This is a genomic window from Cupriavidus alkaliphilus, from assembly GCF_014191175.1.
GTDB classification, from domain to species: Bacteria; Pseudomonadota; Gammaproteobacteria; order Burkholderiales; family Burkholderiaceae; genus Cupriavidus; species Cupriavidus alkaliphilus.
In genome coordinates this window covers 112,277-223,564 of record NZ_JACHWE010000001.1, presented here as the reverse complement: position 1 = coordinate 223,564, position 111,288 = coordinate 112,277, and the positions used below count along the sequence as shown (strand labels likewise).

Below are 111,288 nucleotides of genomic sequence, written 5' to 3'. Positions count from 1 at the left end.
CTTCGTGCAGCTGGCGCTGGACAACACCGACCGGCGCGTTCAGGCCGGCAAGCCGGTGTCGCCGGGCTTCCTGTTCGCCGCGCTGCTGTGGCACCACGTGCTGCAGCGCTGGAACAAGCTGCGCGACGAGGGCGAGCACGCCATCGCCGCGCTCAACACGGCCATGGACACGGTGCTGGAGAAGCAGACCGGCCAGCTCGCGATCCAGCGCCGCTTCGTCACCGACATGCGCGATATCTGGGGCATGCAGCCGCGCTTCGAGAAGCGCGTGGGCCGCATGCCGTTCCGCCTGCTGGAGTCGCCGCGCTTCCGCGCCGGCTACGATTTCCTGGTGCTGCGCTGCCAGTCCGGCGAGCTGCCGGAAGAGCTGGCCGGCTGGTGGAACGACTTCCAGAATGCCGAGCCGCATGAGCGCGAAGCCCTGATCGACGCGGTGCGCAGCGCGCGCGGCCAGGGTGGCGCCCAGGCCCAGGGTGCGGAAGGCGAAGGCCCGGCGCGCAAGAAGCGCCGCCGGCGCGGTCCGCGGAAATCGGATAAAGTTTCTTCCCGGAGCGACTCGGACGCGGGCCAGGCAGCACATGCCGGCCCCGGCCAGCCGGAGGAAACGTAAATGACTCTCGCCTTCATCGGCATCGGCGCAAATCTTGGCGATGCCCGCCAGGCCATCAAGGACGCCATCGTGTGCCTGGCCCAGCAGGTCGGCATCACGGTGCTGGCGCGCTCCTCGCTCTATCGCACCGCGCCGGTCGATGCCGGCGGCGACGACTACTACAACGCGGTGGTCAAGGTGCAGACCTCGTTCACCGCGTCGCAGCTGCTGCGCATCTGCCACCACATCGAAGACCAGTTTGGCCGCGAGCGCCCGTTCCGCAACGCGCCGCGCACTCTCGACCTGGACCTGCTGCTGTTCGGCGACGAACAGCACGACCACGAGCACCTGACCGTGCCGCACCCGCGCCTGACCGAGCGCGCCTTCACGCTGGTGCCGCTGCTGGAGCTGGACGCCGCGCTGGCGATCCCGGGGCGCGGCCGCGCGGCCGACTACCTGGCCGGCGTGGGCGCGCAGCGCATCGAGAAGGTCTCCACCTGCAAGTGCATGCGCATGCAGGCCGCGGCCGGCGAGCCGGACCATGGCGGCACGCCCGGCTGAATCCGCCCGGCGGCGCCCGCGGCGCTGCCATCCCCCTCACTGACGCCCGGAGCGCCATGCTCGATCACCTGCGCCGCATTGTCGTCGAAGGCCCCGTCGGATCCGGCAAGACCTCGCTGGCGCAGCGCCTGGCGCGCACGCTGCAGGCCCAGGAACTGCCCGACAACGCCCGCCGCAGCCCGTTCCTCGAGCCGTTCTACCGCGACCCCGCGCGCCACGCGCTGGCGCTGCAGCTGTGGTGCCTGACCCAGCGCGCGGTGCTGCTGCAGCAGTGGCAGGCCGGAGTCGCCGCCGGCCAGCGCATGGTCAGCAACTTCCTGATCGCCAAAGACCGCCTGCACGCCGCGCTGACCCTGTCCGAGGACGAACTGGCCCTCTACGACGCCATTGCCGCGCGGCTGGCGCTGCCGCCGCAACGCGCCGACCTGGTGATCGTGCTGCAGGCGACGCCGTCGCTGCTGCGCGAGCGCATCGTGCGCCGCGGCGAGCCGGGCGAGGCCGGCATCGACGAACACTACCTGCAGCGCCTGGCCGGCGCCTATGGCGAACTGTTCCACCGCTACGACGACGCCCCGGTGCTGGTGGTCGACACCGCCCACTTCAATCCGGTGGACAATGACGACGATTTCCGTACACTACTGTCGCGCATCGAAAACATGCGCGGCCGCAAGGCCTTTCTCAATCTCGCCGCGCCCTGACAGGCACCCTCGCCTGCCAGACACAACACAATAACGACGGCTGTCGTTGCCGTGCGGGCAGCCCTCCCGGCACCGGCAAGGCCGTCCTACACGGGCACTGCCATGAGCTACCTCCTCGATCCCTCCCGCAAGACCATCACGATTCCCAAACTGCAGGCGATGCGTGACGCCGGCGAGAAAATCGCCATGTTGACCGCGTACGACTCCAGCTTCGCCGCGCTGCTCGACTATTGCGGCGTCGAGATGATCCTGGTGGGCGATTCGCTGGGCAATGTGATGCAGGGCCAGCAGACCACGCTGCCGGTCACGCTGGAACAGATGGCCTACCACACCGAATGCGCGGCGCGCGGCAACCAGACCGCGCTGCTGCTGACGGACCTGCCGTTCGGCACCTATCCGACCCCGGAAGCCGCGTTTGCCAGCGCCGTCACGCTGATGAAGGCCGGCGCGCAGATGGTCAAGCTCGAAGGCGGCGACTGGCTCGCGCCGATCGTGAAATTCCTGGTCGAGCGCAGCATCCCGGTGTGCGCGCATATCGGCCTGACGCCGCAGTCGGTGCACGCGCTGGGCGGCTTCAAGGTGCAGGGCAAGACCGACGCCGGCGCGGCCCAGCTCAGGCGCGATGCGCTGGCGCTGCAGGCCGCCGGTGCCCAGGTGGTGCTGATGGAAGCGGTGCCCGCCGCGCTGGCCGGCGAGATCACGCAGTCGCTGGCGGTGCCCACCATCGGCATCGGCGCCGGCGCCCACTGCACGGGCCAGGTGCTGGTGCTGCAGGACATGCTCAACATCTACCCGGGCCGCAAGGCCAAGTTCGTGCGCAACTTCATGGACGGCCAGCCCTCGATCGAGGCCGCGGTGCGCGCCTACGTGGCCGCCGTCAAGGACGGCAGCTTCCCCGCCGTCGAGCATACCTTCTCCGCCTGACGCGGTGGAGATCGGCACCGCCACCGCCGACGCCTTCCGCCTGCTGGCGAGCGGCGACGCCGGGCTGTGGTTCATCGTCTGGACCTCGCTGGTGGTGGCGGTGCTGGGTCTGGCCATCGCCACCGTGCCGGCCATCGCCGCGGCCTGGCTGATCGCCACGCGGCAGTTCCCGGGCCGGCGCGCGGTGGTGGTGGTGGCGCAGGCCTTCCTGTCGTTCCCGACCGTGCTGGTCGGGCTGATCCTCTACCTGCTGCTGACGCGCCAGGGGCCGCTGGGCAGCCTGCATTTGCTTTTTACTCCTTCGGGCATGGTGCTGGGGCAGGCCGTGATCGGCTTCCCGGTGGTGCTGGCCTTTGCCCTGTCGACGCTGCAGGGTGCCGACGTGCGCCTGCGCGAAACCGCCTGGGTGCTGGGCGCCGGCCGCTGGCGCACCTTCCTGACGGTGCTGCGCGAACTGCGCTTCGGGCTGATGGCGGCGGTGGTCGCCGGCTTTGGCCGGGTCATTGCCGAGGTGGGCTCGGCGCTGATGATCGGCGGCAATATCGAAGGCTCGACCCGCACCATCACCACGGCCATCGCGCTGGAAACCAGCAAGGGCGAATTCGCGCAGGGCATTGCGCTGGGCATGGTGCTGGTGGCGCTGGCGCTGCTGGTCAATATCGGCATGGCCTGGCTGCAGGGCGCCGGAGGCTTTCGCCGATGACACCGTCCGCTCCCGCCGACCATGCCGGCCATGCCGACCATGGCCCGCTGCTGACCGTGCGCGGGCTGGCGCGCAGCATCGGCCTGCGCAAGCTGTTTGCGATCGACACGCTGGTGATCCCGCGCGCCACCGCGATCGTCATGACCGGCATGAACGGCGCCGGCAAGACCACGCTGCTGCGCATGCTGGCGGGGCTCGAGCCCGCGCCCGGCGCGGTCGCGCAATGGACCGATGCGCAGGGCCAGGCCCACAGCGCGGCGCTGACGCCGCTGCCGCCGGCGCTGCGCCGTCGCATTGCCTACCTGCACCAGCATCCCTACCTGTTCCGCACCTCGGTGCGCGAGAACATCGCCTACGGCCTGCGCGCGCGCGGCCTGCCGCGCCATGAGATCGATCTTCGCGTGGGCGAGGCGCTGGGCTGGGCCGGGGTCTCGCACCTGCAGGACACCGCGCCCGAATACCTGTCCGGCGGCGAGATCCAGCGCGTGGCGCTGGCGCGCGCCAAGGTGCTCGAGCCGGAATTGCTGCTGCTCGACGAACCCACCTCCAGCCTCGACGGCCACGCGCGCGAGCAGGTGATCGCGCTAGTCGGCGACCTCGCCGCCGAAGGCCGCACCGTGGTGATGATCTGCCACGACCGCGAGCTGATCAACCTGCCCGGCGTGGTGCGCTGGAAACTGGGCGACGGGGTGCTCGACACCCACCACCCCTAGCCACCGGCTCAGGCCGTCAAGGTCGCCGGCATCACGCCGCGCAAGGCGTTGACCAGCACGATGGCCTCGGCGCGCGCCAGCATCGCGCGCGTGATCACCGCTTCTTCGACCGGCTCGCCCGGCGCGCCCAGCGCCGCGCCGCCCGCCTCCAGCACCACTGCCCGCATCACGCCCGGCAGGATGTCGGCCGACAGTGGGGGCGTCAGCCAGCGGCCGTCGATGCGCACGAACACGGAGCTGCGCCCGCCCTCGAGCAGTTCGCCACGCGTGTTGAAAAACAGCCGGTCGAAGCCGCCGGCGCGCTCGGCGGCCTGCCAGCCGGCATCGAAGACCGCGCGCGCACTGGTTTTGTGGCGGCGCAGCGGGTCGGCAGGCGGCAGCGGTTCCGGCGCCAGGTCGACACCGACCGGCCCCGCCGGCAACGGCGCCAGCGCGCCGCTGGCAAACGCCAGCGTGCCGGACTTGTCCACGCTGAGACGCAGGCGCCAGGTGCCGGCCCCGAGTCGTGCCGCCTGCGCCGCCACCGCGTCGCACGCGGCGTCGGGGTCGAAGGCGAAGCCGAACTCCCGGGCCGACGCGCCGAGGCGCGCCAGGTGCCGCGCCAGGTGCGGGCACGCGCCGTCTTGCACGCGCAGGGTCTCGAACAACGTAAAGCCGGGATCGTGCCGGGTCAGGAAACGCGCCTTCCAGCCGCATTCGGCGAATTCCTCCGCCGCCACGCTGTCATGGACGATGCCGCCGCCCACCCCCATCTCGCCGGCGCGCAGCGCACTGGCCGCGGGCGGCGCCAGCACCAGCGTGCGGATCGCCACCGACAGCGCGAACGGGCCGGCCATCGCGGCCACGGACGGCGCCTCGATCCAGCCGATCGCGCCGGTGTAGAGCCCGCGCGGCGCGTGCTCGAGCTCGGTGATGATCTGCATGGTGCGCCGCTTGGGCGCGCCGGTGATCGAGCCGCACGGGAACAGCGCCGCCATCAGCGCGCCGAAGCCGGTGCCAGGCCGCGCCGTCGCCGTCACGGTGGAGGTCATCTGCAGCACCGCGCCGAACGGCTGCACCGCAAAGCGCTCCGGCACCGCCACGCTGCCCGGCTGCGCGATGCGGCCCAGGTCGTTGCGCAGCAGGTCGACGATCATCACGTTCTCGGCCCGGTTCTTGGCGTCTGCGGCCAGCGCCGCGGCGGCCTGCGCATCGCGCGCGGCGTCGCCGGCGCGCGGCGCGGTGCCCTTCATCGGCCGGGTCAGCAGATGGCCCTGGCCATCGTGGCGCACGAACAGCTCCGGCGACAGCGACAGCACCATGGCCTCATCCGGCAGCCTGGCCAGCACGCCATACGGCACCGGCTGCGCCGCACGCAGCGCCGCGTACAGCGCCACAGGATCGCCGAAGGCATCGCAGCGCAGGCGCTGGGTGTAATTGACCTGATACGTGTCGCCCGCCTCGATCCACTGGTGGATACGCGCGATGGCGTCGTCGAAGGCCGCGCGGGACGTATCGGAAGCAATATGCATCAAGCCCGCTGGCCGCGGCTGCGCATGGGCTTGCAGCCACGCCGCCACCGCCGCGGCATCGAGCCGTTGCAGCTCGCGGAACCACAGCAGGCGCAGCGCACCGTCGTGGAACGGCATGGCGTTGTCCGTATGCACCGGGGCATCGACCAGCGCACCACCGAATTCGTAGGGCGCGAACAAGGTGGCGTGCCAGCCCTGGCGCCAGCCTTCGGCGAGCATGGCGTCGAGCCGGGCGACGTCGCTGCCGGCGGGCAGCAGGTCTTCGTTGACGAAGCCGGTGTAGAGGCGGGACGCGGTTTGCCCTGCGGGTGCGGTGGCGTCGTCGAGCAGGACGAAGACGTCCGTCCCCGCCGGCCGGGTGCTCCCCTCTCCCGCTTGCGGGAGAGGGGCTGGGGGAGAGGGGGGGCGCTGGATGCTTGCTACCACGGGACTCGTCAGGGAAAACAGGATTGCCGACAAACCGGCAGGGGCGCAATCATGCATTATCGCGCGGCGCAAGCAGGGTGGCGATGGACACGCCGGCCCTCTCCCCCGGCCCCTCTCCCGCAGGCGGGTGCGGGGAGAAAAGCGCGCGCGACGGCAAACCGCACCGCCAAAAAACAAAACCGGCCACGCTCGCGCGTGGCCGGTTCCATACCGCAAGCCGGATCAGCTGAAGAAGCTCTTCACCTTGTCCAGCCACGAGGTTTCCTGCGGGCTGTGGCGCGAGCCGCCCTCGTGCACCGAGCGGTCGAACTGGCGCAGCATTTCCTTCTGCGCCTCGGTCAGCTTGACCGGCGTCTCCACGTTCACATGCACGTAGAGGTCGCCCGGGTAGCCGGAGCGCACACCCTTGATGCCCTTGCCGCGCAACCGGAAGGTCTTGCCGGACTGGGTCGCCTCGGGCACCGGGAAGGTGGCCTTGCCGCTCAGCGTGGGCACTTCCAGGTCGCCGCCCAGCGCCGCGGTGGCGAACGAGATCGGCATCTGGCAGTGCAGGTCGTCGCCGTCGCGCTCGAACACCGCGTGCGGCTTGATGTGGACTTCCACGTACAGGTCGCCCGGGGGGCCGCCGTTGATGCCCGGCTCGCCGTTGCCGGACGAACGGATGCGCATGCCTTCGTCGATGCCGGCCGGGATCTTCACTTCCAGCGTCTTCTGCGACTTCAGCTTGCCCTGGCCGTGGCACTTGGTGCAGGGCTTGGGGATGAACTTGCCGCTGCCGTGGCACTTCGGGCAGGTCTGCTGCATGGTGAAGAAGCCCTGCGACACGCGCACCTGGCCGGCGCCGTGGCAGGTCGGGCAGGTTTCCACGCTCGAGCCGGGCTCGGCGCCGTTGCCGTGGCAGTGGTCGCAGTCGTCCCAGTGCGGCACGCGGATCTGCGCCTCGTGGCCGTGCGCGGCCTGCTCCAGCGAGATCTCCATGCTGTAGCGCAGGTCGGCGCCGCGGTAGGCCTGCGGGCCGCCGCCACCGCGGCGAGCGCCGCCCTGGCCGAAGATATCGCCGAAAATATCGCCGAAGGCCTCGGCGAAGCCGCCGTAGCCCTGCGCGCCGCCGAAGCCGCCCGCCATGTTCGGATCCACGCCGGCATGGCCGTACTGGTCATACGCGGCCTTCTTCTCCGGATCGGAAAGCATCTCGTAGGCCTCCTTGGCCTCCTTGAATTTTTCCTCGGATTCCTTGCTGTCCGGATTGCGGTCCGGGTGGTATTTCATCGCGAGCTTGCGATAAGCCTTCTTGACTTCGTCTTCGCTCGCGTTCTTGCCTACCCCGAGCACTTCGTAATAGTCACGTTTTGCCATGGTGGCTCACTACCTCATTGGCCGGCGGGTGCAAGCGGCACGGGCCGGCGAATAGCAAAAAAGCCGAGCGCGGCATCCGACGGCGGTTTCCCGCAGGTCTGATGGCCGTCGCCCGGCGTCGGGGCGGGAGCGGCGCCGGCCAGTGCCTGCACCGCCGCCCGCGTATCCCGATTACTTCTTGTCGTTGACTTCCTTGAATTCGGCGTCCACAACGTTGTCGTCCTGCGGCTGGGCCTGCTGCTGGCCGCCGGCAGCACCCGCGGCACCGGCCGCGGCGCCTTCGCCGGCCTTGGCCTGCATGTCGGCGTAGACCTTCTCGCCCAGCTTCTGGCTGACTTCGGACAGCGCGTTGACCTTGGCGTCGATCTCGGTCTTGTCGCCGCCGCGTGCGGCGTCTTCCAGTTCCTTGATCGCGGCTTCGATCTTTTCCTTCTCGCCCGCGTCCAGCTTGTCGCCGTACTCGGTCATCGCCTTCTTGGTCGAGTGGATCAGCGCGTCGGCCTGGTTGCGGGCATCAGCCAGCTCGCGGGCCTTCTTGTCTTCCTCGGCGTTGGCCTCGGCGTCCTTGACCATGCGCTGGATCTCGTCTTCCGACAGGCCCGAGTTGGCCTTGATGGTGATCCGGTTTTCCTTGCCGCTGGCCTTGTCCTTGGCGCCCACGTGCAGGATGCCGTTGGCGTCGATGTCGAACGAGACCTCGATCTGCGGCGTGCCGCGCGGTGCCGGCGGAATGCCCTCGAGATTGAACTCGCCCAGCAGCTTGTTGCCGGTGGCCATCTCGCGCTCGCCCTGGTACACCTTGATGGTCACGGCCGGCTGGTTGTCGTCGGCGGTCGAGAACACCTGCGCATGCTTGGTCGGGATGGTGGTGTTCTTGGTGATCATCTTGGTCATCACGCCGCCCAGGGTCTCGATCCCCAGCGACAGCGGCGTCACGTCCAGCAGCAGCACGTCCTTGCGGTCGCCCGACAGCACCGAGCCCTGGATCGCGGCACCGACGGCCACGGCTTCGTCCGGGTTCACGTCCTTGCGCGCTTCCTTGCCGAAGAACTCCTTGACCTGCTCCTGCACCTTGGGCATGCGGGTCATGCCGCCGACCAGGATCACGTCGTCGATGTCGCTGACCTTGACGCCGGCGTCCTTGATCGCGGTGCGGCACGGCTCGATGGTGCGGGTGATCAGCTCTTCGACCAGCGATTCCAGCTTGGCGCGGGTCATCTTCAGGTTCAGGTGCTTCGGACCCGAGGCATCGGCCGTGATGTACGGCAGGTTGATCTCAGTCTGCTGCGAGCTCGACAGTTCGATCTTGGCCTTTTCGGCGGCTTCCTTCAGGCGCTGCAGCGCGAGCACGTCCTTGGACAGGTCGACGCCCTGGTCCTTCTTGAACTCGCCGATGATGTAGTCGATGATGCGCTGGTCGAAGTCTTCGCCGCCCAGGAAGGTGTCGCCGTTGGTCGACAGCACTTCGAACTGCTTTTCGCCGTCAACGTCCGCGATCTCGATGATCGAGATGTCGAAGGTGCCGCCGCCGAGGTCATACACGGCGATCTTGCGGTCGCCCTTCTCGTTCTTGTCCAGGCCGAAGGCCAGCGCGGCCGCGGTCGGCTCGTTGATGATGCGCTTGACGTCCAGGCCGGCGATGCGGCCGGCGTCCTTGGTCGCCTGGCGCTGCGAGTCGTTGAAGTAGGCCGGCACGGTGATCACGGCTTCGGTCACCGGCTCGCCGAGGTAGTCCTCGGCGGTCTTCTTCATCTTGCGCAGCACTTCGGCCGAGACCTGCGGCGGCGCCAGCTTCTGGTCACGCACCGACACCCAGGCGTCACCGTTGTCGGCCTTGACGATGGCGTACGGCATCAGGCCGATGTCCTTCTGGACTTCCTTTTCTTCGAACTTGCGGCCGATCAGGCGCTTGACCGCGTACAGGGTGTTGCGCGGATTGGTGACGGCCTGGCGCTTGGCCGGCGCGCCGACCAGGATCTCGCCGTCTTCCATGTAGGCGATGATCGACGGGGTGGTGCGCGCACCCTCGGAATTCTCGATGACCTTGGGCGTGTTGCCTTCCAGGATCGCGACGCAGCTGTTGGTGGTACCGAGGTCGATACCGATGATCTTACCCATTATTCTCTCCTCTTGAGCCAGCGCTATCCGCGCGGCTGCAATTCAACCTGAGGCCGAAATGTGGCCGTCCGGGGGCTTTTCAAGGGCAGAACCGGCAAATCCGAGTAATTTTCTCGGTTTCTGCCCTCATTCAACGGCAGGCGCTGCCGCGGCTTGAGCCGGCAGCGCTGGCGGGCTGCTTTATGTGGCTTTTGGATTACTTCTCTGCGACATCGCGGTCGCGCTGCCACAGCACGTCCGAGCCGCCGCCCACCCGGTTCAGCACCCGCGCCAGCACGAACATCAGGTCCGAGAGCCGGTTCAGGTACTGGCGCGGCGCCTCGTTCAGCGCCTCGGCCGCGCCCAGCGCCACCAGCGCGCGCTCGGCGCGCCGGCACACGGTACGGCAGACGTGGGCCTGCGCCGCGGCGCGGCTGCCGCCGGGCAGGATGAACTCGGCCAGGCGCGGCAGGTTGGCGTTGTAGTCGGCCAGCCAGGTGTCGAGCTGAGCCACCTGCTCGGGCTTGAGCAGCGTGTAGCCCGGGATGGAAAGCTCGCCGCCCAGGTCGAACAGGTCGTGCTGGATATGCAGCAGCGCGGCGCGCACGTCGGCGGGCAGGTCTTCGGTCAGCAGCACGCCGACGTGGCAGTTCAGTTCATCGACATCGCCGATCGCGGCGATGCGCAGGCTGTCCTTGCCGGTGCGGCTGCCGTCGCCCAGGCCGGTGGTGCCGGCGTCGCCGGTGCGGGTGGCGATCTTCGACAGGCGGTTGCCCATGCCGGTCTCCTTGTCAGCGGTTTGTCGTTGGGAAATGGCGCATTATCGCGCCAGAGCCGGTGACTTAGCCATGCGCGCCGCATCCGCCGGCTGCGGCTGGCGCGGCCATCCGCTTGTGCGGCTATCGGCCGCGCGCTCGCCGCCGGAAGGTGCACCAGCCGCCGCGCGGCGTAGAATGCAGTCATTCGTCCATTCGATAACCGGGTCGCGCCCCAGCCTGCCGCCGGCACCCTCGGCGGCCTCGCAATCCATGAGGCCGCACCGACCCGCCGGAGACCCCCATGAACCACCCCACGCCGTCCGCCTCCCTCGCCCGCCGTCCGCTGCCGCCCGCCATGGCCGACGCCCTCGCGGCACGCTTCGGCGAGCGCTTCACTACCTCCGCCGGCGTGCGCGAGCACCATGGCCGCGACGAGTCGCCGTTCCCGCCGGCACCGCCCGATGCGGTGGTGTTTGCCCACAGCACCGAGGAGGTGGCCGAGGTCGCGCGCCTGTGCAACCAGCATGGCGTGCCGCTGATCCCCTACGGCGCGGGCTCGTCGCTGGAAGGCCACCTGCTGGCGGTGGCCGGCGGCATCAGCCTGGACCTGTCGCAGATGAACCGGGTGCTGGCGGTGCAGCCCGAGGACCTGACCGTGACCGTGCAGCCCGGCGTCACGCGCAAGCAGCTGAACCAGGAGATCAAGGACACCGGCCTGTTCTTCCCGATCGACCCGGGCGCCGACGCGTCGCTGGGCGGCATGTGCGCCACGCGCGCGTCGGGGACCAACGCGGTGCGCTACGGCACCATGCGCGAGAACGTGCTGGCGCTGACGGTGGTGACCGCCGATGGCCGCGTGATTCGCACCGGCACGCAGGCGCGCAAGTCGTCGGCCGGTTATGACCTGACCCGGCTCTTCATCGGCAGCGAAGGCACGCTCGGCATCATCACCGAGGTCACGGTGCGGCTGTACCCGCAGCCCGAGGCGATCTCCGCCGCGGTGTGCGCCTTTCCCAGCATGGGCAGCGCTGTGCAGGCCGTGATCCAGACCATCCAGCTGGGCGTGCCGGTGGCGCGCGTGGAATTCGTCGATGCGCTGGCGATCCGCGCCATCAACCGCCACGACAACCTGACCCTGCCCGAGACCCCGCACCTGTTCTTCGAATTCCACGGCACCGAGGCCGGCGTGCGCGAGCAGGCCGAGACCGTGCAGCAGATCACCGCCGAATTCGGCGGCCAGGGCTTCGAGTGGGCCACGCGCCCGGAAGACCGCAGCCGGCTGTGGAACGCGCGCCATACCGCGTACTTTGCGATGCTCCAGCTCAAGCCGGGCTGCAAGTCGGTCACCACCGACGTGTGCGTGCCGATCTCGCGCCTGGCCGACTGCGTCACCGAGACCGAGAAGGACCTGAACGCCTCGGCGCTGCCCTGCCCCATCGTCGGCCATGTCGGCGACGGCAACTTCCACGTGGCGATCCTGGTCGACCCGGACCAGCCAGAGGAAATGGCCGAGGCCGAGGCCATCAACCAGCGCATCGTCGAACGCGCGCTGGCGATGGGCGGCACCTGCACCGGCGAGCACGGCGTGGGCCTGCACAAGCAGCGCTTCCTGGTGGCGGAGCACGGCGAAGACGCGCTGGACCTGATGCGCGCGATCAAGGATGCGCTCGACCCCAACCATATCCTGAACCCTGGCAAGATCTTCAGCGCCGCCCGCGCCGGCACGCAGTAAGGCGCCCGACAGGCAAGCGCAGGAATGGCCTCCATGTTCAACCGCGTGCCGCCGCTGCATCTGCTGATCGCGTTCGAGGCCGCCGCGCGCCTGGGCAGCTTCGCGCGCGCGGCCGAGGAGCTGTCGGTGACCCCCAGCGCGGTCTCGCACCGCATCAAGAACCTCGAGGAGCTGTGGGGCGAAGACCTGTTCGTGCGCGCCAACGCCGCGCTGCGGCTGACCGCGGCCGGCACGCGCTACCTGCGCAACGTGCAGGACGCGCTCAAGTCGCTCAACGAGCTGGCGCGGCCCGAGTACAACAAGATGCGCACGCGCCTGCGCGTGGCGATCCCGCCCACCTTCGGGCGCCAGCACCTGGTGCCGCGCCTGCCCGAGTTCGGCGCGCTCTATCCGCATATCGACCTCGAGCTGCACCTGGCGATCCCGTTCCTCGACGTCAAGGCCGAGGACACCGATGTGGAGATCCGCTACGGCACCGGCCGCTATCCCGACCTGAAGACCACCAGGCTGCTGGTGGAACCGGTGTTCCCGGCGTGCGGGCGCGAGTACTACGAGCGCGTCAACGGCCGCGCCATCACCCGGCCCGAGCACCTGCACGGCCTGGTGCTGCTGCGCAGCCCGCTGGAGCCGTGGAAGCCGTGGTTCGAGACCGCCGGACTTGACTGGCCCGAGCCCCAGACCGGCCCGCAGTTCAACGACATCGGGCTGATGCTGGAGGCGATCGCCTCCAACCAGGGCGTGGCGCTGGTGCGCCAGCGCATGGCGCGGCACTGGCTGTCGCTGGGGCAGATGGTGCGCCTGCTCGATGTGGAATCGGTATCGCCGCACGGCTACTACATCGTCGAGCGCGAACAGGCGCCGCTCAAGCCCGAGGCGCGCTATTTCGTCGACTGGCTGCTGAGCCTGGACTGGTAGGAGACTGCGCCCATGGAAATCCGCCTGCTGACCCCCGACGATGCCGCAGCCTTCCACGCGCTGCGGCTGCAGGGACTTGCCGAAGCCCCGGAAGCCTTTGCCGCCAGCCTCGAAGAAGAACAGGAGCTGGCACCGGAGGCGGTGGCGCAACGCCTTGCGCCGAGCGCGGACAAGGCCATGTTCGGCGCCTTCGAGGCCGGTCCCGACGGTATCGCGCTGGCCGGCATGGTCGGCGTGATGCGCGAGCCCCGGCGCAAGCACTGGCACAAGGCCTCGATCTTTGCCATGTACGTGGCGCCGGCCTGGCGCGCGCGCAAGCTCGGCCGCGCGCTGATGCTGCGCGCGCTGCAGCAGGCCGCCGCCATGCCGGGCGTGCGCCAGGTCACGCTGTGCGTCAATGCCGGCAGCGCGGGCGCGGTGCGCTTGTACGAATCGCTCGGGTTCGAGCGCTTCGGGCTGGAGCCCGACGCGTTGTACGTCGCGCCGCACTTCCACGACAAGCTCGACATGGTGCTGCGGCTGCCCGAGGCCCCGGCGCAGCCGGACCGCTGAAGGCAGCGCCGGCGCAACGCCGAGCGCCGCACCCGCCTTTCCGATGGCCGGCCGCCGGTGCTACGCTGAAAGCGGGGGCAGCGCCCGGCCATGATGAGCATTTTTGATCGGCCTGGCATGCGGAATTCACGTCTGGCGTGGTGCCCGCGCCAGGTGGCCTGCGCTATAGTCACCCGTCCCCCGCGGCGGCACTGCACCGCCGCGGCCGGCAGGCCGGCAAGCGAGCGCCACAGGCCGCCGTCCAGGAGACCCCACAGGAGTCGTTCATGAATGCCCCGCACGAAGCCCAAACCCTCGCTGCCGGCGCCGCCGGCGCTCCGGCCGCGGCCGCGGCCGACGGCCGCCGCGACGCGCTGCTGGCCGGGCTGGCTCAGATCCTTCCCGACGCCGCGGTGCTGTGGAAGCCGGAAGACACCGTGCCCTATGAGTGCGACGGCCTGGCAGCGTACCGGCAGGTGCCGATGGCGGTGGCCCTGCCCGACACCGAGGAGCAGGTCTGCGCCATCCTGCGGCTGTGCCACCAGCTGGGCGTGCCGGTGGTGCCGCGCGGCGCCGGCACCAGCCTGTCGGGCGGCGCCATGCCGATCGCCGAGGGCCTGGTGCTGTCGCTGGCCAAGTTCAAGCGCATCCTGTCGGTCGACCCGTATTCGCGCACCGCGGTGGTCCAGCCGGGCGTGCGCAACCTGGCCATCTCGGACGCCGCCGCACCGCACAACCTGTACTACGCGCCCGACCCGTCGTCGCAGATCGCCTGCACCATCGGCGGCAATGTCAGCGAGAACTCCGGCGGCGTGCACTGCCTGAAGTACGGCCTGACCGTGCACAACGTGCTGCGCGTGCGCGCGGTGACGATGTCGGGCGAGGTGGTGGTGTTCGGTTCCGAGGCCCCGGACGCGCCCGGGCTGGACCTGCTGGCCGTGCTGATCGGCTCCGAAGGCATGCTGGCCGTGGTCACCGAGGTCACCGTGCGCCTGATCCCCAAGCCGCAGCTGGCGCAGGTGATCATGGCCTGCTTCGACGATGTCGAGAAAGGCGGCAACGCGGTCGCCGACGTGATCGCCGCCGGCATCATCCCGGCCGGGCTGGAGATGATGGACAAGCCCGCCACCGCCGCGGTCGAGCAGTTCGTGCATGCGGGCTATGACCTCGATGCCGCCGCCATCCTGCTGTGCGAGTCCGACGGCACCCCCGAGGAAGTGGCCGAGGAGATCGAACGCATGAGCGCGGTGCTGACGGCATCGGGCGCCACCCGCATCGTGGTCTCGCAGAACGAGGCCGAGCGCCTGCGCTTCTGGAGCGGCCGCAAGAACGCCTTCCCGGCGGCGGGCCGGATCTCGCCGGACTATTACTGCATGGACGGCACCATCCCGCGCAAGCACATCGGCACGCTGCTCAAGCGCATCGAGGCCATGGAAGTGAAGTACGGCCTGCGCTGCATCAACGTGTTCCATGCCGGCGACGGCAACATGCATCCGCTGGTGCTGTTCGACGGCGGCGACCAGGACGAATGGCACCGCGCCGAGCTGTTCGGCGCCGATATCCTGGAAACCTGCGTCGAGCTGGGCGGCACCGTCACCGGCGAGCACGGCGTCGGTGTGGAGAAGCTCAACTCCATGTGCGTGCAGTTCTCGACCGCGGAGCGCGACGCCTTTTTCGGCGTCAAGGCCGCCTTCGACCCGGCGCGGCTGCTGAACCCCGACAAGGCCATCCCGACGCTGGCGCGCTGCGCCGAATACGGCAAGATGCACGTGAAGAAGGGCCTGCTGCCGCATCCCGAGCTGCCGCGCTTCTGAGCCACGCCATGAAAGAGAATCCCCGCCGGCGCCAGCACCAGGAAGCCGTGGTGCGCCAGCGCCTGGGCCAGCCCGAGGCCGGCTGGCGCCAGCGCTGGTACACCATCATCTTCGAGGCCGATACGCGCGAAGGTCGTCTGTTCGACGTCGCGCTGCTGCTCGCCATCGTCACCAGCGTGATGATCGTGATGCTCGACAGCCTGCCCGCGCTGAACCAGCGCCTTGGCGGGGTATTCACGGTGCTGGAATGGATGTTCACGCTGCTGTTCACCGCCGAGTACGCCATGCGCCTGCTGGTGGTGCGGCGCCCGTGGCGCTATGCGCTGAGCTTCTACGGCGTCATCGACTTCATCTCGATCATGCCGACCTGGCTGGCGTTCTTCGTGCCGGAACTGCATTTCCTGATCGACGTGCGCCTGCTGCGCCTGCTGCGCGTGTTCCGGATCCTGAAGCTGACGGTGTACTTCGAGGAAGCCGAGATCCTGTACCGCGCGCTGGTCAACAGCCGGCGCAAGATCTTCGTGTTCCTGGCCGCGGTGTTCATCATCACCGTGATCCTCGGCACCGTGATGTACGTGGTCGAAGGCCCGGAGCACGGCTTCCACAGCATCCCGGTCAGCATGTACTGGGCCGTGGTGACGCTGACCACCACCGGCTTCGGCGACATGGTGCCGAAGACGCCGCTGGGGCAGTTCATCACCTCGCTGACGATCCTGCTGGGCTACGGCATCATCGCCTTTCCCACCGGCATCGTCGGCGCCGAGCTGGCCGCCAGCATCATGAAGCGGCCGCTGACGACGCGCACCTGCACCCATTGCCTGACCGAGGGGCACGAGCCCGACGCGCAGTATTGCAAGCACTGCGGCAGCCAGCTGCCGGCCTATCAGAACGACCGGCCTGAAATCCCGGGCGGCCGCGATGGCTCGGCCGGACCCTGAGCCGCGCCAGAACCTCCTCCCCATTTCGCACGACTATGCAAGCCACCCTCGACGCCTTCCGCGACGCCGTCAGGCAAGCCACCGAGACCCGCACCGCGCTGCGGCTGCGCGGCGGCGGCAGCAAGGATTTCTACGGCCAGCCGCCGCAAGGCCAGCTGCTGGACACGCGCGCCTACACCGGCATCGTCGACTACGACCCGGCCGAGCTCGTGATCACCGCACGCTGCGGCACGCCGCTGGCGGAGATCGAAGCCGCGCTCGCGCAGAAGCGCCAGATCCTGGCGTTCGAGCCGCCCCACTTCGCGCTGCCCGGCCAGCCCAGCGTGGCGACGCTGGGCGGTGCCGTCGCCGCCGGCTTGTCGGGCCCGCGCCGGCAGTCGGTGGGCGCGCTGCGCGACTTCGTGCTGGGCGCGCAGCTGATGGACGGCCGCGGCGAGGTGATGGACTTCGGCGGCCAGGTGATGAAGAACGTCGCGGGCTACGACGTGTCGCGGCTGCTGGCGGGCTCGCTCGGCACGCTGGGGCTGATCCTGCAGGTCTCGCTCAAGGTGCTGCCGGCGCCGTTCGACGAGGCCACGCTGCGCTTCGAGATGGCGCAGGCCGAAGCCATCCGGCAACTGAACCAGTGGGGCGGGCAGCCGCTGCCGCTGGCGTCTTCGGTGTGGCATGCGGGCGCGCTGCACGTGCGCCTGTCCGGCGCCGGCGCCGCGGTGCGTGCGGCCTGCGCCCGGCTCGGCGGCGAGCGCCTGGACGCGGCGCCCGCTGCCGCGCTGTGGCAATCGCTACGCGAGCAGACCCACCCGTTCTTCGCCACGGCGCACGCCGGCCGCGCGCTGTGGCGGCTGGCGGTGCCCACCGTGGCCGCGCCGCTGGCGCTGCCGGGCGAGCAGCTGGTCGAATGGGGTGGCGGCCAGCGCTGGTGGCTGCCCGAAGAGGGCTCGGCCAAAGCCGACGCCGAAAGCGTGCGCGCGGTGGCCCAGGCCGCGGGCGGCCATGCCACGCTGTTTCGCCATGGCGACAAGTCGATGGGCGTGTTCACGCCGCTGGCGTCGCCGCTGGCCGCGATCCATCGCCGCCTGAAAGAGACCTTCGACCCTGCCGGCATCTTCAATCCGCAGCGCATGTACCCCGGGCTCTGAGCCCGCGGGCCAAGACACTCCAGGCACTACACCCCACATCATGCAAACGACCCTGGCCGATTTTCTCCGCGACACGCCCGAAGGCGAGGAAGCCAAATCCATCGTCGGCAAGTGCGTGCATTGCGGCTTCTGCACCGCCACCTGCCCCACCTACCAGCTGCTCGGCGATGAACTGGACGGGCCGCGCGGGCGCATCTACCTGATGAAGCAGGTGCTCGAAGGCCATGCCATCACCGAAAGCACGCGCCTGCACCTGGACCGTTGCCTGACCTGCCGCAACTGCGAATCGACCTGCCCCTCCGGCGTGCGCTACGGCCGCCTGGTCGACATCGGCCGCCAGCTGGTCGACGACAAGCTCGAGGCCGAAGGCGTGCGGCGTCCCGCCAGCCAGCGCATCGCGCGCTGGGTGCTGCGCGAGGGGCTGACGCGGCCGGCGCTGTTCGGCACCGCGCTGCGCCTGGGCCAGATGGTGCGCCCGCTGCTGCCGGGCACGCTGCGCGCCAAGGTGCCGCCGCTGTCGGCCAGCGCCGCGTCCGGCGCGTGGCCGCGCAACACGCATGCGCGCAAGATGCTGTTGCTCGACGGTTGCGTGCAGCCGGCAATGTCGCCCAACATCAATGCCGCCACCGCGCGCGTGTTCGACCGTGTCGGCGTACAACTGGTGGTGGCGCGCGAGGCCGGCTGCTGCGGCGCGATCCGCTTCCACACCGGCGACCACGATGGCGGCCTCGACAATATGCGCCGCAATATCGACGCCTGGTGGCCGCATGTCGAAGACGGCGCCGAAGCCATCGTGATGACCGCATCGGGCTGCGGCGCGATGGTCAAGGACTACGGCCACCTGCTGCGCAACGATCCCGCCTATGCCGAGCGCGCGCGCCGCATCTCGGCGCTGACGCGCGACCTGTCCGAGGTCCTGCCGGACTTTGCCGACGACCTGCACGCCGCCGCCGGCGCGGTGCCGCGCGACGGCCGGCGCGTGGCCTACCACCCGCCCTGCACGCTGCAGCACGGCCAGCAGATCCGCGGCAAAGTCGAAGCGCTCTTGACCGGCCTCGGCGTGGAAGTCAAACTCTGCGCTGACAGCCACCTGTGCTGCGGCTCGGCGGGCACTTACTCGGTGCTGCAGCCGGAACTGTCCCAGCGCCTGCGCGACGACAAGCTCGCCAAACTGCAGGCGACGCAGCCCGAAGCCATCGTCTCGGCCAATATCGGCTGCATCTCGCACCTGCAGGGCGGCACCGATACGCCGGTCATGCACTGGATCGAACTGGTCGACCGGATGCTGGGATAACACCCGGCCGGAGCAAGGCCCCGTGGTTGTCTCCCCTCTCCCGCTTGCGGGAGAGGGGGCGGGGGAGAGGGCAAGCGGTTCAAGATGCGATATCGCTTCGAGACGCGCCCACCCTCTCCCCCGGCCCCTCTCCCATAGGGAGAGGGGAGGAAGAGCGCAACCAAACACGCCCCCATGCTCCAGACCTTTGCCATCCTGTTGGTTTTCCAGTCCGTCGGCGAGGTGATCAGCTACGCGCTGACCCTGCCCGTGCCCGGCCCAGTGCTGGGCATGATCCTGCTGTTCGGCTGGCTCGTCTTCGACGACCGGCTGCTGCCCGTGATCCAGGGCACCACCACCGAACTGCTCAAGCACCTGTCGCTGCTGTTCGTGCCGGCCGGCGTCGGCATCATGGTCCACGCCAACCGCATCGAGGGCGAGTGGATGCCGATCCTGGTCGCGCTGGTGGTGTCCACCTGGCTGGCCATTGCCACCACCGCCGTGGTCACGCGCATGCTGATGCGCAAGCGTTCCGGCACGCCCGACGCGCCGCCCGCCGACGCCGAGGGGGAACAGGCATGATGACGCCGCGCCTGAACGAGATCTGGGTCTACCTGGCCGCCAGCCCGCTGGTGGGCCTGACCGCGACGCTGCTGGCCTATGTGTTCGCCTTCCGCATCTACGAGAAATCGCGCTTCTCGCCGCTGGCCAACCCGGTGATGATCGCGGTGGCGCTGCTGGTCACGGTGCTGACCGTCACCGGCACGCCCTACAAGACCTACTTCGACGGCGCGCAGTTCGTGCACTTCCTGCTGGGCCCGGCGACGGTGGCGCTGGCGGTGCCGCTGTACCTGCAGCTGCCCAAGCTGCGCACCCATGTGTTCCCGCTGCTGGCGGGACTGGTGGCGGGCTCGGTGGTGGCGGTGGTGTCGGCGGTGGGCATTGCCTGGCTGCTCGGCGCCTCGCCGGAAACGGTGCGCTCGCTCGCGCCCAAGTCGGTGACGATCCCGATCGCCATGGGCGTGGCCGAGAAGATCGGCGGGCTGCCGTCGCTGACGGCGGTGCTGGTGATGGGCACCGGCATCATCGGCGCGGTCAGCGCGACCATGCTGCTGAACCTGCTGCGCATTCGCGACTACAGCGTGCGCGGCTTTGCCACCGGCGTGGCGGCACACGGTATCGGCACCGCGCGCGCGTTCCAGGTCAACCAGGAGGCCGGCGCCTTCGCCGCGCTCGGCATGGGCCTGAACGGCGTGCTGACCGCGATCCTGGTGCCGGTGATGGCGGCGTGGATGCCGCACTGATCTTTCGCCCTGACATCCTCCTGACAGCACGCTGTCAGCAGCCCCCGCGCATGATGCGAGCTCCTCACTCCCCTACCTATGGAACCCAGGAGCCCATCATGAGCCAACGCCTGATCAACTGGCTGGAAATCCCCGTCATCGACATGCCCCGCGCCATCGGTTTCTACGAGCAGGTGTTCGATATCAAGCTGCGCCGCGAAACCATGAGCCAGGTCGACATGGCCGTGTTCCCGCACCCCGATCCCGGCGGCGCGCTGGTCGCCGGCGAAGGCTATCGGCCCAGCAACTACTACGGCACGGTGCCGTACCTGCATGCGCCGGAACTCGATGCGCTGCTGGCGCGCGCCACGCGCGCCGGCGGCAAGACCGTGTTCGGGCCGCTGCGCCTGCCGGGCGAGATCGGCCGCATCGCGCATATCACCGACAGCGAGGGCAACCGCATCGGCCTGCACGAGCCGGTGGCCGCATGACAGCCATGGGCCACGCTGACCGATGAGCCGCCGCGCCGACCGCCTGTTCCAGATCGTTCAGGTGCTGCGCGGCCGCCGCCTGACCACGGCGGCGCTGCTGGCGCAGCGGCTCGGGGTCTCGGAACGCACCGTCTATCGTGATATCCAGGCGCTGTCGCTGTCGGGCGTGCCGGTCGAGGGCGAGGCCGGCATCGGCTACCGGCTGCGCGCCGACTTCGACGTCCCGCCACTTATGTTCACCGCCATGGAAGTGGAAGCGCTGGTTGCCGGCCTGCGGCTGCTGAAGGCCTGGGGCGGCGGCGCGCTGGCCGCCGCGGCCGATCCGGCGCTGGAGAAGCTGATGGCGGCGCTGCCGCCGCCGCGCCGGCTGGCGGCGCAGCAAAGCCGCGTGTTCGCGCCCGAGTACGTCAACCAGGCGCACGTGCGCGAGGCCTTCGACGTGGTGCATGGCGCGCTGGGCGCGCACAAGCTGCTGCAGCTCGACTACTGCGACGCGCAGCAGCGCATCACCGAACGCGTGGTGATGCCGCTGGGGCTGTTCTTCTGGGGCAATGCCTGGCTGCTGGCGACGTGGTGCACCACGCGCGAGGACTACCGCAGCTTCCGGCTCGACCGCTGCCGCGCCATCCGCATGCTCGACGACCATTTCCACGAAACCCCGGAGCGCTCGCTCAACGGCTTCCTGCGCGCGGTGCGCGCGAGCGGCAGCTGAGGCTCAGGCGGCCGGGTCGGACAGCAGCCGCTCGATATCGGCGCGCAGTTCTGCCGGCTTGACGGTCGGCGCATAGCGCTTGTACACGGTGCCGTCGCGGCGCAGCAGGAACTTGGTGAAATTCCACTTGATGCCCTGGGTACCGAGCACGCCACGCTTTTCGGTGGTCAGCCACTGGTACAGCGGATGGGCGTTGGGGCCGTTGACGTCGATCTTGGCGAACATCGGGAAGCGCACCGCGAAACGCGTTTCGCAGAACTGTCCGATCTGCTGCGCATCGCCCGGTTCCTGCTTGCCGAACTGGTTGCACGGGAAGCCCAGCACCTCCAGGCCCCGCTCGTGGTATTCGTCATAGAGCTTCTGCAGGCCTTCGTACTGCGGGGTGAAACCGCATTCGCTGGCGGTATTGACCACCAGCATCACCTTGCCCTGGAACTGCGACAGCGGCACCGGCTGGCCGGCGAGCGAGTTGGCTTCGAACTGGTAGACATTGCTCATGGCAGACTCCTGTAGATAGCCAAGCATACCGCCATGCGCGTCGCCGCGCAGCCCTCAGATGACGTTGAGATGCTCGGTGCCGGCGCCGAGGTCCGAGTCCCTGGCATGCGTGCTGTGCAGCTTGATCATCAGGCGCAGGTCGTTGAGCGAGTCGGCGTTGCGCAGCGCGTCCTCGTAGGTGATCTTGCCCTGCTCGTACAGGTCGAACAGCGCCTGGTCGAACGAGATCATGCCCTGCTCGCGCGACTTCTTGATGACTTCCTTGAGCTCGTGGATCTCGCCCTTGAAGATCAGGTCGGCCACCAGCGGCGTGCCGATCATGATCTCCACCGCCGGCACCCGGCCCTTGCGGCCCGCGCGCGGCAGCAGGCGCTGCGAGATCATCGCCTTCAGGTTCAGCGACAGGTCGATCAGCAGCTGCTGGCGCTTTTCCTCGGGGAAGAAGTTGACCACGCGGTCGATCGCCTGGTTGGCGTTGTTGGCGTGCAGCGTGGCCAGGCACAGGTGGCCGGTCTCGGCGTACTGCATCGCGTACTCCATGGTCTCGCGGTCGCGGATCTCGCCGATCAGGATCACGTCGGGCGCCTGGCGCAGCGTGTTCTTCAGAGCCACGTGCCAGGACTCGGTATCGATGCCGACCTCGCGCTGCGTGACGATGCAGTTCTGGTGCGCGTGCACGTACTCGATCGGATCCTCGATGGTGATGATGTGGCCGTAGGAGTGCGCGTTGCGGTGGTCCAGCATTGCCGCCAGCGTGGTCGACTTGCCCGAGCCGGTGGCGCCGGTGACGATCACCAGCCCGCGCTTGGCCATCACCACGTCATGCAGCGTCTGCGGCAGGTCCAGGTCGGCCACCGACGGGATGCGCGTATTGATGGTGCGCACCACCATGCCGGCCTTGCCCTGCTGGATGAAGGCCGAGACGCGGAAGCGCCCGGCCTTGGGCGCGCTGATCGCGAAGTTGCATTCGCGGCTGGTGTCGAAGTCCTGCACCTGGCGCTCGTTCATCACCGAGCGCACCAGCCCTAGCGCCTGGGTCGGGTTCAGCGGCTGCTGCGACACCGGCGTGATCTTGCCGTCGACCTTGATCGCCGGCGGGAAGTCCGAAGTGATGAACAGGTCCGAGCCGCGGTTGCTGACCATCAGCTCCAGCAGGTCGTTGATGTACTTGGCGGCGGATTCGCGGTCGAGCATGGCGGTGTCCTGCAGGAGGAAGAGCGAAGGCGGGCCTCAGCCCATGAACGCGTCCGGGTTCTTGGCAATCGCGCGCGCATCGTTGTAGCTGATGACGCTGCGCTTGATCAGGTCCGACAGGCACTGGTCCAGCGTCTGCATGCCCAGCCCGCTGCTGGTCTGCATCATCGAGTACATCTGCGCGATCTTGTTTTCGCGGATCAGGTGGCGGATCGCGGGCGTGGCGATCATGATCTCGTGCGCGGCGGTGCGGCCGTTGCCGTCGCGGGTCTTCAGCAGCGTCTGCGAGATCACCGCCTCCAGCGATTCCGACAGCATGGTGCGCACCATGTCCTTCTCTTCGGGCGGGAACACGTCGACCACGCGGTCGATGGTCTTGGCCGCCGAGCTGGTGTGCAGCGTGCCGAAGACCAGGTGGCCGGTCTCGGCCGCGGTCAGCGCCAGGCGGATGGTTTCGAGGTCGCGCAGTTCGCCCACCAGGATCACGTCGGGGTCTTCGCGCAGCGCCGAGCGCAGCGCGTTGGCAAACGAATGCGTATGCGGTCCCAGTTCGCGCTGGTTGATCAGGCTCTTCTTGGAGCTGTGCACGAATTCGATCGGGTCCTCCACCGTGAGGATGTGGCCCATGTCGTTTTCATTGCGGTGGTCGACCATCGCCGCCAGCGTGGTGGACTTGCCCGAGCCGGTCGGGCCGGTCACCAGCACCAGCCCGCGCGGCTTCATGCACAGGTCGGCAAACACCGCCGGCGCGCGCAGTTCTTCCAGCGTCAGCACCTTGGACGGAATGGTACGGAATACCGCGGCGGCGCCGCGCTGGGTGTTATAGGCATTGACGCGGAAGCGCGACAGGCCGGCGATCTCGAACGAGAAATCGATTTCGAGGCGTTCCTCGTAGGCCTTGCGCTGGGTGTCGCTCATGATGTCGTACACCATGGCGTGGACATCCTTGTGCGTCATCGAGGCGACGTTGATGCGGCGCATGTCGCCGTGGATCCGCACCATCGGCGGCATGTCCGCGGACAGATGAAGATCGGACGCCTTGTTCTTGACGGCGAAAGCCAATAGCTGCGCGATGTCCATCTATAATGACCCCACCCTGATTTGTTATCGGTACTTGACGTACCTTTTATATATATGTTCGCCGGATTATGTCTGTGATTGCCGCCAACTTGCAAGCCGTGCGCCAGGGCATTGCGGCGGCAGCACAACAGGCCGGCAGGCAAGCCGCAGACATCGCCCTGCTGGCCGTTTCGAAGACCGTTTCCCCCGACCGCATAAGGGCCGCATACGCCGCCGGACAGCGCGAATTCGGCGAAAACTACGTCCAGGAAGGCATCGACAAGATCGCCGCGCTGGCCGACCTGCGCGACCGCCTGCAATGGCATTTCATCGGCCCGCTGCAAAGCAACAAGACGCGGCCGGTGGCGGAACATTTCGACTGGGTCCACACCATCGACCGGCTCAAGATCGCCGAGCGGCTGTCGGCCCAGCGCCCGGCCGGCATGCCGGCGCTGCAAGTCTGCATCCAGGTCAATATCAGCGGCGAAGCCAGCAAGAGCGGCGTCGCCCCGGCCGAGGTGCCCGCGCTGGCGCATGCGGTCGCGGCCCTGCCCGGCCTGCAACTGCGCGGGCTGATGGCGATCCCCGAACCCGCGCACGACCCCGCCGCGCAGCGCCGCCCGTTCGCCACCATGCGCACCATGCTGCAGGCGCTGCGCGCCGACGGCCTGGCGCTCGACACGCTGTCGATGGGCATGTCGGGCGACATGGAGGCCGCCATCGCCGAGGGCGCCACCCTGGTGCGGATCGGCACCGCCATCTTCGGCGCGCGCGGCTGACGTCCACGCCCCGACCGGAAACCTTCAGACCCCAGAGACCTTCATGCTCGACACCCTCACCTTCGGTTTTCTTGGCGGCGGCAACATGGCTTCCGCACTGATCGGCGGCCTGATCGCACGCGGCGTGCCCGCCAGCGCGATCCGCGTGGTCGACCCGTTCCCGGAAGCGCAGCAGCGCCTGGCGCGCGACCTCGGCGTGCATGCGGCCGGAGCGCCGGACGCCGCCTTCGGCGCCAGCGATGTGCTGGTGCTGGCGGTCAAGCCGCAGCAGTTCCGCGACGCCACGGAGCAGCTGCTGCCGCACCTGCCGGGCGATGGCCCGGGCAACCTGGTGATCAGCGTGGCCGCCGGCATCCGGCTGCAGGACATGCAGCGCTGGCTCGGCGGGCGCAACCGCGTGGTGCGCGCGATGCCGAATACGCCGGCGCTGTCGGGCATGGGCATGACGGGGCTGGCCGCGCCGGCCGGGCTGTCGGCCACAGACCGTGCCATTGCCAGCGCCGTGGCCGAGGCCGTCGGCAAGTGCGTCTGGGTCGATGGCGACGACCAGATCGACGCCGTCACCGCAATCTCCGGCAGCGGCCCGGCCTATGTGTTCTATTTCATCGAGGCGATGCAGCGCGCCGCCACCGAACTGGGACTGAGCGCCGAACAGGGACGCGAACTCGCGGTGGAAACCTTCCGCGGCGCGGCCACGCTGGCGGGGCAGTCACCCGAACCGGTGGCGACGCTGCGCGAGCGCGTGACGTCGAAGGGGGGGACCACCCATGCGGCGCTGACGTCGATGGAGGCCTCCGGCATCGCCGATGCCTTCGTGCGGGCGATGCACGCGGCCGCGGCGCGCGGCAAGGAGATGGGAGCGGAGTTCGGCAAGGATTGAAACACCAGAGCGCCCGCAGCAAGCGCCCCTCTCCCATAAATGGGAGAGGGGAACAAAGCCTCAGCCAGCGTGGCCGTCACCGCACCGCATACGCCAGCGCCGTCCCGGCAAACACGCAAGCCCCCAGCCAGTTGTTGTGCCGGAACGCCGCGAAGCACCGCATCCGGTCGCGCTCGCGGATCAGCGTGTAGTGGTAGCCGGCACAGCCGATCGCGGCAACCAGCCCCACCCAGTACGGCCACCCCAGGCCCAGCAGCACGCCCGCCCACGCCATCAGCGCAAAGAACGCGGCGTAGCACAGCATGATCGCCGCCACGTCGAAGCGCCCGAAGGTGATGGCCGAGGTCTTCATGCCGATCAGCAGGTCGTCGTCGCGATCCACCATGGCATAGGCTGTGTCATACGCCACTGCCCAGAACACATTGGCCAGCAGCATCAGCCATGCCACCGGCGGCACCCGGTCCTGGATCGCGGCGAACGCCATCGGGATGCCGAAGCCGAACGCGATCCCCAGGTAGGCCTGCGGAATCGCAAAGAAGCGCTTGAAGAACGGGTAAGTCCCGGCCACCACCGCCGCCACCACCGCCAGCCACTTGGTCAGCGCATTCAGCGGCAGCACCAGCATGAAGGCCACCAGCGCCAGCACGGCGGCCACCGCCAGCGCTTCCCACGCGGCGATCTTGCCGGCCGTCAGCGGTCGCTCCCGGGTGCGCTTGACGTGCTTGTCGAAGTCGCGGTCGGCCCAGTCGTTGATGGCACAGCCGGCCGAGCGCATCAGGAAGGTGCCCGCGACGAAAATCCAGAACAGGCTCCAGCGCGGCGGCCCGTCCGCCGCCATCCACATGGCCCACAGCGTCGGCCACAGCAGCAGCAGCGTGCCGATGGGCTTGTCGATGCGCACCAGGCGCGCGTAGAGGGCAAGGCGTTCAAGCATGGGGGTGGGGGGCAACGGCGAGAGGGTCTGCACGGCGTGGATCCGGGGCGGGCGATTCAATGAAAACGCGCCGCAGCCCGGATGGCTGCGACGCGCTGTACCGGCTGCCGCAGGCGCGGCAGCCAGGCGGGCGAGCCGGCCTCAGGCCAGCATCGAACGCAGCATCCATGCGGTTTTTTCGTGCGTCTGCATGCGCTGGGTCAGCAGGTCGGCCGAGGGCTCGTCGCCGGCGGCATCGATCACCGGGAAGATCGAGCGCGCGGTGCGCACCACGGCTTCCTGGCCCTCGACCAGCTTGCGGATCATGTCGGTGGCCTCGGGCACGCCCTCTTCCTCGGCGATCGACGACAGGCGCGCATATTCCTTGTAGGTGCCCGGGGCCGGGTAGCCCAGCGCGCGGATACGCTCGGCGATCGAGTCCACGGCCAGCGCCAGTTCGTTGTACTGGGTCTCGAACATCAGATGCAGCGTATTGAACATCGGACCCGTCACGTTCCAGTGGAAGTTGTGGGTCTTGAGGTAGAGGGTATAGGTGTCGGCCAGCAGCTTGGACAGCCCTTCCGCGATCTTTTTGCGGTCCTTGTCGGAAATACCGATATTCACGCTCATCTCGTTCTTCTTTGCCATGGTAGATACGCTCCGTTCAGGTATAGCCACGAGGAGCGCCGCCGGACTTGCCGATTCGGGGCCGGGCGGCGCGGTACCCCGCATTATTGCACCGGGCAACGGTCCCGGCCAAACCCCGCGCCGGATGGCCGTTGCCGGGCGGGCGCTTATTGCAGGTTGAGCGCCCGCTTCACGCCTTCGCCATAGGCCGGGTCGGCCTTGCTGAAGTGCTCCAGCTGCACGCGCACGATGGCTTCCGGCACGCCCTGCATCGCCGCGGCGATATTGGCGAACAGGCGCTGGCGCTGGCCTTCGTCGAACAGGCGGAACAGCGCGCCGGGCTGGCTGTAGTAGTCGGTATCGACGCGGTGGTCCCAGCGGTCGGCGGCGCCGTCGAGCGCCAGCGGCGGCTCGATCGCGCGCTCGCTGGCGGCGTAGGCGCTTTCGCGGTTGGGCTCATAGTTGAGCTTGCCGCCCTGGTTGCCGTCCACGCGCATCGCGCCGTCGCGGTGGAAGCTGTTGTGGAACGGGCATTTCGGCGCATTGACCGGGATCTGGGCGTGGTTGATGCCCAGGCGGTAGCGCTGCGTGTCGCCATACGAGAACAGCCGCCCCTGCAGCATCTTGTCGGGCGAGAAGCCGATGCCGGGCACGATATTGGCCGGGTTCATTGCCACCTGCTCGACCTCGGCAAAGTAGTTGTCAGGGTTGCGGTTGAGCTCGACCACGCCCACGTCGATCAGCGGGTAGTCCTTGTGCGGCCAGACCTTGGTCAGGTCGAACGGGTTGATGTGGTACTTGGCCGCCTCGGCCTCCGGCATGACCTGCACGCGCAGGTTCCAGCGCGGGAAGTTGCCGCGCTCGATATTGTCGAACAGGTCGCGCTGGGCGCTCTCGCGGTCGTTGGCCACCACCTTTGCGGCTTCCTCGTTGGTCCAGTTCTCCACGCCCTGCTGCGACTTGAAGTGGAACTTGACGTAGAAGCGCTCGTTATTGGCGTTGATGAACGAGTACGTGTGCGAGCCGAAGCCGTGCATCTGCCGGTAGTTCTGCGGCAGGCCGCGGTCGCTCATCAGGATGGTGACCTGGTGCAGCGATTCCGGATGGCGCGACCAGAAGTCCCACACCGCGATCGGGTCGCGCAGGTTGGTGCGCGGGTTGCGCTTCTGCGTGTGGATGAAGTCGGGGAACTTGAGCGGGTCGCGCACGAAGAACACCGGCGTATTGTTGCCGACCAGGTCCCAGTTGCCTTCGTCGGTATAGAACTTGATCGAGAAGCCGCGCACGTCGCGCTCGGCGTCCGCCGCGCCGCGTTCGCCGGCGACGGTGGAGAAGCGGATGAACAGCGGCGTTTCCTTGCCAATCTCGGCAAACACCGAGGCCTTGGTGTACTTCGTGATGTCGTGCGTGATGCGCAGCGTGCCGTAGGCGCCGGAGCCCTTGGCGTGGACGCGGCGCTCGGGAATGACTTCGCGGTCGAAGTGAGCCAGCTTTTCGAGGAACCAGACGTCCTGCAGCAGCATCGGGCCGCGCGGGCCGGCGGTCTGCGAGTTCTGGTTATCGGCAACCGGTGCGCCGGCGGCAGTGGTGAGAGTGTCTTTCTTGCTCATCTTTTCCTCTTTGTGGGTGGGCTGAAAGCAAATGCCGCGTCAGTGCGCGGCGGCATAGCAGGCAAGGCAATCGAGCAGGCAGCGCCCCATGCGGAGGGAAAAACGGGGCTGGATCGGTATGGTTTTCAGTGAACGGGCGCTGGTGCTCATCATCGGTTCCTGTCTTGCGTCGACGCCATCCGCATCGACAGGAGCCAGTCTACAAATTATCTATCAGGTTGAGAATTTAATTATTTATACCTATGTATTAGGTCAAATCTATTTGGGGTTAGTGAAACTTATGCCAGCGGCAGGTGACCACCCCAAGACAGCGCGGCCAGATATCCGATCCGGGGAGCAGAAATGACAACGGCCGCAGCGGAATCTCCGCTGCGGCCGTTGCATGGACAGTCCTTCGACGCGACGCTCAGGCGGCTTCGGCCAGTTCCTTGGCGTCGAGCTTGCGCACGCCCGGCAGGTCGCACGCGGCCACGGCGTTGGCCAGCGCTTCCATCGCCGGCAGGCGGGTGAAGCTCTTGCGCCAGGCCAGCACCACGCGCCGGTCGGGCACGGGGTCGGCAAACGGCACGTACGACAGCATGTCGCCCTTGGCCTTCAGGTCGGGCACCGAGGTGCGCGGCAGCACGGTGATGCCGACACCGCTGGCCACCATATGGCGGATGGTCTCGAGCGACGAGCCCTCGAAGGTCTTCTGGATGCCGTCGGCCGCCTGCGAAAAGCGCGACAGCTCGGGGCACACGCCCAGTACGTGGTCGCGGAAGCAATGGCCGCTGCCCAGCAGCAGCATGGTCTGCTGCTTCAGCTCTTCGGGATCGACCGCGTGCGCCTGCGCCAGCTGGTGGCCGCGCGGCACGGCCACGACAAAGGGTTCGTCATAGAGCGGGCGCACCGTCAGGCCGGAATCCGGGAACGGCTCCGCCATCACCGCGCAGTCGATCTCGCCCTGCTTGAGCAGCTCGATCAGCTTGTGGGTGTAGTTCTCCTGCAGCATCAGCGGCATCTGCGGCACGGTGTCGATCATCTGCTTGACCAGCGACGGCAGCAGGTACGGCCCGATGGTGTAGATCACCCCCACGCGCAGCGGCCCCGCCAGCGGGTCCTTGCCCTGCTTGGCGATCTCGCGGATGGCCATGGTCTGCTCCAGCACACGCTGGGCCTGCGCCACGATCTGCTCGCCGACCGACGTCACCGACACCTCGGAGGTGCCGCGCTCGAAGATCTGCACGTTGAGCTCGTCTTCCAGCTTCTTGATGGCGACCGACAGCGTCGGCTGCGACACGAAGCAGGCTTCGGCGGCCCGGCCGAAATGGCGCTCGCGCGCCACGGCGACGATGTACTTGAGTTCGGTGAGCGTCATGACTTATCAAATCCGGGTAGGCGATAGATTTTACCTTCGATTGCCGGTTCTGTCAGAGTGCCCGCTTCACGCGAGCCGGTATGCGACGGCTCCGGCACAAAGCCGGCCAGCCAGACTCCAGTCAGGCCTTCAGGTAGTGCTCGCGCCCGCCCAGCCAGCGCGACAAGTGCGCTTCCACCGCTTCCGGATAGTGTGCCAGCATCAGCTCGGCCGCCTCCTGGGCGTACTCCACCAGCCACGCATCGGTCTGCAGGTCGGCAAAGCGCAACATCGCCTCGCCGGACTGGCGCGCCCCCAGGAATTCGCCCGGGCCGCGGATCTCCAGGTCGCGCCGCGCGATCTCGAAGCCGTCGGTGGTCTCGCGCATGGTCGCCAGGCGCTCGCGCGCGGTGGGCGACAGCGGCGCCTGGTACATCAGCAGGCACACCGATTCGGCGCTGCCGCGCCCGACCCGGCCGCGCAGCTGATGCAGCTGCGCCAGGCCGAAGCGCTCGGCATGCTCGATCACCATCAGCGAGGCATTGGGGACGTCCACGCCCACCTCGATCACGGTGGTGGCCACCAGCACCTGCAGGCGATTGGCACTGAAGTCGTCCATCACCGCGGCCTTCTCCGCCGGCGGCAGGCGCCCGTGCACCAGGCCCACGCGCAGGTCGGGCAGCGCGGCCACCAGGGTCTCGTAGGTCTCGACCGCGGTCTGCAGCTGCAGCGCCTCGCTTTCCTCGATCAGCGGGCACACCCAGTAGACCTGGCGGCCTTCGGCGGCGGCGTGGTGGATGCGTCCGATCACCTCGTCGCGGCGCTCGTCGTTGACCAGGCGCGTGACGATGGGCGTGCGCCCCGGCGGCAGTTCATCGATCACCGAGACGTCGAGGTCGGCGTAGTACGTCATGGCCAGCGTGCGCGGGATCGGCGTGGCCGACATCATCAGCTGGTGCGGCACGGTTTCGGCCGCGCTGATGGCAGCGGGCGCTTCGGCGGCGCCGGCCTTGCCGCGCAGCGCCAGCCGCTGCGCCACGCCGAAGCGATGCTGCTCGTCGACTACCGACAGTCCCAGCCTGGCAAAACGCACGGTGTCCTGGATCAGCGCATGGGTGCCGATCACCAGCTGCGCCTCGCCCGATTCCACGCGGGCCACGGCGGCGCGCTTGTCGCGCGCCTTCTGGCTGCCGGCCAGCCATGCCACCGGCACGCCCAGCGGCTCCAGCCACGCCGACAGCTTGCGGAAATGCTGCTCGGCCAGGATCTCGGTGGGCGCCATCAGCGCCGCCTGGAAACCGGCATCGATGGCCTGGCACGCGGCCAGCGCGGCGACGATGGTCTTGCCGCTGCCGACGTCGCCCTGCAGCAGCCGGTGCATCGGGTGCGGCAGGCTCATGTCGGCGGCGATTTCGCCGACCACGCGCTGCTGCGCGCCGGTCAGCCGGAACGGCAGGGCCGCCAGGAAGCGCGTCAGCAGCCCGCCCTCGCGGCGCGGCATGGTCGGCGCGGTCTTGTCGCGGCGCGCCGCGTGCGCGCGCCGCAGCGAGATCTGCTGCGCCAGCAGCTCGTCGAACTTGACGCGCTGCCAGGCCGGATGCGAACGGTCAGCCAGCGCGGCCTCGCTTTCCTGCGGCGGCGGCGCGTGCAGCAGCCGCAGGCAGTCGGCCAGCGGACGCAGCTGCAGGCGCGCCAGCGGCCCCTTCAGCACCGGCTGCGGCAGCGTCTCGGGCAAGGGGGTGCGCACCAGCGCGCCGCCGATGGCCTTGCGCAGGTAGGCCTGCGGGATGCCGGCGGTGGACGGGTACACCGGCGTCAGGCGGTCGGGCAGCGCCTCGCCGGCCAGCACCGGGCGCACCGTCGGGTGGACCATCTCGGCGCCGAAGAAGCCGCCGCGCACCTCGCCGCGCACGCGCAGGCGCACGCCTTCGGCCATCTGCTTGGTCTGGCTGCCGTAGAAGTTCAGGAAGCGCAGGGTCAGCTCGCCGCTGTCGTCGGCAATCTTCACCACCAGCTGGCGGCGCGGCCGGAACGTGACCTCGTTGGAGACGACTTCGCCTTCCACCTGCGCCGGCAGCCCGAGCCCGGCACGGTGGATGGCCTCGGCGATCGGCACCACCGTGGTCTCGTCCTCGTAGCGCATCGGCAGGTGCAGCACCAGGTCGACCGGGCGGCGCAGGCCCAGCTTGGCCAGCCGCGCGGCCGCGGAAGACGTGCCCGAGCCCGCGGCCTTGCCCTTGCCCGCGCCGGCCTTGCCGCGCGCGGGGGCCGGCGCGTCGTCGGCGTCGGCAGGGTCCTGGATCGGTTCAGCGGCGGTTCCGGGCATCGGCGAAAAAGTTGGCAGCAGTCGCTGCGGGCTTCTGGACTGGCTGGCGCGGCGCCGGCGAATGGCCGGTATCACGCCCGGCGCGGCGGCAAGCGCGCCCGTGGCCTTACAATATCGGATTCGCCGATTGTACCCATGCCGGCTGCCAACCCGGGCAGCGGAGTGACGCGCCCTGCCCGGCGCCCGCCTCCGCCACAGCCTGCAGACCGCGCAGACCGCCCCTCCCACGATGTTGACGCTTTCCGATTTCGACTTTCCGCTGCCGCCCGAACTGATTGCCCAGAGCGCGCTGCCCGACCGCAGCGCCAGCCGCTTGCTGGTGGTGGAGCGGCTCGCCCCCGGCGACACCGCCGAGGCGGTGCGCATGGTCGATCGCGCCTTCAGCGACATCGTCGACTATCTGCGTCCGGACGACCTGCTGGTGTTCAACGACACCCGCGTGATCAAGGCCCGCTTCTTCGGCCACAAGCCCAGCGGCGGCAAGGTCGAGGTGCTGGTGGAGCGCGTGGTCGATGCCCATACCGTGCTGGCCCAGGTGCGCGCGTCCAAGACGCCGGCCGAAGGCAGCGCCCTGCACCTGGCCGACGGCGCCTTCGCCGTGACCGTAGGCCCGCGCGTGGACCAGTTCTTTACGCTGCGTTTCCCCGAGCCGGCGCTGGACCTGATCGAGCGCTACGGCCGCCTGCCGCTGCCGCCCTATATCACGCACGACCCCGACGCCTACGACGAGACCCGCTACCAGACCGTCTACGCGCGCAGCCCCGGCGCGGTCGCCGCGCCCACCGCGGGCCTGCATTTCGACGACGCGCTGTTCGCCCGGCTCGATGCCGCCGGCGTGCGCCGCGCCTTCCTGACGCTGCATGTGGGCGCCGGCACCTTCCAGCCGGTGCGCACCGAGAACCTGGCCGAGCACAAGATGCATTCGGAGTGGTACGCGATTTCCGAAGACCTGGCGCAGGCGGTGCGCGACACCCGCGCGCGCGGCGGCCGCGTGATCGCGGTCGGCACCACCTCGCTGCGCGCGCTGGAATCGGCCGCGCAGCCCGACGGCACGCTCGCCGCCGGCAGCGGCGACACCGATATCTTCATCACGCCCGGCTACCGCTTCCGCCTGGTCGACGCGCTGATCACCAACTTCCACCTGCCCAAGTCGACGCTGCTGATGCTGGTGTCGGCGCTGGCCGGGGTGCAAGCCATCCGCGCCGCCTACCGCCATGCGGTCGAGCAGCGCTACCGCTTCTTCAGCTACGGAGACGCCATGCTGCTGACCCGGCAGCCGGACGCCGCCGCCAAGGCCTGATTTCAGACTATTCGACATGCTCAACTTCGAACTCATCACCACCGACGGCAACGCGCGCCGCGGCCGCGTCACGCTGAACCACGGCGTGGTCGAAACGCCGATCTTCATGCCGGTGGGTACCTATGGCTCGGTCAAGGCGATGTCGCCGCTGGAACTGAACGAGATCGGCGCCCAGATCATCCTCGGCAACACCTTCCACCTGTGGCTGCGCCCGGGGCTGGAGGTGGTCAATGCCCATGACGGGCTGCACCGCTTTATCGGCTGGGACAAGCCGATCCTGACCGACTCGGGCGGTTTCCAGGTGTTTTCGCTGGGCGATCTGCGCAAGATCACCGAAGATGGCGTCACCTTTGCCTCGCCGGTCAACGGCGACAAGCTCTTCCTGTCGCCCGAGATCTCGATGCAGATCCAGCGCACGCTGAATTCGGACATCGTCATGCAGTTCGACGAATGCACCCCGTACGAGATCGATGGCCGCCCCGCCACGCACGAGGAAGCCGCCCAGTCGATGCGCATGAGCCTGCGCTGGGCCAAGCGCTCGCGCGACGAGTTCGAGCGGCTGGCCAACCCGAACGCGCTGTTCGGCATCGTCCAGGGCGGCATGTACGAAGACCTGCGCGACGAGTCGCTGGCCGGGCTCTCCGAGCTGGACTTCCACGGCTTTGCCATCGGCGGGCTGTCGGTGGGCGAGCCCAAGGAAGACATGATGCGCGTGCTGGAACACGTGGCGCCGCGCCTGCCGGCCAACAAGCCGCACTACCTGATGGGCGTGGGCACGCCCGAGGACCTGGTCGCCGGCGTCGCCGCCGGGGTCGACATGTTCGACTGCGTGATGCCGACGCGCAACGCGCGCAACGGCTGGCTCTTCACCCGCTACGGCGACGTCAAGATCAAGAACGCCGCGCACCGCAACGACCCGCGCCCGCTCGACGAGAGCTGCGCTTGCTACACCTGCCGCAATTTCTCGCGCGCCTACCTGCACCATCTGCACCGCGTCGGCGAGATCCTGGGCGCGCGCCTGAACACCATCCACAACCTGCACTACTACCTGCAGCTGATGCGCGAAGTGCGCGAGGCGATCGAGCAGCACCGCTTCACCGATTTCCGCCGCCAGTTCGCCGCCGACCGCGCCCGCGGCACGCAGTGACCACCCCGGGCGGCGCGAACTTTCGCGCCGCTGGCGGTCGAATAGCCGGTCAAGGCGCGGCGCGCGCCGCGCAAGTTGCCCCCAACGCACCCCGAACAAACCCGTATTCCGCCCTAGAATGCCAAGGGCGGGCTGGGTGCGAATGGTAGAATGTTCGATTAATTGACTGACTTTTGTGACGGAGAATCAACGTGCTGATTTCTAACGCATTTGCCCAGACCGCCGGTGCCGGCGGCGCGGCTGGCGGCCTGATGAGCTTCCTGCCCATCATCCTGATGTTTGGTGTGCTGTGGTTCATCATGATCCGCCCGCAGATGAAGCGCCAGAAGGAAGCCAAGGCAATGCTCGAAGCGCTGGCCAAGAACGACGAAGTCGTCACCGCCGGCGGCATCCTGGGCCGCGTGACCAAGGTCACCGACCAGTATGTCAGCCTGGAAATCGCCGAAGGCACCGAGATCACGGTGCAGAAGAATGCCGTGACCACGGTGCTGCCCAAGGGCTCGCTGAAGGCGCTCTGATCCCCGGAGCGCGCGCGCGACTCCCGCCTTTGTCTTTTCCGGCATGCCCGTTCGCGCATGCCCCGGCAGCCGCCTGATCCAGCCCGACGAAGCCCCCGCGGCTTCCATCCGCGGCTGCCAGGCGGCTGTTTGCCAAACCGGTTCGGCCCCGCCGACGTGGCCCGCCACGCCTGCGCCGGCCCCGCCAACCGCTGAATGACTGGCCCGAGATGAATCGTTATCCGCTTTGGAAATACCTCGTGATCCTGGTGGCCCTGGCCATCGGCATCATCTACACCTTGCCGAACTTCTTCGGCGAGGCGCCTGCCGTGCAGGTGTCCTCGGGCAAGGCCACGGTCAAGGTCGACCTGTCGATGCAGAAGCAGGTTGAAGAGATCCTGGCGCAGAACCAGCTGCAGCCCGACGGCGTCTTCTTCGATATTTCCGGCCAGTCGGGCTCGGTCAAGGCGCGCTTCCGCACCACCGACGAGCAGCTCAAGGCCAAGGACGTGCTGTCGCGCGCGCTCAACCCGGACGCGTCCGACCCCGCCTACGTGGTCGCGCTGAACCTGCTGTCGGGCTCGCCGCGCTGGCTGACCTCGCTGCACGCGCTGCCGATGTACCTGGGCCTGGACCTGCGCGGCGGCGTGCACTTCCTGCTGCAGGTCGACATGAAGGGCGCGGTCGACAAGAAGCTCGACAGCCTGGCCGGCGACGCGCGCACCCTGCTGCGCGACAAGAACATCCGCCACGGCGGCATCGACCGCGACGGCGAGCGCCTGACGGTGCGCTTCAACAACGCCGACGACGCCGGCCGCGCCCGCCCGCTGCTGGCTGACAACCTGCGCGAAGTGGCCTTCGCCATGGACGGCAACAACATTGTCGGCACCTTCACCGAAGTCGCCCGCCGCGCCGTGCAGGACGCCGCCGTCAAGCAGAACATCACCACGCTGCACAACCGCGTCAACGAACTCGGCGTGGCCGAGCCGGTGATCCAGCAGCAAGGCGCCGACCGCATCGTGGTGCAGCTGCCGGGCGTGCAGGACACCGCCAAGGCCAAGGACATCATCGGCCGCACCGCCACGCTTGAAGCGCGCCTGGTCGACAACGACGCGCCGCGCAGCCCGCGCCCGGGCGACCCGGTCCCGTTCGGCAGCGAACTGTTCACGCAGGGCAACGGCGCGCCGGTGGTGCTGAAGAAGCAGGTGATCTTCACCGGCGACCGCATCGAAAGCGCCTCGGCCGGCTTCGACCAGAACCAGCAGCCTTCGGTCAACATCAAGCTCGACGCCCAGGGCGGCCGCGTGCTGCGCGACGTCTCGCGCGAGAACCTGAAGAAGCCGATGGCGATCGTGCTGTTCGAGAAGGGCAAGGGCGAAGTGCTGACGGTGGCGACGATCCAGTCCGAACTGGGCTCGAGCTTCCAGATCACCGGCTCCTACTCCACCGAAGCCGCCAACGACCTGGCCCTGCTGCTGCGCGCCGGCTCGCTGGCCGCGCCGATGGAGATCATCGAAGAGCGCACCATCGGCCCGTCGCTGGGTGCCGACAACATCGAGAAGGGCTTTGACTCGGTCGCCTATGGCTTTGCCGCCATCGGCGTGTTCATGATCCTGTACTACATGCTGTTCGGCGTGTTCTCGGTGATCGCGCTGGGCGTGAACCTGCTGCTGCTGATCGCGGTGCTGTCGATGCTGCAGGCCACGCTGACGCTGCCGGGCATCGCCGCCATCGCGCTGGTGCTGGGCATGGCCATCGACGCCAACGTGCTGATCAACGAGCGCATCCGCGAGGAACTGCGCGCCGGCGCGTCGCCGCAGATGGCGATCGCGGTCGGTTTCGACCGCGCCTGGGCCACCATCCTGGACTCCAACGTGACCACGCTGATCGCCGGCCTGGCGCTGCTGGCGTTCGGTTCGGGCCCGGTGCGCGGCTTTGCCGTGGTGCACTGCCTGGGCATCCTGACCTCGATGTTCTCGGCGGTGTTCTTTAACCGCGGCCTGGTCAACCTCTGGTACGGCCGCAAGAAGAAGCTGCAGAGCGTGGCCATCGGCCAGATCTGGAAGCCGGGCAATACCACCGACACGCCGGTCGCCAAGTAAGCGGCCCGCGGCACAACACGTAGTACAGAACAGGATTCAACATGGAATTCTTCCGCATCCGGCGCGACATTCCGTTCATGAAGCACGCGTTGATCTTCAACGTGATCTCCTTCCTGACGTTTGCCGCGGCCGTGTTCTTCCTCTGGCAAAAGGGCCTGCACCTGTCGATCGAATTCACCGGCGGCACGGTGATGGAGGTCAGCTACCAGCAGGCGGCCGACCTGGAAAAGATCCGCGGCCAGGTGGGCAAGCTGGGCTACACCGACGTGCAGGTGCAGAACTTCGGCACCTCGCGCGACGTGATGATCCGCCTGCCGCTGCAGAAGGGCCCGGACGGCAAGCCCGTAACGTCCGCCCAGCAGAGTGAGCAGGTGATGGGCGCGCTGAGCGCGGCGGCGCCTGACGTCAAGCTGCAGCGCGTGGAGTTCGTCGGTCCGCAGGTGGGCAAGGAGCTGGCCACCGACGGCCTGCTGGCGCTGCTGTGCGTGGTGGCCGGTATCGTGATCTACCTGTCGTTCCGCTTCGAGTGGAAGTTCGCGGTGGCGGGCATCATCGCCAACCTGCACGACATCGTCATCATCCTGGGCTTCTTCGCCTTCTTCCAGTGGGAGTTCTCGCTGTCGGTGCTGGCGGCGATCCTGGCCGTGCTGGGCTATTCGGTGAACGAGTCGGTGGTGATCTTCGACCGGATCCGCGAGGCCTTCCGCAAGTACCGCAAGATGACCACCCACGAGGTCATCGACCACGCCATCACCAGCACCATGTCGCGCACCATCATCACCCACGGCTCGACCGAAATGATGGTGCTGTCGATGTTCTTCTTCGGCGGCCCGACGCTGCACTACTTCGCGCTGGCGCTGACGGTGGGCATCCTGTTCGGCATCTACTCGTCGGTGTTCGTCGCCGCGGCGCTGGCGATGTGGCTGGGCGTGAAGCGCGAAGACCTGGTCAAGGGCGAGAAGAAGGGCGAGTCGACCGACCGCAACGACCCCAACTACGGCGCGCAGGCCTGAGCCCTGCCCTGCCGGAAAACAGAACGGCGCCCCGCGGGGCGCCGTTTTTCATGGCCGCTCCGGAAGGCCCGAAACAGCCGGGCCCGCCAGGCTCAGGCCGGCATCGAGAAGCGCTCGATCCATGCGGCCAGGCGGTCGGAGGCGAAGCTCTCGCTGCGCGGGGCGGCGCGGCAGACGATGGTGTCGCCGTCGCGCACGAACTTCAGCGCGCCGCCGGCCTCTTCCAGCCACAGCAGGCTGGCCAGCCAGGCGGCGTGCTGTGCCGACACCGCGGTGCCCACGGGCTGGGACAGGAACTCGGCCAGCGCGGCCGGCTGGGTCCACACCACCGTATCGCCGTCGCGGCGCACCACCTCGCTGCCAAGCGCGTCGGCAATCACGGCGGCGGCATCGGCGGCGCCCTTGCCTGCATTGGCGCTGCGCAGCCCGGCCAGGCGGGTGCCGACCGCATGGCCGAAACTGCCGCTGCGCTCGGCTTCGGCGCGCACCAGGTCGGCATAGTCCATGCGCTGCCAGTCCGGATCGGCGTTGCGGGCCCCGACCAGGTCGACCGCGGCGAGGTAGGTATCCACCGGCTGGAAATGGCCGGGGCCGATCAGGCTCGCGCACAGCGCGTGCAGCATGCCGATGCGGGTCGCCACGGTCTGGGTCTGCAGCACCGCCAGCTTCTCGCGCACCAGCTGGTCGCGCTCCTTGCGCAGGCCGGACATTTCCAGCGCCTGCTTGAGCTCCATGCGCAGCGCGGTGATGTCCCACGGCTTCTTGATATAGCGGTGGATCTGCCCCTGGTTCACCGCCTCGACGGTCTGGTCGAGTTCCGAATACGCGGTGGTCAGGATGCGCACGATATGCGGGTAGCGCTCGCGCGCGTAGCGCAGCAGTTCGTTGCCGTACTCGCCCGGCATGCGCTGGTCCGAGACCAGCACGGCCAGGCTGTCGGCGTGAGCGTCCAGCAGCGTCTTGCCCTCCTCCACCGAGCCGCCAGTCACCACCGGCGCCAGCGCACCGATCGCGCGCTGGAAATATTTGACGGCGGTGGCCTCGTCATCGACGAACAGAATCGCCGGGGGTGGTGCCTGGGTGGCAATCGGTTCGCTCATCGGTCACTCCTAATCATTCGATTCTTGATATTTGGAAAGTCCAGCGTCACTGTGGTCCCGGCACCGGGCGCGGAGGCGATCCGGACACCTCCGCCGAAGGACTGCATGACGCGGTTGCAGAAAATCATGCCGAGGCCACTGCCGCCGGCGCTGGCGTGGGTCGTGACCGGATCGACCAGCAGGCGTCCCATCACCTCTGGCGGGATGCCCGGGCCGTTGTCGCAGATGCGGATTTCCTGGTTGGGCTGGGCTGTCACCACGAAGCGCAGGGACGGCTGGTCCACGCCCGCCAGCGCGCGCAGCGCGTTGCTCATGACCGACGACAGCACCAGCGCGACGCAGTTGGGCAGCGTCTGCACCGGGAAATCGCCCTGCATGTCGACGTCGACCCACTGGCGCTGCCCGCCGGTGAACGGATACGTATCCAGCAGCGACGCCACCAGCGCACCCGCGCTGACCTCGGTGCCGGCGTCGGCCGCCGGCGTCTTGCTGACTCCCGCGCTGTTGCGCACCGACTCCAGGAAAGACGACAGCACCGCCAGGCAATACTGGGCGTTGTCGTACATGGCGCCCGCGGCCTGCCCGATCTCGCCTTGCCGCTGCTCGCTGTAGTCGGCCTGGACGCGGCTTTCGATGCCGCGCGCGAAGTTGGCAATGGCGGCCAGCGGCGTGTTCAGTTCATGCGCCAGGAAGGCCAGGGTTTCGTCGATCGCCATCAGGCGGTGCTGGCGCAACGCGCGCTCCAGGTGGCGCTCGCCAGCCAGGTTCAGGACCTGGCGCACGTCGCTGACACTGAGCGGCTTTTCCAGGATGCGGAAGACTTCGCCGCTGTTGACGGTCCGCAACAGCATGTCCTTGTCGGCGTAGGCCGTCACCAGGATGCGCACGATCTGCGGATAGGCCTGCGCGACCTCGCGCAGCAGGTCGCCGCCATCGCGGCCGGGCATGCGGAAATCGGTGACCAGGATCGCGATGCGCCCCCCCTCGGCGCGCAGCGTCGCCATCGCCTCGTCGGCGCCGGCGGCAAGCAGGACCTCGTACTCGCTGCCAACCGCACGCGCAAAGTACTTGCGCGCCATGTCCTCGTCATCGACATAGAGGACGACGTTTGGACGCGCTTGCTGGGCTTCGCTCATGCGACTTACTCCGCGCGAGGCAGGTCAAAGCTGAACGCGGCCCACTGGCCCAGTTCGCTTTCGGCAAACAGCTGGCCGCCGTGGCGCTCGATCACGGCATAGCTGATCGACAGTCCCAGTCCCAGGCCCTGTCCCACTTCACGCGTGGTGAAGAAGGGTTCGAACACCCGCGCCAGGTGTTCCGGTGCGATGCCGGGGCCGTTGTCGCGCACGGTCACGTGCAAGCGGCCTTCGGACCAGCGCACCGTGGTATGGATCGCGGGCGCGGTGGTGCCGGCCTTGCGCATGGCCAGCGCCGCGTTGGAAAACAGGTTGATCAGCACGCCGATGATGGCGGCCTCGTCGCCCAGCACCAGCGTGTCGGCAGGCAACTCGCGCGTTACCTTGACGCCGCGCAGCTCATGCGCGGTCAGGCGGATCGACGAATCCAGCGCCTTTTCGAACATGAACGGCGTGCCTTCCACCTCCGCGCCCGGCTTGCGGTAGGCGAAGGTCTTCAGGTCGGAGACGATATGCTGGATGCGCTGCATCCCCTGCTTGGCATCCACCAGGCATTCGGTCAGCGACTCGCTCTCCTTGGCCTGGGGCTCTTCCATCGCCACTTCGATCGCCATCAGGCAGAAGTTCACCGGATTGTTGACCTCGTGCAGCAGACCAGCGGCCAACGTACCGATCGCGGCCATTTTTTCCTGCTGCAGCATCTGGCCCTTGATGTCGACCAGCTTGCGGTTGATGACCTCGAGCTCGGCGTTCTTCTCGGCCACCTCGGCCTTGAGGCGGAACAGCATGAAGCGCGCACGCTCGTTGAAATAGGTGTAGACGGCGCTGGCCGCGGCGGCAAACAGCAGGAACAGCGAATTGACGATAAAGGTGCCGAGCGGCTCGATGCCGCCAGGGTGAAGCAGGCAGGCGAACACATACAGCAGGTATGAAAGCAGGCCGAACACCACGTTCTGCCACAGGCCGAACGGCAGCGCGATGCCGGAAGCAAAAATGGCCAGGTTCAGTCCCACGTAATAAGGCGAATGCACGCCTTCGGTCTGCGAGATCATCCAGGCAATCATGATCTGCGGCAGCAGCAGCCAGGTCAGCGTCAACCAGGGCGCGAAGCGGCGTCCGGCGGCGCTGTACAGGACCACCACGACCGCGGCGATCAGCAACGACACCAGCACGCGTGCCACCGCAAAGGCAAACTGCTGCTGCGGATACTGTCCGTAGTCGAGGCCGACGCCCAGCAGGACCAGCACGATCGCGGTATAGGCGCCGCCGCGGCTGAAGGCCAGGCGAAAGTCGACCAGTTCGGACTGGTAGCCGGCGTAGAGTTGGTTGGTGCTCATGGCGTGGCCCGCAAGGACAGCCTCAGTCAATGGTGGCTTCCGCGAACACGTTGACCCCGGTGCTGTCGACGTAGACGCGGTGCGAATGCGAGTGCTCGGGCAGCAGTTGCGCCATGCCGGCATCGTCGCGGTAGATCAGGTACCACTCGAGCAGGTGCTCCATGCCGAATTTCTCCGGATTGTCGGCATGGACGTTGGTCACCAGGATCTGGCCGCCGGAGCGCGAGCGCGAGGCGAAGTACGACAGCAGCCGGGCGCAGACCTTGTCCGACAGGTAGTCGAACAGGCCGGCGCAGTAGACCGCGTCGAACTCGCGTGCGGCGGCATCGTCCGGAGAGATGCGACGCTTGAGCAGTTCGTGCACCGACTGGTGCACCATCTCGACGGTAAACTTGTGGCCGGCGCTGTTGGCCGAGTGCTCGATCGACTTGCGCGTGTATTCCAGCGTCTCTTCGCTGAAATCGACCAGCTGGAACGACAACAGCTCCGGGTTCGGGTATTCGCGCACGAAGCGCTGGATTTCGAAGGCCGGGCCGCAACCGACATTGAGCACGCGGAACGGCCGGCCGGCGGCGCGCGCGCGTTCGGCCTGGCGCGTGAGGAAATCGATCAGCAGGTCGATGCGGTTGCGGTGCGCGGTCGCCACCGCCGCCTTCAGGAAGGCGGTATTGACGATCTGGAAGTAGGTGGTCGGGCCTTGCTGCGGATCGCCCAGGATCTGGTTCACCATTTCGTAGTCGCCGGCATAGCCGAGCGGCTTGGTGAAGGTGCGATAGACGAACGGCGCGCGCAGCAGCAACGGATGCAGCGCCGACTGCGCGTAGGTGCGGTGCACCGGGGCGATTTCGGCGTCCACGCGCTGGGCCTCGCCCTCGAGCCAGTCCAGGTAGGTCTTGGTCTTGGCCATGATCGGCGTGGCCAGCTCGTAGAAGACGTCCTGGCGCAGCTTGCCTTCGGTCTTGGGCAGCGACTCGGTCAGGTCGACCTGTTCGACCCAGCGCGACACTTCGGACAAGAAGGCGCGCATCTCGTTGACCACGATCTGGTAGTCGCGCCGGATGTTGAAACGCGTGTCCCAGTCCTGCACGAACAGCTCGGCTTCGCGCGCGACCGACTTGGGCTCGTTGTTGAGATCGGACAGCTCGCGCCACTCGTCGATCAGCGTCAGCGACACCACCGCGGTCAGGCCGGTGTTGACCAGGCTCATTACCACGGCCTTGCCGAGATAGGCATTCTTGGCGCCCATGCGGACGCTGAGCTCGCTCAGCACCTCGCTGACCTGCACGATCGAATACGGGTTGTAGATTTCCATCACCAGAGACTTTCTCTGGAGATTGATGATCGTGCCCCGCACCTGCTCGCCCTGCGAGTTGCGGAAACTAACTACCGGATCGATTTGCGTTTTGGAGTACACGGTATAGCGCCAGGGAAAACCGGGAAACGCTGCGGGCCATACAGCCAGGGCAGAACGGCCGGGTACAGCATGAGGGGCGAGGGGGTCGCGGGAAGGCTACCGGTATCGGGACATGCAGCGAATGCTCATAGTGATGCGCTCTGGCCAGTTGCGGGCATGGCTGCCCCCCGCCGTGGCAGGAGTCGCAATACCCCGGATCAAGGTGGATTGCCGCGGGCCATTGTACTGTGCCCGTCGCAACTCGCACAACAAAGTGCCGTGGCGGCCCCCCGCATGGTGCAATACAACAAAAAAGGCCGGCATGGGCCGGCCTTGACAGCAGTTTGCCCGCCGCAGCGGACCGCGCGCTCAGTCGGCGCGCACGCCTTCCACCTGGATGGCGAGCTTGACTTCGGGCTTGAAGCCCATCTTGACGCCATAGTCCAGGCCGAAATCGGTCCGGTTGAAGTGGCCCACGGCGTCGGCGCCGCAGGCTTCGCGCTTGAGCATCGGGTGCTGGATGCACTTGAATTCGCGGATTTCCAGCTTGACCGGCTTGGACACGCCGCGCAGCGTCAGCACGCCGTCGACCTCGGTCGGCACGTCGCCCTTGAACTTGGAGAACTTGCCCTTGTAGGTGGCCTCGGGGAAGGCCTGCACGTCGAACATGTCCGGGCCCTTGGCATGCTGGTTCAGCTTGGCATTGCCGAAATCGATCGAAGCCGGGTCGATGTTGACCTCGACCGAGCCCGCCTTGGCAGCGCGGTCCAGCGTCACCACGCCGCTGGACTTGTCGAACTTGCCGCGCCAGGTCGACAGGCCGCCCAGGTGGTCGGCCTCGAAGCTGGGGTAGGTATGGGTCGGATCGAGGTTGTACGTCACGGTGTTGGCCGAAGCCACGCCGAAGGCGGCGGTTGCGGAAACGGCCGCGACGGCGGCAACGAGGGAACGCAGTTTCATGGTGTCTCCCGACAAATCAGGGTTGGGATGGAGCGGTTCAGGTAAGTCCTGGGTACGTCAGAGGTATGCCGGCCTTACTTCTTGGCCAGCACGATACGGAATTTGATCTGGACATCGTCGGCGACCACGGAGGTGTCCTTCCATTCGCCGTCGCCGATATTGAACGCGGTGCGCTTGATTGGCAGCGCGCCCTCGAACACCTGGGCGCCGCCCTCCTGGCGGTAGGTGGCGGGCACCACCACGTCCACGGTCTTGCCCTTGATGGTCAGCTTGCCGGCGACGTCGTACTTGCCCGGCGTGCCGTTCTTGATGCTGGTCGACTGGAACACCGCCTTGGGGTACTTGGCGGCGTCGAACCAGTCCTTGCCCTTCACTTCCTTGGTGGTCTCGGCATCGCCGATCTCGAAGCTGGCCACGTCGATCTCGATCTTGGCCGTCGATGTCGCCAGCTTGGCGGGGTCGAAGCTGACGTTGGCGTCGAACTTCCTGAACTTGCCCTCCATCGGCACGCCGATCTGGCGCGCCACCGCGGTGACCGAGCTCCTGGCGGCGTCGACCTGGGCCCAGGCCAGGTTGGCGGCGATGCCGGTGGCGGCCAGCACGGCGGCCAGGGTGGCGCGGAGAGTGGCCGAGCCGCGGCGGGAATTACGTTTCATCTGGGAAAACTCCTGTCAGGGACGGCGCAGGCGCGCCGCGGAACGAAAATGGTTGGCGCGCCGGGTTCAGCGCAGGAACGGCAGCATCCGGCCCAGCGTGCCGTCGCGGTCGACAAACTGGTGTTTCACCGCCGCCGCCGCATGGACAACGACCACCGCGGCCATCAGGTAGTTCAGCCAGACATGGGTGAACTTCAGTACTTCCTTCAGCGCATCGCTTTTTTCGATCAGCGCCGGCATCTTCCACAGACCCAGGTAGACCACCGGCACGCCCGCGGCCGAGCTGTACAGGTAGCCGCTGATCGGTACGATCACGATCAGCAGGTACAGCAGATGGTGGGCCCCGGCCGCCGCCCTGGCCTGCCACGCCGGGGTGCCGGACGCGACCGGCGGCGCGGCGTGGGTGGCGCGCCACAGCACGCGCAGCACGGCGATGGCGAAGATCGTTACGCCCAGCCACTTGTGCCAGGAGTACAGCTTGAGCTTGGTCGGCGTCAGCCCCGGAATGCCGGTCATGTACAGGCCCAGCCCGAACGCGGCGAATATGGCCAGCGCCACCAGCCAGTGCAGGGCAATCGCGGTGGCACCGTAGCCGGCGGGGGCAGTGGCGGTAGAACGCATCGGATTCCTCTCGCCCGCGGCAGGGGCGTTTCACAATTTTGGGGAAGGCTACGGCCGGATCCACCCGCCCGTGCGCTGACGATTCTCGCATTATTGCGGGCGGATGTGCGCCGGTGCAGGACAGTCCTTCATTAAGTTATTCAAATGCTTTGAAGCGACATTCTGGCGCAGGCGTCACAACGGCGCACCGAAAGCCAGTAGAGCACGCTCAAAAGCAAAAAAAAGCCATCCCGCGGGATGGCTTTCCGTTTCCGCCGCCTGCCTGGCAGCTGAAAAAGTGGCGTCAGATGCGCTCAGCGAGCGTCACGGCCTTGCCGATATAGCTGGCGGGCGTCATCTCCAGCAGCAGCTTCTTGGCGTCGTCGGGGATCGCCAGGCCGTTGATGAAGGTCTGCAGCGCTTCGCGCGAGATGCCCTTGCCGCGGGTCAGCTCCTTGAGCTGCTCGTACGGGTTGGGCACGCCGAAACGGCGCATCACGGTCTGCACCGGCTCGGCCAGCACTTCCCAGCAGTTGTCGAGGTCTTCATCGAGGCGCTCCGGATTGGTCTCGAGCTTGCCCAGGCCGCGCAGGCAGGCCTCGTAGGCCAGCAGGCTGTAGCCGAAGGCCACGCCGATATTGCGCAGCACGGTCGAGTCGGTCAGGTCGCGCTGCCAGCGCGACACCGGCAGCTTCTCAGACAGGTGGCGCAGCACCGCGTTGGCCAGACCCAGGTTGCCTTCCGAGTTCTCGAAGTCGATCGGGTTGACCTTGTGCGGCATGGTCGACGAGCCGATTTCGCCGGCCTTGGTCTTCTGCTTGAAGTAGCCCAGCGAGATATAGCCCCACACGTCGCGGTTCAGGTCGAGCAGGATGGTGTTGGCGCGGGCGATCGCGTCGAACAGCTCGGCCATGTAGTCGTGCGGCTCGATCTGGATGGTGTACGGGTTGAAGGTCAGGCCCAGGCGGGTTTCGATGACCTGCTTCGAGAACGCTTCCCAGTCGAACGCGGGGTAGGCCGACAGGTGTGCGTTGTAGTTGCCCACGGCGCCGTTCATCTTGCCCAGCAGCTCGACCTGCTCGATACGCTGGATCGCGCGCGCCAGGCGCGCCGCGACGTTGGCCATTTCCTTGCCCAGCGTGGTCGGGCTGGCCGGCTGGCCATGGGTGCGCGACAGCATCGGCTGGCTGGCATTGAGCCTGGCCAGCTCGACCAGGCGCGCGTGCACGCGCTTGAGCGCCGGCACCACCACGGCCTCGCGCGCGCCCTTGAGCATCATGCCGTGCGAGGTGTTGTTGATGTCTTCCGAGGTGCAGGCGAAGTGGATGAACTCGCTGGCGGCTTCCAGTTCGGCGTTGCCCTTGACCTGCTCCTTGAGCCAGTACTCGACCGCCTTCACGTCATGGTTGGTGACCGCCTCGATTTCCTTGATGCGGGCGGCGTCGGCCTCGCTGAACTTGTCGACCAGCGCCAGCAGTGCGGCCTCGGACGCGGCCGAGAACTTCGGCATGTCGGGCAGGCCGGCCTGCGCCAGCGCGATCAGCCAGTGCACCTCGACCTTGACGCGGTTGCGCATGAAGGCCGCCTCGGACAGCCATTCGCGCAGCGCATCGGCCTTGGCGGCGTAACGGCCATCGATCGGGGACAGGGCGGTGAGCGGCGAAAGCGAGGAGGAGGTCATGCTGGAAACCGGGAAAGGGAGGAATAGAAGAAGGCGAACAAGGGGCGCCGCGGGGGCTGGCGCTGGCAGCGCTGGCGGGCACGGACGGGGCAATGGGCCCGTCACGCCGCATCGGCGGGCGGCCGGCGCTGCGCAACGCGCGATTTTACCACCCCTGCCCCGGCTCCGGGCGGCGGCACAGCGCGGCCGTGGGGCATCGGTGCGCGAGCCCGCATTCGCCATGCGGCGCGGGTATACTCGCGCACGCCGTTCCAGTAGCCTGTTATGAAGTGCATCGGGCAAGCCATCGCTGCCTCCCCCGCCGCCGCGCTGCCACCGAGCGACGATGCACTTCATAACAAGCTCAAGGGGAGAACATGAAGCTGTATGCATCCCGGACCAGTCCGTACGCGCGCAAGGTGCGCGTGGTCATGGCGGAGAAGAAGATCGAGTGCCAGCTGATCGATGAGGACGTCTGGTCGCCTGAAACCCGGATCGGCCAGTACAACCCGCTGGGCAAGGTGCCGTGCCTGGTGATGGAAGACGGCGGCGCGATCTTCGATTCGCGCGTGATCGTCGAGTATGTCGACACGCTCACGCCGGTCAGCCGGCTGATCCCGCAGGGCGGGCGCGAGCGCCTGGAAGTGCGCTGCTGGGAAGCGCTGGCCGACGGCCTGCTCGACGCCGCGCTGCTGGTGCGCCTGGAGGCCACCCAGCGCGAGCCCCACGAGCGCAGCGAGCGCTGGGTGCAGCGCCAGCGCGGCAAGATCGACGCGGCACTGGTGGCCATGGCCCACGGCCTGGCCGACCGCCCGTTCTGCACCGGCACGCATTATTCGCTGGCCGACGTGGCGGTGGGCTGCGCGCTGTCCTACCTGGACTTCCGCTTCCCGGACATCGCCTGGCGCGAACGCCATCCGAACCTGGCGACACTGGAAGAAAAGCTGTCGAAGCGGCAGTCGTTCATCGATACCGAGCCGCCGCGCGGCTGACGCCCCGCCCCGGATGAAAAACACCCGCCTGGCGCGGGTGTTTTCGGCTGTGCCACGGCTTTGCCGGGTACTTACTGGATAATGCCCCCTCCAAGGCAGACATCCCCGTCATACAGCACCGCCGACTGCCCGGGCGTGACCGCCCATTGCGGCTCGGCAAACGCCAGCGTCAGCGCCCCGGCGTCAACCGCCTGCACCGTGCAGGCGGCATCGCTCTGGCGGTAGCGGGTCTTGGCCGCCATCGCCGCACCGGCGGCGGGCGGCTCGCCGGCCACCCAGGACAGTTCCGACGCGGTCAGCACCGGCGTCAGCAGCCACGGATGGTCGTGGCCCTGCACCACGTAAAGCGTATTGTTCGCCATATCCTTGCGCGCGACATACCAGGCGTCGCCGTTGCCGTCGCGGCTGCCACCCAGGCCGATGCCCTTGCGCTGCCCCAGCGTGTAGAAAGCCAGGCCGATATGCTCGCCGACCACCTTGCCCTCGGGCGTCTTCATCGGCCCCGGCTTGGTGGGCAGGTAACGGTTCAGGAAGTCGCGGAACGGACGCTCGCCGATAAAGCAGATGCCGGTCGAGTCCTTTTTCTTTGCGTTCGGCAAGCCGATCTCGGCGGCGATCTCGCGCACGCGCGTCTTCGGGATCTCGCCCAGCGGGAACAGCGTGCGCGACAGCTGCGCCTGGTTCAGCCGGTGCAGGAAGTAGCTCTGGTCCTTGGTATGGTCCAGCGCCTTGAGCAGCTCGAAGCGGCCGGCCGCGTTCCGGCGCACGCGCGCATAGTGGCCGGTGGCGATGGTTTCCGCGCCCAGCGACATGGCATGGTCCAGAAACGCCTTGAACTTGATCTCGGCATTGCACAGCACATCCGGGTTGGGCGTGCGGCCGGCCGAGTATTCGCGCAGGAAGTCGGCGAAGACGCGGTCCTTGTATTCGGCGGCGAAGTTGACCGCCTCCACGTCGACGCCGATCAGGTCGGCCACCGAGACCACATCGAGCCAGTCCTGGCGCGTGGAGCAATATTCGCTGTCGTCATCGTCTTCCCAGTTCTTCATGAACAGGCCGATGACCTCGTAGCCCTGCTGCTTGAGCAGCCACGCGGTGACCGACGAATCGACTCCGCCGGACATCCCCACCACCACACGCTTTGCGGCACCGCTCACGACTGCGCCCCCGCTTGCAGCACCGACGGGTGCGTGTACAGCGCGTCCAGCGCAAAGCGCTTGCCGGCCAGGTAGTCGTCCACGCACGCCATCACCAGCGGCGAACGATGCCGCTCCGGACACGCGCGCAGCTCCTCGGCCCCCATCCAGACGGTGCGCACGATGCCGGTGTCGAGCTGGCGGCCGGCGTCGAGCGAGCCGAGGTCGCCGGTAAAGGCAAAGCGCACGTAGGTGACGTCGCCACCGGTGCGCGAGGACAGCGAACGCCCCATGTAGCAGCCCAGCAGCGCGCGCGGCTCGAAGGTGTGGGCGGTTTCTTCCAGGGTTTCGCGGATCACGGCGCGGATCAGGCTTTCGCCCGGATCCAGGTGGCCCGCGGGCTGGTTCAGGCGCAGCCCCTCGGCGGTTTCCTCTTCCACCAGCAGGAACCGGCCGCCGCGCTCGATCACGGCGGCAACGGTCACGCTGGCATTCCAGTCACTTGACATGATGCTCAATTTTTAGGCAATCCCGCATTCTACCGGTTGCGAGCCCATCGTGCAGCGCGGCGGCGGGCGCCGGCGCGCCGTTCCAGGCCCGGCACAGGGCCCGCAAAAGCCGACCGCCCGGTCACCATTGCAAGTCAGATTCCTGTAAGCTGCGGAAAAATTGTGCGCTGCGGCTTAACCCGATCCGGCAGCGCGCACGGGCCAGACGTCGGTCCGTCCAACCAGACAAGACGCCAGCTAAAGGAGAAATTGACGATGTACATCGGCATCCCGCAGGAGACGCGGGCCGGCGAGACTCGCGTCGCCGCCACCCCGGAGACCGTCAAGAAATACGTTGCCCAGGGCCACAAGGTGGTGGTGCAGGCCGGTGCCGGCCTGAACGCCAGCCAGCCCGACGGCGCGTATGAGGCGGTCGGCGCCACCATCGGCAGCGCCGCCGACGCGCTCGGCGCGCAACTGGTGCTGAAGGTGCGCGCGCCCGATGCCGCCGAGCTGGCGCAGATGAAGCCCGGCGCGGTGCTGGTGGGCATGCTCAATCCCTTCGATGCCGAGAACAACGCGCGCATGTCGGCCGCCAGCATCACCGCCTTCGCGCTCGAAGCCGCGCCGCGCACCACGCGCGCGCAGAGCATGGACGTGCTCTCGTCGCAGGCCAATATTGCCGGCTACAAGGCCGTGCTGGTGGCCGCGCACCACTACCAGCGCTTCATGCCGATGCTGATGACCGCCGCCGGCACCGTCAAGGCCGCGCGCGTGCTGATCCTCGGCGCGGGTGTGGCCGGCCTGCAGGCCATCGCCACCGCCAAGCGCCTGGGCGCGGTGATCGAAGCCTCGGACGTGCGTCCCGCGGTCAAGGAACAGATCGAATCGCTCGGCGCCAAGTTCGTGGACGTGCCGTTCCTGACCGACGAAGAGCGCGAGATCGCGCAGGGCGTGGGCGGCTACGCGCGCCCGATGCCGCCGGACTGGATGAAGCGCCAGGCCGAGCTGGTGCACCAGCGCGCGCTCCAGGCCGACATCGTCATCACCACCGCGCTGATCCCGGGCCGCAAGGCGCCGGTGCTGCTGCAGGAAGCCACCGTCGCGCAGATGAAGCCGGGCTCGGTGGTGGTGGACCTGGCCGCCGCGCAGGGCGGCAACTGCCCGCTGACGGTAGCCGACCAGGTGATCAACCACAACGGCGTGATCCTGATCGGCCATACCAACCTGGCCAGCATGGTCGCGGCCGACGCCTCGGCGCTCTACGCCCGCAACGTGCTGGACTTCCTCAAGCTGGTCGTCGACAAGGACGGCCAGTTCACGCTCAACCTCGAAGACGACATCGTCGCCGCCTGCCTGATGTGCAGGGACGGCCAGGTCGTGCGCGAGGCGGCGTAACTCCAACGGGCGCAGCGCGCCCACTGCTTTCGCTTCAGATATAAGGACGTATCACCCATGCAACGCATCATGCTCCGCGCCAAGCTCCACCGCGTCACCGTGACGCAGGCGGACCTCAACTACGAGGGTTCGTGCGGCATCGACCAGGACCTGCTGGACGCTGCCGACATGAAGGAGTTCGAGAAGATCGAGCTGTACAACGTCAACAACGGCGAGCGCTTCTCCACCTACATCATCAAGGGCGAGCGCGGCAGCGGCGAGATCTCGCTGAACGGCGCCGCCGCGCGCCGCGCGCACCTGGGCGACCAGCTGATCATCTGCACCTACGCGCCGATGACGGACGAGGAAATCGCCACCTACAAGCCCAAGATCATCCTGGTGAACGAGAAGAACGCGATCAAGGAAATCAAGAAGGTCTGAGTATCGACCCCCTGAGGGGTTGCTCCCTCTCCCGCACGCGGGAGAGGAGCACGCCACCGGCCCTTCAAGAGCCACGGGCCGTCGGCGTGCCCCGCCGTAATACTGCAAAGAACAATCACAGCAACACGCAGCATCCCGGTTTCAAAAGCAACGGAGGAGAAGTCGATGGAGATGGTGAACCACACGGTGATCAACCTGATCATCTTCGTGCTGGCGATCTACGTGGGTTACCACGTGGTCTGGACGGTCACGCCGGCCCTGCATACGCCCCTGATGGCGGTAACCAACGCGATCTCGGCCATCATCATCGTCGGCGCGATGCTGGCCGCGGGCCTGACCGAAGGCGCCACGGGCCGCATCATGGGCACGCTGGCGGTGGCATTGGCCGCGGTCAATGTGTTCGGCGGCTTCCTGGTGACCCAGCGCATGCTGGAGATGTTCAAGAAGAAGGAACCGAAGGCCAAGGCGCCCGAGGCCAAGCCGGCACTGGCCAAGGAGGGCGCGTGATGGCGGGCCTCGTCAGCATGAACCTCGTCACCCTGCTCTACCTGGTGGCCTCGGTCTGCTTTATCCAGGCGCTCAAGGGGCTGTCGCACCCGGCCTCGGCGCGCAAGGGCAATGCCTTCGGCATGATCGGCATGGCCATCGCGGTAGTCACCACGCTGGTCCTGATCGTCAAGCTGAAGAACGAATTCCTCGCGGCGGGCACGGCCCAGTCGTCGGTGGGCACGGGCCTGGCGCTGATCTTCGCGGCGCTGGTGGTCGGCGGCGGCATCGGCGCCTACGTCGCGCGCAAGGTGCAGATGACGAAGATGCCGGAACTGGTCGCGGCGATGCACTCGCTGATCGGCCTGGCCGCGGTGTTCATCGCGGTGGCGGCGGTGGCCGAGCCGGCGGCGTTCGGCATCAGTCCGGCCGGCTCGCACCTGATCCCGCTGGGCAACCGCATCGAGCTCTTTATCGGCTGCTTCGTCGGCGCGATCACGTTCTCGGGCTCGGTGATCGCCTTCGGCAAGCTGGCCGGGCGCTACAAGTTCCGCCTGTTCCAGGGCGCGCCGGTGGTGTTTGCCGGCCAGCACATGCTGAACCTGGCGCTGGCGGTGGCCATGGTCGGCTTCGGCATCGCCTTCTTCATGACGCAGGAATGGCTGCCGTTCCTGGTGATGCTGGCGATCGCCTTCGTGCTGGGCGTGCTGATCATCATCCCGATCGGCGGCGCCGACATGCCGGTGGTGGTGTCGATGCTGAACTCGTACTCGGGCTGGGCGGCCGCCGGCATCGGCTTTTCGCTGAACAACCCGATGCTGATCATCGCCGGCTCGCTGGTGGGCTCCAGCGGTGCGATCCTGTCGTACATCATGTGCAAGGCGATGAACCGCTCATTCTTCAACGTGATCCTGGGCGGCTTCGGCGGCGATGCGTCGGCTGGCGCAAGTGCCGGCGCGCAAGCGCAGCGCAACGTCAAGTCGGGCTCGGCGGACGACGCCGCCTTCCTGATGGGCAACGCCGAGACCGTGATCATCGTGCCCGGCTACGGCCTGGCGGTGGCACGCGCCCAGCACGCGCTGAAGGAGCTGACCGAGAAGCTGTCCGAGAAGGGCGTGACCGTGAAGTACGCGATCCACCCGGTGGCGGGCCGCATGCCGGGCCACATGAACGTGCTGCTGGCCGAGGCCGAAGTGCCGTACGACCAGGTCTTCGAGATGGAAGACATCAACAGCGAGTTCGGCCAGGCCGACGTGGTGCTGGTGCTGGGCGCCAACGACGTGGTCAACCCCGCGGCCAAGACCGATCCCAAGTCGCCGATCGCGGGCATGCCGATCCTGGAGGCGTACAAGGCCAAGACCATCATCGTCAACAAGCGCTCGATGGCCGCCGGCTACGCCGGGCTGGACAACGAACTGTTCTATATGGACAAGACCATGATGGTGTTCGGCGACGCCAAGAAGGTGGTCGAGGACATGTTCAAGGCGGTCGACTAAGGCCGCACAGCCGGGCCGGCCCGCGCCCCCGGGGTGCGGGCTTTCGTGGTTCCGGCGCGGTTCACCGCCCTGGCCCGCCGGCCCTGCTGGAACAAGGGCCGGCACCCCTTCCCGCCCCGCCGCAGGCGGCCCCGGCCGCAAGGCGTGCCTTGCAAGGCAGCCGTGGCGCGCTATACTGGCCTGCGAATACGCACGCTGGCTTGCCACTTGCGCCACGCCTGTGCCAACTCCTGCCCGCCGCTCCATGACCTTCAATCCGCACGACAGGAATCTGTCGGTCTTCCATCACCCGGTCCTGACTGTCCTTGTGGATGACAGCAAGTCCTTCATCGACAGCCTGGCGTTCCAGATGGATGCCGCGCGCGGGGTGATCACCTTCACCGATCCGCGCGAAGCGCTGCAGTGGATCCGCGAAGCCTACGCCACCCGCTTCCCGGGCTTCCTGCCGGTGCGCGTGACCCACGACGACCTGACCTTCCTGACCGAGCGCCGCACGGTCCAGCTCGACATCGACCGCATCTACCGCCAGATCCACGACGTCAACCGCTTCCTGCAGCCCGGCGTGGTGGTGGTCGACTATTCGATGCCGCAGATGGACGGCCTGGAATTTTGCCAGGCGCTGCAGGACCTGCCGTGCAAGACCATCCTGCTGACCGGCACCGCCGATGAAAGCATCGCGGTGCAGGGCTTCAACCACGGGCTGATCGACCGCTATGTGAAAAAGCACGACAGCAATATGGTGGAGCGGCTGGACCAGGAAATCGAAGCCATGCAGCAGGCGTATTTCGCCACGCTGTCGCGCACCCTGCGCGAACTGCTGACGCGGCATTCGTTCTCGTTCCTGTCCGATCCGGCCATGACCGAGCGCGTGCGCCAGCTGACCGCGCGCTACGGCTTTGTCGAGTACTACCTGTACCCCAATCCCGCCGGCATCCTGCTGCTCACCGCGCAGGGCCACGCCACCCTGATGGTGATCGAGACCCGCGCCGGCCTGATGACGCAGGTGGAGTCGGCCGAAGCCTACGACGCCCCCGCCGCGCTGATCGAAGGCCTGCGCGAAGGCCGGCTGGTGCCGTTCTTCTGGCCGGGCAACGGCATGTACACGCCGGCCTGCGTCGACTGGGAACAATACTGCCTGCCGGCCGAGCGCTGCGAAGGCAGGGAAGAATTCTTCTACGCACTGTTCGACCTGCCGCGCCACCTGCTGCAGGAGCCGGTGGTCAGCCTGCAGAGCTTCCTGGCGGATTTCAGCCGCAACCCGGAGGCGCTGACGGGGCGCAAGCGCTCCTGACGCCACAGCGCCCGTGCGCAGCCGGGGTCAGTCCGCCTGCGGCGCCCGGTTTGCGCCGCGCACCATGTCGAAACGGAATAGCCGGCACTCGATATTGCCGTTGTAGAGCGGCGTGCGGCGCGACTCTTTCAGCCGCAGCCGGCGCGGGAAGCCCAGGTCGCCGGTGAACACCCACGCCTGCCAGCCCGCGAAATGCTGTTTCAGTGTGGTGGCAAAGGCGCTGGCGAACTGGTTGGCGGCGGCCTCCTCCACCTCGTCGCGCGGCAGCTCGTCCTCGGGGGCGCGGCGCTGCCCGCGCACCGCGATCCGCTCGCCGTACGGGGGATTCATCAACAGCAACCCCGGCTCGTCATAGGGCGGCTGCACGAAGCGCGCGTCCACCTGCTTGGTGCGCGCCTCGCCCGGCAGGCCGGCGCGTTCCCAGTTGGCCCGCGTGATTGCCAGCATGTCGGTGGAGATGTCGGAACCCACCACCTGCAGCTCATCGGCCGAGGCCAGCATGCGCGCGCGCTGCGCGTCCGACTTCAGCTTCTGCCAGGCCTTGGTATCCATGCCCTTGAGCCATTCGAAGGCAAAGCTGCGGCTGCCGCCCGGCGCGATCCCCAGCGCCACCTGCGCGGCCTCGACCAGGAAGGTGCCGCTGCCGCACATCGGGTCGTAGAAGGGCCGGCAGGTCTGGCCCGGGACCCAGCCCGCAAGGCGCAGAATGCCGGCCGCCAGATTTTCCTTCAGCGGCGCCTCGCCCTTCTCGGTGCGCCAGCCGCGCTTGAACAGCGGCTCGCCGGTGGTGTCGAGATACAGCGTGCAGTCGCGCTCGGTCAGGTGGGCGTAGATGCGCACATCCGGGCTCACGGTATCGACGCTCGGGCGGGCTCCCAGGCGCTCGCGCATGGCGTCGCAGACGCCGTCCTTGACCCGCAGCGCGGTGAAATTGAGGCTGCGCAGCGGCGCTTTGTGCGACGTAATGTCCACGCGCAGCGACTCGTCTGGCGAGAACCACTGTTCCCAGCGCACCCCGCGGGCCAGCGTGTAAATGTCGTCCTCGTGCCGGTAGCCGCGCGCGGCCACGCGCATCAGCACCCGGCTGGCAATGCGCGAATGCAGGTTGACCGCATAGGCGGCGGCCATCTCGCCCGAAAAATTGACGCCGCCCGGCACTTCCTGGTGCACCGCGAACGGCGCCAGCGCGGCCATGCCCGGCATCGCGGCGATCTCGCGCAGCTCTTCGGCGAGCGCGCTCTCCAGGCCGCGCGGGCAAGGGGCAAAGAAGGCTTGGGTCATGAGAGGGATTCCTGCAAACAAAAACGTCCGCCGTGGCGGACGGGGAAGTATCGGTAGCTTAGGTCAAGCCGCGGCCAGTGCGCGGTCGAGAAAGTCGAGGCGGTCCTGGCCCCAGAACGGCTCGCCGTCGAACACGTACCACGGCGCGCCGAACACGCCGGCCGAGATCGCCTCCTGCGTGTTCTGGGCATAGGCGGCCTGCACCGACTGCGCCTCGCTGGCCTTGAGCAGGCCGGCACCATCGAGGCCGGCTTCGTCGGCGATCTGCGCCAGCGTGGCGGCATCGGCGATATTGCGCTGCTGCGCCCACACTGCGGCGCAGATCGCGCCGGTCAGCGCCATCGCGCGCGCGGTGCCGTGCGCCAGTTGCGCGGCAATGATCAGCTTGCTGGCGGCATCGCCCGACACCGGGAAGAAGGTCGGCTCCAGGTTCAGCGGAAGATTCAGGAACGCGCTCCAGCGCTTGAGCTCCACCAGCCGGTATGCCTGCCGCTGCGGCGGGCGCTGCGCCAACGGCAGCCCGCCCGAGACCGAGAACACCTTGCCGAGATCGCAGGGCTTCAGGTTCACCTGCGCGCCGTGGCGCTCGGCGATGGCGCTGAAACGGGCATGGCCCATGTAGACGTAAGGCGATTGCGGCGTCAGATAATAGTCGACCAGCTTGCTCATTTTGGTTTCCGCGACGAAATAGGCAGCAATGTATAAGCGAAAGGCGGGGCGAAAGGCGGGGCGAAAGGCGGGCGAAAGACGCCCAGCCTCAGAACGGCTTGACCACCACCAGGATCACCACCGCCAGCAGCACCAGCACCGGCAGCTCGTTGAACCAGCGATAGAACTTGTGCGAGCGCGCGTTGCGCCCCGCCTCGAACTTGCGCAGCAGCACGCCGCAGCCGTGGTGGTAGCCGATCAGCACCAGCACCAGCGCCAGCTTGGCATGCATCCAGCCCTGCCCGGCGCCGCGGCCGATGCCGTAGCCCAGGTACAGCCACAGCCCGAACACCACCGCCGGCACCGCCAGCATGGTCATGAAGCGGAACAGCTTGCGCGCCATCAGCAACAGGCGCTGCGTGCTGGCGGCGTCGGTCTCCATCGCCAGGTTGACGAAAATGCGCGGCAGGTAGAACAGGCCGGCAAACCACGAAACGACGAAGACGATATGCAGCGCTTTGATCCAGAGCATCGGCAGGCGGTCGGCAGTGGACGGTTCTTGTTGTTGGCGGCGCTTGGGTCAGGTCCGGATCTCGCCGTGCCCGAACACCACGTACTTGAGCGAGGTCAGCCCCTCCAGCCCGACCGGGCCGCGCGCATGCAGCTTGTCGTTGGAGATGCCGATCTCCGCGCCCAGGCCGTACTCGAAGCCATCGGCGAAGCGGGTCGAGGCATTGATCATCACGCTGGCCGAATCGACCTCGCGGATAAAGCGCATGCCCGCCGAGTAGTTCTCGGTGATGATCGAGTCGGTATGGTGCGAGCCGTATTCGTTGATATGCGCGATCGCTTCATCCAGGCCGGCAACGGTCTTGATGGCCAGGATCGGCGCCAGGTATTCCAGGCGCCAGTCTTCCTCGGTGGCATCGACCAGGCCGCCGAAGCCCGCCGCTTCCAGCGTGGCGCGGGTGGCCGGGCACACGCGCAGCTCGACGCCCTTCTGCTGGTAGATGCGGCACAGCGGCGGCAGCGCGGCGGCGGCGATATCTTGCGATACCAGCAGCGTCTCCATGGTGTTGCACGGCGCGTAGCGCTGGGTCTTGGCGTTGTCGCAGACGCGCACGGCCTTGTCGAGGTCGGCCTCGGCGTCGATATAGACGTGGCAGATGCCGTCCAGGTGCTTGATCATCGGCACGCGGGCTTCTTCCATCAGCCGCGCGATCAGGCTCTTGCCGCCACGCGGCACGATCACGTCGACGTACTCGGTCATGGTGATCAGCCGGCCCACCGCGGCGCGGTCGGTGGTCTCGATCACCTGCACCGCCTCGGACGGCAGGCCGGCCGCGGACAGGCCCTCGGCCACCAGCGCGGCCAGCGCGGTGTTGGATTCGATCGCCTCGGATCCGCCGCGCAGGATGGTGGCGTTGCCCGACTTCAGGCACAACGCGGCGGCGTCGATGGTCACGTTGGGGCGCGACTCGTAGATGATGCCGATCACGCCCAGCGGCACGCGCATCTGGCCCACCTGGATGCCGGTCGGGCGGAACTTCATGTTCGAGATCTCGCCGATCGGGTCGGCCAGCGCGGCGATCTGCTCCAGGCCCGCGGCCATGGTGTCGATGGCCTTGTCCGACAGCGTCAGGCGGTCGACGAAGGCGGCGTCCTGGCCGTTGGCGCGGGCGCGCTCGAGGTCGCGTGCGTTGACTGCCTTGAGCTTGTCGGCATCGCGGCGGATCGCCGCGGCAATGGTCAGCAGCGCACGGTTCTTGTCGGCGGTGGAGGCACGCGCCATCGCGCGCGACGCAGCGCGGGCCTGGCGGCCGACGCGGTCCATGTATTGGTTGAGGTCGAACTCGGTCATGTCAGTGGCCGGGGGAAAGGCCGTCAGTGTGTGTTCCTCTCCTCTCCCGCGCGCGGGAGAGGGGAGCAAATCTTCCGGGAGCAAACGCTCAGCGCGCAATCATCAGCGCCAGTTGCTGCAAGCCGTCCCACGGCTCGGCCGGCAGCGGCGCGGCGCCTGGCGGGGGCAGGTCCTGCAGGCCCTTGACCTGGCGGTCCAGCCGCGCGGCCAGCGCCAGGGCCGCTTCCAGCCGTGGCTGCGACAGGCGCTGCGCGGCCTGCGGCACCAGCCGCTCGCGCGGGCCCCAGACGCGCAGTTCGCGCATCAGCACGCCCGCCGGCTTGCCGCCCGCCAGCCCTTGCCGGACCTTGGATAATACGCGAATTTCCTCGGTCAGCGCCCACAGCACCAGCACCGTGGCCTCGCCCTCGCCGCGCAGCCCTTCGAGCATGCGCACCAGCCGCGGCACGTCGCCCGAGAGCATCGATTCCGACAGCTTGAAGACATCGTAGCGGGCCACGTTCAGCACCGCATCGTGGACCTGGTCGAAGCCCAGTTCGCCGGGCGGGTACAGCAGCCCCAGCTTCTGGATTTCCTGGTGCGCCGCCAGCAGGTTGCCTTCGACCTTGTCGGCGATGAACTGCAGCGCGCGCCGGCCCGGCTCGCCACCCTGCACGCGCTGCTGCTGCAGCGCCAGCCGCTCGCCGACCCACGCCGGCAAGCGGGTGCGGTCCACGGTGTCGACCTTGATCGACACGCCGGCGCCTTCCAGCGCCTGGAACCACGCCGACTTCGACGCGGCAAAATCCAGCCGCGGCAGCGTCACCAGCATCACCACGTCGGGCGACGGCTGCGCGGCCACGGCGCGCAGCGCCTCGCCGCCGTCCTTGCCGGGCTTGCCCGAGGGGATGCGCAGCTCGACGATCTTGCGGTCGCCGAACAGCGACATCGACTGCTGCGCCTCGACCAGCCGGCCCCAGTGGAAGCCGCGCTCGGCCACCAGCACCTCGCGCTCGGAGAAGCCGGCTTCGCGCGCCGCCGCGCGCAGGCGGTCGACCGCTTCGAGCACCAGCAGGTGCTCGTCGCCATGCACCACGTACAGCGGCGCCAGGCCCTTGGCCTTGGCCTGCTTCAGGTGCGCGTCGAGCCCGTCGAGCTTGAGCTGCATGCGTGCGTCAAATGGCCTTGACCGCTGCCAGCCGGCGCATCAGTTGCTGCACGATGTCGCGCTGCATGTCGCGGTACAACTGCTGCTCTTCGTAGTCCTTGGCCAGCGTATTGGCTTCGTTGTAGGTCAGGTCGCGCGTCAGCACCAGTTGCGACGGCGCGATCAGTTCCTTGCCGGCGGGGTCGCGCAGGCGGAAGGTGAAGCGCTGGGTCAGGCGGTATTCGCGCACCACGCCCTCGGTCGTGATCGACAGGATGGACTTGGTGCGGGTGTCCTGCAGCACGTCCAGCAGCGCGTCGGCCTCTTTCTGGTCGGCCACCACCTGGGTGTCGGAGCCGCCGCGGATGGCGCGGCGCAGGTCCGCGCCCATCAGCGAGTTGGGCGGAATCCCGATATAGAGCCGCTTGAAGGCGAAGTCCGAATTGCCGCGCAGATGGAAGCCGCAGCCGGCCAGCAGGCCCGTGGCCGGCACTGCCAGCAGGGCCGCAAGCAGCTTGCGGCGTCCCAGGTTCAGTCGCTTCATGGTTGGCGATTCCTCTGTCAGGTTCCGGCGGGCGGACGGCGCTGTCAAAGCACCACGTTGACCAGGCGGCCAGGCACCACCACGATCTTCTTCGGCGCCTTGCCTTCGGCAAACTTGGCCACGGTGTCGCTGGCGGCGGCGGTGGCCTCGATCGCGGCGCGGTCGGCGTCGGCGGGCACGGTGATGCTGCCGCGCACCTTGCCGTTGATCTGCAGCACCAGTTCGATTTCGCTGCGCACCAGCGCGGCTTCATCGACCTGCGGCCAGGGGGCGTCGAGCAGGTCGCCGGCCTCGGCGGCATAGCCCAGCTGCTCCCACAGGCCGTGGGTGATGTGCGGCACCACCGGGTACAGCACGCGCAGCAGGATGCCGAAGCACTCGCGGCGCGCCGCCGGCGACGCGGTCTTGGCGTCGTCCAGCGCGTTCAGCATCTTCATGGTGGCGGACACCACGGTGTTGTACTGGATGCGCTGGTAGTCGTAGTTGGCCTGCTTGAGCACGCCGTGGATCTCGCGGCGCAGCTCGGCATCGTCCGCGCCCGGCGCGCCGGCGGCACCGTCGCGGATGGCGGCGGCGTTGGCATAGCCGTAGTTCCACACACGGCGCAGGAAGCGCGACGCGCCCTCCACGCCCGAACCGCTCCACTCCAGCTGCTGCTCGGGCGGCGCGGCGAACATCACGAACAGGCGCGCGGTGTCGGCGCCGTACTGGTCGATCAGCGCCTGCGGGTCGATGCCGTTGTTCTTGGACTTCGACATCTTCTCGACCCCGCCGATCACCACCGGCTGGCCGTCGGCGAGCAGCGTGGCGCCCACCGGGCGGCCGCGCTCGTCGGTCTGCAGGTCGACCTCGGCCGGGTTGTACCAGGTCTTCTTGCCGGCGGCGTCTTCGCGGTAGTAGGTCTCGTTGAGCACCATGCCCTGGGTCAGCAGGTTGGTGAACGGCTCGTCGAACTTGACCAGGCCCAGGTCGCGCATGACCTTGGTCCAGAAGCGCGCGTACAGCAGGTGCAGGATCGCGTGCTCGATGCCGCCGATGTACTGGTCCATCGGCATCCAGTAGTCGTTGCGGGCATCGACCATGGTGGCCGCGTCCGGGCAGGTATAGCGCATGTAGTACCAGCACGAATCGATGAAGGTATCCATCGTGTCGGTCTCGCGGCGCGCGGGCTTGCCGCACGACGGGCAGGTGCACTGCAGGAAGCGCGGATCCTTGGCCAGCGGGTTGCCGGTGCCGTCCGGCACCAGGTCTTCGGGCAGCACCACCGGCAGGTCCTGCTCGGGCACCGGCACCACGCCGCAGCTGTCGCAGTGGATCAGCGGGATCGGCGTGCCCCAGTAGCGCTGGCGCGAGATGCCCCAGTCGCGCAGGCGCCAGGTGGTCTTCTTCTCGCCCAGCCCCATCGCGCCCAGGTCGGCGGCGATGGCTTCCACCGCGGCCTGGTAGCCCAGGCCGTCATACTTGCCGCTGTGGATGCAGGTGCCGTGCTCCTTGTCGCCGTACCATTCCTGCCAGGCTTCGGTCGAGTACGGCTGGCCCTTGACGTCGATCACTTGCCTGATCGGCAGCCGGTACTTGTTGGCGAAGGCGAAGTCGCGCTCGTCGTGCGCCGGCACGCCCATCACGGCGCCGTCGCCGTAGCTCATCAGCACGTAGTTGCCGACCCACACGTCGACCTTGGCGCCGGTGAGGGGATGCACCACCTGCAGCCCGGTCGGCATGCCCTTCTTCTCCATGGTCGCCATGTCGGCTTCCATGACCGAGCCGTGCTTGCATTCGTCGATGAAGGCAGCCAGTTCGGGATTGTTCAGCGCGGCGTGCGTGGCCAGCGGGTGCTCGGCGGCGACCGCGCAGAAGGTCACGCCCATGATGGTGTCGGCGCGCGTGGTGAAGACGTAGAGCTTGCCGTCGTTGATCGGCTTGCCATCTTCGCCCGGGATGTCATGGGTGAAGGCAAAGCGCACGCCCACGCTCTTGCCGATCCAGTTCTGCTGCATCACCTTGACGCGCTCGGGCCAGCCCAGCTGGTCCAGGTCGCCCAGCAGTTCCTGCGCATAGTCGGTGATGCGCAGGTAGTACATCGGGATCTCGCGCTTTTCGACCACCGCGCCCGAGCGCCAGCCGCGGCCGTCGATGACCTGCTCGTTGGCCAGCACGGTCTGGTCGACCGGGTCCCAGTTGACGGTGCCGGTCTTGCGGTAGGCGATGCCCTTCTCCAGCATCTTCAGGAACAGCCACTGGTTCCAGCGGTAGTAGTCCGGGCTGCAGGTGGCGACCTCGCGCGACCAGTCGATCGCCAGGCCCATCGACTGCATCTGCTTCTTCATGTAAGCGATGTTGTCGTAGGTCCAGGCGGCCGGCGCCACGCCGTTGTTCAGCGCGGCGTTTTCCGCCGGCATGCCGAACGCGTCCCAGCCCATCGGCATCAGCACGTTGTTGCCGTTCATGCGCAGGTAGCGCGCCATCACGTCGTTGATGGTGTAGTTGCGCACGTGGCCCATGTGCAGCTTGCCCGACGGATACGGCAGCATCGAGCAGGCGTAGAACTTGGGCTTTTCCTTGCCGTCGGGCCCGGCCGCATGCTCCGACACGCGATAGGCGTCGATGGCTTGCCAGTGCTGCTGGGCGGCTTGTTCAACGGCGGAAGGAAGGTATTTGTCTTGCATGGTCGGGACAGCGGTCAGGACAGCGTCTGCGCGGCAACTGGCCTGCCGGCATCCGGGAAGATTCGTTCGAAGGAAAGCGGCCGGCGCCAGTCTGGGCGCCCGCCCGGCGTGCAATGCTAAAGCAATCGATTATAACCGTGGCGGCAGCGCTGGCCGCCCCGGGGCGCCCTTACTTCAGGCCCAGCACGTCCTGCATGTCGAACAGCCCGGTCGGCTTGTCGGCCAGGAAACGGGCCGAGCGCACCGCGCCGTCGGCATACGACTGGCGGCTCGACGACTTGTGGCTGATCTCGATGCGCTCGCCGATGCCGGCGAACATCACGGTGTGGTCGCCGACGATGTCGCCGCCGCGGATGGTGGCAAAGCCGATCGAACCGGGATCGCGCTCGCCGGTATGGCCTTCGCGGGCGAAGACGCCACAGGTCTTCAGGTCGCGGCCCAGCGCATCGGCAATCACTTCGCCCATCTTCAGCGCGGTGCCCGACGGGGCGTCGACCTTGAAGCGGTGGTGGGCCTCGATCACCTCGATGTCATAGCCGCTCGACAGCAGCTTGGCCGCCACTTCCAGCAGCTTGAAGGTGGCATTGACGCCGACGCTGAAGTTGGCCGCAAAGACGATGCCGATCGATTTGGCGGCCTCGGCCAGCGCGGCCTTGCCGGCCTCGTCGAAGCCGGTGGTGCCGACCACCATCTTGATGCCCAGCTTCTTCGCCGCGGCCAGGTGCGCCAGCGTGCCTTCCGGACGGGTGAAGTCGATCAGGCAGTCCGCGCCGGCCAGCCCGGCTTCCAAGTCAGCCGTGATCGCCACGCCGGTGTTGCGTCCCAGAAACAGGCCCGCGTCCTGGCCGAGCGCCGGCGAGCCCGGCACGTCGAGCGCGCCCGACAGCTTCACGCCGTCGGTGTTCAGCACTTGTTCGATCAGCATGCGGCCCATGCGGCCCGATGCGCCTGCGATGGCGATGTTCATGGTGTCTGGCTCTGCGGAATATGCGCGGTGCGCGAAAGAGGAACGAGCCGGCCATGCCTGGCCGGCCCGGAAAACCGGCAGCGCGCCGCGGCGGGCGCGCGTGGTCGATCAGTTGGCGGCGGGCTTGGGCGCGTCGGCAGGCGCGGTGGCCTGGGCCGGAGCCGACGCTTCGGCGGCGGGCTGCGCCGCCTGCGCCGGTTGCGCGGAAGCGCCGGGCGCTTCCGGCTGCTGTGCCTGCCGCGGCACGAAGTTCTCGACCGTGGTCTGCTGCTCGGCCGGGGCCGCGGCTGCGCTGGTGGAGATCTTGCCCGGCGTCTGCTCCTTGAGCGCCTTCTTCATGCCGTCGATTTCGGCAATCAGCTCATACTCGGACGGAAGTTCGTCGCCGCCAAACTTGACCAGGCGGTCGCCGTCGAAGAACACCGTGTAGCGGCGCTGCTGCACCACCGAGGTATTGCCGCGGCGGAACGAAAACACATAATCCCAGCGGTTGGCGTGGAACACGTCGGTCAGCAGCGGCGTGCCGAGCAGGAACTTGACCTGGTCGCGGGTCATGCCCTCGCGCAGCTGCGAAGCGGCTTCGCGCGAGACGAAGTTGCCTTGCACGATGTTGATCCGGTACGGCGTGATGGCGTTGGCTACCTTGCGCGAAGTGGAATCGTAGGCCGAGCAGGCGCCGGCCAGCAGGGCCGCGGCCAGCAGGGAGACAACCAGCGTCGGACGCATGGCGGACGAACGGATAGAACGCATGGATCTCGTTTCCGGAGGGAAAGAAAAAGTAACGCGGCAGAGAGCGGGCTGCGCAGGCATGAAAACGGCGCAAAATGCGCCGATTGCACCACACGAGCGGATGGCATCTGCCGCCGCAACCACATGGGTCGGCAAGCTTGCCGGGCACGCGACGCCGACCTCTGGACATCGTCGGCACGAGCGACTTTTGCTGCCAAAACCCTTATGATTCAACTATCCAGACATTGTACTCTAGGGAGTCACCCACATGCCGAGTCCGGCGGACCTCAAGAATATCGGCCTGAAGGCGACCGTGCCCAGGCTGAAGATTCTTGAAATTTTTCAGACCAGCGAACAGCGTCACCTGAGCGCGGAAGACGTCTACCGCATCCTGCTCAACGAGCATATGGATATCGGCCTGGCCACCGTCTACCGCGTGCTGACCCAGTTCGAGCAGGCCGGCCTGCTGTCGCGCAACAACTTCGAGTCCGGCAAGGCGATCTTCGAGCTCAACGAAGGCAAGCACCACGACCACCTGGTGTGCCTGGATTGCGGCCGGGTCGAGGAATTCTTCGATTCCGAGATCGAGCACCGCCAGCAAAGCATTGCGCGCGAGCGCGGCTTCACCCTGCAGGAACACGCGTTGTCGCTGTACGGCAACTGCACCAAAACAAACTGTCCCCACAGACCCAAACGATAAGCAACCGCTCGCTCCCTTGCCGGAGCGCAGACGGGCAACAAAAAACCGGCGCCAGGCGCCGGTTTTTTGTTGGTGGCTTGCTGCCGCCGAGGGTCAGCGCGCCTGCAGGTCCTGCAGGTCCTGCTCGCTCACCACCCGTGCCGGGCGAGCCGGCGGCAGGCCGACGAACTCGCCCACTACCTGGCGAAACAGGCCGCGCGCCCACACCAGCATCGGGTGGGTGTTGCGGCTGCGGTGCCAGAACATGTTCAGCCCGAGCGTGGTATTCAGCTCCGCCGGCAGCGGGAAGGCCTTCAGGCCGTACGTTTCGCAGGCCATGTCCTTGGTCAGTGCGTTGACGGTGAAGATCATGTCCGTCTGCGAGGCCAGTTCGGCCTGGGCGCGCCACGAATGCACCGTCAGCGAGGCGTTGCGCTTCAGGCCGCGCTGCTGCAGCGCGTAGTCGAGCGGGATCAGCGAAGGCGCCGGGCGGCCGGAGCCACCGGAATGCGCCATGAAGATATGGCCGCAGTCCAGGTATTGCTCCAGCGTGCAGTGGCCCTTCAGCACCGGATGGTCCTTGCGCGCGCACACCCACAGGTTCAGCGACGTCACCATTTCCTCGACGATTTCCGGATGGCGGGTCGGGAACGGCGAGAAGGCCAGGTCGAGTTCATTGGCGCGCATCGACGCCACGTCGGTTTCCCACGAATGGGACTCGACCAGCTTGATATGCAGGTCCGGCGCCAGCGCCTTGATGCGCAGTACGAAACGGTTGAACACCGTATCGCCCAGTTCCGCGGCAAAGCCGATGTTCAGCGTGCCGGTGGCGGTGGCCGGATCGAAGTTGTCCGCGTCGCCCTCGTTGATGGACGACCACAGGTCCAGCATGTCGCGGATCTTCGGCCCCAGCTCGAGCGCGCGCGGCGTCGGCGTCAGCCCGTGCGGGACGCGGATAAAGAGTGGATCGTCAAAAATTTCGCGCAGCCTGCCCAGCGAATGCGAGACCGCCGGCGCGGTCATGTGCATCTTCTCAGCCACGTAGGTGGCATTACGCTTGCTCAGCAGCTCGGTGAAGATCACTAGAAGCTTTGTGTCTACGTTCACCATGATCAGGCCCCCGGTCAGATTTTTCACAGCTAAGATGGCCCCACCACTTGCACTGGCTGCACATCAGATTTCAACAGCGTCTTAACAGTGTAAGAGGAAAAATCAGGCTCGGAAAGCAAATTCGGCATTTCTGAAACGGCTGCCCATGGCATAACTCCGAAAAATTGCGTGATTTCGCCGCAATTGATCGTAGATGCGTACATTGGCGGCGTCGCAACCAGCACTTCGCCGTAGCTATCCTCGACCTTAGGGTTCCACTTTTATCATTCTTTTCTGACGCAACTATTTCAGCCGCGGCAGCAGATCAGCATCCTGCCTGAAAAAAGAAAAACGCGCCCGCAGGCGCGTTTCCCGAGTGCGGCAGGCGCGATTTACTTGGCCACCACGCGTGCCATTTCCAGGCACTTGTTCGAGTAGCCCCACTCGTTGTCGTACCAGCTCACGACCTTGATGAAGGTGCCGTCCAGCGCGATGCCGGCTTCGGCGTCGAAGATCGAGGTGCGGGCATCGCCGCGGAAGTCCGTGGCAACCACCTTGTCTTCGGTGTAGCCCAGCACGCCCTTCAGCGCGCCTTCGCTCTGGGCCTTCATCTCGGCGCAGATTTCTTCGTACGAAGCGGACTTTTCCAGCTCGACGGTCAGGTCGACCACCGACACGTCCGAGGTCGGCACGCGGAACGACATGCCGGTCAGCTTCTTGTTCAGCTGCGGAATCACCACGCCCACGGCCTTGGCGGCGCCGGTCGACGACGGGATGATGTTTTCCAGGATGCCGCGGCCGCCGCGCCAGTCCTTGTTGGACGGGCCGTCGACGGTCTTCTGCGTGGCGGTGGCGGCGTGCACGGTGGTCATCAGGCCGCGCTTGATGCCCCACTTGTCGTTCAGCACCTTGGCCACCGGGGCCAGGCAGTTGGTGGTGCAGCTGGCGTTGGAGATGATCGCCTCGCCCTTGTACGTGTCGTGGTTCACGCCGTACACGAACATCGGGGTGTCGTCCTTGGACGGGGCCGACATGATCACCTTCTTGGCGCCCGCGTCGATGTGCTTCTGCGCGCCTTCCTTGGTCAGGAAGATGCCGGTCGACTCGATCACCACGTCGGCGCCGACTTCGCCCCACTTGAGCTCAGCCGGATCCTTGACGGCGGTCAGGCGGATCTTCTTGCCGTTGACGACCAGGGTGTTGCCGTCGACCGACACTTCGCCGTCGAAGCGGCCGTGCACCGAGTCGTACTTCAGCATGTAGGCCAGGTAGTCGGGCTCGAGCAGGTCGTTGATGGCAACGACTTCGATGTCCTTGAAGTTGGCGGCGGCGGCGCGGAACACCATGCGTCCGATGCGGCCGAAGCCGTTGATGCCGATCTTGATGGTCATGACTGTCTCTCCTGAGGATCGATGGAAACCGGTGGGCGCCGCCTCTGCCGCGCGGCGCACCGCGCGGCTCGAGCGCCCGGATGCTTAGATAAGGGAGTCTTTCACCGTACGCACGACGTTGTCGACAGTAAAGCCGAAGTGCTTGAACAGCACGCCGGCCGGGGCCGATTCACCGAAGGTGTCGATGCCCACCACCGCCTGGACCTGGTACTTCCACCAGAAGTCCGTCACGCCCGCCTCGACCGCCACGCGCGGCACGCCGGCCGGCAGCACGCTGGCCTTGTAGGCGGTGTCCTGCTTGTCGAACACGGTGGTCGCGGGAATCGACACCACGCGCACGTGCACGCCTTCGGCGGCCAGCGCATCGGCGGCGCCGACGGCCAGGCCCACTTCGGAGCCGGTGGCCAGGATCACGGCGTCCGGACGGCCCGTCTTGGCATTGACGCTGTCGCGCAGCACGTAGCCGCCGCGCGCGATATTGGCGCGGGTGGCGGCGTCGCGCTGCTGGAACGGCAGGTTCTGGCGGCTGAAGATCAGGCAGCTCGGGCCATTCTCGCGGCGGATCGCCTCGGCCCAGGCCACGGCGGTCTCGGTGGTGTCGGCGGTACGCCAGACGTCCAGGTTGGGGATCAGGCGCAGGCTGGCGACGTGCTCGATCGACTGGTGGGTCGGACCGTCTTCGCCCAGGCCGATCGAGTCATGGGTGAACACGAACAGCGAGCGGATCTTCATCAGCGCCGCCATGCGCAGCGCATTGCGGCTGTAGTCCGAGAACGTCAGGAAGGTCGCGCCGTAGGGGATGTAGCCGCCATGCAGCGTGATGCCGTTCAGGATGGCGCTCATGCCGAACTCGCGCACACCGTAGTTGATGTGGTTGCCCCAGGCGTCGACGCGCACCGCCTTGCTGCCCGACCAGTTGGTCAGGTTCGAGCCGGTCAGGTCGGCCGAGCCGCCGAGGAACTCGGGCAGCACCGGGCCGAAGGCCTCGATGGTGTTCTGGCTGGCCTTGCGGGTGGCGATGGTCTCGGCCTTTTCCTCGCACTTGGCGATAAAGGCTTCGACGGCGGCATCGAACGCGCCCGGCAGTTCGCCCTTCATGCGGCGGGTGAACTCACCGGCCTCGTACGGGTGGCGCTCGGCATACGATTCGAACAGCGCGTTCCAGGCACGCTCCAGCGCCTGGCCGTTGGCCTTGGCGTCCCAGGCGTCATAGACCGCGGCGGGCACTTCGAACGGGGCATGGGCCCAGCCCAGCGCCTCGCGCGTGGCCAGCACTTCGGCACCGCCCAGCGGGGCGCCGTGCACGTCGTGGCCGCCTTCCTTGTTGGGCGCGCCCTTGCCGATCTTGGTGCGGCAGCAGATCAGGGTCGGCTTGTCGCTGGCCTTGGCCTGTGCGATGGCGTTGTCGACCGCGACCACGTCGTGGCCGTCGATGCCGCGGATCACGTTCCAGCCGTAGGCTTCGAAGCGCTTCGGGGTGTCGTCGTTGAACCAGTGCACCACGTCGCCGTCGATCGAGATGCCGTTGTCGTCCCACAGCGCAATCAGCTTGTTCAGCTTGAGCGTGCCGGCCAGCGAGCAGGCTTCATGCGAGATGCCTTCCATCAGGCAGCCGTCGCCCAGGAACACATAGGTGTAGTGGTCGACGATGTCGAAGCCCGGGCGGTTGAATTCCTCGCCCAGCAGGCGCTCGGCGAGCGCCATGCCGACCGCGTTGGTGATGCCCTGGCCGAGCGGGCCGGTGGTGGTTTCCACGCCCGGGGTGATGCCGTATTCGGGGTGGCCGGCGGTCTTGCTGTGCAGCTGGCGGAAGTTCTTCAGCTCTTCGATCGGCAGGTCATAGCCGGTCAGGTGCAGCAGCGCGTAGATCAGCATCGAGCCGTGGCCGTTGGACAGCACGAAGCGGTCGCGGTCGGCCCACTGCGGGTTGCTCGGGTTGTGCTTCAGGTGCCGGCCCCACAGCGCCACGGCGATGTCTGCCATGCCCATCGGCGCACCGGGGTGGCCGGAATTGGCCTGCTGGACGGCGTCCATGGCAAGCACGCGGATGGCGTCGGCCATCAGCTTGGCGGGCTGGGAAGCAAAGGGACTTGTGGCGGGATGGGCAAGGGCGGACATGCGGGCGGATTCGGCGTGAGCCTTGGCGGCAGGAAAACCGCAATTTTAGCAGAAGCTAGGGGGTTTTCCGGACTCCCTGCGCCCCCTCGGCCGAGTCCGGGCGATCATCGCGGGCCCCCTGCACTGCCGCATGCCGGCAACCGGAACTATCCGGGCCCCGGCATGCCTGATGCTTCACCCCGGCGCCCTGCCCCGGACGGTGGCGCGGCACTTCGACAGCGTAGCGCGGCACGCGTAAGATGCACTCTCGCACCGCGCGGCAAGCCGCCGCGCCGGGTTTCCCGCAACCAGGAGACGATCAAGGAGACGATCATGACCAGACCGGCCAACACCCCCTGGCTCACCCCCTACCTGACCGTCGCCAACGGCCGCGCCGCGCTGGACTTCTATGGCGCCGCCTTCGGCTTCACCCCCGGCAACGTGGTCGACGAGAACGGCGTCCCCACCCACGCCGAGATGCACTACCAGGGCCAGCTGGTGGTGATGTTCGCGCCCGAGGGCGCGTGGGGCAGCACCGCGCGCACGCCGCGCTCGCTGGGCGTGGAGTGCCCGCAAACCTTCTATGTCTATTGCGACGATGTCGACGCCATGCACCAACGCGCGGTCGATGCCGGCGCGGTCAGCCTGATGGCGCCCGCCGACCAGTTCTGGGGCGACCGCTACTGCATGGTCGAGGATCCCGACGGCTACCGCTGGGGCTTCGGCAAGCCGCTGAATCAAGCCAGCCAGGCAGGCCAGGCAAGCTGATGGCGCCACGATTTTTTGTCGGCGGCGCAGACACCGTGCTGGCCGCCGAATCGGATTTCCCGCTGCCCGAACCGGTGGTGCGCCACGCGCAGGTGCTGCGCCTCGCGCCGGGCGACGCCATCACCCTGTTCGACGGCCGCGGCGGCAGCCACGCCGCCACGCTGGTCGAACTGGGCAAGCGCCACGCGCTGGCGCGCATCGGCGCGCATGACGCCACAGAGGCCGAGCCGCCCTTCCGCGTCACGCTGGCACAGGGCCTGGCCGGCGGCGACAAGATGGACTGGCTGATCGAGAAGGCAGTCGAACTCGGCGTCGCGGCGATCCAGCCGCTGCAGGCCAGCCGCTCGGTGGTGCGCCTGTCCGGCGAGCGCGCGCAGAAGCGCCAGGCGCACTGGCAGGCCCTGGTCCAGGCCGCCTGCGAGCAATGCGGCCGAAATCGTTTGCCGGCGGTGGCGGAGGTCACTAACTTGGATACGTGGCTGGCGCGCGCAGACCGGTCCGGTAACGGCGGCACCAGGCTGCTGGTATCGCCGCGTGCCGCGCAAGCGCTGCCGGCGCTGGTGGCGCAACGGCGCGAGGCGCTGCTGGCCGATGGCGTCACCTTGCTGATCGGCCCGGAAGGCGGCCTGGCCCCCGAGGAAGAACAGGCCGCGCTGCAGGCCGGTTTCACCGGCGTGTCGCTCGGCCCGCGCATCCTGCGCACGGAAACCGCCGGGCTTGCATGCCTAGCAACCCTGAACGCCTTGCTGGGCGGATTCTGACGACGGGGCCACCCCGGCCCTGTGTCACCTTGCAACCCTGACTGAAAGGAGTCGACCATGGGACTACTCGATAGCGTGCTGGGCGGTGTGCTCGGACAGCTCGGCGGCGCGCGCGGAGAGAGCGGCCAGGCCGGCGGGCTCGACCCCAAGCTGATGATAGCGCTCGGCCTGCTGGCAACGCTGGCCATGCGCAGCCGCGCACAAGGCGGCGATGCCGCCGGCGGTGCGGCCGCGTCCGATGATGGCCTGGGCGGGCTGGGTAGCCTCGGCGGGCTGCTGGGCGGCATGCTCGGCGGCGGCGCCACTGCCGGCACCGCACCGGGCGGCGCGACCGGCGGCCTCGACCTGGGCTCGCTGCTCGGCGGCCTGCTGGGCGGCCAGGGCGGCGCGCCGGCCAACAGCCAGGCGCTGGGCGCTGCCGCCGGCGGCATCGGCGCGCTGCAGCAGATCCTGGCGCAGGCCGGGCTCGGCGAACAGGTCAATTCATGGATCGGCAGCGGCCCCAACCAGCCGGTCACGCCGTCGGCGCTGAACGATGCGCTGAACGACACCGGCGCGCTGCAGTCGCTGGCACAGAGCACCGGCATGTCGCAGGACGATGTGGCGGCGCAGTTGAGCGAAGGCCTGCCGGAGCTGATCGACCGGCTCACGCCGCATGGCCACCTGCCGGCGCAGGAATAAGCGCGGCACCAGCCCCAACAAGCAAAAAGCCCGCATCAGCGGGCTTTTTGCCTGGTATGCCGTGCAACGGCAGTCAGCGCGGTCAGGCGAACGAATAGAACACGCGGAACTGCACCTTGCGCTCGCCCCAGAATTCGGCGGCGTCGCGGAACACGTCGAGCAGCACCTCGCGCGCTTCCTTGTCGAACTTCTGCGCGATCGGCAGCCCTTCCAGAACGATCACGAAACCCGGCTGCGGGCCGGCCTTGTAGATCATGTCGGTCAGGCAGTCGGCCAGCGCGTCGAAATTCTTGCCGAAATGCTTGGGGAAGGTGAACGAGGTGGCGATGGTTTCCAGGATCTCCGCCTTGCTCGCGCAATGCGCGCAATTGGCATAGAGGAAATGCTGGCCGAGATCGGCGGCGGCCTGGGCCAGTTCCGGCACGCGGAAGGCGCGGATCGACTGGACGATGTTCGGACGCACCGTCTTGAACAGGTTCATGGCCCCCTCGCTGGTGCCGTCGTTCCAACCGGGACCGGCGGGCATGGCCACGGGCGCGGTCGCGGGCGGGAGTTTTTGCATGAGCTCGTGGCTCGGCATCATCAGCACGTTGTCGTATAGGTTCTGGGCCTGCTGCTGAGCCCGCTGCCAGCCATCTCCGGCGCCGCGCTCTTCGCGGGCGGCAAGGGCGTCGCCCAATCCGAAAATGTCAGTCATCATTTGAGTATCCGTTTGAAGCTGTTGTAGTGGTCTTCCGTGTAGTAACAATCGTTGGCAGCGCGCTGTTCCCCGCCGCAGACGATCCGCTTGGCTCCCCGGTTCCGGCTCCTGGCGCTCTTGACCGTGTATTCGCGGTAATAACCGCGTTCTTTCAGCGGCAGGATGCGTTCGTAGTTGCCGAATCTCGAGCCGTCCTTGTCATACGGGAACGGGCCGCCGGCTTCGATGCGCTCCAGGGTCTGCCGCGCTTCGTTGGGCAACTGCTGCACTGCAATGGTTCCCAGCCCTTCGGTCTGCGCCTGGCGCGCCAGCGTCGGTTGCGCCAGGGCCAGCACCAGCGCCGCGCCGGTCAGGGACCGGGTCAGCATGCGCGTTGCGTGCCGCATCGGAGAAACTTGGAAACCCACGTTGCTTGTCTTGGTTGAACCGGAAATCGAGCCTGCCGCTGGTTGGGTAGACGATCTGTCCGGGCCACCCTGGCCTGCCCCTCTGCGCTGGTTGAAGCGTCGCGCGAGGAATGCCGGCCGCACCGGGGCGCTCATGGCGAGCGCCTGTATCAAAGGCGTAAGGTTACGCGCATGCACGCAATTAATCAATCCCGCCGCTGTTGCAGCGCAATTTCTTCAATTGTTTCAATATGTTAAGCGTATGTGTGCGCATACTAACCGGGATTGCGAGGCGATAAAAAAAGCCGGGCGAGCCCGGCTTTCCGTCACCCTGGCCCGCGCGGGGCCAGCGCGACCGGCTTAGCGCTTGGCGGCGGCGTCGACCACCACCAGCGACGTCATGTTGACGATGCGGCGCACCGTTGCGGACGGCGTCAGGATGTGCACCGGCGCCTTCACGCCCAGCAGGATCGGCCCGATCGCGACATTGTTGCCCGCGGCAACCTTGAGCAGGTTGTACGAGATATTGGCCGCGTCGATATTCGGGCACACCAGCAGGTTGGCTTCGCCCTTGAGCGTGCCGTCCGGCACCAGTTGGTCGCGCAGCTTCTGGTCGAGCGCGCAGTCGCCGTGCATCTCGCCGTCGATCTCCAGCTCCGGCGCCTGCTCGCGCAGGATGGCCAGGGTTTCGCGCATCTTGCGCGCCGACGGCGCCTCGGACGAGCCGAAGTTCGAATGCGACAGCAGGCCGACCTTGGGTTCGATGCCGAAGCGCTTCAGCTCCTCGGCGGCCATCAGCGTGATCGCGGCCAGTTCCTCGGCGCTCGGGTCGACGTTGACGTGGGTGTCGACCAGGAAGATCTGGCGACCCGGCAGCACCAGGCCGTTCATCGCCGCATAGACCTTGTTGGTGCCGCCCAGCACCTGGTCGATATAGCGCAGGTGCGCCGCGGTGTTGCTGACGGTGCCGCAGATCATGCCGTCGGCCTCGCCCTTGTGCACCAGCATCGCACCGATCAGCGTGGTGCGGCGGCGCATTTCCAGCTTGGCGTACTGCGGCGTGATGCCCTGGCGGGCCATCATGCGGTAGTAGGCGTCGGAATAATCGCGGAAGCGCTCGTCGTGTTCCGGGTTGACCACGGTGAAGTCCACGCCGGCGCGCAGGCGCAGGCCGAAGCGCTCGATGCGGTGCTGGAGCACTGCCGGGCGGCCGATCAGGATCGGGTTGGCCAGCTTTTCGTCGACGATCACCTGCACCGCGCGCAGCACCCGCTCTTCCTCGCCCTCGGCGAAGACGATGCGCTTCTTCTCCATCTCGACCTTGCGCGCGGCGGCGTAGATCGGCTTCATCACCGTGCCGGAGTGGTACACGAACTGCTGCAGCTGCAGGCGGTACGCGTCCATGTCCTCGATCGGGCGCGCGGCCACGCCGGACTTCATCGCGGCTTCGGCCACGGCCGGCGCCACCTTGACGATCAGGCGCGGGTCGAACGGCTTCGGGATCAGGTATTCGGGACCGAACGACAGATCCTGGATGCCGTAGGCAGTGGCGACGATGTCGCTCTGCTCCTGCCGCGCCAGTTCGGCCAGCGCATTGGCCGCGGCGATTTCCATCTCGCGCGTGATGGTGGTGGCGCCGCAGTCCAGCGCCCCGCGGAAGATGAACGGGAAGCACAGGACGTTGTTGACCTGGTTCGGGTAGTCGGTACGGCCGGTGGCCATCACCGCGTCCGGACGCACTTCCTTGACCAGTTCCGGCGAGATTTCCGGATTCGGGTTGGCCAGCGCCAGCACCAGCGGCTTGTCGGCCATGCGCTGGACCATGTCCTGCTTCAGCACGCCCGCCGCGGACAGGCCCAGGAAGATGTCGGCGCCGTCGATCACTTCGCCCAGCTTGCGCTTGTCGGTCTTTTGCGAGAAGCGCGCCTTTTCCGGGTCCATCAGTTCGGTGCGGCCCTCATAGACCACGCCGGCGAGGTCGGTCACCCAGATGTTCTCGATCGGCAGGCCGATGTCGACCAGCAGGTCCAGGCAGGCCAGCGCGGCCGCGCCGGCGCCGGAGGCAACCAGCTTGACCTTTTTGATGTCCTTGCCGACCACTTTCAGGCCGTTGATGATGGCCGCGGCCACCACGATGGCAGTGCCGTGCTGGTCGTCATGGAAGACGGGAATCTTCATCTTCTCGCGCAGCTTGCGCTCGACGTAGAAGCATTCCGGTGCCTTGATGTCTTCCAGGTTGATGCCGCCGAAGGTGGGCTCCAGCGCGGCGATGATCTGGACCAGCTTTTCCGGGTCCTTCTCGTCGATTTCGATATCGAACACGTCGATACCGGCAAACTTCTTGAACAGCCCGCCCTTGCCTTCCATCACCGGCTTGGAGGCCGCGGCGCCAATGTCGCCCAGGCCGAGCACGGCGGTGCCGTTGGTGATCACCGCGACCAGGTTGCCACGCGCGGTATAGCGGAACGAGTTGGCCGGATCGGAAACGATTTCTTCACAGGCCGCGGCAACGCCGGGCGAATACGCCAGGGCCAGGTCGCGCTGGTTCGACAGCGGCTTGGTCGGCGTGACCGAAATCTTGCCAGGGGTGGGAAACTCGTGATACTCGAGCGCCGCTTTGCGCAGCGCCTCGCGCTGCTGCTGTTTCAGATCGTCTTGGGACGGGGACTGTGGGCTGGTCATCGGCGCATCTTCCAATCGGTGGAGCCGTCATTGACAAGGCGGGGACGATCGGCGGACCGGCTCCACGCGTCCGCCCTTCTCTTCCTTTGGAACCCAGCATTTTATATAGTGAAAAACTATTTCACAATAAGCCTTTTGCTTGGGGCACCTTTGCGATTCGGTACAATATGCCCCATCCTCGGGGGCAACACCAGCAAGCGTAGCGTCCCTGCGCCCAGGCGACGCAGCGCATGGCGGTCATGGCTGTGATGCGCGGCAGTATCTTGCTGAAACGCCGGGTGCACCCCATGCTGACGCCGCGTGCCCGCTGCGGGATCTGCCGGCAAGTGGCAACGATCTCCCCGGAAAACCGCCGTCATCTCATCCGCCCACCCCGGGCAGCCGCTCGACCATGCCCAACGCCCAGCCCGCCCAGCTTTCCGAATTCGACCTGATCCGCCGCTACTTCACGCGGCCGGTGCGCAAGGCCGCGCTCGGCGTGGGCGACGACTGCGCGCTGATCGAGGGCCGTCCCGGCCATCATCTCGCCATCAGCACCGACATGCTGGTCAGCGGCCGGCATTTCTTCCCGGACGTGGCGCCGCGCGCGCTCGGCCACAAGGCGCTGGCGGTGAACCTGTCGGACCTGGCCGCCATGGGCGCCGAGCCCCGCGCCTTCACGCTGGCGCTGGCGCTGCCCGAGGCCGAGCCCGAATGGCTGGCCGAACTTGCCGCAGGCATGCTGGCACTGGCCGACGAACACGGCTGCGAACTGGTGGGGGGCGACACCACGCGCGGGCCGCTGACGCTGTCGCTGACGGTATTCGGCGACGTGCCGCTGCGCGCGGCGCTGCGCCGCGATGCGGCGCGCCCGGGCGACGATATCTGGATCTCCGGTACCCTGGGCGACGCCCGGCTGGCGCTAGGCGACTGCCGGGGCGAATGGCTGCTGCCCGAACCCGAATTCAGCCAGGTGCGGCCGCGCATGGACACACCCACGCCGCGCGTGGCGCTGGGCATGGCCTTGCGCGGCGTGGCGCATGCGGCACTGGATATCTCCGACGGCCTGGTCGGCGACCTCGGCCATATCCTGGCGCGTTCGCAGGTGGGCGCACTGGTCGATGTCGACGCGCTGCCCCGGTCGGCAGTGCTGGCGGGCCAGCCGGACGCCATCCAGCGCGAATGCGTGCTGGCAGGCGGCGACGACTATGAGCTGTGTTTCACCGCGCCCTCCGGGCACCGCGACGCCATTGCGGCGATCGGCGAGCGGCTCGCGCTGCCGCTGACGCGCGTCGGTGCGATCACGCCCGAGCCTGGCCTGCGGCTGGTCGACCGCGCCGGCAACCCGACCCGCTACGAGGGCGCGAGCTTCGACCATTTCGCTGCCCCCTGACACGGGGTCACAGGCATGTCATGATGCCGGCATCGGCGCCTGCGCGGGCACGGGAGTCCCGCACGCATCGCAGCGCAAGCCGGCCATAACCATAAGCTGTATCCGCATCACACGAGCCAATTTTGATGTCCACCTTCCCTCCCGGGGCCGCGCCGCGCGACCCCGCCCTGACCCTGGAAGCCGGCCAGACCGTCAAGGTCACGCGCCCGAGCGCGCGCTTCATGCTCGCGCATCCGGCGCACCTGATCGCCTTCGGCTTCGGCTCGGGCCTGTCGCCGGTCGGCCCCGGCACCGTCGGCACGCTCTACGCCTGGCTCTCGTTCGTGGTGATTTCACTGTGGATCGAGCCCGCAACCTGGCTGTGGATCATCGGCGGCGGCTTCGTGCTGGGCCTGTGGGCGTGCGCCCGCACCGCGCGCGACATGGGCGTGCACGACCACGGCAGCATGGTCTGGGACGAGATCGTGGCATTCTGGCTGGTGCTGGCCTTTGTCATGCCGACCGGTTTCTGGGGCCAGTTCGCCGCGTTCCTGTGGTTCCGGCTGTTCGATATCGCCAAGCCGGCGCCGATCGGCCACTATGATCGCAGCCTGAAAGGCCCGGGCCTGCGCGGCGGCTTCGGCGTGATGTTCGACGACATCTTCGCGGCGTTCTACACGCTGCTGGTGTTTGCCCTGTGGCGCTCGTTCTGAGCGGCGAACGCCAGACTGATTCCCCAAAACAACCCCTGCACCCATCATGTCCGTCAGCCGCCTGCTCGACCAGCTCGCCATCCAGGCCGGCGTCGCCCTAGCCGACAAATCCCTGATGCTGGCCACCGCCGAATCCTGCACCGGCGGCCTGGTCGCCGCCGCCATTACCGACGTGTCGGGCTCGTCGGGCTGGTTCGAGCGCGGCTTTGTCACGTATTCCAACGAGGCCAAGTCGACCATGCTGGGCGTGCCGGCCAAGCTGATCCGCGATCACGGCGCAGTCAGCGAAGAGGTTGCGCGCGCGATGGCGGAGGGGGCGCTGCTGAACAGCCGCGCGCAGGTGTCGCTGTCGATTACCGGGGTCGCCGGCCCGAACGGCGGCACCCCCGAAAAGCCCGTGGGCATGGTGTGCTTTGGCTGGAGCAACCGCATCACCACCGTCGTCGAGACCCAGCGGTTTCCTGGCGACCGCGCGCAAATCCGGCGCCAGGCAGCCGAGCACGCGATGCGTGGATTGGTGGAGTTGCTGCGCAACGAGGCCTGAAAGCACTGCCGCCGCGCAGCCCGAGCCAAAAAAAAAACCGCGCCTGCCGGCGCGGTTTTTTTTCGTGCCGCGTACGGCGGTCAGCCGTGGCGGTAGCGGTTGATGGTCTCGCGCGTCTGCAGCGCGACGTTGCGCGCCGCCGACGCGAAGTCCTTCTCGCGGCTGGCGTACAGGATGGCGCGCGACGAATTGATCATCATGCCGGTGCCGTCGGCGGTGCGCCCGGCCTTCACCGTGGCCTCGATGTCGCCGCCCTGGGCGCCGATGCCGGGGATCAGCAGCGGCATGTCGCCGACGATCTGGCGCACCCGCGCAATCTCGTTGGGGAAGGTCGCGCCGACCACCAGGCCCATCTGGCCGGTGGTGTTCCAGCGCTCGCGCGCGGCCTCGGCCACCAGCTGGTACAGCGGCTTGCCGTCGACCTGCAGGAACTGCACGTCCGAACCGCCCGGGTTTGAGGTGCGGCACAGCACGATCACGCCGCGGTCCGGATAGGCGAGATAGGGCTGCATCGAGTCGAAGCCCATGTACGGGCTGACCGTGACCGCATCGGCCTTGTAGCGCTCGAAGGCTTCCAGCGCATAGTGCTCGGCGGTCGAGCCGATGTCGCCGCGCTTGGCGTCCAGGATCACCGGGATGCCGGGGTGAGCGTCGTGGATATAGTGGATCAGCTGCTCGAGCTGGTCTTCGGCGCGCTGCGAATGGAAGTAGGCGATCTGCGGCTTGAAGGCGCAGACCAGGTCGGCGGTTGCGTCGACGATCTCGCGGCAGAACGAGAAGATGGCGCCGCCGGCCCCGGTCAGGGACAGAGGAAGCTTGTGCGGATCAGGGTCGAGCCCGACGCACAGGAGGGAATCGTTGCGCTGCCAGGCGGCAGCAAGCTGCTCGGTGAAAGTCATGGGTACTCGGAATGTCCTGGTGGCGCCGGCGTCTCATCGCGAGGCCGATCCTGGTCGATCTTGGCCGATGGACTCGGCCGGCGCGGTTGGCCGCAGCGGCGTGAAAACCTTTCATCCCTGCAGCATATGTCGCTTTCGGCAATTTTACCCGCTGCGTGCTATCGTTTTGCGCTTCGTCTCAAAACAATGCGCGGCATCCCGCACAGCCGCGTCCCCTCATGTCCCTCGATCGCCGTGGTCTCTTCCTCCTTGTGGTGCTGACGCTCGCCTGGGGCATCAACTGGCCCATCATGAAGGTGGGCGTGGCGCATTTTCCGGCGATGGGCTTCCGCCTGCTGTGCATGGCCGGCGGGCTGCTGGCGCTGGGGCTGGCGCTGCGGCTGCGCGGCGATTCGCTGGCCGTGCCGCGGCGCGAATGGGGCACGGTATTCCGGCTGGCGCTGCCCAACATGGTGGTCTGGCACCTGTTGGCAATCTGCGCGGTCAAGATGCTGTCGTCGGGCCGCGCCGCGATCCTGGGCTACACCATGCCGATCTGGGCGGTGGTCTGGGGCCTGGTGTTCTTCCGCGAGCGCATCGGCGCGTGGGCCTGGCTGGGCATCGGCTGCGCGCTGGCGGGCACGGTGCTGCTGCTGTCGGGCGAGCTCGCAGCGCTGACCGGCAGCCCGGCCGGCACGCTGCTGATGCTGCTGGCCGCGGCCGGCTGGGGCTTCGGCACACAGCTGATCAAGCGTACCCAGACCGACGTGCCGATCGGCGCCATGACCTTCTGGATGCTGGCCGTGACCCTGCCCTTCCTGGCGCTGGGCACGCTGCTGCTGGAAGACGGCTGGCGCATGCCCACCGCCATCGAATGGGCCGCGATCGCCTATAACGCGGTGGTGGTCTTCGCCTTCTGCCACCTGGTCTGGTTCGGGCTGGCGCGCAGCCTGCCGCCGGTGGTGTCGAGCCTGTCGATCATGTTTATCCCGGTGGTCGGCGTGTTCTCCGGGATGTGGCTGCTGGGCGAGCAGCCGCACTGGCAGGACTACGCCGCGATCGTGCTGATGTTCCTGGCCCTGTCCTCGGTGATGCTGGCGCCGCTGCTGTGGCGCCGGCTGCGCGGCGCGCCCGGCTGACGCCCGCGGTGCATGCCGCGGTCGCGAGCCGGCAACGGCGCGCGCCCGTCGCGGAGATTTCACTTAACAAGCCACCCCGCGTTGGGCTACACTCGCGGCCATCACAATCCCGGAGAAATTACGTGGGCAGTAGCATCGGGTGTTCGAGTTGGCGCGGCAACGCTGCGACCTCTGCGAATGCCATGTCACTGCGGGCTGCGTAACGACGACCCGCCCGGAGCACCCGGCTCCGCGCTTCGTCGGCCTTGCCCGCAGTCAGAACTGCGGGCGAGTGTCTTTCCGTGCCACCGGCGGCGCCTCCATGCGCGCCCGACGTGGCGGATCTTCCCTCTCCCGGCTAGCCAGCCAACCCAGGCAAACGCCATCGCCTTGTCCGCCTGCCCCGCGCAGCCGCGGGACAGCGCGATCACGCTTGCCCGTGGCCCGGCCTTGCGCGGCATGCCGCGGGGCCATGACGGGGCATGACGCAATACCTGGGAATGCGGCGAGCCGCCTGCGCTTGTCTTCGCGCTTGTCTTTGTTTTTCGTCGCAATCAGCAATAAGGAATCCCGGGGATGATCAACCTGTTCGTCCTGCAAAAAGGCCGGCTTGCCCAGGAGCAGGTCGACGAGCGCAATGAGCTGCTGCAGCACAAGCCGATCTGGATCGATGTCGTCAATCCCGACGACGAGGAACTGAACTGGATCAAGGAAGCCTATGGCGTCGCCCTTCCTGAACTGGAAGACCTGGGCGACCTGGAAGCGTCCGCGCGTTATTTCGAAGGCGAGGACGAGAACATCCATATCCGCACCGACTTCCTGCTCGACGAGGAAGAGGTGTCGCGCAACGTGCGCGTCGCCTTCGTGCTGACCAAGGACGTGCTGTTTTCCATCCACGACGAAGACCTGCCGGTGTTCCGCCTGGTGCGGCTGCGCGCGCGCATGCGCCCGGGTTCGGTGCGCAACGCCAAGGACGTGCTGATGGACCTGTACGCGACCGATGCGGAATATTCGGCCGACTCGATCGAGGAAATCTACGAACGCCTGGAAGAGGCCAGCCGCCGCGTGCTGGCCGAGAACGTGACCGATGCCGCCGCGGCCGACGTGCTGGAAACCATCGCGCGCGAGGAAGATCTGAACGGGCGCATCCGCCGCAACGTGATGGACACGCGCCGCGCGGTGTCCTTCCTGATGCGCAGCCAGCTGCTGTCGGCCGAGCAGCAGGACGAGGCGCGCCAGATCCTGCGCGACATCGACTCGATCGAAAACCACACCGCGTTCCTGTTCGACAAGATCAACTTCCTGATGGACGCCACCGTCGGTTTCATCAACATCAACCAGAACAAGATCATCAAATTGTTCTCGGTGGTGTCGGTGGCGCTGATGCCGCCCACGCTGATCGCCAGCATCTACGGCATGAACTTCAAGTTCATGCCGGAACTGGACTGGGGCGCCGGGTATCCTTGGGCGATTGCGCTGATGGCGGTGTCGGCGGCGATCCCGCTGGTGTATTTCCGCAGGAAGGGTTGGCTGAGCTGAGGCCGGGCGGCTTCAGTCGGGCAGCGTCGCTGCCCCCATCCGCCGCGCGATGATGCCCGCCTTGGCGCGGAAGTTCACGCGCACATTGGCGCAGTACTCCTTCTTGTCGAAGCACTTTGGCGCCGGCAGCGCCGCCGCCAGGCGCGCCGACTGGCCCACGCTGAGCTTGTCGGCGCTGGTGCGGAAGTAGTGCTGCGCCGCGGCCTGCGCGCCGAACACGCCCTCGCCCCACTCCACCGAATTCAGATAGATCTCGTAGATGCGCTGCTTGTCCAGCCAGAACTCGAGCATCCACGTGATGGCGAGCTCCTGGCCCTTGCGCAGGTAATGCTGCTCCGACGACAGGAACAGGTTCTTGGCCAGCTGTTGCGTGATGGTGGAGCCGCCGCGCACGATGCGCCCGCGCTTCTTGTTGCGCTCCCAGGCATCGAGCATGGCATCGAGCTCATAGCCGGGATGGTTGACGAAGTCGGCGTCCTCGCTGGCGATCACCGCGCGCTTGAGGTTGCGCGAGATGCGGTCGTACGGCACCCACTGCCGGTCGAGGCCGCAGCTCCACACGTTGATGCCGCACAGGCGCCAGCGCTCGGCGCGCATGAAGGTGGTGGTGGTGGGATTGAGGTACTGCCAGCTGGCGATCTGCACGAAGAAGTACAGCTGCATCGCCACCACGCCGGCGACCACGCAACCCAGCAGGTAGCCGAGCCAGCGCACCGGATTGAAGACGGCACGCGCCGGCGCCGCGTGGGTGCGCGCGGCACTGGCCGTGCGGTTGCGGTTGGCCACGGCCGGCGGCGTCCCGGTCAGCCCTTGCGTTCGGCCTGCAGCGCGGCGCGCAGCTCGGCCAGCACGGGCGCGGTGCGGGGCCGCACGCCGCGCCAGATATAGAAGGCCTCGGCGGCCTGCTCGACCAGCATGCCGAGGCCGTCGCTGACGCGCGCGCCGCAGCCTGCCGCGAACTGCAGGAACACGGTTGGCTCGGCGCCGTACATCATGTCGTAGGCCAGCACGCCTTCGCCCAGCAGGAACTCCGGCACCGGCGGCACCTCGCCCTGCAGGCTGCTGGACGAGGCATTGATCACCACGTCGACAGCCTCGTCCTCGGACAGGCCCTCGAGCGCATCGAGGCCGCCGCCCCACAGCTCGACGCCATACTGGTCGGCCGCCTCGACAAACTCTTCGAGCATGTCGCTGGCGCGCGACGCGGTGCGGTTGGCCACCACGATGCGCGAGGGCCGGCATTCGATCAGCGGCAGCATCGCGCCCATGGCCGCGCCGCCGGCACCCAGCAGCAGCACGCGCTTGCCCTCGATCAGCGTGTCGAGGTTGTCCTGGATATCGCGCACCAGGCCGATGCCGTCGGTATTGTCGCCATGGATCAAGCCCTCTTCGATCCACAGCGTGTTGACCGCGCCGGCGGCCTCGGCGCGCTCGGTCAGGCGGTCGGCCAGGTCATAGGCTTCCAGCTTGAACGGCACGGTCACGTTGCAGCCGTAGCCACCGTCGGCGAAGAACCGGCGCACGGTGTCGGCAAACCCGTCCAGCGGCGCCTCCAGGCGGTCATATTGCACGGCCTCGCCGGTCTGGCGCGCGAAGGCCCCGTGGATCGCCGGCGAGCGGCTGTGCGCGACCGGGTTGCCGATCACCACATAGCGGTCGGCGCTGGCTTGGGAAGAGTCAGTGGATGTCATCAGCGTGCCTGCAGGCGGGTTTCCAGCCCGCTGCGCGAAAACTTGAAAGTGGATATGACTTCGAGGATGTCCTGGCGCGCCGACATCTCGGCGGTAAAGGCGCCGAAGGGCGCGGCAGCGCGCACGATCGCCACCGCCTGGCGGTCCAGCGCGGGATCGCCCGAGCTCTTGACCACGTCGATGGCATCGACGTTGTAGCCATCGCGGTTGTAGCCCAGCTTGCCCTGCCGGTTGACGTTGATCACCAGGATCAACTGGCCGTAGAGCGGCTTGCCGTTGCGTTGCGGGAAATCCGTGGTGCCGCGCGCCTCGATCTTGCGGCGCAGCCGGTCGTAGTACTGCGCGTAGTCGACCGCCTGCGCACTGGTGGCGGTCAGCTGGAAACGCTTGGGCCGCTTGGCGTAGTGCTCCAGGTTGCGGCCGATCTCGGCTTCCAGCCTGGCCATCTCGTCTGCCGAGGTGCGCTCGTCCTGGCCGCGCAGCGGCGTGTCCTGGCGCTTCTCGCCCGGCCTGAGCGGCTGGTTGCGCACTGCGGGCGCGGCTTCGCGCGCCTGCGTCAGCAGGCGCTGCTGTTCCTGTTCCAGCTGTTCGACGCGGCGCTGCACCTGGCGCACCAGGTCGCCTTCCTGCGTCAGGGTCTGCGCCGGCAGCGGCGTGGTGGCGCGCTGCAGGTCATGGTCGCCGCCGCCGTCGAGGTTGGCCTGCGCCAGGGCGGTCGGGTTGCGCGGCTTCTGCGCGGACTTGGCATTGACCAGCACCACATCCAGCGCGGCGTCGCTGCGCTTGATCTCGAACACTTCCGGCGCGGCCACCCGCACCATCAGCAGCAGCGCGTGCACGGCCACGGAAATGGCCAGTGCCCGGGCCAGCATACTGCTGTGGTGCCACCTGGCATGCCACCAGGGGCGGGAAGCGGCAAGAGTGGCGATCACGATGGATGGATGAGGGCTCGGGAGACAACCGCGGCAGCACCGGCCGGTGCCGCTGGCAGAGCGGGAGACCGTGGACCGGGGCTCCGGATCAGACCCGCATTGTAAGGGAGCCCCGCAGATTTCCGAAGGCTTCAGCCGGCCGCCGGGGTGCCGGTGTCGCGCTCGCCCGACGCCTCGCCGCCGGCGTCGCCGTCCGCTTCGCCGTCCACTTCGGCCGGCTCCGGATCGGCCACGCCCGCGGCCTGCTCGGCGGCATCCTCGGCCGCGGCCTCGGCTGCGGCTTCGGCGGACAACTCGGCGGCTTCCTCGTCGCTTTCGAGCTCTTCTTCGGGGACTTCGCCTTCACCGGCGAAGATCTCGAGCACCCGGCACGAGACCTCCAGCGTGATCTCGTCGGTCTCGCCGATTTCCAGCAGCACCTGGGTGCCGCGCTGCGCCTGCACCAGCTCGGGCACGCGCGTGACCAGCGGGATCTCGGTGAAGCGCACCGCGCCTTCCTTGAGCACCGAGGCCACCAGGCGCTCGCGGTTTTCCTGCTTGAGCCAGCGCAGGCACCAGTAGCGCTCCATGGTCGACTGGTGGTCGGCATAGGCGGCGTAGGTGCCTTCAAAGTCGGCCACCGCGGCCAGCAGGTCGGCGTCCTTGGGCTTGAACGGCGCCACCAGCTTGGCGGTCACGCCGTGCTGGGCCACCGCCAGGATCTGCCACTGGTTGACCAGGTCGACATAGCGGCGCAGCGGCGAGGTGCTCCACGCGTACTGCGCCACGCCCAGGCCTTCGTGCGGCGCCGGGTAGGTCTGCATGCGCGTGCGGTGCATGCCCCACGCCTTTTGCGTGCGGTAGATGCCGGGGACGCCATGGTCCGCCAGCAGCTTGCCCCAGGTGCTGTTGGCCAGGATCATCATCTCGGCCACGATCTTGTCCAGCGGCGAGCCGCGCTTGCGCTGCTCGATGCGCACGCGCTGGCTGCCGTCGGCCTGGTCGTCGAGGTAGAAGTTGAAGTCGGCGCGGTTGTGCGTCTCCGGGCGCAGGCCGCTGGCCAGGCGCGCCCGCTGGCGCTCGTCGTACAGGTAGCCGGCAAAGTGCCACAGCCGGGTCAGCTCCTCGCGGAACGGGTAGTCGCCGGTGCCCTCGGCGAGCGAGGCCTCGGTGATGACATCGTCGAGCAGGTTGTGGCGCAGGTTGGCGGCGATCGGCACCATCTCGGCGCGGGTCTCGCTGCCGGTGATCAGCCACACCGACGGGTCCACCGTCACGTACAGCGACAGCGCCGGGCAAACCCGGCCTTCCTGCAGCGTGTAGCGCTCGACCACCGGGTCCGGCAGCATGGTGATCTTGTCGCCCGGGAAGTAGACCGTCGACAGGCGCTGGCGCGCGATCGCGTCGAGCGGCTCGCCGCGGCGGATGCCAAGGGCCGGCGCGGCGATATGGATGCCGATGCGCAGCTTGCCGTCGGGCAGTTGCGTTACCGACAGCGCATCGTCGATCTCGGTGGTGGTGACGTCGTCGATCGAGAACGCCTCGACCTCGGCCAGCGGCAGGTCGGCCGGCGGCTCGGGCACATCGGTATCGGGAAAGCCGGTGCCCTTGGGGAAGCACTCGGCGAGGAACTTGGCCTCGTGCAGCGCGCGCGCGCTGGCGACGCCGCCGGCGGCCACCATCAGCCGCATCGGCGACATGCCGAGCGCGCTGCAGGCGGCGTCCATGGCCTTGTATTCCAGGCTGTTCTTGTCCGGCTTGAACAGCAGCTGCAGCACCTTGTTGCGGAACGATTCCGGCAGCGTCAGCGCCTTCAGCTGGTCTTCATATTCGGCCTGCACCAGCGCCTGCTGGCGCTTGCGCTCGAGCGCGGCCAGCGCGGCCTTGAGCTGGTCCTCGGGCGCGCGCTGGTAGCGGCCGCGCCCCTTGCGGCGGAAGTACACCGGATTGCCGTGCAGCGCCATCGCCAGCGCCGCCTGCTGCACCGCGCCGGGCTCGGCCCCGTAGTATTCGGCGGCCAGCTCGGCAAAGCCGAACTCGGCCTCGGGCGCGCATTCCCACAGGAAGTCCAGGTCGATCTCGGCCACCAGCTCGCCGGTCTGGCGCACCAGCTCGGGCGCCGACGGCTGCGCGAACTGCAGCAGCACGTCGCGCGACTTGACCTTGGTGCGCTTGCCGGCCGGCAGCTCCACCTGGTAAGCCTCGCCCTGCTGGTTCAGCACGGTGCCGGCGCGGATCTCGCCGCCTTCTTCGAACAGCAACTGCATCGATCGGTACTTTCAACTATGCGCGGAACCGCGCCGGGCGGCCCTGTGGCCAGCGCTGGAGCGGATCCTGTGGGAGAAATGGTGCCACCGCGCGCACCCGGACATCAACGCGTGGGAACGGGAACGGGTGCGGGGCGCGAGGGCCTGTCGGCGGCCTGCCGGCGACCGGCAATGACCCGGCCTGAGACCTGGCATGATACCGCACCCCGGTCCGGCCAAGGTCCGGCCAAACCCCGGGGCTCAGAGCGACATGCCGCCGCTGGCCTCGATCGCCACGCCGTTGACGTAGCTGGCATCGTCGCTGGCCAGGAAGGCGTAGATGCTGGCGATCTCGGCGGGCTCGGCCAGCCGGCGCAGCCAGCACGACGACTTCATGCCGTCCAGCACCTTGTCCGGCACGGTCGCCAGGATCTCGGTGTTGACGAAGCCCGGGCACACCGCGTTGACGCGCACGCCCTTGGGGCCGAGCTCGCGCGCCCAGGTCTTGGTGAAGCCGATCACGCCGAACTTGCTGGCCGCGTAATTGGTCTGGCCGAAATTGCCGTACAGGCCGACCACGCTCGAAGCGTTCAGGATCACGCCCTTGCCCTGCTCGGTCATCAGCCCGGCCACGGCCTGCGCGCAGTTGAATACGCCCTTCAGGTTGACGTCGATGACGGCATCGAACTGGGCCTCGGTCATCTTGGCCAGGCGCGCGTCCTTGGTGATGCCGGCGTTGTTGACCAGGATATCGACACGCTCGTGCGCGGCCAGCACGGCGGCGACCATGGCGTCGACCTCGTCGCGGCGCGTCACGTCGACGCGGTAGGCCGATACGGTGGCGCCGGTGGCCGCCAGCCTGGCGGCGGCCTCGCGCACGCGCGCTTCCTGCACGTCGCACAGCACGACGATGGCGCCGTCTTCGGCAAAGCGCTGCGCGGTGGCAAAGCCGATGCCGGCGGCGGCACCGGTGATGATGGCAACCCGACCCTGCAGTTTCATCTCGTGGTCTCTTTCTTGATTTCGGTAGTGTGTGTCGAAACAGGGCCTCGGTCTGTCGTCCGCATATATTTGGGATGCGGTACCGCCTCGGTCCCCGGGGATGGCCGCGACAGCAGGTCTGGCAGGAACACTTCTGTCACGAGCATGACGCCGCCGCCGCGCCGGAACACCGAGCGCCGCGCGGTCAGCATGGGCACTGCCGCCATCTCCGGCAGCACGCGGTGCAGGGCCTGGCGCAGCGGGTGGTGCGGCAGCAGCCGCGCAAACTGGAACGGCTCGCGCCGCACCGCCGGATCGACGAACAGGCGCCCGCCCAGCGGACGCTCGCCCAGCCCGCGCAGGAACGGCCAGTCGCGGCGCGCATGGCGCAGCCGCACCACGGTGTGGGCGAATACGGCGGGGATGTCGTCGCAGATCAGCAGCACCTCGCGCGTCAGCGCGGGAGTACGGTCGGCCTGGCCCAGCGCCTGCCATTCGTCGGCCAGCGGGCGCCGCGGCGCCTGCAGCAGCCGCGCCACGCGAAAGCGCGCGGACGCGGCCACCAGCCGCGCCGTCAGCGAGCCGTCATCGCCGGTGACCCAGCGCCGCAGGTTGGGCGGGATGGCCGCATCGAAAGCCAGGTGCGGGCTCCAGCCGCCGCGGCGCACCGACTGCGCGCTCATGCCGCGCCGGCGCCGGCCGGCACCTTGCCGCCGGGACCATAGCCGCAGAAGGCGAGCACATCGTCGACGTAGTCGGCAAATTCGCTGATGCCGTGGTCGCTGCCCTCGATCACGCGGATGTTCGCGCCAGGGCAGGCCTCCAGCATTTCGCGGTAATCCAGCACCTCGTCGCCGGTGGCGGCGATCAGGTAATAGCGCTCGGGCCGGGTGATGGGGTCCACGCGCAGGTCCAGCAGTTCCTGCAGGTGGCGGCGTTCGACCGTGACCGAACCGCCGCCGTGCCACAGCGGCTGTTCGCCCAGGTAGCTTTCGAGGTCGGTCCAGGGATGGATCGCGGGATTGAGCAATACGGTCTTGCAGCCGTGCCGCTCGCCCAGCCAGCGCGCATAGAAGCCACCCAGCGACGAGCCGACGATGGCGATCTCCTGGTCGCCGCCCGCCTGCGCCGCCCGGATCGCCGCCTCGGCCTGGGCCACGGCCAGGGCCGGCGAGACATTGAGCGTGGGGCAGGCGTAGTAGCGGCCCACGCCCCACTCGCGCATGCGCGCCTGCACCAGCCGGGCCTTGAACGACTGGGGCGAAGAGCGGAATCCGTGCAGATACAGCAGCATGGCGAGTCCGGTCAGCCCGCGCTGCCCTGGGCCAGCGCGTCCAGCAGCTTCTGGTGGACGCCGCCAAAGCCGCCGTTGCTCATCACCAGCACATGGTCGCCCGGCCGCGCCGCGGCGCGCACCGCCTGCACCAGCGCGCCCAGGTCCTGGAACGCGGTGGCGGTGGCGCCCAGCGGCGCCAGCGCTTCGGCCAGGTCCCAGCCCAGCGCATCCTTGCCGGCGGGAGCGCCGTAGCCGAACACCAGGTCGGCCTGCTCCAGGCTGGCCGGCAGCTGCGCCTTCATCACGCCCAGCTTCATGGTGTTGGAACGCGGCTCCAGCACCGCCAGGATGCGGGCATTGCCGACGCTGCGGCGCAGCCCGTCCAGCGTGGTCTGGATCGCGGTGGGATGGTGGGCGAAATCGTCGTAGACCGTGACGTCGTTGGCCACGCCGCGCACTTCCATGCGGCGCTTGACGTTGGCGAAGCGCGACAGCGACGCGATCGCCTGCACGGCCGGCACGCCGACGTGGCGCGCGGCGGCAATCGCGGCCAGCGCGTTCATGCGGTTGTGGGTACCCTGCAGGTCCCACACCACGGTGCCGGCAACGGCGTCGCCGAACCAGACATCGAACGCATCCTTGCCCGGCGCCGCCTCGGTGCCGGCGGCGTCGCTCTCGCGCCAGTCGCCGACGCCGAACTGCTCCACTTCACTCCAGCAGCCGCGCTCCAGCACCCGCGCCAGGCTCTCTTCCACGCCGTTGACGACGATCCGGCCCTGGCCCGGCACGGTGCGCACCAGGTGATGGAACTGGGTCTCGATCGCGGGCAGATCCGGGAAGATGTCGGCGTGATCGTATTCCAGGTTGTTCAGGATGGCGGTGCGCGGGCGATAGTGGACGAACTTGCTGCGCTTGTCGAAAAACGCCGTGTCGTACTCGTCGGCCTCGATCACGAAGAAGTCCGACTCGGTCACGCGCGCCGAGATGCCGAAGTTCTGCGGCACCCCGCCCACCAGGAAGCCAGGGTTGTAGCCGGCGTCCTCGAGGATCCAGGCCAGCATCGAGGTGGTGGTGGTCTTGCCGTGCGTGCCGGCCACCGCCAGCACCCACTTGCGCGCCAGCACGTGCTCGCCCAGCCATTGCGGGCCCGACACGTAAGGGAGGTTGCGGTCGAGGATGGCCTCCATCAGCGGGTTGCCGCGCGAGACCACATTGCCGATCACGAACAGGTCCGGCTCCAGCGACAGCTGGGCGGGGTCGAAGCCCTCGATCAGTTCGATTCCCTGGGCCTCGAGCTGGGTGCTCATCGGCGGATAGACGTTGGCATCGCAGCCGGTGACGCGGTGGCCGGCCTGCTTGGCCAGCACCGCCAGGCCGCCCATGAAGGTGCCGCAGATGCCAAGGATATGAATATGCATGGGTTCCCGGAAAGACTTGAAGCCCGCAGGCGTGGGGATTCGGGCCCGGCGGCGCGGCGGCTGGGTTGCAGCCGTGTCGTGCGGTGCGGCGGCCGGGCAGGAAGCCTTCGATTGTACCCGAGCGCCAGCGCCCTTCGCTGCACTGCGGCAGCACGGGCAGCGCCGCAGCGCGACCGCGGACGCCTCCGGTATCATGGGGCATGAACCGACGTACCGCCCCAGACCCCACCCGCCTGCGCGAGGAAATCGCCCAGGCCGCCGCCCGCATGATTGCCGAGGACGGTGCCGACTACGCCACCGCCAAGCGCAAGGCCGCGCGCCAGGTGCTGGGCGAACAACGCGTGCCGGGCGAATGGCTGCCCGACAACGAGCAGGTCGAGGCCGAGGTGCGCGCCTATCAGGCGCTGTTCCACGCCGACAGCCAGCCGCGCGTGCTGGCGCTGCTGCGCCGGCTGGCGGTGATGGCAATGCAAGACCTGGCGCCGTTCCGGCCCTATCTGGTCGGCGCGGTGCTCAACGGCACCGCCACGGAACACTCCGATATCTATCTGCAGTGCTTCTGCGACAGCCCCAAGGACGCCACGCTGCACCTGATCAATGCCGGGGTCGATTTCGAAACCAGCGAAAGCCGCCACTTCGGCGGCCGCGGCGAGGTCGAAACCCTGAGCTTCCTGTGGAAGGGCCAGTGGCCCGACCGCCGCGAGGCGCGTCTCTTGGCCGGCGAAGTCCGCGCGGAACTGGGTGCGCCAGTCGGCATCCATATAGCACTGTATGATGCCGTCGATGAACGCGGCGCAGTGCGCACGGATGCCTCCTGGCGGGCAGCCCGCGCCGATGTGCAGGCCGTGCAGGCCCTGCTGGATGCCGCTGACGCCGCCGGCAACGCCTGAAGCCCCCGCCTTACCTTCCATTGGTCAAGCCACCTCCATGACTAAAACCGTCGCCCCACCCGTCCGCCGCTCCCGTCTCTGGCTGTGGATCGCTGTCGCCGTGGTCGCCTGTGCCGCGGGTGCGCTCGCCGGGCATTTCGTGTTCTCGCCGAAGCCCGCCAACGATCAGGCCGTCGAAACCCTGTTCCAGTCGCGCCTGCCGGATCCCGCCGGGACCGAACTGGATCTGGGCAAGTTGCGCGGCAAGACCGTGGTGGTCAACTTCTGGGCACCGTGGTGTGGGCCGTGCGTCGAGGAAATGCCGGAGCTGACTGCCCTGCATGAGGAGTTCAAGCATCGTCAGGTGGAATTTGTCGGCATCGGTATCGATTCCGCGGCCAACATCCAGCAGTTCACCCAGAAGGTGCCGGTGGCGTATCCGCTGGCCGTCGCTGGCTTCGCCGGCACCGAGTTGTCCCGGAATTTTGGCAACAGCGCCGGCGGCCTGCCCTACACGGTGGTCATCAATCCGGACGGATCGGTGAAGTATCGCAAGATGGGCCGGGTCACGGCGGACGAACTGCGTGCCGTGCTGCCGCGCACCTGAGTCACAACTCCCGCCAATATCGCGGAATTTCGGCTTTTTTGAAGGATTCGTCCCGGCTGCGGACCGCTTTGGTGCGAAAGTGCTCAAAAGGCCGCCGAGCTCTCGGCGAGCGCCCCCAAGGCCTGTATCGCGTGCTAGACAAATCCCTCTAAGCTACGGTAATCTCCGCGCAATTTCGTTGATCTGGTCGAGCCGCCGTGACTGCATCCCGCTCTATCCGTCGCTCACCCCGCTACCGCAAGGTGCTGGTCCTGCACGGGCCGAACCTTAACCTGCTGGGGACGCGCGAGCCGGAGACCTACGGGCACACCACGCTGGCCGATATCGACGCGGCCCTGGCCGAACGCGCGGCGAAAGCCGGCGCGTCGCTGGAGACGTTCCAGTCCAACCACGAGGGGGCGCTGGTCGACCGCATCCACGCCGCTCGCGCGGAAGGGGTCGAGTTCATCATCATCAACCCGGCTGCCTATACGCACACCAGCGTAGCGCTGCGCGACGCGCTGGCCGGCGTGGCGATCCCGTTCATCGAGGTGCACCTGTCGAACGTGCACCGGCGTGAAAGCTTCCGGCACCACTCGTACTTCTCGGACGTGGCGGTCGGGGTGGTCTGCGGGCTTGGCTGGCAGGGTTACCTGCTGGCGCTGGACTATGTACTGGGCCAGGAGCAGCCCCCGCCCGACAGTTCGGGGAGCTGAACCCCCGCAAGGATTTTTTCGACAACCTGCGCGCGCCGCCCGGCGGCCTGCGCCCGTTGGCGTGCCTCGGCACGGCGGGTGCGGATTTCCGGTGGCCGGCACAACGATTGTTCCGCCACGGCCCGTCCCGGGCAGCGGCGGAAAACCCGATTCAGGAGGATAAAAAGATGGACCTGCGCAAGCTGAAGACGCTTATCGACCTGGTGGCCGAATCCGGCATCTCCGAGCTGGAAGTCACCGAAGGCGACGGCAAGGTACGCATCGTCAAGCAACCGCCGCAAGTCGTCGCCGCGCCGATGGCCATGCCGCAGATGCAGGCCCTGCCCGCCGCCGTGCCGGCCGCGGCCGCCCCGGCCGGCGCCGCCGCACCGGCTGCCGAGCCGGTTGCGCAGCTGCCCGCCGGCCATGTGGTGACCTCGCCGATGGTGGGCACCTTCTACCGTGCCCCGTCGCCGGGCGCCGCGCCCTTCGTCAACGTCGGCGACGCCGTCAAGGAAGGCCAGACCGTCTGCATCATCGAAGCCATGAAGCTGCTCAACGAGATCGAGTGCGACAAGGCCGGCGTCATCAAGGAAATCCTGGTCGAGAACGGCCAGGCCGTGGAATACGGCCAGCCGCTGTTCGTCATCGGCTGATCCTGACCGGCATGCCGGCCCCGGGGCTGCCGCCGGCCGCGCAAGCGGCCTCCCGGCGGCCCGTCCCACGCGGCATGCCACGGCGCTTCCGGCGCCAGGGACGTTGTGGGCTTCGCGGCCCGTTCCGTGCAGTTCCATGCAATTCCCGCAGTATCGCGGCCCGGGTGGCCACAGGCCATCACGGAGCGCGCCCGGCGCGCCATGGCGCCACGCAGCGGGACCGCTACTGTTCTCGCAGAGAGAGACCATGTTTGAAAAAATTCTGATCGCGAACCGCGGCGAAATCGCTCTTCGCATCCAGCGCGCCTGCCGCGAGCTGGGCATCAAGACGGTCGTGGTGTACTCCGAGGCCGACAAGGAGGCCAAGTACGTGCGCCTGGCAGACGAAGCCGTCTGCATCGGCCCGGCCCCGTCGCCACTGTCGTACCTGAACATGCCCGCCATCATCTCGGCCGCCGAGGTGACCGACGCGCAGGCCATCCACCCCGGCTACGGCTTCCTGTCCGAGAACTCGGACTTTGCCGAGCGCGTGGAAAAGTCCGGCTTCGTCTTCATCGGCCCGACCGCCGACAGCATTCGCCTGATGGGTGACAAGGTCTCGGCCAAGCAGGCCATGATCAAGGCCGGCGTGCCGTGCGTGCCCGGCTCCGACGGCGCCCTGCCCGACGATCCCAAGGAAATCCTGGCGACCGCGCGCCGCGTCGGCTACCCGGTGATCATCAAGGCCGCCGGCGGCGGCGGTGGCCGCGGCATGCGCGTGGTGCATACCGAAGCCGCGCTGATCAACGCCGTCAACATGACGCGCGAAGAAGCCGGCCGCGCCTTCGGCAATCCCGAGGTCTACATGGAGAAGTTCCTCGAGAACCCGCGCCATGTGGAAATCCAGATCCTCGCCGACCAGCACAAGCAGGCCATCTGGCTGGGCGAGCGCGACTGCTCGATGCAGCGCCGCCACCAGAAGGTGATCGAGGAAGCCCCCGCGCCGCATATCCCGCGCCGCCTGATCGAGCGCATCGGCGACCGTTGCGCCGAGGCCTGCAAGAAGATGGGCTACCGCGGCGCCGGCACCTTCGAGTTCCTGTACGAAAACAACGAGTTCTACTTCATCGAGATGAACACGCGCGTGCAGGTGGAGCACCCGGTCACCGAGATGATCACCGGCATCGACATCGTGCAGGAGCAGATCCGCATCGCCTTCGGCGAGAAGCTGCGCTTCCGCCAGAAGGACGTGCAGTTCCGCGGCCACGCCATCGAATGCCGCGTCAACGCCGAAGATCCGTTCAAGTTCACCCCGTCGCCGGGGCGCATTACCGCATGGCACATGCCGGGCGGCCCCGGTGTGCGCGTGGACTCGCACGCGTATGATGGTTACTTCGTCCCGCCCAACTACGATTCGATGATCGGCAAGATCATCACCTACGGCGCCACGCGCGAGCAGGCCATCGCCCGCATGCGCATCGCGCTGTCGGAAATGGTGGTGGACGGCATCCAGACCAACGTGCCGCTGCACCGCGAGCTGATGATGGACGCCAACTTCGTCGAAGGCGGCACCAGCATTCATTATCTCGAGCATCGCCTGGCAGAACGCGCGAAGGCCTGAGCACCGGTCTGAGCAACCCGCAGCAACAGAAGGAAGCCCGTGGCATTTCAGGAATGTGTGATCGAAGTGGCGCAGGACCAGGCCGAGGCCTGGTCTGACGCCCTGTTCGACCTCGGCGCGCTGTCGGTCTCGGTGGAAGACGCCGACGCCGACACGCCCGATGAGCAGCCGCTGTTTGGCGAGCCCGGGCTGGAACCGAAGCAACTCGCGTGGAACCGCTCGCGCGTGGTCGCGCTGTTCGGCGACGACGCCGATCCCGCCGTGGTGGTGGCCGCTGCCGCCAACCAGCTCGGCATCGACCCGGTGCCGGCGTACCAGCTGCGCGCGGTCGAGGACCAGGACTGGGTGCGGCTGACGCAGTCGCAGTTCGAGCCGATCCGCGTGGGCGAGCGCATCTGGGTGGTGCCGTCGTGGCACGACGCGCCCGAGCCCGACGCCGTGGTGCTGGAGCTCGACCCGGGCCTGGCCTTCGGCACCGGCAGCCACCCCACCACGCGGCTGTGCATGCAGTGGCTGGAGCAGAACCTGAAGCCGGGCGAAACCGTGCTCGACTACGGCTGCGGCTCCGGCATCCTGGCGATCGTCGCGCGCAAGCTGGGCGCGGGCGACACGGTCGGCATCGACATCGATCCCAACGCGGTGGAAGCGTCGCGCTACAACGCCGAGCGCAACCGCGTCGAGGCGTCGTTCGCGCTGCCGGAATCGGTGTCCGACGCCAGCTATGACCTGGTGGTCGCCAACATCCTGTCCAACCCGCTCAAGCTGATGGCGGCCATGCTGAGCGCGCGCGTGCGCGCCGGCGGGCGGCTGGTGCTTTCCGGCGTGCTCGAGCGCCAGGCCGACGAAGTCGCCGCGGCCTACGCGGCCTGGCTGCCGCTGACGGTGTGGCGCAGCGAGGAAGGCTGGGTCTGCCTGCACGGCACCCGCCCCTGATTCCGCCCGATGGCCGCCGTCAAGCTAGTCACGCGCTGCCCGGCCTGCCGCACCGCCTTCCGGCTGGTCGCCGACCAGCTGCGCCTGCGCCAGGGGCTGGTGCGCTGCGGCCAGTGCGAAACGGTGTTCGACGCGCGCGAGCACCTGATCGAGATTCCGCTGCCGGCGGGCACCACCGCGGGCAGCGCCCCGGCCCCGGCACAGAAGCCGGCAGCGTCTGCCGCGCCTGCCCCCGCTGCCGCTGACACCCCCGCGCCGCTCGCATCGTCGCCAGCGGCACCCGCGCCGACGCCCGCCCCGACGCCCGCTTTCACCCCGACCATCGATCCCGGCTACGACGTGCCTGCGCTGGATGCGCCGACCATGCTGATGTCGTCGCCCGAGGACATGGCCGTGCCGCCGCAGGCCGGCATGGACGAAGCCGAGATCGAGCGCGCGCTGCGCGAAGCCAACGCAGCCCTCGCCGACCGCGATGCGCGCGATGCGCAGCGGCAGGCGGCAAGCCCGGTCGCCGAAGTGGCCCCAGCTCCGACCCCGGCACCGGCACCGGCGGCACAACCGCCCGCGCCGGCAACCGCCTGGCCGGCGCTCGATCACGGCGCGCTCGATAGCCCGGCCGAAAAACCCGCGGCGCCGACCCCCGGCGCCATCCCCAGCGCGAGCGAATTCCTGCGTGCGGCATCGGCCGATCAGGCATCCGACTCGGCGCCGTGGCCGGATCACACGGGGCGCCCGGCTGACCAGGCTGCGGCCGCCACGCCGCCGAACGCCTTGTCCGTCGTCGGCGAGCAGGACGAAGCGCGCTCCGCCGGCCCCGACACCCTTGCCAGCGTCACCGGCGGCGCCGTCGCGCGCGAGCAGGCGACGCGGCGCTGGGTCCGCGCCGAAGCACCTGCCGGCCCGGTGTTCGCCCCTGACTTCCTGCGGCACGCGCGCGAGCGCGAACGTGAACGCCAGCCGCGCCGGCCCATTGCCGTGCCCCGCGGTGCGTGGCGCGTGGCAGCCGTGGTGCTCGCCATCGCCGCGCTGTTGCAGCTTGCGTACCTGGGACGCAGCCAGCTCGCCGGGCACTTTCCGATGCTGCGCCCGGCACTCGAGGCGGCATGCGCGCCGCTGGGCTGCACGGTGCCGCCGTGGCGCGACATCGATGCGCTGCGCATCGAGACCTCGCAACTGCAGCGCCAGGATGAAGGCGGCGACACCTACCTGCTCGCCGTCACGCTGCGCAACCTGGGCCGGGCCAGCACCGCGCTGCCGGCGATCGAGCTGGTGATGACCGACCTGCAGGACCAGTTGCTGCTGCGCCGGGTGTTGCAACCCGCCGAATACCTGGAGCCGTCGCAGCAGGCCTTTGCCGCGCAAGGGCTGCGCGCGGGCATGGAGCTGCCGGTTCGGGTACGATTCCGGACGCAGCAGGCGCCAGCCAACTATCGCGTGCTGATTTTTTACCCCTGAATTCCTGGCCCGCCGCCTGACCGAATCCGAGTCTGGCAGCGAGCCTTGCCCCCGCTCCGGACCGCAACCGGAAATCCATCAGACATCAAGGAGTAGACATGAGCAACGTCACCCTCGGCGGCAACGCCATCGAAGTAGCAGGCAAGTTCCCGCAAGCCGGCGACAAGGCCCCGGCCTTCTCGCTGGTCGGCAAGGACCTGAAGGACGTCACGCTGGCCGACTTCGCCGGCAAGCGCAAGGTGCTGAACATCGTCCCGAGCCTGGATACGCCGGTGTGCCAGGCGTCCGCGCGCAAGTTCAACGAAGCTGCCAGCGGCCTGGCCAACACCGTGGTGCTGACCATCTCCGCCGACCTGCCGTTCGCCATGGGCCGCTTCTGCACCGCCGAAGGCCTGGCCAACGTGGTGACGCTGTCGACCATGCGCGGCGCCGAGTTCAAGGGCAACTACGGCGTCGACATCAAGACCGGCCCGCTCGCCGGCGTGACCGCCCGCGCGGTGGTGGTGCTCGACGAGAACGACACCGTCAAGTACAGCCAGCTGGTGCCCGAGATCAAGACCGAGCCCGACTACGACGCCGCCCTGGCCGCGCTGAAGTAACAGGCGGCGCGCCTGCGATGTCAGCGGCCGCCCGCGACCACGGGGCGGCCGCTTCTGTTTTGTGCGTTACAGCTTCTGCCCGCAATGGGCGCCGATCCACCCGAACCCAACCCCGACACCTGGAGAGAGCATGGCCAGCCTGATCTGCGGCTCCGTCGCCTACGACACCATCATGACGTTCGACGGACGCTTCCGCGAACACATCCTGCCGGACCAGATCCACATGCTGAACGTCTCGTTCCTGGTGCCCGGCATGCGCCGCGAGTTCGGCGGCTGCGCCGGCAACATCGCCTACACGCTGAAGATGCTGGGCGGCGATCCGGTGGTGATGGCCACCGTCGGCATCGACGCCGAGCCCTACCTGGAATACCTGCGCAAGCTGGAGATCCCCACCGGCCACATCCGCGTGCTGCCGGAGACCTTCACCGCCCAGGCCATGATCACCACCGACCTGGACAACAACCAGATCACCGCCTTCCACCCTGGCGCAATGAGCCAGTCGCAGCTGAACCACGTCAAGGACGCGCTGGGCGGCGACAAGGCGCCGCGCCTGGGCATCGTCGCGCCCGACAGCCGCGAAGGGATGCTGCACCACGCGCGCCAGTTCGCCGATGCCGGCGTGCCGTTCATCTTCGACCTGGGCCAGGCCATGCCGCTGTTCAACGGCGACGACCTGCGGGAGTTCGTTGAACTCGCCAGTTACGTGACAGTCAATGACTACGAGGCGCAGGTCCTGCTGTCGCGCACCGCCTGGACCAGCGCCGAGGTTGCCGCCAAGGTTCGTGCCTTCATCGTCACGCACGGTGAACGCGGCGCCAGCATCTTTGCCGATGGCCGCCAGTACGCGATCCCGGCCGTCGCGGCCGAGCGCATCGTCGATCCGACCGGCTGTGGCGACGCCTTCCGCGGCGGCCTGCTCTTCGGCATCGAAAACGGATTAGACTGGGAAACGACAGGCCGTCTCGCATCGCTGATGGGGTCGGTCAAGATCGCGCAGCAGGGTCCGCAGAACCACTGGTTGTCGCGCGAGGAAATCGGCAACCGGTTCCAGTCTGCATTCGGGTACCGCTACGCCTAAGCTGCGGCCGGCGCGTGGCGAATTTTTCGGGAACTGACATGAACAACAAGCTACGCGGCGGCGCGCTTGCCGTCCTTGGTGCTACCCTGGTTGCCACGCTGGCGGCCGGCTGCGCCACGCAATCCAATTCCAACAGCGTCTACAGCACCGGCCAGGCGCAGCGCGAGCAGACCGTGCGTTACGGCGTGGTCGAAGGCATCCGCGAGGTCACCATCCAGGGCAGCCAGAGCGGCGCCGGCACGCTGGCCGGCGGCGCCATCGGCGGCATCGCGGCCGGCAGCACCATCGGCGGCGGCAACGGCGCGGTGGCTGCCGGCATCCTCGGCGCGGTGCTGGGCGGCATCGCCGGCAGCGCGGCGGAGAACAAGATCAATCAGCGCCGCGCGCTGGAGATCACCGTGCGCCTGGACAACGGCGAGATGCGCGCGATCACGCAGGAGGCCGACGAAGCCTTCCGTCCCGGCGAACGGGTGCGGCTGCTGTCTTCCGGCGGCGTGACACGCGTCACGCACTGACGGCCACGCAGGCCTTCGCCAAAGGCGCTCCCCGGGCGCCGTACCCGCAAGGGTGCGGCGCTTTTTCTTTGGCCGCTCTGGCGGCCTTTCCATGCCCTGGCGCGGCGCTGGCGCGCCCATGAAAAAACCCGCCGGGCGGTTGCCATCGGCGGGTCGGCAAGACCAGGTGTCTTGCGGACCGGATACGCGGTATCCGGTCATGCAGGCACGACGTGCGTGCCGTTGAGGTTCCTTGCGGAACGGGTAGGATCCACGCCGTGGTGGCGCAGCTTACGGACGGTTGCCCGTCGGGAACGGCCAGGCAGCAGCCGGGTTCAGCGCGGTCTTGGCAGCCGAAGCGGGAGCAACGGCAGGGGCCGCGGCAGGCTTGGCGGCAGCCTTCTTGGCAGCCGGCTTCTTGGCAGCAGCCTTCTTGGCGGCCGGCTTCTTGGCAGCAGCCTTCTTGGCCGGTGCAGCCTTCTTGGCAGCGGCCTTCTTGGCGGGCGCCTTCTTGGCAGCAGCCTTCTTGGCCGGTGCGGCCTTCTTGGCAGCGACCTTCTTCACCGCGGCCTTCTTGGCCGGTGCCTTCTTGGCAGCAGCCTTCTTGGCCGGTGCGGCCTTCTTGGCGGCGACCTTCTTCACTGCGGCCTTCTTGGCCGGTGCTGCCTTCTTGGCGGCTGCCTTCTTGGCCGGTGCGGCCTTCTTGGCGGCGACCTTCTTCACCGCGGCCTTCTTGGCCGGTGCCTTCTTGGCGGCTGCCTTCTTGGCGGCCGGTGCAGCCTTCTTGGCGGCGACCTTCTTCACAGCAGCCTTCTTGGCGGCCGGCTTGGCGGCCTTCTTAGCCGCCGGCTTTTTCTTTGCAGCAGTTGCCATGGATAACTCCTTCACTAGAGAGTGAATATCGAATGACCTAAGTTGGCGACCCGACCGACCCGAGGCGCGCCACAGCAGCGCGGCCCCAGTCGAGCGAGCGATTCATCGGCGTGCGGCCCGACCACTGCTGCACGCTAATGAATTCGGTTGCAGGGGCACCGCCCATGGCGGTGACTTGGCGGCCGGCGCGAGCCCGCAAGCGGGTCTCGGGCACATGCCGCGCCCTGGAATATTCGATCAGCCCGCACCGCCCGTTGAGCCGGCGCGCGGCCAGAATTGAGGAGATATCGGACAGCAGGCCTGCGGTGCGGGCTTGGCCTCGCGCACGGCAGGCGGCATTCATTCGGTGGTAGCGGATCCAACCCGTTAATGGACCAAGGGAGACTGCACGCGTTTTAAGAAGCCGGTCGGGCCTGGTCTGCGTCAAAGTTCTCGTGCTCCTCAGCTACTACCTTCGTCATTGCATCGAAGCGCGCATCGCGCTTTTCGGTTCCATCTTGCTTCCTGCTTCGCTGCAATGAAGTGAGACTCTTGTCAAGGCGAATCATAATTCGTTTGCACGATGATGTTAAGAAAAAAGTGCAAAAAAACTTGCCTGCATGGATCGCTCCAACTAGTTCTCACGCGCGTCGTCACGAAGACGTTGCCGACGACATCAAAACGCGTCGCGCGCATGCCCGTGTCGAGACCCACCACGCGCGCTCGCGCACGCTGCGCGATGCCCCTTCGCTGACTGCGCGCGCCGCAGCTTTTACACACCGTCGCGCGTAGCGATGACAAGCCGCGCGGCATGCGCGCGACGACAGCGAAAAGCTCTGCCGCGTGTCCTCGCACTTTCCGAAAAGCCGCATGGACAAAGGCTTTGCGGGCGATGCACCAACGCGCGAGCGGCGCGCGTCGAGCTGTGCGGCGCCACGCTCCGACACGCGCGCGACGCGATCACCGGCGCGCGCCCTGCATGCTTTACACACTCGACCCGGCACGCACGCGCGACGCCGAGCTCGATGCTCGACGACACCGGGGTCGGTCGCGGCGCGACACCATCGCCGAGCGCGCGCGAGAGTGATGCGCGCACGCAACGGTTTGCATCGACGCAACATCGAAAGGGCATCGCGAAGGCATCGCAAGGACGTCGCGGCGACGTCGAAGCGTTGCGATCGAGCCAAGCCGGACGACAGCGAAGCGTCGCGGCAACACTCCGGCAGTCGCTGCGATGAGGTCGCGTCGTGCCGCGCGATCCGGAGCGCGCGCGCGATGCTTTGCGGATGCGTTCGCGCCGTCGCGAAGGACGCGGCGAGGTGCCGCCCGGTGCGTCGTACGTCCGCTTAGAGGATTGCTTCAGCGGCCGTGCGCAGGCGCGTTTTGCTGCGCCACAAAAACCCGCAAACGCCCGCTGCATGCGGCCTGGCGGGCAGCAGGCAAGCGCCGCGCAGCGGCGCGCGCCGGTCCGCGACGGATTGCGGCGCGGCGGCAGCGCCAGTAGATTGGCGTGGCTACGGACCTCAAAGGAGACATCATGCGCAGCCCTTCCCTCATTGCCTGCACCATGCGCGCCGCGGTGCTTGCCGCCACCCTGCTCGGCAGCGCCGCGGCGCTGGCGCAGGCCACGCCCAGCGGCACGTGGAAGACCATCGACGACAACACCGGCAAGCCGCGCGGGCTGGTGGAGATCACCGAGAAGAACGGCGTCTACAGCGGACGCCTGCTCAAGAGCTTCGTCGACAGCGACGGCAAGCCGAGGGTGTGCGACAAGTGCACCGACGCACGCAAGGACCAGCCGCTGATCGGCATGACCATCCTGTCCGGCCTGCGCAAGACCGGCGACAACGAGTGGAGCGGCGGCGAGATCCTCGACCCGGAGAACGGCAAGGTCTACAAGAGCAAGATGTCGCTCGCCGAGGATGGCAACAAGCTCAACGTGCGCGGCTTCATCGGCATCAGCCTGATCGGGCGCACCCAGACCTGGGAGCGCGAGCACTGATCGCTGGCGCACTCAGGGTTTCTCCGGGGCATGCCGTTGCATGTCCGGCTGAAGCGGAAACAGCAGGCGAAAAAAAACCGGGCGGTGATGAACCGCCCGGTTTTTTTGTCCCCGATGCTGCGCTTTACATGCGGTAGCGCAGGGTGGCCATGACGCTGCGCGGAGCGCCAGGCATGTTCAGGTTGGCGTTGGTGCCATGCGCCGAGACGATGTAGCCCTTGTCGAACAGGTTGTACACGTTGAGCTGGGCCTCGAAGGCGCCGCGGCGGTACCAGGCCATCGCGTCGGCGGTGACGTAGCCGGGCAGCGTGACGGTGTTCTGCGGATCGGCATAGCGCGCACCCACCAGGTTGGCGCCGAGGCCGACGCCGAAGCCGTGGCCCAGGTCCTTGGTCACCCAGAGGTTGCCGGAGTGGCGCGGCGTGATGGTGGCGCGCTTGCCCTGCAGCGCGGCGCTGGACTTGGTGACGGTGGCGTCCAGGTAGGCGTAGCCGGCCAGCATGCGCCAGCCGCTGCCGAGCTCGGCCGCGCCGGAGATTTCGACGCCGTCGGTGCGCTGCTCGCCAATCGGGATCAGCACGTTGTTAGGCGAGCTCACCTTGATGTTGGAGCGCTCCAGTCGGAACAGCGAGATCGTCGTGCTGGCCTTGCCGTTCAGCCAGTCGTACTTGGCGCCCACCTCGGTATTGTTGGTGGTCTCCGGGGCCAGGTCGGCGTTGTTCGCGGCCAGCGCAAAGGCCTCGCCCGACGGCTGGAACGACTTGCTCCACGACACGTAGTACGACTGGGTCTTGCTCGGCTGCCACACCAGGCCGGCACGCGGGCTCCAGGCGGAGTCGCTGCGCGACAGGTCGCGCTGGCCGGCGATGCGGTTTTTGGTTTCCTGCTGGAAGTTGTCGTAGCGCACCCCGACCAGCGCCTTCCACTGCTCGCTGAAGGTGATCATGTCCTGGGTGTAGAACGCCAGCGTGTCGAAGACGCCCAGGTTCGAGGTGGTCGGGTTGCCCGGCGCCGGGCGCGGCAGCACCGGCAGCACCGGGTTGAACAGGTCGAAGGTGCCCGGCACCGGCTTGGTGTTGTTGATCTGGTCCTTGTTCTGCTGGCCGATCTCCATGCCGTACAGGATCTCGTGCTTGGTGCCGAAAATCGTCGCCTTCTGGATCAGGTCGGTCTGGTTGAACCAGCCATGTTCCTCACGGCGGACATTGCCGTGGTTCATGGTCAGGGTGCGCGCCGCTTCGTTGACCGCCGAGGTCAGCGTGTTGTTGCGGTCCAGCGAGTAGTGGTAATACCGCGTCGCATTGCGGATCGACCAGTTCTCATTGAAGCGATGGTTGATCGTGGCAGTGCCGGAGAACACACGCGACTGCGAGTAGTCCGCATCGCGCGCGTTGGCCGCACCGTAGTAGCGCGACGCCGGCACGTCCACCGGCCGCCCGCGGTACGCCGGGATGCCGAAGTCAGTCACCCGGCGGTCCTCCAGGTAGTCGGCCTGGAACAGCACGGTGGTCTCGGGCGCGACCCGCAGCTCCAGCGACGGCGCGATCGCCGCACGGTCCAGGAACTGCTGCGAGCGGTAGCTGTTAGCCTTCTGCACCGCGCCGGTCACGCGGAACGCCGCGGCGCCGTCGGCGAACACGCGGCCCACGTCGGCTTCGGCGCGGCGGTCGGCCCACATGCCGTAGCTGAGCGCGAAGTCGGTGACATCGATGCCGGGCTTCTTGGTCACGCGGTTGATCAGGCCGCCCGACGAGCCACGCCCGTACAGCACCGCTGCCGGTCCCTTGATGACCTCGACGCGGTCGACGTTGGACATGTCGCGGAAGTACAGCGCATCGTCGCGGATGCCGTCGACGAACTGGTCGGCGATGGCGGTGAAGCCGCGGATCGAGACCTGGTCGCGCTGGCCGTCGCCGTGCGAGAACGACACGCCCGGCACGTTCTTCAGCGCGTCCTGCATCGAGGTGGCGTGCTGGTCGCGCATGACGTCGGCGGTGACCACGTTGACGGTTTGCGGGACGTCGCGCAGCGGCGCTTCGGTCTTGGTGGCGCTGACCGCATTGGGCGGGTTGTAGCCCGCGCCCAGTTCACGGCTGACGTCCGCCTTGACGGTGACCTCCGGCAACTGCGCCGGGGTCGCCGGTGCGGACTGCGCCCACACCAGCATCGGTTGAAATACGAAGCTCCCCGCCACCGCGGCACAAATCGGGTGAAGTTTTATTCTCATTGGCCTGTAATCGACTGTAATAATTTGAAAAAGCGGGCGAATTATCGATTACGGGATTGTCATGGTCAACGAGATTGCGAATTATTCCTATTCCCAATCAAGATATGTTGCTTTCAACACAACCAGGTTGGCCGGCATGCTCCCATTTGTGACTTTCTGACCTCAGGTAAGTCGTCTAGGCCAATTGCGCGGCGAGCGCATCGCGCGCCTCGGCAATGAATGCCGATTCCCCGCGCCGCCCCGGCAGCAGGAAGAACTCCGCCTCGGGCAAGCGCGGCAGCCCCAGCCGCGCGATGGTGGCGGCGTCCAGCGGCGCCACGCCGGGCCCGATCGCCGACGCGTTCAGGCACGACAGGCCCAGTCCCGCCGCCAGCGCCAGGTGCAGCCCCGCCACGCCGGACGCCGAATGCGCGATCTCGAACGGCACGCGCTTGCGCATGAGCCGCTGCACCACGTACTGGTGCAGCGAGCAGGTATCGGGCAGCAGCACCAGCGGCAGGGTCGCCGGCAGGCTCTCGGCCTCGGCCGGCGCCGCCACCCAGGCGAGCGGCTCGCGTCGCAGCACCGTGCCACGCGCCGCGGTTCCGCGCGTGCCTGGCAGCCGCATGCTGAGGCCGATATCGAAGGCGTCGCGCGCCGCGGCGGCATCGATCGCCGCGCTCTTCATCACCGTCACGTGCAGGCGCAGGTACGGATAGCGCTCGCGCAGGCGCCGCAGCATGCCGGCGATCTCGCCGGGGCGGAAATAGTCGGTCACCGCCAGCCGCAGCTCGCCTTCCAGCGCGTGGCCGCGCAACTCCTGCAAGGCCAGTTCGTTCAGGTCCAGGATGCGCCGCGCGTGCGCCAGCAGCCGCTGTCCGGCCGGCGTCGGCTGCGCGCCGTGGCGGCCGCGCGTCAGCAGCGGCACGCCGGCGCGCTCTTCCAGCTTGCGCAGCTGCTCGCTGACCGACGACTGCGACAGGAACAGCCGGGGCGCCGCGGCCGACAGGCTGCCGCTGTCGGCAACCGTCACGAAGGTGCGCAACTGGTCGGTGTCGAGTCCACGCATGGCAAGCCTCCGGGCAGGGTTGGAGTGATTTCGGCATAACCGATGGAAGGCATCGGTTATTCCCGCTTTTCCGATACTACACCACGCCCTACCATGGCTACACCAACCCGCCAAACCCAAGGAGCTCCGCCATGCCCCACATCGTCCTGCACTTGTCCGGCCACCCCGATGCCGACCTCACCCGCCGCAGCGCCAAGGCCATCGCCGACCTGACCGAGCGCGTGCTTGGCAAGCAGCGCGACGTGATTGCCGTCACGGTCCAGTACATCCCGCACGACCACTGGATCATCGCCGACGCGCCGCTGTCCGGGCAGGGCCGCAACGCCTTTCACCTGGATATCAGCGTGACCGATGAAACCAACACCAAGGCGGAGAAGGCGCAGTTCATCGCGGCCGTGTTCGAGACCATGTCCGGCCTGCTGGGCAACCTGCATCCGGTCTCTTATGTCCACGTGATCGACGCCCGTGCCGCGGCCTATGGCTACGGCGGGCGAACGCAGGAATATCGCCACCAGCACGCGTGAAGCCGCCCCGCTCCTTCATGCCGGCCACCACCGGCGCCGGCGGCGAGACGCGAGGTTTCGCCGCCGGCCAAGCTGTGGCACAGTCGCCGGCTGATCCCTTTTCCTGACGCACAGAGAGAGACAACGCGCCACAAGCGCAGGCCCCAGCGCGGCAACGGACCGCACCTCAGGAGAAGGCAACCCTGAAGGAGATCCGATGTCGTTCCTGATCGTACTGGCAGCCCTTGCCTTTCTGATGTTCGCCGCTTACCGCGGCTACAGCGTGATCCTGTTCGCGCCGATCGCCGCGCTGGCCGCGGTGCTGCTGACCGACCCGTCGGCGGTGGCGCCGGTGTTCAGCGGCATCTTCATGGAGAAGATGGTCGGCTTCGTGAAGCTGTATTTCCCTGTGTTCTTATTAGGCGCGGTGTTCGGCAAGGTGGTCGAGCTATCGGGCTTTTCCGAGTCCATCGTTGCCGCGGCGATCCGCTATATCGGGCGCTCGCGCGCCAATGCGGTGATCGTCACGGTGTGCGCGCTGCTGACCTATGGCGGCGTGTCGCTGTTCGTGGTGGTGTTCGCGGTCTACCCGTTTGCCGCCGAGCTGTATCGCCAGAGCAACATCCCCAAGCGGCTGATGCCGGGCGCGATCGCGCTGGGCGCGTTCTCGTTCACCATGGATTCGCTGCCGGGGACCCCGCAGATCCAGAACATCATTCCCACCAATTTCTTCAACACCACCTCGTGGGCCGCGCCCGCGCTGGGCGTGGCCGGGTCGCTGTTTATCCTGGTGGTGGGCCTGAGCTACCTGGAATGGCGCCGCCGCGCCACCGCCGCGCGCGGCGAGGGCTATGGCACCAATCTGCGCAACGAGCCCGAGCGCAGCCAGGCCGGCAAGCTGCCGCACCCGCTGCTGGCGCTGTTGCCGCTGGTGGTGGTGGGCGTGGCCAATTTCTGGCTGACGCGGATGATTCCGCTGTGGTACGGCGAATCCAGCAGCGTGGCGCTGCCCGGCCTGGCCAGCCCGGTGGAAACCAAGATTGCCAGCGTCACCGCGATCTGGGCGGTGGAAGGCGCGCTGCTGCTGGGCATCGCCGTGGTACTGGCGACCGCCTTTGGCGCGCTGCGCGAACGGTTTGCCGAGGGCACCAAGGGCGCCGTCGGCGGGGCGCTGCTGGCCTCGATGAACACGGCATCGGAATACGGCTTCGGCGGCGTCATCGCCGCGCTGCCGGGGTTCCTGGTGGTCAGCGATGCGCTGCGCGCCATCCCCAACCCGCTGGTCAATGCCGCGGTCTCGGTCAGCACGCTGGCCGGCATCACCGGCTCGGCCTCGGGCGGCATGAGCATTGCGCTGGCGGCGATGTCGCAAACCTTCATCGCGGGCGCGCAGGCCATGCAGATCCCGCTGGAAGTGCTGCATCGCGTGGTGTCGATGGCCAGCGGCGGCATGGACACCCTGCCGCACAACGGCGCCGTGATCACGCTGCTGGCCGTGACCGGCCTGACCCACCGCGAGTCCTACCGCGATATCTTCGCGGTCACGCTGATCAAGACCGCCGCGGTGTTTTTCGTCATCGCGCTGTATTTTCTGACCGGACTGGTCTGAAGCATTGCCGGCCCGCGCCGGTTGTACATTGCCGGTGTTGTTAACTAGTGTGGTTGGGTGCCGCCGGGCACCCAACCCCGGCCAACCTGGAAGCCAAGCGATGAAGCAAGTCACCCTGCCCGACGGCGAGCGCGTCCCGGCGCTCGGCATGGGCACATGGAATATGGGCGAGTCGCCCGCCGCGCGCGCGGAAGAGATCGCCACGCTGCGCCTGGGGCTGGACCTGGGCCTGCGCCTGATCGATACCGCCGAGATGTACGGCGAAGGGCAGTCCGAGGAGATGATCGGCGAGGCCATCGCCGGCCGGCGCGACCAGGCTTTCCTGGTCAGCAAGGTCTACCCCTTCAACGCCAGCCGGCGCGGCACCGTGCAGGCCTGCGAGCGCAGCCTGAAGCGGCTGCGCACCGACCGCATCGACCTGTATCTGCTGCACTGGCGCGGCGGCGTGCCGCTGGAAGAAACCGTGCAGGCCATGGAGGCGCTGCAGCGCGACGGCAAGATCCGCCACTGGGGCGTCAGCAACCTGGACCTGTCCGATATGCAGGAATTGTGGGATGCGCCCGGCGGCAGCCGCGTGGCCACCGACCAGCTGCTGTACAACCTGGGGCGGCGCGGCATCGAGTGGGATCTGTTGCCCTGGCTGCGCCAGCGCGGCGTGCCGGTGATGGCCTATTCCCCGATCGAGCAGTCGCGGCTGCTGGGCCATGCCGGGCTCAAGCGCTTCGCGCGCGACCACGGCATGAGCGCGGCGCAGGCCGCGCTGGCCTGGCTGCTGGCGCAGGACGGCGTCATCGCCATCCCCAAGACCAGCCGGCGCGAGCGCCTTCAGGAAAACCTGGAGGCGCTGTCGAAGAGCCTGTCCCCTGCCCAGCTGGCCGAGATCGACCGCATCTTCCCGCCGCCCGACGGGCCGGGGCCGCTGGAAATGCTCTGAGCCGCCGGCGCGCCCTCAGTTCTGGCGCGCCAGGTAGCGCTCGCGCTCGACGTAGCGCACCAGGTAGCTGCGCGCCTTGTCGCGGGTGTCGGTGGTCACGCGCGCCGCCGCCTGGCGCGCGCTGCTCTTGCCGTGCGACGACGACATCTGCGCGTCGAGATACCCGCGGAAGGCACTGTGCATCGCGTCCAGTTCAGGCTGGCACGCGGACAGCGCGAGGTCGGCCACGTCTTTCGGCTGGCCCTTGGCCGACAGGTTGTCGTTCGCCTTTTTCTGCGTGCAATCCATGTATTTGGCACGCAGCGCCTGCCATTCGCTGCCGGAATCGGCCGACGGGGCCGATACCGCGGCGTCGGTCGAAGCACCCGGAGGCTGGGAGGCACAGGCAGACAGCAGAAGCAGCGGCAAGGCGGTGAGAAGTTTCTTCATGGCGGATCAAGATGCGGTGACGGCGCCCGATCCTGTGTTGGCGGTCAGCCAGCCGTGGGACGTACCGGGCGCAAGGCCCATTATTCTTGCCGCGAACGCCCATCCTGCACCACCTTCGTCACAAATGGAAACGACTCCTTGGCCTGAATCATTTGCCCGGGTGATTTCGGCGCCTATGCTTCAAAGGCGACAACAACACCAAGGAGACGAGATGAAACGTCGAACCTTCCTTACGGCCAGCGCGGGTCTGGCCCTCGGCACGCTGGCTACCGGCGCGTGCACCACCACCAAGCCCGACGCGCCTGCCGACAAGTCCGCGCGCCGGCGCGAACTGGACTCCGGCGCGGATGCCACGCTGTCGCGCCTGTACAGCTCGGTCAACGGCGCGCGCGAGCTGGGCAGCCGCGCGCGCGGCATCCTGGTGTTCCCGAAGACCCTGTCGGCGGGCTTTATCGTCGGCGGCGAGTATGGCGACGGCACGCTGCGCTCCGGTGGCGGCACGCGCGGCTATTACCGGCTGATCTCGGGCTCGGTCGGCTGGCAGATCGGGGCGCAGTCCAAGTCGGTGATCCTGATGTTCATGACGCAGGACGCCTACGACAAATTCGTGCGCAGCAGCGGCTGGACCGCGGGCGTCGATGCCACCGTGGCGCTGGCGACGGTTGGCGCAAACGGCGTGCTCGACACCAACACTGCCCAGCAGCCGATCGTCGGCTTCGTGCTGACCAATGCCGGCCTGATGGCGGGCCTGAGCTTCGAGGGCAGCAAGATCACCCGGCTCGACCTGTAGCAGCAATTTCCGATCGCCGCCGCGCGGCCTGCAGGTCGCGCGGCGCAGGCATTTTCCGCGGCGGCGCGCCGCGGGCGTTAGAATTCGTCCCTTTGGCCGAATTCCCCATGTGGTTCAAGAATCTGCAGGTCCATCGTTTCTCCGCCCCGTGGTCGCCCAGCGCCGACGAGGTCGAAGCCAGCCTGGCGAAGCACGCCTTCTTTCCCGGCACCAGCCTCGAAATGCAGACGCAGGGCTGGGCCTCGCCGCGTGACAACGGCCAGCTGGTCCATACCGTCGGCCGCCAGATGCTGCTGACGCTGCGCACCGAAAAAAAGCTGCTGCCCACCACCGTGGTCAACCAGGTCACGCGCGCCCGCGCCGCCGAGATCGAAGAGCAGCAAGGCTACAAGCCGGGCCGCAAGCAAATGAAGGAACTGAAGGAGCAGGTCACCGAAGAACTGCTGCCGCGCGCCTTCAGCATCCGCCGCGACACGCGCGTGTGGATCGATCCTGACAACGGCTGGCTTGCCATCGACGCCGCTGCAGCGGCCAAGGCCGATGAAGTGCGCGGCATGCTGTTCAAGGCGCTGGACCCGCTGCCGCTGATCAACCTGCACGTCAACCAGTCGCCGGTGGCGGCGATGACCGAATGGCTGGCCGGCGATGCGGCCCCCGCCGGATTTACCGTCGACCAGGAAATCGAGCTGCAGTCCGGCGCCGAAAGCAAGGCCACGGTCCGCTACGTGCGCCACCCGCTCGACGCGGAAGACCTGCGCCGCCATATCGCCGCCGGCAAGCGCTGCACGCGCCTGGCGATGACCTGGAACGACCGCGTCTCGTTCGTGCTGACCGACGGGCTGGTGGTCAAGAAAGTCGCACCGCTCGACGTGATCAAGGAACAGGCCGACGGCACCGCGCACGATGAAGACGAGCGCTTCGACGCGGACTTCACCATGATGGCGGGCGAGCTGTCCGGCATGCTGGTGGACCTGACCGAGGCGCTTGGCGGCGAGCGCAAGGCCTGAGCCTTCTGGTTGGCAAACACGTGGCGCCGCCACCGGGCAGCGCCACGCCAGCGGCTACTCCACCCAGTTCACCTTCGGGAAGCGCCCGGCGAATCCCGCCGGCATCGCCACCACGCGCTTGGCCACGTAATCGAAGAAGACGAAGCCCGACTTGGCCATCGCGATCAGCGCGCCATCGGCCGGCCGCGTGATGCGGAAGATGATGT

107 protein-coding genes (2 of these 107 only partly in view) are annotated in these 111,288 nt (G+C 67.8%); 56 read left to right on the top strand and 51 right to left on the bottom strand.

Annotated features, from left to right (window positions below; genetic code table 11):
• From pcnB to FHX60_RS01035, 6 genes are all read left to right on the top strand, one after another.
• A protein-coding gene (gene pcnB / locus FHX60_RS01060; RefSeq protein ID WP_112774308.1) for a polynucleotide adenylyltransferase PcnB crosses the window boundary here: on the top strand, positions 1-610 show its end. It extends 914 nt beyond the left edge of the window; the window shows 610 of its 1,524 coding nt (coding positions 915-1,524); its start codon lies off the left edge, out of view; the stop codon is at positions 608-610.
• A complete protein-coding gene (gene folK, locus FHX60_RS01055; protein ID WP_092306500.1) occupies positions 611-1,150 on the top strand; it encodes a 2-amino-4-hydroxy-6-hydroxymethyldihydropteridine diphosphokinase in 540 nt (179 codons plus the stop codon).
• Between the two features lie 56 nt (positions 1,151-1,206).
• Complete coding sequence (locus FHX60_RS01050; RefSeq protein WP_112774307.1) at positions 1,207-1,848, top strand: deoxynucleoside kinase; 642 nt, start codon at positions 1,207-1,209, stop codon at positions 1,846-1,848.
• A gap of 102 nt (positions 1,849-1,950) precedes the next feature.
• Entirely contained in the window at positions 1,951-2,772 is an 822-nt protein-coding gene (panB, locus tag FHX60_RS01045; protein ID WP_183282298.1) for a 3-methyl-2-oxobutanoate hydroxymethyltransferase, read from the top strand.
• Between the two features lie 4 nt (positions 2,773-2,776).
• Entirely contained in the window at positions 2,777-3,475 is a 699-nt protein-coding gene (locus tag FHX60_RS01040) for an ABC transporter permease (protein WP_092306496.1), read from the top strand.
• Complete coding sequence (locus FHX60_RS01035) at positions 3,472-4,188, top strand: ATP-binding cassette domain-containing protein (protein ID WP_112774306.1); 717 nt, start codon at positions 3,472-3,474, stop codon at positions 4,186-4,188. Before FHX60_RS01040 ends, FHX60_RS01035 begins: the two co-directional genes overlap by 4 nt.
• Positions 4,189-4,196: 8 nt before the next feature.
• Here the strand turns inward: FHX60_RS01035 and pabB are convergent, their stop codons facing one another.
• The 4 genes from pabB to FHX60_RS01015 all read right to left on the bottom strand — a co-directional run bounded on the left by pabB (position 4,197) and on the right by FHX60_RS01015 (position 10,356).
• Positions 4,197-6,125 (bottom strand): aminodeoxychorismate synthase component I, encoded by a 1,929-nt coding sequence (gene pabB / locus FHX60_RS01030; protein WP_183282297.1) that lies wholly within the window; start codon positions 6,123-6,125, stop codon positions 4,197-4,199.
• Between the two features lie 222 nt (positions 6,126-6,347).
• Positions 6,348-7,481 carry a molecular chaperone DnaJ gene (dnaJ, locus tag FHX60_RS01025; RefSeq protein ID WP_092306492.1) on the bottom strand — a complete coding sequence of 378 codons (1,134 nt, stop codon included), beginning with the start codon at positions 7,479-7,481 and terminating at the stop codon, positions 6,348-6,350.
• A gap of 171 nt (positions 7,482-7,652) precedes the next feature.
• Positions 7,653-9,599 (bottom strand): molecular chaperone DnaK, encoded by a 1,947-nt coding sequence (gene dnaK, locus FHX60_RS01020; RefSeq protein ID WP_183282296.1) that lies wholly within the window; start codon positions 9,597-9,599, stop codon positions 7,653-7,655.
• Positions 9,600-9,795: 196 nt separating this feature from the next.
• Positions 9,796-10,356, bottom strand: coding sequence for a cob(I)yrinic acid a,c-diamide adenosyltransferase (locus tag FHX60_RS01015; protein WP_183282295.1), 561 nt, complete (start codon positions 10,354-10,356; stop codon positions 9,796-9,798).
• Between the two features lie 281 nt (positions 10,357-10,637).
• On the opposite strand from FHX60_RS01015, the gene FHX60_RS01010 reads away from it, so the two are divergent.
• From FHX60_RS01010 to FHX60_RS00960, 11 genes are all read left to right on the top strand, one after another.
• Positions 10,638-12,068: an FAD-binding oxidoreductase gene (locus tag FHX60_RS01010; RefSeq protein WP_183282294.1), complete on the top strand. Its 1,431-nt coding sequence runs from the start codon at positions 10,638-10,640 to the stop codon at positions 12,066-12,068.
• A 24-nt stretch (positions 12,069-12,092) separates the two neighbouring features.
• The gene (locus FHX60_RS01005; RefSeq protein ID WP_062801668.1) at positions 12,093-12,983 is read left to right on the top strand and encodes a LysR substrate-binding domain-containing protein; all 891 of its coding nucleotides are present in this window, start codon (positions 12,093-12,095) and stop codon (positions 12,981-12,983) included.
• A 12-nt stretch (positions 12,984-12,995) separates the two neighbouring features.
• On the top strand, positions 12,996-13,535 hold the full coding sequence (locus FHX60_RS01000; RefSeq protein WP_092306483.1) for a GNAT family N-acetyltransferase: 540 nt from the start codon (positions 12,996-12,998) through the stop codon (positions 13,533-13,535).
• Positions 13,536-13,801: 266 nt separating this feature from the next.
• Entirely contained in the window at positions 13,802-15,328 is a 1,527-nt protein-coding gene (locus tag FHX60_RS00995) for an FAD-linked oxidase C-terminal domain-containing protein (protein ID WP_183282293.1), read from the top strand.
• An 8-nt stretch (positions 15,329-15,336) separates the two neighbouring features.
• Positions 15,337-16,266: an ion transporter gene (locus FHX60_RS00990; RefSeq protein ID WP_183282292.1), complete on the top strand. Its 930-nt coding sequence runs from the start codon at positions 15,337-15,339 to the stop codon at positions 16,264-16,266.
• Between the two features lie 35 nt (positions 16,267-16,301).
• The gene (gene glcE, locus FHX60_RS00985; RefSeq protein ID WP_183282291.1) at positions 16,302-17,405 is read left to right on the top strand and encodes a glycolate oxidase subunit GlcE; all 1,104 of its coding nucleotides are present in this window, start codon (positions 16,302-16,304) and stop codon (positions 17,403-17,405) included.
• 40 nt (positions 17,406-17,445) lie between these two features.
• Positions 17,446-18,699, top strand: a complete 1,254-nt coding sequence (gene glcF, locus FHX60_RS00980; protein WP_183282290.1) for a glycolate oxidase subunit GlcF — start codon at positions 17,446-17,448, stop codon at positions 18,697-18,699.
• Between the two features lie 174 nt (positions 18,700-18,873).
• Positions 18,874-19,260 (top strand): CidA/LrgA family protein, encoded by a 387-nt coding sequence (locus FHX60_RS00975; protein ID WP_183282289.1) that lies wholly within the window; start codon positions 18,874-18,876, stop codon positions 19,258-19,260.
• Positions 19,257-19,982: an LrgB family protein gene (locus FHX60_RS00970; protein ID WP_082819011.1), complete on the top strand. Its 726-nt coding sequence runs from the start codon at positions 19,257-19,259 to the stop codon at positions 19,980-19,982. The genes FHX60_RS00975 and FHX60_RS00970 overlap by 4 nt, the downstream gene beginning before the upstream one ends.
• Before the next feature lie 98 nt (positions 19,983-20,080).
• Complete coding sequence (locus FHX60_RS00965) at positions 20,081-20,452, top strand: VOC family protein (RefSeq protein WP_183282288.1); 372 nt, start codon at positions 20,081-20,083, stop codon at positions 20,450-20,452.
• Positions 20,453-20,474: 22 nt separating this feature from the next.
• Entirely contained in the window at positions 20,475-21,164 is a 690-nt protein-coding gene (locus FHX60_RS00960; protein WP_112774297.1) for a helix-turn-helix transcriptional regulator, read from the top strand.
• A gap of 3 nt (positions 21,165-21,167) precedes the next feature.
• Here the strand turns inward: FHX60_RS00960 and FHX60_RS00955 are convergent, their stop codons facing one another.
• From FHX60_RS00955 to FHX60_RS00945, 3 genes are read right to left on the bottom strand one after another with little or no spacing between them, the layout of a single operon-like run.
• A complete protein-coding gene (locus tag FHX60_RS00955) occupies positions 21,168-21,662 on the bottom strand; it encodes a glutathione peroxidase (RefSeq protein ID WP_112774296.1) in 495 nt (164 codons plus the stop codon).
• Positions 21,663-21,716: 54 nt separating this feature from the next.
• Positions 21,717-22,856 (bottom strand): PilT/PilU family type 4a pilus ATPase, encoded by a 1,140-nt coding sequence (locus FHX60_RS00950; protein ID WP_112774295.1) that lies wholly within the window; start codon positions 22,854-22,856, stop codon positions 21,717-21,719.
• A gap of 36 nt (positions 22,857-22,892) precedes the next feature.
• Positions 22,893-23,936, bottom strand: coding sequence for a type IV pilus twitching motility protein PilT (locus FHX60_RS00945; protein WP_025583874.1), 1,044 nt, complete (start codon positions 23,934-23,936; stop codon positions 22,893-22,895).
• 68 nt (positions 23,937-24,004) lie between these two features.
• On the opposite strand from FHX60_RS00945, the gene FHX60_RS00940 reads away from it, so the two are divergent.
• Both FHX60_RS00940 and proC read left to right on the top strand, forming a co-directional pair.
• A complete protein-coding gene (locus FHX60_RS00940) occupies positions 24,005-24,694 on the top strand; it encodes a YggS family pyridoxal phosphate-dependent enzyme (protein WP_092306469.1) in 690 nt (229 codons plus the stop codon).
• A gap of 43 nt (positions 24,695-24,737) precedes the next feature.
• Entirely contained in the window at positions 24,738-25,574 is an 837-nt protein-coding gene (proC, locus tag FHX60_RS00935) for a pyrroline-5-carboxylate reductase (RefSeq protein WP_183282287.1), read from the top strand.
• 76 nt (positions 25,575-25,650) lie between these two features.
• On the opposite strand, the gene ubiA is transcribed toward proC, so the two are convergent.
• The 5 genes from ubiA to recG all read right to left on the bottom strand — a co-directional run bounded on the left by ubiA (position 25,651) and on the right by recG (position 32,386).
• Positions 25,651-26,508 (bottom strand): 4-hydroxybenzoate octaprenyltransferase, encoded by an 858-nt coding sequence (gene ubiA / locus FHX60_RS00930; protein ID WP_183282286.1) that lies wholly within the window; start codon positions 26,506-26,508, stop codon positions 25,651-25,653.
• A gap of 141 nt (positions 26,509-26,649) precedes the next feature.
• Positions 26,650-27,135 carry a Dps family protein gene (locus tag FHX60_RS00925; protein ID WP_092306463.1) on the bottom strand — a complete coding sequence of 162 codons (486 nt, stop codon included), beginning with the start codon at positions 27,133-27,135 and terminating at the stop codon, positions 26,650-26,652.
• 146 nt (positions 27,136-27,281) lie between these two features.
• Positions 27,282-28,724: a catalase gene (locus FHX60_RS00920; RefSeq protein ID WP_092306461.1), complete on the bottom strand. Its 1,443-nt coding sequence runs from the start codon at positions 28,722-28,724 to the stop codon at positions 27,282-27,284.
• Positions 28,725-29,130: 406 nt separating this feature from the next.
• Positions 29,131-30,081: a LysR substrate-binding domain-containing protein gene (locus tag FHX60_RS00915; RefSeq protein WP_062801683.1), complete on the bottom strand. Its 951-nt coding sequence runs from the start codon at positions 30,079-30,081 to the stop codon at positions 29,131-29,133.
• A 121-nt stretch (positions 30,082-30,202) separates the two neighbouring features.
• Positions 30,203-32,386 (bottom strand): ATP-dependent DNA helicase RecG, encoded by a 2,184-nt coding sequence (recG, locus tag FHX60_RS00910; RefSeq protein ID WP_183282285.1) that lies wholly within the window; start codon positions 32,384-32,386, stop codon positions 30,203-30,205.
• Between the two features lie 229 nt (positions 32,387-32,615).
• On the opposite strand from recG, the gene queA reads away from it, so the two are divergent.
• The 5 genes from queA to secF all read left to right on the top strand — a co-directional run bounded on the left by queA (position 32,616) and on the right by secF (position 38,445).
• Positions 32,616-33,686, top strand: a complete 1,071-nt coding sequence (gene queA, locus FHX60_RS00905; protein WP_112774291.1) for a tRNA preQ1(34) S-adenosylmethionine ribosyltransferase-isomerase QueA — start codon at positions 32,616-32,618, stop codon at positions 33,684-33,686.
• 16 nt (positions 33,687-33,702) lie between these two features.
• Positions 33,703-34,833 (top strand): tRNA guanosine(34) transglycosylase Tgt, encoded by a 1,131-nt coding sequence (tgt, locus tag FHX60_RS00900; RefSeq protein WP_112774290.1) that lies wholly within the window; start codon positions 33,703-33,705, stop codon positions 34,831-34,833.
• 191 nt (positions 34,834-35,024) lie between these two features.
• Positions 35,025-35,351: a preprotein translocase subunit YajC gene (gene yajC, locus FHX60_RS00895; RefSeq protein WP_012353816.1), complete on the top strand. Its 327-nt coding sequence runs from the start codon at positions 35,025-35,027 to the stop codon at positions 35,349-35,351.
• Between the two features lie 209 nt (positions 35,352-35,560).
• A complete protein-coding gene (secD, locus tag FHX60_RS00890; protein WP_112774288.1) occupies positions 35,561-37,432 on the top strand; it encodes a protein translocase subunit SecD in 1,872 nt (623 codons plus the stop codon).
• Between the two features lie 41 nt (positions 37,433-37,473).
• The gene (gene secF / locus FHX60_RS00885; protein WP_112774287.1) at positions 37,474-38,445 is read left to right on the top strand and encodes a protein translocase subunit SecF; all 972 of its coding nucleotides are present in this window, start codon (positions 37,474-37,476) and stop codon (positions 38,443-38,445) included.
• A 92-nt stretch (positions 38,446-38,537) separates the two neighbouring features.
• On the opposite strand, the gene FHX60_RS00880 is transcribed toward secF, so the two are convergent.
• The 8 genes from FHX60_RS00880 to purB all read right to left on the bottom strand — a co-directional run bounded on the left by FHX60_RS00880 (position 38,538) and on the right by purB (position 47,308).
• Positions 38,538-39,545 (bottom strand): response regulator, encoded by a 1,008-nt coding sequence (locus FHX60_RS00880; protein WP_092306449.1) that lies wholly within the window; start codon positions 39,543-39,545, stop codon positions 38,538-38,540.
• Positions 39,542-40,681 (bottom strand): hybrid sensor histidine kinase/response regulator, encoded by a 1,140-nt coding sequence (locus FHX60_RS00875; protein WP_112774286.1) that lies wholly within the window; start codon positions 40,679-40,681, stop codon positions 39,542-39,544. Before FHX60_RS00875 ends, FHX60_RS00880 begins: the two co-directional genes overlap by 4 nt.
• A 5-nt stretch (positions 40,682-40,686) precedes the next feature.
• The gene (locus tag FHX60_RS00870) at positions 40,687-42,018 is read right to left on the bottom strand and encodes a sensor histidine kinase (RefSeq protein ID WP_092306445.1); all 1,332 of its coding nucleotides are present in this window, start codon (positions 42,016-42,018) and stop codon (positions 40,687-40,689) included.
• 22 nt (positions 42,019-42,040) lie between these two features.
• A complete protein-coding gene (locus FHX60_RS00865) occupies positions 42,041-43,432 on the bottom strand; it encodes a class I SAM-dependent methyltransferase (RefSeq protein ID WP_112774285.1) in 1,392 nt (463 codons plus the stop codon).
• Between the two features lie 348 nt (positions 43,433-43,780).
• Entirely contained in the window at positions 43,781-44,371 is a 591-nt protein-coding gene (locus tag FHX60_RS00860; protein WP_092306441.1) for a YceI family protein, read from the bottom strand.
• Positions 44,372-44,445: 74 nt separating this feature from the next.
• Entirely contained in the window at positions 44,446-45,027 is a 582-nt protein-coding gene (locus tag FHX60_RS00855) for a YceI family protein (protein ID WP_112774284.1), read from the bottom strand.
• Between the two features lie 66 nt (positions 45,028-45,093).
• The gene (locus FHX60_RS00850; RefSeq protein ID WP_183282284.1) at positions 45,094-45,648 is read right to left on the bottom strand and encodes a cytochrome b; all 555 of its coding nucleotides are present in this window, start codon (positions 45,646-45,648) and stop codon (positions 45,094-45,096) included.
• A gap of 283 nt (positions 45,649-45,931) precedes the next feature.
• Positions 45,932-47,308, bottom strand: a complete 1,377-nt coding sequence (purB, locus tag FHX60_RS00845; RefSeq protein WP_092306435.1) for an adenylosuccinate lyase — start codon at positions 47,306-47,308, stop codon at positions 45,932-45,934.
• A 356-nt stretch (positions 47,309-47,664) separates the two neighbouring features.
• Between purB and FHX60_RS00840 the strand changes: the two genes are divergently transcribed.
• Complete coding sequence (locus FHX60_RS00840; protein ID WP_183282283.1) at positions 47,665-48,279, top strand: glutathione S-transferase C-terminal domain-containing protein; 615 nt, start codon at positions 47,665-47,667, stop codon at positions 48,277-48,279.
• 71 nt (positions 48,280-48,350) lie between these two features.
• Here the strand turns inward: FHX60_RS00840 and mnmA are convergent, their stop codons facing one another.
• Entirely contained in the window at positions 48,351-49,436 is a 1,086-nt protein-coding gene (gene mnmA / locus FHX60_RS00835) for a tRNA 2-thiouridine(34) synthase MnmA (protein WP_112774282.1), read from the bottom strand.
• Entirely contained in the window at positions 49,433-49,924 is a 492-nt protein-coding gene (locus tag FHX60_RS27895) for an NUDIX hydrolase (RefSeq protein ID WP_112774281.1), read from the bottom strand. Before FHX60_RS27895 ends, mnmA begins: the two co-directional genes overlap by 4 nt.
• Before the next feature lie 255 nt (positions 49,925-50,179).
• Here FHX60_RS27895 and FHX60_RS00825 point away from each other — a divergent pair, with 255 nt between their 5' ends.
• From FHX60_RS00825 to FHX60_RS00805, 5 genes are all read left to right on the top strand, one after another.
• The gene (locus tag FHX60_RS00825; protein ID WP_183282282.1) at positions 50,180-51,301 is read left to right on the top strand and encodes a Re/Si-specific NAD(P)(+) transhydrogenase subunit alpha; all 1,122 of its coding nucleotides are present in this window, start codon (positions 50,180-50,182) and stop codon (positions 51,299-51,301) included.
• Between the two features lie 57 nt (positions 51,302-51,358).
• Positions 51,359-51,721, top strand: coding sequence for an aspartate 1-decarboxylase (panD, locus tag FHX60_RS00820; protein ID WP_018007908.1), 363 nt, complete (start codon positions 51,359-51,361; stop codon positions 51,719-51,721).
• Between the two features lie 165 nt (positions 51,722-51,886).
• Positions 51,887-52,228 (top strand): NAD(P) transhydrogenase subunit alpha part 2, encoded by a 342-nt coding sequence (locus tag FHX60_RS00815; protein ID WP_092306425.1) that lies wholly within the window; start codon positions 51,887-51,889, stop codon positions 52,226-52,228.
• Positions 52,228-53,703 carry an NAD(P)(+) transhydrogenase (Re/Si-specific) subunit beta gene (locus FHX60_RS00810; protein ID WP_116600784.1) on the top strand — a complete coding sequence of 492 codons (1,476 nt, stop codon included), beginning with the start codon at positions 52,228-52,230 and terminating at the stop codon, positions 53,701-53,703. Before FHX60_RS00815 ends, FHX60_RS00810 begins: the two co-directional genes overlap by 1 nt.
• Before the next feature lie 244 nt (positions 53,704-53,947).
• Positions 53,948-54,994 carry a response regulator gene (locus FHX60_RS00805; protein WP_092306422.1) on the top strand — a complete coding sequence of 349 codons (1,047 nt, stop codon included), beginning with the start codon at positions 53,948-53,950 and terminating at the stop codon, positions 54,992-54,994.
• A gap of 27 nt (positions 54,995-55,021) precedes the next feature.
• Here the strand turns inward: FHX60_RS00805 and FHX60_RS00800 are convergent, their stop codons facing one another.
• From FHX60_RS00800 to FHX60_RS00760, 9 genes are all read right to left on the bottom strand, one after another.
• Entirely contained in the window at positions 55,022-56,275 is a 1,254-nt protein-coding gene (locus tag FHX60_RS00800; RefSeq protein WP_183282281.1) for a THUMP domain-containing class I SAM-dependent RNA methyltransferase, read from the bottom strand.
• Between the two features lie 63 nt (positions 56,276-56,338).
• Complete coding sequence (locus FHX60_RS00795; protein ID WP_092306418.1) at positions 56,339-56,944, bottom strand: 2-hydroxychromene-2-carboxylate isomerase; 606 nt, start codon at positions 56,942-56,944, stop codon at positions 56,339-56,341.
• A gap of 88 nt (positions 56,945-57,032) precedes the next feature.
• Positions 57,033-57,455 carry a CopD family protein gene (locus tag FHX60_RS00790; RefSeq protein ID WP_112776791.1) on the bottom strand — a complete coding sequence of 141 codons (423 nt, stop codon included), beginning with the start codon at positions 57,453-57,455 and terminating at the stop codon, positions 57,033-57,035.
• Between the two features lie 48 nt (positions 57,456-57,503).
• Positions 57,504-58,784: a glutamate-5-semialdehyde dehydrogenase gene (locus FHX60_RS00785; protein WP_183282280.1), complete on the bottom strand. Its 1,281-nt coding sequence runs from the start codon at positions 58,782-58,784 to the stop codon at positions 57,504-57,506.
• 88 nt (positions 58,785-58,872) lie between these two features.
• On the bottom strand, positions 58,873-59,931 hold the full coding sequence (gene holA / locus FHX60_RS00780) for a DNA polymerase III subunit delta (RefSeq protein ID WP_112776793.1): 1,059 nt from the start codon (positions 59,929-59,931) through the stop codon (positions 58,873-58,875).
• Between the two features lie 7 nt (positions 59,932-59,938).
• Positions 59,939-60,454 (bottom strand): LPS-assembly lipoprotein LptE, encoded by a 516-nt coding sequence (locus FHX60_RS00775; RefSeq protein ID WP_062801706.1) that lies wholly within the window; start codon positions 60,452-60,454, stop codon positions 59,939-59,941.
• A 44-nt stretch (positions 60,455-60,498) separates the two neighbouring features.
• Entirely contained in the window at positions 60,499-63,120 is a 2,622-nt protein-coding gene (leuS, locus tag FHX60_RS00770; protein WP_183282279.1) for a leucine--tRNA ligase, read from the bottom strand.
• A 169-nt stretch (positions 63,121-63,289) separates the two neighbouring features.
• Positions 63,290-64,087: a 4-hydroxy-tetrahydrodipicolinate reductase gene (gene dapB / locus FHX60_RS00765; RefSeq protein ID WP_183282278.1), complete on the bottom strand. Its 798-nt coding sequence runs from the start codon at positions 64,085-64,087 to the stop codon at positions 63,290-63,292.
• Positions 64,088-64,195: 108 nt separating this feature from the next.
• Positions 64,196-64,837, bottom strand: coding sequence for an outer membrane protein assembly factor BamE (locus tag FHX60_RS00760; protein WP_092306407.1), 642 nt, complete (start codon positions 64,835-64,837; stop codon positions 64,196-64,198).
• Here FHX60_RS00760 and FHX60_RS00755 point away from each other — a divergent pair.
• Both FHX60_RS00755 and fur read left to right on the top strand, forming a co-directional pair.
• Positions 64,836-65,045, top strand: a complete 210-nt coding sequence (locus FHX60_RS00755) for a hypothetical protein (RefSeq protein ID WP_133250508.1) — start codon at positions 64,836-64,838, stop codon at positions 65,043-65,045. The two genes, FHX60_RS00760 and FHX60_RS00755, sit on opposite strands and share 2 nt — an antisense overlap.
• A gap of 39 nt (positions 65,046-65,084) precedes the next feature.
• Complete coding sequence (gene fur / locus FHX60_RS00750; protein WP_022536566.1) at positions 65,085-65,516, top strand: ferric iron uptake transcriptional regulator; 432 nt, start codon at positions 65,085-65,087, stop codon at positions 65,514-65,516.
• Positions 65,517-65,609: 93 nt separating this feature from the next.
• On the opposite strand, the gene FHX60_RS00745 is transcribed toward fur, so the two are convergent.
• The 3 genes from FHX60_RS00745 to tkt all read right to left on the bottom strand — a co-directional run bounded on the left by FHX60_RS00745 (position 65,610) and on the right by tkt (position 70,093).
• Positions 65,610-66,605, bottom strand: coding sequence for a LysR family transcriptional regulator (locus tag FHX60_RS00745; protein ID WP_092307326.1), 996 nt, complete (start codon positions 66,603-66,605; stop codon positions 65,610-65,612).
• Positions 66,606-66,976: 371 nt separating this feature from the next.
• Entirely contained in the window at positions 66,977-67,975 is a 999-nt protein-coding gene (gene gap / locus FHX60_RS00740; protein WP_092306404.1) for a type I glyceraldehyde-3-phosphate dehydrogenase, read from the bottom strand.
• Between the two features lie 84 nt (positions 67,976-68,059).
• Entirely contained in the window at positions 68,060-70,093 is a 2,034-nt protein-coding gene (gene tkt / locus FHX60_RS00735; RefSeq protein ID WP_181487082.1) for a transketolase, read from the bottom strand.
• 312 nt (positions 70,094-70,405) lie between these two features.
• Between tkt and FHX60_RS00730 the strand changes: the two genes are divergently transcribed.
• Genes FHX60_RS00730 through FHX60_RS00720 form a run of 3 tightly spaced genes read left to right on the top strand, consistent with a single transcriptional unit; the run spans position 70,406 to position 72,282 of the window.
• Entirely contained in the window at positions 70,406-70,840 is a 435-nt protein-coding gene (locus FHX60_RS00730; protein ID WP_183282277.1) for a VOC family protein, read from the top strand.
• Positions 70,840-71,601 carry a 16S rRNA (uracil(1498)-N(3))-methyltransferase gene (locus FHX60_RS00725; RefSeq protein WP_183282276.1) on the top strand — a complete coding sequence of 254 codons (762 nt, stop codon included), beginning with the start codon at positions 70,840-70,842 and terminating at the stop codon, positions 71,599-71,601. The genes FHX60_RS00730 and FHX60_RS00725 overlap by 1 nt, the downstream gene beginning before the upstream one ends.
• 57 nt (positions 71,602-71,658) lie before the next feature.
• Entirely contained in the window at positions 71,659-72,282 is a 624-nt protein-coding gene (locus FHX60_RS00720; RefSeq protein ID WP_112776799.1) for a YidB family protein, read from the top strand.
• 82 nt (positions 72,283-72,364) lie between these two features.
• On the opposite strand, the gene FHX60_RS00715 is transcribed toward FHX60_RS00720, so the two are convergent.
• The 3 genes from FHX60_RS00715 to FHX60_RS00705 form a co-directional block, all read right to left on the bottom strand.
• Positions 72,365-72,982: a barstar family protein gene (locus FHX60_RS00715; RefSeq protein ID WP_062801715.1), complete on the bottom strand. Its 618-nt coding sequence runs from the start codon at positions 72,980-72,982 to the stop codon at positions 72,365-72,367.
• Entirely contained in the window at positions 72,979-73,350 is a 372-nt protein-coding gene (locus tag FHX60_RS00710) for a guanyl-specific ribonuclease (RefSeq protein WP_183282820.1), read from the bottom strand. The genes FHX60_RS00715 and FHX60_RS00710 overlap by 4 nt, the downstream gene beginning before the upstream one ends.
• A gap of 378 nt (positions 73,351-73,728) precedes the next feature.
• Positions 73,729-76,050, bottom strand: coding sequence for an NADP-dependent malic enzyme (locus tag FHX60_RS00705; RefSeq protein WP_092306393.1), 2,322 nt, complete (start codon positions 76,048-76,050; stop codon positions 73,729-73,731).
• 391 nt (positions 76,051-76,441) lie between these two features.
• Here FHX60_RS00705 and thiL point away from each other — a divergent pair, with 391 nt between their 5' ends.
• The 3 genes from thiL to FHX60_RS00690 all read left to right on the top strand — a co-directional run bounded on the left by thiL (position 76,442) and on the right by FHX60_RS00690 (position 78,658).
• Positions 76,442-77,422: a thiamine-phosphate kinase gene (thiL, locus tag FHX60_RS00700; RefSeq protein ID WP_112776801.1), complete on the top strand. Its 981-nt coding sequence runs from the start codon at positions 76,442-76,444 to the stop codon at positions 77,420-77,422.
• A gap of 125 nt (positions 77,423-77,547) precedes the next feature.
• Positions 77,548-78,114 carry a phosphatidylglycerophosphatase A family protein gene (locus FHX60_RS00695; RefSeq protein WP_092306390.1) on the top strand — a complete coding sequence of 189 codons (567 nt, stop codon included), beginning with the start codon at positions 77,548-77,550 and terminating at the stop codon, positions 78,112-78,114.
• Between the two features lie 46 nt (positions 78,115-78,160).
• The gene (locus FHX60_RS00690; protein WP_092306388.1) at positions 78,161-78,658 is read left to right on the top strand and encodes a CinA family protein; all 498 of its coding nucleotides are present in this window, start codon (positions 78,161-78,163) and stop codon (positions 78,656-78,658) included.
• Positions 78,659-78,738: 80 nt separating this feature from the next.
• Here the strand turns inward: FHX60_RS00690 and pyrF are convergent, their stop codons facing one another.
• Positions 78,739-79,557, bottom strand: a complete 819-nt coding sequence (pyrF, locus tag FHX60_RS00685; RefSeq protein ID WP_092306386.1) for an orotidine-5'-phosphate decarboxylase — start codon at positions 79,555-79,557, stop codon at positions 78,739-78,741.
• A 218-nt stretch (positions 79,558-79,775) separates the two neighbouring features.
• Here pyrF and FHX60_RS00680 point away from each other — a divergent pair, with 218 nt between their 5' ends.
• Positions 79,776-80,675, top strand: a complete 900-nt coding sequence (locus tag FHX60_RS00680) for a DMT family transporter (RefSeq protein WP_112776803.1) — start codon at positions 79,776-79,778, stop codon at positions 80,673-80,675.
• Positions 80,676-81,230: 555 nt separating this feature from the next.
• Complete coding sequence (gene corA / locus FHX60_RS00675) at positions 81,231-82,193, top strand: magnesium/cobalt transporter CorA (RefSeq protein ID WP_018006324.1); 963 nt, start codon at positions 81,231-81,233, stop codon at positions 82,191-82,193.
• 12 nt (positions 82,194-82,205) lie between these two features.
• On the opposite strand, the gene mtgA is transcribed toward corA, so the two are convergent.
• The 8 genes from mtgA to mpl form a co-directional block, all read right to left on the bottom strand.
• Entirely contained in the window at positions 82,206-82,907 is a 702-nt protein-coding gene (gene mtgA, locus FHX60_RS00670; RefSeq protein WP_112776905.1) for a monofunctional biosynthetic peptidoglycan transglycosylase, read from the bottom strand.
• Positions 82,908-82,996: 89 nt separating this feature from the next.
• Positions 82,997-83,884, bottom strand: coding sequence for a shikimate dehydrogenase (gene aroE / locus FHX60_RS00665; protein ID WP_183282275.1), 888 nt, complete (start codon positions 83,882-83,884; stop codon positions 82,997-82,999).
• Positions 83,884-84,756 (bottom strand): energy transducer TonB, encoded by an 873-nt coding sequence (locus tag FHX60_RS00660; protein WP_221209880.1) that lies wholly within the window; start codon positions 84,754-84,756, stop codon positions 83,884-83,886. The genes aroE and FHX60_RS00660 overlap by 1 nt, the downstream gene beginning before the upstream one ends.
• A 191-nt stretch (positions 84,757-84,947) precedes the next feature.
• A complete protein-coding gene (locus tag FHX60_RS00655) occupies positions 84,948-87,062 on the bottom strand; it encodes a ribonuclease catalytic domain-containing protein (protein WP_183282274.1) in 2,115 nt (704 codons plus the stop codon).
• 240 nt (positions 87,063-87,302) lie between these two features.
• The gene (gene fabG / locus FHX60_RS00650; protein WP_092306374.1) at positions 87,303-88,043 is read right to left on the bottom strand and encodes a 3-oxoacyl-ACP reductase FabG; all 741 of its coding nucleotides are present in this window, start codon (positions 88,041-88,043) and stop codon (positions 87,303-87,305) included.
• Positions 88,040-88,705 (bottom strand): chorismate--pyruvate lyase family protein, encoded by a 666-nt coding sequence (locus tag FHX60_RS00645; protein ID WP_183282273.1) that lies wholly within the window; start codon positions 88,703-88,705, stop codon positions 88,040-88,042. The genes fabG and FHX60_RS00645 overlap by 4 nt, the downstream gene beginning before the upstream one ends.
• Entirely contained in the window at positions 88,702-89,316 is a 615-nt protein-coding gene (locus tag FHX60_RS00640) for a YqiA/YcfP family alpha/beta fold hydrolase (protein ID WP_183282272.1), read from the bottom strand. The genes FHX60_RS00645 and FHX60_RS00640 overlap by 4 nt, the downstream gene beginning before the upstream one ends.
• A gap of 11 nt (positions 89,317-89,327) precedes the next feature.
• Positions 89,328-90,716 carry a UDP-N-acetylmuramate:L-alanyl-gamma-D-glutamyl-meso-diaminopimelate ligase gene (gene mpl / locus FHX60_RS00635; RefSeq protein WP_183282271.1) on the bottom strand — a complete coding sequence of 463 codons (1,389 nt, stop codon included), beginning with the start codon at positions 90,714-90,716 and terminating at the stop codon, positions 89,328-89,330.
• A gap of 200 nt (positions 90,717-90,916) precedes the next feature.
• Here mpl and FHX60_RS00630 point away from each other — a divergent pair, with 200 nt between their 5' ends.
• From FHX60_RS00630 to FHX60_RS00585, 10 genes are all read left to right on the top strand, one after another.
• Positions 90,917-91,606, top strand: coding sequence for a UDP-N-acetylmuramate--alanine ligase (locus tag FHX60_RS00630; RefSeq protein WP_183282270.1), 690 nt, complete (start codon positions 90,917-90,919; stop codon positions 91,604-91,606).
• 37 nt (positions 91,607-91,643) lie between these two features.
• Entirely contained in the window at positions 91,644-92,192 is a 549-nt protein-coding gene (locus FHX60_RS00625) for a TlpA family protein disulfide reductase (RefSeq protein WP_183282269.1), read from the top strand.
• 197 nt (positions 92,193-92,389) lie between these two features.
• Positions 92,390-92,887, top strand: a complete 498-nt coding sequence (aroQ, locus tag FHX60_RS00620; protein WP_092306363.1) for a type II 3-dehydroquinate dehydratase — start codon at positions 92,390-92,392, stop codon at positions 92,885-92,887.
• Between the two features lie 167 nt (positions 92,888-93,054).
• Complete coding sequence (gene accB, locus FHX60_RS00615; protein WP_092306361.1) at positions 93,055-93,522, top strand: acetyl-CoA carboxylase biotin carboxyl carrier protein; 468 nt, start codon at positions 93,055-93,057, stop codon at positions 93,520-93,522.
• Positions 93,523-93,769: 247 nt separating this feature from the next.
• Positions 93,770-95,122, top strand: coding sequence for an acetyl-CoA carboxylase biotin carboxylase subunit (gene accC, locus FHX60_RS00610; RefSeq protein WP_112776811.1), 1,353 nt, complete (start codon positions 93,770-93,772; stop codon positions 95,120-95,122).
• A 39-nt stretch (positions 95,123-95,161) separates the two neighbouring features.
• Positions 95,162-96,055, top strand: a complete 894-nt coding sequence (prmA, locus tag FHX60_RS00605; RefSeq protein ID WP_183282268.1) for a 50S ribosomal protein L11 methyltransferase — start codon at positions 95,162-95,164, stop codon at positions 96,053-96,055.
• 9 nt (positions 96,056-96,064) lie between these two features.
• Positions 96,065-97,510, top strand: a complete 1,446-nt coding sequence (locus tag FHX60_RS00600) for a DUF3426 domain-containing protein (RefSeq protein ID WP_183282267.1) — start codon at positions 96,065-96,067, stop codon at positions 97,508-97,510.
• A gap of 98 nt (positions 97,511-97,608) precedes the next feature.
• Complete coding sequence (gene tpx / locus FHX60_RS00595; RefSeq protein ID WP_092306354.1) at positions 97,609-98,109, top strand: thiol peroxidase; 501 nt, start codon at positions 97,609-97,611, stop codon at positions 98,107-98,109.
• 130 nt (positions 98,110-98,239) lie between these two features.
• The gene (locus FHX60_RS00590; RefSeq protein ID WP_183282266.1) at positions 98,240-99,187 is read left to right on the top strand and encodes a carbohydrate kinase family protein; all 948 of its coding nucleotides are present in this window, start codon (positions 98,240-98,242) and stop codon (positions 99,185-99,187) included.
• A gap of 38 nt (positions 99,188-99,225) precedes the next feature.
• On the top strand, positions 99,226-99,702 hold the full coding sequence (locus FHX60_RS00585; protein ID WP_062801738.1) for an outer membrane lipoprotein: 477 nt from the start codon (positions 99,226-99,228) through the stop codon (positions 99,700-99,702).
• Positions 99,703-99,972: 270 nt separating this feature from the next.
• Here the strand turns inward: FHX60_RS00585 and FHX60_RS00580 are convergent, their stop codons facing one another.
• Complete coding sequence (locus FHX60_RS00580) at positions 99,973-100,554, bottom strand: histone H1-like DNA-binding protein (RefSeq protein ID WP_062801739.1); 582 nt, start codon at positions 100,552-100,554, stop codon at positions 99,973-99,975.
• 1,516 nt (positions 100,555-102,070) lie between these two features.
• On the opposite strand from FHX60_RS00580, the gene FHX60_RS00575 reads away from it, so the two are divergent.
• A complete protein-coding gene (locus tag FHX60_RS00575) occupies positions 102,071-102,535 on the top strand; it encodes a DUF2147 domain-containing protein (protein ID WP_092306348.1) in 465 nt (154 codons plus the stop codon).
• Between the two features lie 124 nt (positions 102,536-102,659).
• On the opposite strand, the gene FHX60_RS00570 is transcribed toward FHX60_RS00575, so the two are convergent.
• Both FHX60_RS00570 and FHX60_RS00565 read right to left on the bottom strand, forming a co-directional pair.
• On the bottom strand, positions 102,660-104,762 hold the full coding sequence (locus FHX60_RS00570) for a TonB-dependent receptor (protein WP_183282265.1): 2,103 nt from the start codon (positions 104,760-104,762) through the stop codon (positions 102,660-102,662).
• A gap of 175 nt (positions 104,763-104,937) precedes the next feature.
• Positions 104,938-105,810 (bottom strand): LysR family transcriptional regulator, encoded by an 873-nt coding sequence (locus tag FHX60_RS00565; RefSeq protein WP_183282264.1) that lies wholly within the window; start codon positions 105,808-105,810, stop codon positions 104,938-104,940.
• A gap of 131 nt (positions 105,811-105,941) precedes the next feature.
• Here FHX60_RS00565 and FHX60_RS00560 point away from each other — a divergent pair, with 131 nt between their 5' ends.
• From FHX60_RS00560 to FHX60_RS00550, 3 genes are all read left to right on the top strand, one after another.
• Positions 105,942-106,334 (top strand): tautomerase family protein, encoded by a 393-nt coding sequence (locus FHX60_RS00560; protein ID WP_092306343.1) that lies wholly within the window; start codon positions 105,942-105,944, stop codon positions 106,332-106,334.
• A 196-nt stretch (positions 106,335-106,530) separates the two neighbouring features.
• Entirely contained in the window at positions 106,531-107,922 is a 1,392-nt protein-coding gene (locus FHX60_RS00555; protein ID WP_183282263.1) for a GntP family permease, read from the top strand.
• 100 nt (positions 107,923-108,022) lie between these two features.
• Entirely contained in the window at positions 108,023-108,856 is an 834-nt protein-coding gene (locus tag FHX60_RS00550) for an aldo/keto reductase (RefSeq protein WP_183282262.1), read from the top strand.
• A 15-nt stretch (positions 108,857-108,871) separates the two neighbouring features.
• Here the strand turns inward: FHX60_RS00550 and FHX60_RS00545 are convergent, their stop codons facing one another.
• Positions 108,872-109,285, bottom strand: a complete 414-nt coding sequence (locus tag FHX60_RS00545; RefSeq protein ID WP_112776820.1) for a hypothetical protein — start codon at positions 109,283-109,285, stop codon at positions 108,872-108,874.
• Between the two features lie 211 nt (positions 109,286-109,496).
• On the opposite strand from FHX60_RS00545, the gene FHX60_RS00540 reads away from it, so the two are divergent.
• Both FHX60_RS00540 and FHX60_RS00535 read left to right on the top strand, forming a co-directional pair.
• Complete coding sequence (locus FHX60_RS00540; RefSeq protein WP_112776821.1) at positions 109,497-110,075, top strand: BPSL1445 family SYLF domain-containing lipoprotein; 579 nt, start codon at positions 109,497-109,499, stop codon at positions 110,073-110,075.
• 107 nt (positions 110,076-110,182) lie between these two features.
• Positions 110,183-111,082: a recombination-associated protein RdgC gene (locus FHX60_RS00535; protein ID WP_092307324.1), complete on the top strand. Its 900-nt coding sequence runs from the start codon at positions 110,183-110,185 to the stop codon at positions 111,080-111,082.
• A 54-nt stretch (positions 111,083-111,136) separates the two neighbouring features.
• Here the strand turns inward: FHX60_RS00535 and FHX60_RS00530 are convergent, their stop codons facing one another.
• Positions 111,137-111,288, bottom strand: partial view of a thioesterase family protein gene (locus FHX60_RS00530; RefSeq protein WP_018006295.1) — the 3' end only. It continues 292 nt past the right edge of the window; only the last 152 of its 444 coding nucleotides appear in the window; its start codon lies beyond the right edge, outside the window; its stop codon occupies positions 111,137-111,139.

What these genes read in the sequence shown, in the direction of transcription:
- folK (WP_092306500.1), top strand. Translation starts at nt 611, where the DNA reads ATGACTCTCGCCTTCATCGGCATCGGCGCAAATCTTGGCGATGCCCGC.
- FHX60_RS01050 (WP_112774307.1), top strand. Translation starts at nt 1,207, where the DNA reads ATGCTCGATCACCTGCGCCGCATTGTCGTCGAAGGCCCCGTCGGATCC.
- panB (WP_183282298.1), top strand. Translation starts at nt 1,951, where the DNA reads ATGAGCTACCTCCTCGATCCCTCCCGCAAGACCATCACGATTCCCAAA.
- FHX60_RS01035 (WP_112774306.1), top strand. Translation starts at nt 3,472, where the DNA reads ATGACACCGTCCGCTCCCGCCGACCATGCCGGCCATGCCGACCATGGC.
- dnaJ (WP_092306492.1), bottom strand. Translation starts at nt 7,481, where the DNA reads ATGGCAAAACGTGACTATTACGAAGTGCTCGGGGTAGGCAAGAACGCG.
- dnaK (WP_183282296.1), bottom strand. Translation starts at nt 9,599, where the DNA reads ATGGGTAAGATCATCGGTATCGACCTCGGTACCACCAACAGCTGCGTC.
- FHX60_RS01015 (WP_183282295.1), bottom strand. Translation starts at nt 10,356, where the DNA reads ATGGGCAACCGCCTGTCGAAGATCGCCACCCGCACCGGCGACGCCGGC.
- FHX60_RS01010 (WP_183282294.1), top strand. Translation starts at nt 10,638, where the DNA reads ATGAACCACCCCACGCCGTCCGCCTCCCTCGCCCGCCGTCCGCTGCCG.
- FHX60_RS01005 (WP_062801668.1), top strand. Translation starts at nt 12,093, where the DNA reads ATGGCCTCCATGTTCAACCGCGTGCCGCCGCTGCATCTGCTGATCGCG.
- FHX60_RS01000 (WP_092306483.1), top strand. Translation starts at nt 12,996, where the DNA reads ATGGAAATCCGCCTGCTGACCCCCGACGATGCCGCAGCCTTCCACGCG.
- FHX60_RS00995 (WP_183282293.1), top strand. Translation starts at nt 13,802, where the DNA reads ATGAATGCCCCGCACGAAGCCCAAACCCTCGCTGCCGGCGCCGCCGGC.
- FHX60_RS00990 (WP_183282292.1), top strand. Translation starts at nt 15,337, where the DNA reads ATGAAAGAGAATCCCCGCCGGCGCCAGCACCAGGAAGCCGTGGTGCGC.
- glcE (WP_183282291.1), top strand. Translation starts at nt 16,302, where the DNA reads ATGCAAGCCACCCTCGACGCCTTCCGCGACGCCGTCAGGCAAGCCACC.
- glcF (WP_183282290.1), top strand. Translation starts at nt 17,446, where the DNA reads ATGCAAACGACCCTGGCCGATTTTCTCCGCGACACGCCCGAAGGCGAG.
- FHX60_RS00975 (WP_183282289.1), top strand. Translation starts at nt 18,874, where the DNA reads ATGCTCCAGACCTTTGCCATCCTGTTGGTTTTCCAGTCCGTCGGCGAG.
- FHX60_RS00970 (WP_082819011.1), top strand. Translation starts at nt 19,257, where the DNA reads ATGATGACGCCGCGCCTGAACGAGATCTGGGTCTACCTGGCCGCCAGC.
- FHX60_RS00965 (WP_183282288.1), top strand. Translation starts at nt 20,081, where the DNA reads ATGAGCCAACGCCTGATCAACTGGCTGGAAATCCCCGTCATCGACATG.
- FHX60_RS00960 (WP_112774297.1), top strand. Translation starts at nt 20,475, where the DNA reads ATGAGCCGCCGCGCCGACCGCCTGTTCCAGATCGTTCAGGTGCTGCGC.
- FHX60_RS00955 (WP_112774296.1), bottom strand. Translation starts at nt 21,662, where the DNA reads ATGAGCAATGTCTACCAGTTCGAAGCCAACTCGCTCGCCGGCCAGCCG.
- FHX60_RS00950 (WP_112774295.1), bottom strand. Translation starts at nt 22,856, where the DNA reads ATGCTCGACCGCGAATCCGCCGCCAAGTACATCAACGACCTGCTGGAG.
- FHX60_RS00945 (WP_025583874.1), bottom strand. Translation starts at nt 23,936, where the DNA reads ATGGACATCGCGCAGCTATTGGCTTTCGCCGTCAAGAACAAGGCGTCC.
- FHX60_RS00940 (WP_092306469.1), top strand. Translation starts at nt 24,005, where the DNA reads ATGTCTGTGATTGCCGCCAACTTGCAAGCCGTGCGCCAGGGCATTGCG.
- proC (WP_183282287.1), top strand. Translation starts at nt 24,738, where the DNA reads ATGCTCGACACCCTCACCTTCGGTTTTCTTGGCGGCGGCAACATGGCT.
- ubiA (WP_183282286.1), bottom strand. Translation starts at nt 26,508, where the DNA reads ATGCTTGAACGCCTTGCCCTCTACGCGCGCCTGGTGCGCATCGACAAG.
- FHX60_RS00925 (WP_092306463.1), bottom strand. Translation starts at nt 27,135, where the DNA reads ATGGCAAAGAAGAACGAGATGAGCGTGAATATCGGTATTTCCGACAAG.
- FHX60_RS00920 (WP_092306461.1), bottom strand. Translation starts at nt 28,724, where the DNA reads ATGAGCAAGAAAGACACTCTCACCACTGCCGCCGGCGCACCGGTTGCC.
- FHX60_RS00915 (WP_062801683.1), bottom strand. Translation starts at nt 30,081, where the DNA reads ATGACGCTCACCGAACTCAAGTACATCGTCGCCGTGGCGCGCGAGCGC.
- recG (WP_183282285.1), bottom strand. Translation starts at nt 32,386, where the DNA reads ATGCCCGGAACCGCCGCTGAACCGATCCAGGACCCTGCCGACGCCGAC.
- queA (WP_112774291.1), top strand. Translation starts at nt 32,616, where the DNA reads ATGTTGACGCTTTCCGATTTCGACTTTCCGCTGCCGCCCGAACTGATT.
- tgt (WP_112774290.1), top strand. Translation starts at nt 33,703, where the DNA reads ATGCTCAACTTCGAACTCATCACCACCGACGGCAACGCGCGCCGCGGC.
- secD (WP_112774288.1), top strand. Translation starts at nt 35,561, where the DNA reads ATGAATCGTTATCCGCTTTGGAAATACCTCGTGATCCTGGTGGCCCTG.
- secF (WP_112774287.1), top strand. Translation starts at nt 37,474, where the DNA reads ATGGAATTCTTCCGCATCCGGCGCGACATTCCGTTCATGAAGCACGCG.
- FHX60_RS00880 (WP_092306449.1), bottom strand. Translation starts at nt 39,545, where the DNA reads ATGAGCGAACCGATTGCCACCCAGGCACCACCCCCGGCGATTCTGTTC.
- FHX60_RS00875 (WP_112774286.1), bottom strand. Translation starts at nt 40,681, where the DNA reads ATGAGCGAAGCCCAGCAAGCGCGTCCAAACGTCGTCCTCTATGTCGAT.
- FHX60_RS00870 (WP_092306445.1), bottom strand. Translation starts at nt 42,018, where the DNA reads ATGAGCACCAACCAACTCTACGCCGGCTACCAGTCCGAACTGGTCGAC.
- FHX60_RS00860 (WP_092306441.1), bottom strand. Translation starts at nt 44,371, where the DNA reads ATGAAACTGCGTTCCCTCGTTGCCGCCGTCGCGGCCGTTTCCGCAACC.
- FHX60_RS00855 (WP_112774284.1), bottom strand. Translation starts at nt 45,027, where the DNA reads ATGAAACGTAATTCCCGCCGCGGCTCGGCCACTCTCCGCGCCACCCTG.
- FHX60_RS00850 (WP_183282284.1), bottom strand. Translation starts at nt 45,648, where the DNA reads ATGCGTTCTACCGCCACTGCCCCCGCCGGCTACGGTGCCACCGCGATT.
- purB (WP_092306435.1), bottom strand. Translation starts at nt 47,308, where the DNA reads ATGACCTCCTCCTCGCTTTCGCCGCTCACCGCCCTGTCCCCGATCGAT.
- FHX60_RS00840 (WP_183282283.1), top strand. Translation starts at nt 47,665, where the DNA reads ATGAAGCTGTATGCATCCCGGACCAGTCCGTACGCGCGCAAGGTGCGC.
- FHX60_RS27895 (WP_112774281.1), bottom strand. Translation starts at nt 49,924, where the DNA reads ATGTCAAGTGACTGGAATGCCAGCGTGACCGTTGCCGCCGTGATCGAG.
- FHX60_RS00825 (WP_183282282.1), top strand. Translation starts at nt 50,180, where the DNA reads ATGTACATCGGCATCCCGCAGGAGACGCGGGCCGGCGAGACTCGCGTC.
- panD (WP_018007908.1), top strand. Translation starts at nt 51,359, where the DNA reads ATGCAACGCATCATGCTCCGCGCCAAGCTCCACCGCGTCACCGTGACG.
- FHX60_RS00815 (WP_092306425.1), top strand. Translation starts at nt 51,887, where the DNA reads ATGGAGATGGTGAACCACACGGTGATCAACCTGATCATCTTCGTGCTG.
- FHX60_RS00810 (WP_116600784.1), top strand. Translation starts at nt 52,228, where the DNA reads ATGGCGGGCCTCGTCAGCATGAACCTCGTCACCCTGCTCTACCTGGTG.
- FHX60_RS00805 (WP_092306422.1), top strand. Translation starts at nt 53,948, where the DNA reads ATGACCTTCAATCCGCACGACAGGAATCTGTCGGTCTTCCATCACCCG.
- FHX60_RS00800 (WP_183282281.1), bottom strand. Translation starts at nt 56,275, where the DNA reads ATGACCCAAGCCTTCTTTGCCCCTTGCCCGCGCGGCCTGGAGAGCGCG.
- FHX60_RS00795 (WP_092306418.1), bottom strand. Translation starts at nt 56,944, where the DNA reads ATGAGCAAGCTGGTCGACTATTATCTGACGCCGCAATCGCCTTACGTC.
- FHX60_RS00790 (WP_112776791.1), bottom strand. Translation starts at nt 57,455, where the DNA reads ATGCTCTGGATCAAAGCGCTGCATATCGTCTTCGTCGTTTCGTGGTTT.
- FHX60_RS00785 (WP_183282280.1), bottom strand. Translation starts at nt 58,784, where the DNA reads ATGACCGAGTTCGACCTCAACCAATACATGGACCGCGTCGGCCGCCAG.
- holA (WP_112776793.1), bottom strand. Translation starts at nt 59,931, where the DNA reads ATGCAGCTCAAGCTCGACGGGCTCGACGCGCACCTGAAGCAGGCCAAG.
- FHX60_RS00775 (WP_062801706.1), bottom strand. Translation starts at nt 60,454, where the DNA reads ATGAAGCGACTGAACCTGGGACGCCGCAAGCTGCTTGCGGCCCTGCTG.
- leuS (WP_183282279.1), bottom strand. Translation starts at nt 63,120, where the DNA reads ATGCAAGACAAATACCTTCCTTCCGCCGTTGAACAAGCCGCCCAGCAG.
- dapB (WP_183282278.1), bottom strand. Translation starts at nt 64,087, where the DNA reads ATGAACATCGCCATCGCAGGCGCATCGGGCCGCATGGGCCGCATGCTG.
- FHX60_RS00755 (WP_133250508.1), top strand. Translation starts at nt 64,836, where the DNA reads ATGGATCTCGTTTCCGGAGGGAAAGAAAAAGTAACGCGGCAGAGAGCG.
- FHX60_RS00760 (WP_092306407.1), bottom strand. Translation starts at nt 64,837, where the DNA reads ATGCGTTCTATCCGTTCGTCCGCCATGCGTCCGACGCTGGTTGTCTCC.
- fur (WP_022536566.1), top strand. Translation starts at nt 65,085, where the DNA reads ATGCCGAGTCCGGCGGACCTCAAGAATATCGGCCTGAAGGCGACCGTG.
- FHX60_RS00745 (WP_092307326.1), bottom strand. Translation starts at nt 66,605, where the DNA reads ATGGTGAACGTAGACACAAAGCTTCTAGTGATCTTCACCGAGCTGCTG.
- gap (WP_092306404.1), bottom strand. Translation starts at nt 67,975, where the DNA reads ATGACCATCAAGATCGGCATCAACGGCTTCGGCCGCATCGGACGCATG.
- tkt (WP_181487082.1), bottom strand. Translation starts at nt 70,093, where the DNA reads ATGTCCGCCCTTGCCCATCCCGCCACAAGTCCCTTTGCTTCCCAGCCC.
- FHX60_RS00730 (WP_183282277.1), top strand. Translation starts at nt 70,406, where the DNA reads ATGACCAGACCGGCCAACACCCCCTGGCTCACCCCCTACCTGACCGTC.
- FHX60_RS00725 (WP_183282276.1), top strand. Translation starts at nt 70,840, where the DNA reads ATGGCGCCACGATTTTTTGTCGGCGGCGCAGACACCGTGCTGGCCGCC.
- FHX60_RS00720 (WP_112776799.1), top strand. Translation starts at nt 71,659, where the DNA reads ATGGGACTACTCGATAGCGTGCTGGGCGGTGTGCTCGGACAGCTCGGC.
- FHX60_RS00715 (WP_062801715.1), bottom strand. Translation starts at nt 72,982, where the DNA reads ATGATGACTGACATTTTCGGATTGGGCGACGCCCTTGCCGCCCGCGAA.
- FHX60_RS00710 (WP_183282820.1), bottom strand. Translation starts at nt 73,350, where the DNA reads ATGCTGACCCGGTCCCTGACCGGCGCGGCGCTGGTGCTGGCCCTGGCG.
- FHX60_RS00705 (WP_092306393.1), bottom strand. Translation starts at nt 76,050, where the DNA reads ATGACCAGCCCACAGTCCCCGTCCCAAGACGATCTGAAACAGCAGCAG.
- thiL (WP_112776801.1), top strand. Translation starts at nt 76,442, where the DNA reads ATGCCCAACGCCCAGCCCGCCCAGCTTTCCGAATTCGACCTGATCCGC.
- FHX60_RS00695 (WP_092306390.1), top strand. Translation starts at nt 77,548, where the DNA reads ATGTCCACCTTCCCTCCCGGGGCCGCGCCGCGCGACCCCGCCCTGACC.
- FHX60_RS00690 (WP_092306388.1), top strand. Translation starts at nt 78,161, where the DNA reads ATGTCCGTCAGCCGCCTGCTCGACCAGCTCGCCATCCAGGCCGGCGTC.
- pyrF (WP_092306386.1), bottom strand. Translation starts at nt 79,557, where the DNA reads ATGACTTTCACCGAGCAGCTTGCTGCCGCCTGGCAGCGCAACGATTCC.
- FHX60_RS00680 (WP_112776803.1), top strand. Translation starts at nt 79,776, where the DNA reads ATGTCCCTCGATCGCCGTGGTCTCTTCCTCCTTGTGGTGCTGACGCTC.
- corA (WP_018006324.1), top strand. Translation starts at nt 81,231, where the DNA reads ATGATCAACCTGTTCGTCCTGCAAAAAGGCCGGCTTGCCCAGGAGCAG.
- aroE (WP_183282275.1), bottom strand. Translation starts at nt 83,884, where the DNA reads ATGACATCCACTGACTCTTCCCAAGCCAGCGCCGACCGCTATGTGGTG.
- FHX60_RS00660 (WP_221209880.1), bottom strand. Translation starts at nt 84,756, where the DNA reads ATGCTGGCCCGGGCACTGGCCATTTCCGTGGCCGTGCACGCGCTGCTG.
- FHX60_RS00655 (WP_183282274.1), bottom strand. Translation starts at nt 87,062, where the DNA reads ATGCAGTTGCTGTTCGAAGAAGGCGGCGAGATCCGCGCCGGCACCGTG.
- fabG (WP_092306374.1), bottom strand. Translation starts at nt 88,043, where the DNA reads ATGAAACTGCAGGGTCGGGTTGCCATCATCACCGGTGCCGCCGCCGGC.
- FHX60_RS00645 (WP_183282273.1), bottom strand. Translation starts at nt 88,705, where the DNA reads ATGAGCGCGCAGTCGGTGCGCCGCGGCGGCTGGAGCCCGCACCTGGCT.
- FHX60_RS00640 (WP_183282272.1), bottom strand. Translation starts at nt 89,316, where the DNA reads ATGCTGCTGTATCTGCACGGATTCCGCTCTTCGCCCCAGTCGTTCAAG.
- mpl (WP_183282271.1), bottom strand. Translation starts at nt 90,716, where the DNA reads ATGCATATTCATATCCTTGGCATCTGCGGCACCTTCATGGGCGGCCTG.
- FHX60_RS00630 (WP_183282270.1), top strand. Translation starts at nt 90,917, where the DNA reads ATGAACCGACGTACCGCCCCAGACCCCACCCGCCTGCGCGAGGAAATC.
- FHX60_RS00625 (WP_183282269.1), top strand. Translation starts at nt 91,644, where the DNA reads ATGACTAAAACCGTCGCCCCACCCGTCCGCCGCTCCCGTCTCTGGCTG.
- accB (WP_092306361.1), top strand. Translation starts at nt 93,055, where the DNA reads ATGGACCTGCGCAAGCTGAAGACGCTTATCGACCTGGTGGCCGAATCC.
- accC (WP_112776811.1), top strand. Translation starts at nt 93,770, where the DNA reads ATGTTTGAAAAAATTCTGATCGCGAACCGCGGCGAAATCGCTCTTCGC.
- FHX60_RS00600 (WP_183282267.1), top strand. Translation starts at nt 96,065, where the DNA reads ATGGCCGCCGTCAAGCTAGTCACGCGCTGCCCGGCCTGCCGCACCGCC.
- tpx (WP_092306354.1), top strand. Translation starts at nt 97,609, where the DNA reads ATGAGCAACGTCACCCTCGGCGGCAACGCCATCGAAGTAGCAGGCAAG.
- FHX60_RS00590 (WP_183282266.1), top strand. Translation starts at nt 98,240, where the DNA reads ATGGCCAGCCTGATCTGCGGCTCCGTCGCCTACGACACCATCATGACG.
- FHX60_RS00585 (WP_062801738.1), top strand. Translation starts at nt 99,226, where the DNA reads ATGAACAACAAGCTACGCGGCGGCGCGCTTGCCGTCCTTGGTGCTACC.
- FHX60_RS00580 (WP_062801739.1), bottom strand. Translation starts at nt 100,554, where the DNA reads ATGGCAACTGCTGCAAAGAAAAAGCCGGCGGCTAAGAAGGCCGCCAAG.
- FHX60_RS00575 (WP_092306348.1), top strand. Translation starts at nt 102,071, where the DNA reads ATGCGCAGCCCTTCCCTCATTGCCTGCACCATGCGCGCCGCGGTGCTT.
- FHX60_RS00570 (WP_183282265.1), bottom strand. Translation starts at nt 104,762, where the DNA reads ATGAGAATAAAACTTCACCCGATTTGTGCCGCGGTGGCGGGGAGCTTC.
- FHX60_RS00565 (WP_183282264.1), bottom strand. Translation starts at nt 105,810, where the DNA reads ATGCGTGGACTCGACACCGACCAGTTGCGCACCTTCGTGACGGTTGCC.
- FHX60_RS00560 (WP_092306343.1), top strand. Translation starts at nt 105,942, where the DNA reads ATGCCCCACATCGTCCTGCACTTGTCCGGCCACCCCGATGCCGACCTC.
- FHX60_RS00555 (WP_183282263.1), top strand. Translation starts at nt 106,531, where the DNA reads ATGTCGTTCCTGATCGTACTGGCAGCCCTTGCCTTTCTGATGTTCGCC.
- FHX60_RS00550 (WP_183282262.1), top strand. Translation starts at nt 108,023, where the DNA reads ATGAAGCAAGTCACCCTGCCCGACGGCGAGCGCGTCCCGGCGCTCGGC.
- FHX60_RS00545 (WP_112776820.1), bottom strand. Translation starts at nt 109,285, where the DNA reads ATGAAGAAACTTCTCACCGCCTTGCCGCTGCTTCTGCTGTCTGCCTGT.
- FHX60_RS00540 (WP_112776821.1), top strand. Translation starts at nt 109,497, where the DNA reads ATGAAACGTCGAACCTTCCTTACGGCCAGCGCGGGTCTGGCCCTCGGC.
- FHX60_RS00535 (WP_092307324.1), top strand. Translation starts at nt 110,183, where the DNA reads ATGTGGTTCAAGAATCTGCAGGTCCATCGTTTCTCCGCCCCGTGGTCG.